Origin of the sequence: Sphaerospermopsis torques-reginae ITEP-024 (assembly GCF_019598945.1) — a bacterium.
Taxonomy (GTDB): Bacteria; Cyanobacteriota; Cyanobacteriia; order Cyanobacteriales; family Nostocaceae; genus Sphaerospermopsis.
Genome location: NZ_CP080598.1, coordinates 749,730 through 865,072, shown reverse-complemented (window position 1 = coordinate 865,072; position 115,343 = coordinate 749,730). Strand labels below are relative to the sequence as shown.

Below are 115,343 nucleotides of genomic sequence, written 5' to 3'. Positions count from 1 at the left end.
GCTAAATTGGAAAAATCATAATTGGTTAAATCTGTAGATAGTTGACAAAGTATATTGATAATATTTCCCGCAAAATAACTAGAAATACGATAAAAATTTTGTTTTTCTCTAGCTATTAATTCAGTTAATTTATCATTAGCATTACCCCCATTATTTAATAGTAATTTTTCTTTGATTGGATTTAGAATTAAACGTATTTGTGCATCTCTAACATAATCCTTAGATTGGGCTTTAATTAGAGCATGACTATTTAATAATTGAATATGTTCTGTCTTAATTTCCTGGCAAACTTCGCCTATTAACTTATCTGTGATATATTCCATAACCACATTTTGCAGACTAAATTTATCTTCATGATTTTTCTCTATTAATGTTCTGCGGCGTAAAGAAGCCAAAGCTTCTAATAATTCTGGTTGCGGTAAGGATGAAATGATATCGGTTTGTAATTCTAAAGTTGAGCATGGTTCACGATTAATAGCCAACCAATACATAATATCTTTTTCCAAATCAGACAAGCGTTGAAATTGACTTTCTAAAAGTTTTCTAATATTATTAAAAATAACTTGTCCTTGGTTTAAAAAAGTTTTCACAAAATTAGAAATATTACCATTTAAAGCTTCTTTAATTTCCACGGCTGCAAATTTTAAAGCTAGAGGATTACCATTATAGGTTTGAATCACAGCTTTCCATTCTTCATCTGAACCGGAAAAAGAACCATATTTTGTGAATATACTTTGTCCTTCTTTGGGATTTAAACCTGTCAATTGCAATGAATAAACATCAGATACCGCCTCTAATAAAGTAATTTCTTTTGGTTTTTCTCGACTGGTTATTAATAAACAACTTTGATGAAAAGATTCACATACTCGAGCAAACAAATCACCATATCCTTCATACCCTATGAGATATTCTCCAACATAATTATCGCTTTGCATGATTGATTCAATATTATCTAAAATTAACAGACATTTAGACGTTTTTAAATAATGAATAATTCTGGTTATTTTTCCGCCTAGTGTATCTGGTAAAATAATTTCCTGTTGATGGGAAATAAATTTAATTATATCTGTTAATATATCTTCAATTTTTGGTGTTTCCCTAAGACTACGCCAAATAATATAATCAAATTTACTAGAAATTTCTTGAGTTAATTTACTAGCTAAAGCTGTTTTGCCTATACCACCCATACCTAATAAAGCTACTAGGTGACATTGATCATTAACAATCCATTGGGATAAAGTTTTGAGTTCATGATTGCGTCCATAAAAAACAGAAATATTAGGCGCTTCTCCCCAGTCTATTTTAGGATTTGTGGCTACAGAAATACTTACATTTTGGCTATTTGAATTTTCTTGATGGGGATTAATTAACTCAGGTTTATATTGACTAAATAGAGCTACTAATTCCGCACGTTTTGAATATTGCTTACCTAGATTTTTTTGTAATTCAAAAGCTTTGCAAATATTTTCAACGTGCTTTCTAACAGTTGACTTGGCAATGTAGGAAGAATTAGCGATTTGCTCATCTGTTTCCCCAGCTAAGAGTTTTCGTAATATTTTATGTTGTGTAGATGTCAATTGTTCAAATATCTCAATAAATCTCTGTCTATCCATAGGTTTGTTACTTAATCTTCTTAATATTCTACACAATTGTGTAGGCTGTGGATATTTATACACATTTTTGGCGATGGTGGCGATGGAGTGATTAAATAGGGATATTAAGGATTCCTAAGGGAATCTCACCGTATAATCAACAAATTCAGGAATAGCTAACAGATGACAAGAAATACACATAATAACCGTGTCACAATGCTTTCACCGATATTGATCGGAGATAAAAATTCTCTACAAGTCCTGCTTCTTGATAGCAGACGAAATTATGAGTGGATACAAAATGCTTATGGACATTGTACACAATGCAGTTGTCCTGGTTTTTTAGGTTCAGGCTACACCTGTACTAGAGGTGGTTGCGATCACCATTATGATGAGCATTACTAATTGAATAGGTTTACTAATTTTCATTACGTCTTGATTTTAATCGATCCTTTGCTTGTACTTGTACCAACAGATATGTAACTCTTGGTGTTCATATCAATTATCACAATAGGAAATAATAATGTCAGAGACTATCGTTGAATATTTACAAGTTGCCTGTTATGCAGAATTAGCAGAATACTGGGGAAGATTTCAGAATGTCAATGAGTTTAACGATCTTTTGAACTTGCTCGATAGTGATCAAATACGACGGATAGTACGAAATTCTATCAAGAATCAGTCCAACCTAATTAGTTCTTATTATCAGTATCTTGCTACCCAAACCCAGAGTAATCAAAGTTCATCTTCAATCCTCAATACTGCTCATATTACAACTAGAAAAGAAGCAGAGGAGATTTTGAGTTCAAACTTCACCTGGTTGGAGGGAAGACTTTTAAGAATTGATACAAAAATTACTCGCTTTCGTGCGTCACTTAGAAATTGGATTCAGACTTCTAGTAATGAATCCAATGAAGCCGCACTTGTGGGAGGTTTTATTGGTAGTCTTTTACTTGGTCCTGTGGGCGCTTTTGCTGGGGCATGGATTGGTGCGTCAGGATCAGGTCCAGCAAGTAGTGAGTTTGAGAGAGAGTTTGAAAATCTTATTATTGACTATAATAACCTTCTACATGAGGTAAAAGAGTCTTTAGATATGTCCTTTAATATGTCAGGTGAACTCTTTTCTCAGGTGGCTATTAGGTTCTCAACTAATAATTCTTCTAATTCCTCTAAATTGCCCAATCGAAAGACATTAATTGATAGGTTACTACCTTGGAAAAAGAATAGTTAGTATTGCAATGCAATTAACTTCCTTTATTTTCTATTTATATCCTGAAATAAGATTTGTAGGTTGAGTTTGGATGAGAAATCCAACAAATACTAAACATCATTATTGGAGAAGTTCAATGAATACCAACATAAAAGTATTGTTCATAGGAATGTCTTTAACAATTGCATCCACATTAATTAATAGTTACCCAGTCAATGCTCAAACTTATGAATGCAAACCTGTAAATTCCCCCTTTATATTTAGTCAGATTCCTGTAAGCCTTGATGTGTGTGGTACTTTTGTCAGACTTGATGCAAATGGCGCTCCTATATCAACTGGAACATGGGGAAATATCACTATAGCAGTTGCTCGATCTGGAGAAATGTATCAGTCAGTTAATAGTAAATGGAAGTTCATAGGCATCATTTCTGAGATTCCCCTTTCAGATCAATGTCAAGATGGTAATACAAATGCTTGTAGAAAATGGGGGAAAAATTTAGATAGAATTTTAGAAAGATGCCGCAATGGTGAGAGACTTAGAGGATTATGTAACGATAATTAATGAGCATATTTGTGGAAATAAACTACCAACTCACTAACCTTATGGACATTCAATATTTACATTTACAACCAAAGGATAAATTATGTCTCAATTAGAAAATGATCTCAATAATGAGATGGAAAAGTTGAAAGAATCATTTAATGCTGGAGATATTATTAAAGGCTTAATAATTCTTTCAGGAATTAGTGCAGAACTAATGGGTTTATTGGCTGTGGTTATCGCCACTTTAAGTGCTATAGGTATGGTAACTGGAGGACTGGGATATTTAGGAATACCCCTTGCTGCGGGTACAATTAACTTAGCAATTAAACAGGCTGTTCCAGCAATTGTCAAACAATATTCAAATCTGAATAAAGAAAACCGAAAAGCTGTAAAAATGGCTTTAACTTTCCTCGGTGTAAACCCAAATATATTTGGTTAATTTTGCTTTGCTGAACTCAGGTATCAAATTTAGAAATTCAGAATTTGAAACTTTGCGTCTAAGAGGATGTTTGGAAAGTCATGATTAGTGTATCGAATATTATTTGACCCCACCCTAACCCGCAGGGTTAGGGTGGGGTGTGTTGGGTGTGTTCCCTGTTCCCACAGTTTATCAGTTAGTTAATTTCAATTGTATAGAATGTTCTTATTTATTCCTGTGAGGGTTTGTTTACTTCTTCTACAGGAGTTAGCATTGTGACAGCAATGGGATTTGATGAAATGGTTGATGAAATTGGAGTTGATGGAGTTGATGTGTCTAACTTTGATGGTTCTGGTAATATTTCTGCTTGTACTTCACCGAAATAAGAACCGACGATTTTATCGTAATTGGAAACAACCGCTAAAAATGCTCCGCCTAAAATATAGATAGGTAATGGTAGAGATAAGTCTTTCACCCAGTCAAAAAATTCTGCCAAAGCAAATAATACAAAGAAACAGGCAAGCCAAACCCTCATTTTTTCTTCCCCTGCACAGAAACAACTATATTTAACTATATTTTTAGATTAAACAGCTTGCATGATACTCGATGTCCGCCACAATATAAACTTTAAATTATTGTGGAGGCGACATTGTGCGTTTTGGGCAATGGCTAGTCTTACTCGCACTTTTGTCAATTGATAATTGATAATTGGGGCTTGCTGAATAAATCTGAAAACTTTACAGGTAAAGGGTTTTAGCTATTTTGACTTTCAAAAAGTGCAAGCTTTTATGAGGTGGCAACTGAAAAACCTTGCACTTAATTCCTACTTAAAGAAAAAATCGTTCCTATCCAACTCTTGAAACTGTCACCGTCGCGTAGCACCGTGGCGTAGCACCTGTCACTGATCCTTCACAGATAACTTTTTCAGCAAACCCTAATTGTTTCATTACAGGTTTAAACCCGCCCCTTTCCAGGGGAAAAAACCAAAAAATTCCGCTTTTTCAATCCTCTGACTTGAACCAAAGCGGTAATTGTCAATTGTTCATTGTTAATTGTCCATTATTGAAAGCTACCCAAACCATAAACCACCGTAAGTTGCGACAGAGAGACATCAGCAAATTACAGTGGTTTGTTTGTAACTAAATAATTCAAAAAAATGGGAAAATCCGAATTGACTACATCAACTAAGGTGGACCCGATTCGCAATCTACCAATCAGAATTGTGCATCCTTCATTCCAACTAGGCAGGCATTTCTGGCTATGCGTTTAAAAACCTCCAATTACAACTCGATGAAATCAAGGCTAAAACACTTGGAAGCCACAACCTAACCGTGATTGCGATGACATTAGAGCAGGAGGTACAGGCTCTAATTCAGTTGTTTTTGTTTGAACTTTTAACCTTTCTGTACCATGAAAATAATCTAGCATGAATTTTTGACTGTGTGTGATATATTTACTAAAGTTGATTTTCTGTAAGATCTCGCAACAATTGTCAAATATTGCTTAAAAATGATCAAGTTTTGTTGAAAGTTACAGACTCATTGATCTGTAAGCAGAGTAATAGTTTTTTCACCACTACTAGCAGCTAAAGTCTCACCATTTGGACTAAAGGCAATGGAATACACCGCTTCATCAAATCCTATACTGGCATTTTTCAAATCAGATTTAGCCCTGTTTTCATATCCCAATTTTGAACAAGCAAGCCCCCGGTATCTATAAGCTTCTATATAATTGGGGTTCATACGAATTGCTTGGGTAAAATCTTCAATAGCTTCACTATATTTACCTTTTTGGGCTTTTTCCATTGCCCGATAGTAGAAGGTTTCCGCAGTTGTGTGATTGGAATCAACTTTGATGGAACTAGAAGCCGCTGAATTTATCTCTGTTGGTTGATAAGATTTTAATGTGTCATAGGCTTGATTGATTTCCTTGATTTTTGCTTCTGCGGCCAGCTTTTGCTGGGATTCTAAAAATCTGTCTGGATGCCAAGTTTTAGCCATCTGACGATACGCTTGTTTAACTTCGTCAATAGATGCACCGAGTTTTAAACCCAGAATTTTGTAAGCTTGATTAATGTTCATATTGAGGTGTAATAGTTGTTAGCGATCGCAGATCCTAAAAAATAGCCAAAAAATGAGAATCTATGCTTATTATTCCCAAAAACTTCCTCAAATCAACTCAAACACCTCACAGCGGCTACCACTGGGACGGTACAAGTCGCCGCTTTTTTGAAGGTTGGTATTATCGCGTTACATTACCAGAAATTGGGCAAACTTTCGCTTTTATGTATTCCATCGAAGATCCTCTTGGTGGGAAACCTGATAGCGGTGGTGCTGCTCAAGTCTTGGGTCCAGATGATGAATATCTGTGTCGCACATTTCCCGATGTCAACAAATTTTGGGCGAGTCGAGATGTGTTAGCTTTAGGACATTGGGGAAAAACAAACTTAAAAGTCTCTCCTCACTATCTCCTACCCCGTGACTTTACACACCATATTCAAGAAGGTTATCAAGCTACAGCTACTTTAAATCAAGGCATAATCACCGATCCTGCTACTGGTAATTACTGCCGTTGGCAGTATGAAATTAAACCTGTTTATGCTTGGGGCAATCAAAATAGTATCCAGCAATCAACCGCTGGCTGGTTGTCTTTTTCACAGATTTTTGAACCAGGTTGGCAAATTTTAATGGCTCATGGTTTAGCTACTGGTTGGATCGATTGGAATGGTAAAATTTATGAATTTACCAACGCCCCAGCTTACGGAGAAAAAAATTGGGGTGGTGCGTTTCCTCAAAAATGGTTTTGGCTCAATTGTAATTCTTTTGACAACGAACCCGATTTAGCTTTAACTGCTGGTGGTGGCAGACGTGGTGTATTATGGTGGATGGAATCAGTAGCCATGATTGGTATCCATTATCAAGGGCAGTTTTATGAATTTGTTCCCTGGAACTCACAAGTAAGCTGGCAAATTCAGCCTTGGGGTAAATGGCAAATGCAAGCCAGAAATTCTCACTATGAGGTGGAATTAACAGGAACTACTGACTTACCAGGTACACACCTACGCGCACCCACCAGCAATGGTTTAGCGATTTGTTGCCGAGATACCATGCAAGGTAAGCTAGACTTGACATTGCGAAAATTCAGTAGTTGTAAAACTCAAATTACTTTCAAAGCACAGAGTAATCTTTGTGGTTTAGAAATAGGTGGTGGTAGTTGGGATAATAGTTGGCACTCTGACTAAATCTACTGCTATCATTGTAGATGTTTGTTCATTTGGGGCTGTAGCTCAGTTGGATAGAGCGGTCGCCTCCTAAGCGACAGGCCGTGCGTTCAAGTCGCACCAGTCCCGTATATTTACATTAAACTGCAAAGTTGAACAATTAATTGGTCTTAACCTCTATGATAAATTGTCTGATATAAGTTAGGATAGTGCATCGAAGAAAGCGACCCTATTTATATCGTGGATACATACTTTTATACATAAGCATCTACCAAGTTCTGATTTAGGTTTATTTTGCCAAAATTTCCTAATCTAAATAATTTTTTAGATAAAATTTTTTAGATAAAATTTTTATGTTCGCAAACACACTTACACAGCCTTGAAAAAGCTATTGTTTAAAGGTAAATCTTTGCGGTTTATGTCTTTTATCCTACCCCTGTTTATATGGTGGGGATACAAAGAAATACAAAATCAGTTTGTACATCCACAAGCAGTCTTAGTTTTGGGCGGTTCTACTAAACGTTTAGAAAGGGAGAAGTTTACTGCTGAATTTGCCAAAAAGCATCCCAATATACCAATATGGATTACTGGTGGTAGTCCACCTAGCTATACGAAACAAATCTTTGTTAAAGCTGGAATTAATCCTAAGCGTTTATATTTAGATTATGAGGCTGTTGATACAGTTACTAATTTTACTACGTTGGTAGATGATTTGCAAGCAAGGGGTATCAAGAGCGTTTATTTAATTACTTCTGATTTTCATATGCGCCGTGCTTGTGTAATTGGTGAGATTGTTTTGGGTAGTCGAGGTATTGAATTTAAAGCGGTATCTGTTCCCTCAAAAACCGCACCGGAACCTATCGAAAAAGCTATCCGCGATGGAGCTAGAGCTATAATATGGCTAGTAACTGGTTATACAGGAGCATAGCAAGTTCAAACTAAACGCTAACCTTTATTAATTAGGGTTTGCTGAAAAAGTTATCTGTGAAGGACCAGTGACAGGTGACAGGTGACAGGTGACAGGTGACAGGTTACAGGTGACAGGTGACAGGTGACAGGTGACAGGTGACAGTTTCAAGAGTTGGATAGGAACGATTTTTTCTTTAAGTAGTAACGTAAGTTGCTAGTTAGGGAAAATGTCAGAATCAGGATAACCAGGATTTAAGGATTAACAGGATAATAACAGAATTTTAATTAGCAATTACCCATTACCCATTACCCATTACCAGCCTTAACAAATAACTAGCAACTTGAGTTAGTAATTAAGTGCAAGGTTTTTCAGTTGCCACCTCATAAAAGCTTGCTCTTTTTGAAAGTCAAAATAGCTGAAACCCTTTACCTGTAAAGTTTTCAGATTTATTCAGCAACCCCTAATTAGGGATTAGACATTGGGAATGAGTTATTTTCCTCTTTAACAAAGGCACGAGGCTCTAAGGTAGGAGTTATTTATTTTAGATGTTGGATGCAAGGATTTTGGATTGTTTTTATTAACTCAAATCTAAAATCTAAAATCTAAAATCTAAAATTTTCTTCCGCAGTCACCAGTCACCAGTCACCAGTCATCAGTTTCCTGTTCCCTGTTCCCTGTTCCCTTCTGACTATGCCAATAATATATTTATGGACAAACGCCATTTTTTACAAATTAGTGCCGTCTTAGTCGGTACAGCCTTTTTTTCACGTTATGTAACTGGGAGTTCAGAATCTATGGCATCTGCGGATACAAAATTTGAAGTCACCAAAGCTGAAGAGGAATGGAAGTCTATTTTAACGCCGGAACAGTTTCAGGTGTTGCGAAAACATGGTACAGAAAGACCTCATACCAGTCCTTTAGACAAAAATTATGAACCTGGTACTTATGTTTGTGCTGGGTGTGGACAGCCTTTGTTTATTTCAGACACTAAGTATAACAGTGGTACTGGTTGGCCTAGCTTTTTTAAACCTATTGATGGGGCGATCGCTACTACTGTAGATCGTTCTTTTTTCATGACCAGAACTGAAGTTCATTGTAGCCGTTGTGGTGGACATTTAGGCCATGTATTTAACGATGGACCCAAACCCACTGGTTTACGTTACTGTATGAACGGTGTTTCATTGAAGTTTGAACCAGCTTAAATTTAGGTGACAGGTGACAGGTGACAGGTGACAGTTTATTCTTTCTCCTGACTCCTGACTCCTGACTCCTGAATTCTTATCTATAACCAATCTCGATAAGCAGAAATTTCATTTACGCCTATTTCAAAGGGCATTCCTTTACCAAAAGGCGGATAAACTCTAATTTTTGCTTCTTTGGTAAATCGTTCTAAACTTTTACCAAATTGGGGAATATTGCTGACGATATGCCAGTAAGATACTATATCAGGAGCGTCAATAATTAATAACAGGGTAGTACCGTTTTTGGTGATGTACCAATGACAGTTAGATAGCAGATTTTGGGTAATGCGATCGCAAGCGTAATAAAAGCATCTGCCAATAGATTGCTCTAATTCCATTTGTAACATTCCGTCCTGTTTTGTCACCTCTACGGGAGGTAAATCATCAGGAGGAAGTAACGGAAGTTTAGACATAATTTTGCACCTCTTGATTGTAACGCTGCAAACTCTCAAGATTTTTTTACAGAAATAAAAATGAGGGTTTGAGTGCTATTGTGCTGAGATTTTATTCGTCTTGGAATTTCTTGATTTTGTCGCGGCAGGTTTGAACATCCCCAATAATCGAATTCTCAATTAAATAATCTATTTAATAACAGATATTTGTTTGATTATACGATTTCTGGGGATGGGGACTATTCTGCATTACTTGAGTCGAGTTAGCTATCGTTTTCTGGCTAAATTTACGGATGAAAGGTAAGGCTTTATTTACCGCTTCATCATCAGTTTTAGTCACAAAAAAGAACCGCGCTAACAGAAATTTATCTGCACCACTGTTATTGATTTGTCGATATCTGTTGACAGTATTTCTCAATCTCAAAAGAGAAAAAGTTGGACTCCCCATTAAACCAAAAGAATTGTCAGCAGCATATCTAATTACATCATCATCAACACTGGCGATATTGCAGAAAAGTCCTATTTTCATGATTGGCTATATTCTAGGCCGCCACTAAATGCAAATCCAACCATAAACGCGGTTCCGACTGTCTTAATTTAGATAGTGGATCGCGGAGCAATCTTTTAGCATTTATGCAAACTACCTGAATAAGTCCCATATTTTCTGCTACTTCCCTCAATATTTCTTTTTGTGATTGTACTAATGGCATGATGTCATCAGAACAATAAATTCCTATATATTGAAAGCGTCTAGCAGGTCGTCCCCAAAAAGAGGTGATAACTTTCACATGGCAATTTTCCAATATTTCCCCAAGGTCAGGGTAATAATGGTCTAAGATTCGTGTGAATTCTTGAGCTAGGATATCTTCAGCAATCATTTGACTGATATTTCTGATTGATATTTCTGTAGCGTCTATCACTACTATTTAGTATAACATAATCTTGTTATTTAAACATGACAATTTAGCAGGTTTTTCTAAATAAAATATTAATTTTTAGGAGTCAGGAGTCAGGATAATTTTAGATTTTAGATTTTAGATTGGAGTTGACAAAAAAATCCAAAATCCAAAATCCAAAATCCAAAATCCAAAATTGTATCACCAATCACAAAAAGAGGTGAACTTTAAAAAAGCATCACCTCTAATATAATGACCATTTATAATTAATTCAAAATTATTGAACTGTATAGCACAAATAAATTTTGAACTAAGTCCTGTATTTATCAAACATTCTGACTCCTGACTCCTGAATTCTTACCTTATCGGGAATTGCGTTCAGCGACTAAAACATCAGCGAGAATATTTGGTAGATTTTTCAAATCCATATATCCTTCAGAACCAGAGATAGGAGACATAAATGTATAATTCGGGTCACAGGCTCCTGTATCATAAACTTGGATAAACCATTTATCAGGAAAACCTTCAACACCCAATTCTACAATGTACCAATATTCACCCATTAACCGCGAGTTAATGATAGTAAACCAATCTCTGTATTCTTCCGCAATGTTCCAGTCTGCCAACAGAAATTCTAAAGCTATTTTTCCTGCATCAGTTGAAGTCAATAGCATTATTACTCCTGAGTTGCAACCTCATTGGAAACATCAGGATATAAACCCAATTGTTTCGCTAATTCCTTAGCTATAAAAAATAAAAATTGAGCGCCATCTTGATTACCTTCATGGGCAAACATAGTCGCAACTTGTAGCATTGTATGTATCAAACCAGAATCAACTAATTCGGGTTGAGCTTCCAATACTTCTGGTTCTTGTCCATTAGGACATCTGAGTAATTCATCAATCAAATTAAAATACTGAGTTTGGCGTTCTTCTGACATGGTAATTTACTTTATGGTGAATAAGAGAACTGAAAATTATTGCTTTATTTTCAGGATTCAGGATACAAAATACAGTATTGACAATTAATTAGAGTTTTCAAGTCATGATTGATAATTTATGAAAAATTTGCTTGAAGTAGATCCCTGCTAAAAACAATATTCTGACTCCTGACTTCTTACGCTTTATTGTTCAATACTTTGTTGCCAAAGTCTTTCTAACATTTCAACTTGCGCTTTGAAAACAGCAGCACGATAAACAAGATATCTATCGTAAGCAATGATTCCCAAACCAATACAAATAGGTGTAGCTAAAACCAACCATTGCAAAATTGTGATGATTTTATATTGTTCAACAATCATTTGCAGTTGGAGAAAAAAATTATTTGCAGGTATTTTTTTTTGAGTTAGAGATTCCAGAGTATTTACACTCTGATTTGGGAAAGATAAAGAAGCATAACCTGGATTAATTTTCGTGAATTCACAAGATAAATTCTGTGTCTTAACTAACTCTAGATGTCGTCCCCAAATTAAATTAAAAACTATTATTCCTGGAGAAAGTACAGCTAAAGTAACCAAACCAACTGTTAGCACCTTGAAAATTTTTAATTTCATGTTTGCTCTACCTCGCTAGGTTACAATCACCCAGTAAGAAAATCTAATTAAAGGTAATTTATGGGTTATTGCTGCACCTTCTGATTGCTATTTATCAAACAGCTATCACATTTTAGATTTGATGTAGTAATTTTAGATTCAAAATATAAAATTGGTAGATGATACCTAATATTTAAATTTTTGCTGTGAATCTAAAATCTAAAATCTAAAATCTAAAATTTAAACCCAGCAGTTTGATAAGTTACAAATGTAAGTGGCGAACTCATAAATTTTGATCAAGCAATTGAAATTAAAAATTCATAAAAAATCCCAATCTACTCCTAAAATATGCTAGATTTAGTAATCAGTAATACTGACAGAATTTAAACGCTTGTGAATAGAGATCACCATTTAATTGTGGTTAAGAAGTCCCCCCTAGTTCACCAGACTTGCGTCTAGGAATTTCGGGGGGTAGAGGGGAATCTCTGCGTAAATCCTATAAATGTTTATATCAGTTGCCTCCCCAGCACACAGTTTACCCCACCAGAATTGAAATTATTAAAATTATTAAAATTGTACTCAAAGGCTGTAATACTTATCTGGTAAGAATTATAAAAATTTTTGAGGGTAGAGGTACTAGATTTTTGCAGAGGGGGTACTAGCATTTATCAGGTGGGGTGCGGGGATTTTTGTACTCAACTGCAAAGCTTTATGGGCAAATACTTGAGGATATTTAAAGATGATTTTCTATGATTAACTCTGTACTCAAATAACAGTATATCATGACAAATTAGAACTGAATTAAAAATAAACTAAAGAAATCAGAAAAGCAATTAAAATTTGTTCCAAATATTTTTGGATGTTGATAAAGTTAGGAATTACAAGAAAAGTATGTTGCTAGATAAAATTCTGAAAATAAATGTTACTCAAGCACCAAAAAATATTAAAATCGTAGTATAATAAATAAAGACATCGCCTCATTATGTGATTATTGATAATTTTAGGAAAATTTTAGGAGTTAATAAATGCGAATTGCTAAAGACGTAACAGAACTTATTGGTAAAACGCCGTTAGTACAACTCAACAAAATTCCTCAGTCTGAGGGAGTATTAGCCAGAATAATTGTTAAATTAGAAGGCATGAATCCAGCCGCTTCTGTTAAAGATCGTATTGCTTTAAGTATGGTAATTTCAGCAGAAGTCGAGGGTTTAATAACACCAGGAAAAACTATTTTAGTAGAACCAACTTCAGGAAATACAGGCATCGGTTTAGCGATGGTAGCAGCTGCCCGTGGTTACAAATTAATATTAACCATGCCAGAAACCATGAGCCAAGAAAGACGCGCCATGTTGCGTGCTTATGGTGCTAATTTAGAACTCACACCTGGTACTGAAGGAATGCGAGGAGCAATTAATAAAGCAGAGGAAATAGTAGCAAATACTCCCAATGCTTTTATGTTGCAACAATTCCGCAACCCAGCTAACCCAAAGATTCACCGGGAAACCACCGCTGAAGAAATTTGGACTGATACAAATGGGGAAGTTGATATCTTAATTGCTGGGGTAGGAACTGGGGGAACTATCACCGGAATAGCGGAAGTTATTAAACAAAGAAAACCGAATTTTCAAGTTATTGCTGTTGAACCTAGTAAAAGTCCTGTGCTTTCTGGTGGTAAATCTGGTTCTCATAAAATTCAAGGTATTGGTGCTGGTTTTATTCCCGATGTTTTGCGTCCAGAATTAATTGATGAAGTGGTTCAAGTTGATGATGAAGATGCAATGAAATATGGACGCAAATTAGCAACAGAAGAAGGCTTATTATCTGGTATATCTTCTGGTGCGGCTTTGTGTGCAGCAATTAAAATCGGTAAACGTCCAGAAAATGCTGGTAAATTAATAGTGATGATTCAGCCTTCTTTTGGGGAACGTTATTTGAGTACAGCGATGTTTCAAGATTTGATGAGTTGAATATTCGCAAATATTCTGTAGGTTGGGTTGAGTTTTTTGTCTGAATCAGGATTTCCAGGATTAAAGGATTCACAGGATTATGTAATTTAAATTGATACAGCAGGAATCAGGAGTCAGGAGTCAGGAGTAAAACTCTGTTTATGTCTAGGTTTCAAGTTATATTCTGTACCTGATTCATCTGCAATCTGCTGTAATTAATAATTGATAAATATAGACTTCAGGTATTAATATTAATTACTGTCAGTTAGATAAATTCATTTTGCTGTTGAAGAGATTCAGACCAAAATATCATATATAGTATAAAATACATCTATAATATAGATGACATCTTTTTCGGTAATTTAATTTAGGCGTATGAATACAACATTGAAAGAATTTTTGGAAGCTTGCGAAAATTTAGGAACTTTGCGTTTAATAGTAACTAGCAGCGCCGCAGTATTAGAAGCTAGAGGAAAAATAGCAAAACTATTTTATGCAGAATTACCAAAAGGTAAATATGCGAATATGCACACCGAAGGATTTGAATTTCACTTGAACATGGATAAAATAACCAAGGTTAAATTTGAAACAGGTGAAGCTAAAAGAGGTAATTTTACAACCTACGCTATCCGGTTTTTAGATGAAAAAGAAGAACCTGCATTAAGCTTATTTTTACAATGGGGTAAACCCGGAGAATATGAAGCGGGACAGGTAGAAAATTGGTTGGCTTTACGTGAAAAATACGGTGAACTTTGGCAACCTTTACCGCTAGAAAGTTTGTAATTTTTCCCCACTGATTGATTCAATAAATCGTTTATCTGCATCAAAATTCAGAAGTAGGGGTTTAGCAGTGTTAAACCCTTACAGGATTAACATCAGATTAATGTTTGAAATTTAATGTTTGAAATTTAAATTGATTTTTTTGAGTTGTTGATTATGTTCCTGAAAACCATTTTAAGTCTTTGTTTAATCATCCTCTTTTTATTTACCAACGCAGAAGCTAAAGCAGGTGAATTATCCGAAAAATTAGCCAACTTTACACAATGGGAAAAATTAACATCAGTTCAACCAGCAAAAGGAGATTTAGTTTACCCTGACTGGATGGCTGGAACTTGGAATGTCACCAGTACCTTAGTAGATTTAGCTGCACCTTTAGCACCAGATATTATCACACCAGGATTTGAAGCAAATTATAGTCAGTTAAATCAACCTGTGAATTTTGTAGTGAGATTTGTGAAAGTTGAACCGCAAAATTCAGGTTTCAATCTTTTCTTTAAAACAAATAAACAATCACAAAATAAACAATCACCAATTTTAGTAGCTGATCGAGTATTTAACAGTTTGAACTTATCCAGAGCTTATTTAGGAGATGATGCTGTATTAGCAGTTAAACCAGATCCAGAATCTCCTAATCGTCAAATTACCTTTTTTCGTGGCGATCGCCAATTAGTTTCTGTAGTCACCGCACGCACAACCGAAAAAAATCCCGATGGTAAATTTATCAGCGCAGAAGTTTTTCAACAATATTTTAAAGGTGGTTCTCGTGCCTATTTTAACAATGTAGAATCTACCACAGCTTATCATTTAGTTTCCACATCTGACCCCAAATTACACCCAACAATAGAAGCAGATCAAGTGACTGCTGTTTATCTTTCTCCCCAAGATCCTGATTATTTTACCGCAGGTTATCGTCCTGTGGCACTGTATCGTTATCGGTTGGAATTTTTTCCTTTAAAATAGCAAAAAAATAGCCAATTATTACATGATAAATTTTCAGTAATTTTGGCTATTGACAATTTTGTATTATAACTGTAGCATTAAAATTCCCAATTAATAATTATGCTTGGGGATGGTTTGCATTATGGCAAATTTTCAAGATATTATCAATTATTTTCGTCCTTACTGGAGACTGAGTATTTTCAGTATTTTAGCATCTAGTATTTACGAAATTATTGATTTACTTGTACCTTATGCAATTGGACAAATTTTAAATGTTTTATCTAACCAACCTTTAGACAAACCAGTACAAGGAATAATTGTTACTTTCTCCAACATTATAAACTACCCAGTTAATCAATATCTATCTTTAGGTATATTACTGGGTTTAATCTTCTTTGTTACTGTAATAAAAGCGCCGACACAACCGTGGTTAACCAGTTGGTTTCATTGGGATATAGCTTTAAGATCGCGTCGAGATAAAAGCAAAAAAGCTATAGAAAAAATCCTCACACTTCCCCTGGAATTTTACGATGAAAATAATCCTGGACGTATTGCTGGAAGATTAGCTAGAGGTATTGTTAACCATACTTGGGGTTATCCAGAAATTGCTGGGCAATTTATTCCTAAACTCATGCGTGTAGTAGGAATATTTGTATTTATTGCCTTGATAGAATGGCGAATTTCTTTGATATTTCTGGTTTCCTTTGTTGTGATTCTCACTTTAACATGGAGGAATCTACAACAGTTAATTAAGTGCGAAGTGCTGATAGATAAACATATAGAAAATACAGAGAGTCGCACTTCAGAAATTATCACGAATATCAAAACAGTTAAAGCTTATGCAACGGAAAATAAAGAACTCAAACGACAAAAACAACGGTTAGAAAGAGAGTTAAATGTAGTTGATTATCGACTGCACAAAGGTTATGTTAAATTGCAAACTTGGCAAAAAACTGTCATTCAGTTTTGCGTGTTTATGATTCTTGGTTTGACTGTAGCTGCTACAGTCGGTGGGAAAATTTCTCTTGGTCATTTTGTGATGACTTTAACTCTTTCTAACATGGCTTATTCTGAACTAGAACCTATCAGCACCTTAGCTGAATCTTTTGCTCGTCGCTATTCGGCTATGGTCAGATTTCACGAATTTCTCAAAACACCATCTGGAGTAGATGCGGATGGGTTGTTAGCAGAGGTAAATCAAACAGAATCAGCTTATAAGTTTACTGGTAAAATTGAATTTTCTCAAGTCAGTTTTGGCTATGATAGCAACCTTCAAGTTTTGCAAGATATCAATTTGTTAATTGAACCATATCAAACAGTAGCATTAGTAGGAAAATCTGGTTCTGGTAAGTCTACTTTAGTTAAATTGCTATTACGTTACTTTGAACCACAAACAGGGCAAATTTTGATTGATGGTGAAGATATTCGCACCTTAAATGTTGCTAAATACAGACGCAGATTAGCGATCGTTCATCAAGAAGTAGACGTTTTTAATGGTACTATTTTAGATAACCTCAAATATGGTAGACCAGATGCGACCTTTGAACAGGTGCAGGAAGCTTGTAGAATTGCCAGTATTGATGAAGTGATTCAGCACCTACCCCAAGGTTATTACACCGTTGTGGGTGAACGGGGTGTGAGGTTGTCAGGAGGACAAAGACAGCGTTTAGGAATTGCTAGAGCGTTGTTAGTAGAACCAGACGTGATTATTTTTGACGAAGCTACTTCTAGTTTAGATTATGAATCTGAGCGTGCTATTCAATTGGCTATGCGCTCAATTCAGGGAACTCGCACCACAATTATTATTGCTCACCGTCTCAGCACCGTTAGAGATGCGGATAAAATCGTAGTTCTCAATCAGGGAAACATTGCTGAAGTCGGTAGTCACGCTGAATTATTGCGTCAAGAAGGCATTTATCACCGCTTACACTCCCTGCAAGAAACAGGTGAACTCAGGGGTTAATCATCTGAAACCCTTGTGATTTAAGCCTTTCCGGTTTTTTTGAAAAAAAGTTTTCCCAACCCCTTGCCAAACCTAAAAACTGCTGCTACTATAGTAAAAGTGGAACTGAGCGGGTCGGTGTCCGAGTGGTTAATGGAGACGGACTGTAAATCCGTTGGTTTGCGCCTACGCTGGTTCAAATCCAGCCCGGCCCACCACTTTTAGAGATGTGAGTTACAATAGCTGAGTGTCGAGTTAAATTCTCAGCTTTGTAATTCATAACTCTTCAAAAACCCGAAGAGTAAATCCCAATTTTGCCCGTGTGGCTCAGTGGTAGAGCACACCCTTGGTAAGGGTGAGGTCACGAGTTCAATCCTCGTCACGGGCTTATTATTTTAACATAAAAATCTATTTTTTTCTAGCGATTTGCATAAGTTGGCTGTACTCTACCATTATCTGATAGCCTGTGGTAAAAATCAGCTTTTTCTGCAAAATCCTGTTCATTCTGAAAATCTGGAAATCCTGATTGAGACACTGTACCCCTTTATACCAAAAAAACAAGTTTTTCAAAATGAAACCCAGAACTCATCACACCTAACGCCTAACTCGTACAATAGAAAATAGATTGTTGCGAAATGTATAGTTAGGATTTATTGCTGTCATGGCCTCAGCAGTTTTAATCGAAAATCTAAAAAAAAGCTACGGTTCTGTAGTCGCTGTTAAGGATGTCTCCTTTGAGGTGAAACCAGGGGAAATATTCGGGTTACTCGGTCCCAACGGTGCAGGGAAAACCACTACTCTCCGCGCTTTGTGTACCCTCACCACCCCCGACTCTGGAAAAATCGAAGTTTCGGGAATCTCGGTGTTAGATAACCCTAAACTAGCACGGCAAAAGCTGGGTTATGTAGCGCAAGAAGTAGCTTTAGATAAAGTTTTAACCGGTCGAGAACTGCTACAACTGCAAGCAGCACTTTATCACCTCCCCAGTAAAGTGATCAAAGAACGCATTAACACTGTATTAGATTTACTCGGTTTACAGGAATACGCAGATAAGAAAACCGGCACTTATTCCGGTGGTTTACGCAAACGTCTAGACTTGGCCGCTGGTTTATTACATTCCCCAGATGTTTTAGTATTAGATGAACCAACGGTAGGATTAGATATAGAAAGCCGTTTTGTAGTGTGGGACTTTTTGCGGAAATTACGCGCTGCGGGGACCACGGTTGTCATCACCAGTCATTATTTAGAAGAAGTTGACGCTTTAGCTGATAGGGTAGCAATTATAGATCGGGGTTTGGTAATTGCCACTGGTACACCTTCTCAATTAAAAGATCAAGTAGGAGGCGATCGCATTACTTTACGCATCCGCGAATTTTCACCCCAAGAAGAAGCAGACAAAGCAAAAAGTCTGCTGTCATCTTTACCTTTTGTACAAGAAATTATCATTAATTCTGCCCAAGGGAACTCTTTAAATTTGGTAGTCACTCCCCAAAATGACGCTTTAATAACTATTCAACAAGCGTTAAATAATGCAGGTTTACCAATTTTTGGTATTGCCCAATCTCGTCCTAGTTTAGACGATGTTTACCTTGCAGCAACAGGTAAAACTTTAATGGATGCAGAATTAGCTGCTGTAGCAAATCGTGATCCGAAAGCTGAGAAAAAGCAAAATATGAGATAGGATAATTGATAATTGATAATTGATAATTGATAATTGTCAATTGTCAATTATTTAATAAATATCCATCTTCCATTTTTACGATCCGATCACACTTGTGGGATTTGACAACATTCTGCTCATTTTATGAAAAATCTATCTAATAAGTAGTCATGCAAAATAAATTGCACATTTCATTTACCCGTCTTCCTTGTCTGGTAAATGATACAGAGTTTCCAAATAAGAAATTAATTTTGCACAGGTACTTAGCAGCTAAAAGCTGATTACTGATTACTTACAATTTGATGTTGCAGATTTCAAAGCCTGTTGAAAATCCTCTAAAGAATTAACCACCACTGCCAATTTCAACATTTCATCTAAAATAGATATATCAGCAACCTCATCTAGAGATAGTTTGATATCTGAAGAAACCTCACCCAGTCGAGTTTACAAAACAGTTTTGACAGAATCACGAGCCTTTGCTAACGCACCAATTTCTTTACCAATTTCTTTACCGCGTTCCATTGCCAATTCTTCCGTTGGACTGATTAAAGGCATTTTCCTTTCCTCCTCAAAACTGTTAATTTTGTCCACTAACTTTCGCTGTAATTGCTCAGGTAATGTCATCATTTTATCAATGATTTTAAAAGCGGATTTTTTTTTGGTTTTTTCCCCTTCAAAGGGGAGGTTTTAAACCTTGAATGAAACAATTATCAATTGTCAATTATCAATTATCAATTATCAATTGATAAATATACATCCGTTCACCAAAAGCTACTTCATATTGACTTTGAATTTCCACATGAATTAATATCCAAACTTCTCGTTTATCCAGCAACCAAACTTGATAAAGTTGATCAGCAATACGTTTTTCTGTTTCTGATGAAGCCGTAATTTCCTGTAGTTCTTTATCCAGAGAACAAGGCTTTTTTGTCCAATCAATTAATTGATGGACTTGGGGAAAAAAGAATGTCAAGAAGCTTTCAAAATATTCGGTTAATGCTTCTTTCCAAGATTCATCATAATTTGCAGTTACTTCTTTCATGATCAATGTTTCTGAAGAATTGAAAATCTCTCTTGCAGATGTGTAATTGGAATATCCATTCAACCACAACCTGACAAAATAAATCCCGCCCAATAGTAAGGATGATTATAAGGCTGTTTCTGAGGTGATAATTGGCGATGTTTATCAATTTGCATCGTGACAAAATCCCTCAATTTCAACTCTTCTAAATGCAGATTATTGAATAAATTTTCATACCATGTGATCAGTTCGGCAACAGTTATTTCTTTTAGCCAAGTTGTAGCTTCCGCTAAAGCAGTAACTGGAGAGTGATGAAAAAGTAATCTGTTGTAAAACTCTATAATGACTAAAGCATTAGCAGATGATTCCACATTCCAAAGTGTACTCAATACATAAGGAACACCACTATTTAATAACCCAGTTGTTAAACCCACATATTCACTACTGATATTTTGAATATTATGACTAACATTTTCAGAATTTGTGAATGTAAACAGATTGTAATTACTAAAAGTCTGTTGACTAATTTCTGATAAAGTCAGTTTATCTTCATCTGCTAAAACCAAAGCCGATTTTGCCACTTCACTTAAATTGTTAACCGCATGACCAGTAAAATGCAAGATGTTATAATCTGCGGCTAGGGCATTTTCTAAATTATCTTTTGTCGCTTGTGAACCCTGGATGTGTTGAGCATTATTAAACATCTGTCTCACCACTGCTGCTGCAAAGTCAACAAATTGTATTTCATCATTACTTGTGTGTTCTATATTTTCCACACTCAGGAATTTTTGCAGTTGCCAATTTGATAACCCATCGGTGTTTAATTCTAATCCTATTTGGACACTGGGTAAATAGTTGATTGTGTAATTTGCATCTGGTTGTTCAACAGCAAAAAGAGCATGAAGAGGTAATTTGTGTAAATCCCGATGAGGAATTAAAATTAGATGGGTGATTCCTTCTATTTCTTGTAGAATTGTCGGAATATTGAGGATATTACGTAGATTTAATAATCTGCCTTCCATATCCACACACCAGGAATGATTCAGGGGATTTTCTAAGTCGGGATTTTGACAATATTCTTGATATTCTTTTTGCCAAAATTCTAGCCAATTTTCAAATTCCACTAGCCTTTGTACTGCTTCAGGTACACCTTCTCTATTTTGAATAGGTGTTAATAACAGTAGAGGTGATGGGGCATCATGTTTAATAATAAAGGTCTGTAAAGCAACCGGGCTAAGATGCCAGTAAATAACCACAGTTTGCGGATTGAGTAGTTGTTGAATCCCTTGATAGTTCGGGGAATAAATTTCATTACTCCAACCAGAAAGCTGTAATTTTAAACAGGTATTTTTGCCATGTTCAGCAATTTCCCAAGCTTCTACTAAATCACCTGTATTTACAGCTAAATCAACTCCTAATTGTATGAAACCTGCAAATTTCAAAGCGAGTTGTTTTTTGTTTTGTTCCGAGCAGGTGATTTGATTTAGTAATTGTTGTAATAAATCTAGACCTTGTTGTTGTAATTCCTGTGCTGTTTCTGTTTCTCCTAAAGCAACAAGCACTTTGGTTAAAGCTTGCAATACTTCTAAATGTAATTCGGCAAAATTTGCTGAGGTTAGGGTTAATAGTGCCTGTGTATACTCAGATACAGCTTGTTGCCAATAGTAGCGGGGTGAAGGTTGTTTTTTGCCGTGTTCGTAGTGGGTGTTACCCAGTGCTAAATGCAATCTTCCCCAACCTTCTGGGTGGGTATCAGGGCGGAGATGTTTTAAACCTTCTTCATAAGTGGCTATTTTGCCCTCATAACCTCCCTGATTGAGGGTAGGATGAGATTTCGCTATGCTACTGGGTAAACTCAGAGATGCTTTGTTATTAACCACATTCCCCACGGCTAAAGCGCGACCAAGCCAAGCTTCCCAATAGTCGAGTTTGATTTCTAAGGCGCTGTCATAGCAAGAAATAGCTTCTGTAAGTCTTCCCAAGTAAAACAAAGCTACAGCTTGATTATACCAGGCGAGGTGAAAATCAGGTTTAATGGTGATGGCCTGTTGATAAGATTCAATAGATTCTCCGCGTCTGCCTAAGTTTTCTAAGGCGATACCCCGGTTATACCAAGCTAAGTAAAAATCAGATTGAATAGCTAATGCTTCGTCCCAGGATTCAATTGCTTCTGACCAGCGTTTGAGGTTAAATAAGACCACACCCCGGTCAATCCACACTTCATGATAATCTGGTTGAATTTCTAAAGCTTGGTCATAAGAAGCGATCGCCTCTTCAAACTGCTCACCTACCCCCAAAGCAACTCCTCGGTAATACCAAGTTTCCTGATCTTCGGGTTGTAATTTCAAAGCCTGATCATAACTAGAAATAGCTTCCCAAATTAGCCCTAATTTAAGCAAGGCTAAACCCCGACTAGCCCAAGCTTCTTGGTATTCAAACTTCAACTCTATAGCTTGATCAAAAGAAGCGATCGCCCCATCAAAATCACCCAACTCCCCCAGAACTCCGCCCCGGTTATACCAAGCTTTAGCGAAATCAGGTTTGAGATTAATAGCTTGGTCATAAGCAGAGATCGCTTCTTCAAACCTTTGTAAATGAAACAAAGCTAAACCTTGATTAAACCAATATTCGTAAGATTCAGGTTGCAGTTTAATAGCCTGACTATAAAAAGCCAACGCCCCCAACAAATCCCCAGACTTAGCTTGTTGTAAACCTTGGTCAAATAAGACCTCAGCCTGGTTAGTGACAGTCAGTTGAAAATTCGGACGTTGAGTGATTGCCGGACGGTGGCTTTGCCCATCGTAGGCATCACGCAATGCTAATTCCGAAGCTAGTTGTTGAACTAAACTGGTACTTTGCTCCAACCTCACCACCAACTCATCCAGAGTTTGGGCTACTTGTGGTTGCAAATTAGTCAACGACTGATCCCAATTTTCTGCCAAGGGAGAGGCTGCAACTTCCTCTACTTCTTCTTCCACCGTCTGCGGGTGTTCTTCCGCTGCCAACTCATAAATCACAGCTTCAGATATTTCTGCTACTGCATTTTGGTCACTCAAATGCTGTATATTACTTGGCCAAGACTCCTCCAATCTCATGGATGCTGGTGCAATATCTACAGTTTCCTTCTGTTCATACTCCCATAATTGTTCACCCAAATCCCCCAGCAATCGTTGTCTTGGAGTTTTTAAAGATGGTTTTGCTGGTGGTGTGGCTGCCACCGCGGCGGGTTGTGGAGTTCTTTGTAGATTTTGCTGTAAGTTTTGAGGTAAGAACTCACGGCTTAACAACTGGATGCCAATTTCCGAGGCGAGTTCACCAACTTTGCCGATGTTGAGTTCGCCGAGTTTTACCATTCGCGTTGCGATCTTACTATTTGGTGCTGGTGAAGAAAGCAACTTTTCACCAAATATCAGCAACCAATCGATCCAACGCTCAACAGTGATCCGGGGCTCCATCCGCTGCAAATACTTCAGCGCCCATTGTTGTCCCCGCGCTTGATGTACACCTTCAAGCAACTCATTAAACAATACTTCCAGATCCGCATTGGTTAATTCTGGTAGAGACCTTTCTACCATAAACACCTCATCGCCGTCGAACTCATGAGTTCGACGACTGCCAAAGGGGTACTTGAATAAGTTGTTAAGCCACTGCAATAGCAACCTGACCATTTGCAACATTCTTGGATTTTCTTTCTCCTAGATTGTAGCTATCGTTGTGTCAAAAAAATCATTTAATTACCTAATATTGTCATCAATTCATTCGGGAATGGGTTGATCTGACTTTTCCGATGCAGCAGATTCACCCATTGTCTGGGATTTATTTATGAGTGCCTGAATAATTTGTTGTGGGTCATCACTTTCAATAGCGAAATCTTGCACAATTTGCTGGCGTAAGATGTCATTTTCCTGCAACATCACCAATAATTCATCCCAAGTCACAGTTTGGTATTCTTCCTCTGGAAAATTTTCATCAGAGACAGTTGGACTGACAGCATCGGGTCCATCATATTCCCAAATAGGTTCTGCTTGGGTGCGTGTCAGCAATTGCATACCAATATTGTATGCTAGATCGCCAACTTCACCAACCTCCAACTCACCCAGCTGTACTAACCGTGCTGCTAATTCATTATGAGGTTTAGTAGATGCTAATAATCTCTCTCCAAAATGATTTAGCCAATCTAGCCATTGTTGAGTGCTGACACGATGTTCAATTTTATGTAACCAGTTTTGCGCCCAAGCCTGGCCTCTAGCTTGATGAACTCCTGCTAAAAGTTCTGTAAACAGAAATTCTAGATCCGTATCACTCAGCGGTGGTGCTGTTGTTTTCTCAATATTCTGCTGTACTGGTTTAGGACTATGTTTCCTAGCAAACAAACCCTGAAACAATTTTTTGAGCCACTGAATTACCCGCTTGAGCATCTGCTGCACCATTGATTGTTGCCTCTTAAAATTTTAGCGATGTTGGTGACAAGGTGCTATGTAAGGAGGCAGGAGTTCATGAGGCAGAAGAATTTTAGATTTTAGATTTTAGATTTTAGATTTGATTCATGAAATACAATCCAAAATCCAAAATAGAATCACCAGTCCCCAGTCAATGGTCCCTCACAAGGGTAGGTATTTTACATTGTCGTGAGGGCAAGACTTGGAGGACAAGGCAGACAAGGTGACAAGGGAGGAAATACGTAACAAGAATGTACAATTGGTAACAAAAACTGAGGCTAAACAGACCATTTTTTGTATAAAATCTTCCTTGTCTACTTTCCCTCCTTGTCTTCCAGGTCCTGCCTCAACAGATAATATTAAAAACCTACCCCTGTGAGGTCAATGGTCCCCAGTCACCATCTCCCTGTTCCCTTCTTTGCCAGAGGAAATGGTCATCAGTTGTTAAAATAGTGAGACCCCAAATTCTCGTTGGTGGTGATACTCCATAGATATTTACATATATTTACTTTAACTGTTAACTGCTCATTGTTAACTGCTTATTCTTTATGCCTTACGAACCCCTACACCATAAGTACCGCCCCAAGAGTTTTGCTGAACTGGTGGGACAAGAGGCGATCGCCACAACCCTCACCAATGCCATTAATTCGGCAAAAATAGCCCCTGCCTATTTGTTTACTGGTCCTAGAGGTACGGGGAAAACTTCTAGCGCCCGGATTTTGGCTAAGTCTTTAAATTGTCTTAAAAGTAATAATCCCACTGCTGAACCCTGTGGAGTGTGCGATATTTGTCAAGGCATTACTAAAGGCTATTCTTTGGATGTAATAGAAATTGATGCTGCTAGTAATACTGGTGTTGATAATATCCGGGAATTAATAGAAAAAGCGCAGTTTGCCCCGGTGCAGTGTCGGTATAAGGTTTATGTGATAGATGAATGTCATATGTTAAGTACCGCAGCGTTTAATGCGTTACTTAAAACCCTGGAAGAACCACCCAAGCACGTAGTTTTTGTTTTAGCGACAACTGACCCCCAGCGAGTATTACCAACAATTATTTCCCGCTGTCAAAGGTTTGATTTTCGGCGGATTCAGTTAGAAGCAATGGTTAAGCATTTAAGTAAAATTGCTGTTAATGAAAGTATCAATATTTGCCAAGATGCTATTACATTGGTAGCCCAACTTTCACAGGGTGGTTTGCGAGATGCAGAAAGTTTATTAGATCAACTAGCTTTGTTACCAGGGGAAGTATCACCGGATCAAGTTTGGGACTTGGTGGGTTCAGTCAGTGAAAAAGATTTGCTAGTTTTATTAGAGGCGATCGCTCAAGATAACTCAGAAATAGTATTAGATGCTACCCGCAAAATCCTAGATCGAGGACGTGAACCCTTAATTATTCTCCAAAATTTAGCCGCTTTCTATCGAGATTTACTTATAGCCAAAACCGCCCCAACTCGACAAGATTTAGTTGCTTGTACTCAACAAACTTGGACATTATTAGTTAACTTTGCCCATAGGTTAGATATAACCACAATTTTACGGGGACAGCAACATTTAAGAACAGCCGAAGTTCAACTCAAAAATACTACTCAACCTCGTTTGTGGTTAGAAGTAACACTACTGGGTTTATTACCTAGTGCAAATATTCAGGTACAAGCGCCTAGTATCCCCCAAGCTGCAAATACATCTGCTGTATCTGCACCACCACCGGCTTATACTCAACCAAATTACTATTCTCCAGTCTCAGCACCAGCACCAGCTTATCAGCAACCCAATTATCATAATTCACCACCTAACACGGTATCAGCACCAGCAGGAGAACCTGTTTATACACCTCCTGCACTTGAGACAACAGCCACAGCACCCCCACAGGAAGTAGTAGCGGGATCAGAGTATGATTTAAATCAGATTTGGCATCAAGTCCGTAATAACATCCAACAGTTACCACCACGAACTTTATTAGGTCAAATGTGCCAATTAATCGAGTTAAATGATGCTATGGCTCGTGTTGCTGTACAACCTAAATGGTATGACAAAGTTAAATCTTATTTACCTATTATTACAACTGCTTTTCACCACACTTTTCAACGTGATATCCAAGTAAGTTTAGAAAAAGCAACTTCATCCACTGCCACCACAGCTACAAGAAATTCGCCTCCACAAGATTCTACTCGTGTTCACCAACTACCGACCACCCCTATTTATAATCAACCACCACCTACATCACAACCCGCACCACCACCTACACCTACACCTACACCGAAAATTGAGCCTGTAGTTACGAATACAACTTCAGTAAATAATTCTGCACCACCACCAACTCCAGCACCTGTATCACCAGCACCAACTCCAGCACCCGTATCACCAACACCTGTATCACCAACACCTGTATCAACTTGGGATGCTGAACAAGTAGCAAAAGCAGCTAAAAGCCTGGCAGAATTTTTTAGGGGGGAAATTATCAGCCTGACAGATGATGTTTTAGATTTATCTGATACTGGGGTTTCACCAGATGTTGAGATATATGAAACATATTATGATTATGATTAGCTTGCAAATACTCAGTTAGGGGGCTGGTTGAGGTGAATAATACTGTAACTGACATAAATAATATTATACCATGTCAAATTGTACGGGTGCGATCGCGTCAATATCTGGTGGAGGAGGTAGTACCTAAGTTTTCCGAACAGGAAGATCCACAGGTTACTGTCTATACAAAAGTGAGTTTATCTTGCTTAGAAGATGACGCATTAGGAGAACAGCTAGAAGTCCTCTGGGAACGGGAAATAGACGCAAAAATCATTGGTACTACTTCCTGGGAAAGTATAGCTAATCGCGGTTTTGATCACCCCCAGTTATTTAGCGCCTATCTGCATACATTACGCTGCAATTGCGTAACTTCCACAGATATTAAGTTATTTGAAGCACCTTATCGGGCAGGGATAGAAGTTAAAGCTTATCAGTTAGAACCTCTCTGCAAAGCTTTACTCATGCCCAGAGTAGCATTATTTATTGCCGATGATGTGGGTTTAGGTAAAACCATTGAAGCGGGTTTGATTTTGCGTTTTCCGTGATCCAGGTTCTTTGGAGGGGGATGTAGTGCATTTACACTTAGAACATCGGTTAGTACAGAGATTATTAAGCAGGTTTTTATCCCAAGGTTTTTTACATGACGAATTGAGTCGGCTGTGTGTTTGTTTAAGTAATGATCCGATGCCAAAGGCGATCGCACTGGGGCGGTTATCTTTGTATGGAGACAAAGCGGCCAGGTTGCATGATGAGGTGATCGCAATGGCCGCAGAATGGATAGATCCTGCAAACCGGGGTAAGAAAAAACTGCAACCATTGGGGAAAGGGGATAAAGAGGATGTATTGCAGTTGTTAGAAGACTCATTAGCGATCGCCCATTTTCATGAAGTGGGAGAAGGTATAAAAAGCAGACTGCAAAAACACGCAAGTCAAGACATAGGAGAACTGATTCTCCATTTAGAGAAACGCGCTCAAATTTTAGCAGAAAGAGCAGAGAAAAAGTTAACAGAAAGAGGTAAAAAAGAAGCAGCGGAAATGAAAAAGATATTAGAGGAACAAAAAGAACGTATTATCCAGAAACAGGAGGAAACCAAAAATATCCAACTATCATTATTTCCCGCAGATGAACAAAAACAAATAGACGCAGATCGTCGTTATTGGGTGAAAAGATTAGCAGGTTTGGATCAAGAATTAATTAGTGAACCGGAGAGAATTGAAAGAACTTATCAAGTGAAAGCGGTACGATTTGAACCTGTGGGTTTAATTTATTTATGGCCTATTTCGGGGTGATTGGGGATTGGGATGGGATATAATTATTTTATTTTGTCTGAATCAGGATAACCAGGATTTGAGGATGTACAGGATGTTGTTTAGAGATTGTCGTTTTTAGTGATAATTTATTTTGTCTGAATCAGGATAAACAGGATTATAGGATGTTCAGGATGTTGTTTAGAGATTGTGGTTTTTATTAATAATTTATTTTGTCTGAATCAGGATAACCAGGATTATAGGATGTTCAGGATGTTGTTTATAAATTATCAAAATAATATAAAATCATCAAGAATACAAAAAAATATAATATAATATTATAAAATTATAAAAATCCCATCCTGAAAATCCTTCAATCCTGGACATCCTGATTCAGACAAAAAATGATAATATTATTATACCCCAGTCCCCAGTCCCTCACAAGGGTAGGTATTTTACATTGTCGTGAGGGCAAGACTTAGAGGACAAGGCAGACCAGGTGACAAGGGAGGAAATACGTAACAAAAATGTACAATTGGTAACAAAAACTGAGGCTAAACAGACCATTTTTTGTATAAAATCTTCCTTGTCTACTTTCCCTCCTTGTCTTCCAGGTCCTGCCTCAACAGATAATATTAAAAACCTACCCCTGTGAGAGTCCCCAGTCTCCAACTAAGCAACAAAAGGATTAATAGTATTCAAAAAATCTGCTTCTGCTTGTTGAGTATAATACAAATCCCAACGCATTTGTAAATTGAGCCAAAATTCTACAGACATTCCCAAAAACTTAGATAAACGTAATGCTAAACTGGGAGTAATGTTCTGTTTACCTACGATTAAATCTAAAATTTGTGATTCCGTAACACCAATAGATTCAGCTACCTTTTGCGGTGTTAAACCTAAAGGATTCATAAATTCTTCTAATAACATTTCTCCAGGATGGGTAGGAGGACGATGGGTAGGGATTCTCATATTTTAGAGGTTAATTCTGTTAACTAATATTGTACTAATATATTTTATTTAATGATAATCTACAATTTCTACTAGAGTAGCACCTAAATCTTCCCAAAAAAAGCAAATGCGATATTGGTCATTAATACGAATACTATATTGACATTCTCTATCTCCTTTTAATGCTTCTAAACAATTTCCGGGAGGAATTTTTAAATCTTCTAAACTTGTCACCGAGTCTAACTGGTCAAGTTTACGTACTGCACGTTTCCAAAGAGAGGAGGGACAAGTTTTTCTTGCTGGTTTAGAATCTTTACCATTGAAAATGTCTTGTGTACCTAAATTTTTAAAACTATGAATCATTTTTTAATGTTGTCTGAATCAGTGACTGGTGACTGGTGACTGGGGATTGGGATATAATTATTTTATTGTTTTATTGTATCAGAATCAGGACACCCTGCGGGCAGTCAAAAGTCATGAGAGATGATCAAATAATATAAAATAATCAAGAATCCAAAAAATGATAATATTAAAAATCCCATCCTGAAAATCCTCAAATCCTGGACATCCTGATTCAGACAAAAAATGATAATATTAAAAATCTCATCCTGAAAATCCTCAAATCCTGGACATCCTGATTCAGACACAATAAAATAATAATAAAGTAATTATACCCCAGTCCCCAGTCCCCAAAAATGTGGAATCTCAAGATGTTCGCGCCTATATCCAAAAAGCCTTAAAATTAGATTTAATCGGTCCGAGTTCCCAAGACCTAGAATATCAAACCGAAATTTTAAACCAACCCCCTTCTAAATGGTATCTTACCGGGTTTTTAGTTCCCTTTGGTGCGCCGGTAGAAATGAAATATGACCCCACCGCAGATGATCATATAGAAACTTTTACTAATAAAGATATCGCTGAAGATGCGAAAACACCAGAAACTACTGCTGCAAGAAAAGTCCCCTTTCCTTCTTCTATCGGTTTGAGTTTTTTAATTCCTGCACAAACTGAAAACTTAGAAGTAACTGTAGAATGGGGAGACTATCAACCCCAAGAACGAGAAATAGAAACTTCCGCAGAAAATAACAACGAAGATTAATTTAAACGATAGGCAACCCGCAGACTTTGGACTAAAATCACCACAGAAGCCACAGCCATCAAAGCACCCCAAAACCAATAAGGTAACAGTAAATATCTTTGCATTTGTGCTGTATCGGAAAGCCCTAAAGATCCAGCACTATAACTAAATAGATAATTTAATTGATGGTAGGTACTCACACAAGCTTGCACACCCAAAAACTGAATAGCAAAACCCTGTACCCAGCGGGGAGTTTGCAAAGCTACTGCCAAAATAATTAAACCTAGTAAGGGTACTGCTATCAACCCAAACAAAGAACGCACCCAAACCAATGCAGAAAATAGTAAAAACCCCCCTAAAAATTTCAAACTGAGGGAAGCGGCTTTAAAACTGCGGGAAGCAAGAATTAATGCTGCGCCGGCAATAGGTGGACCCATCGGACCGGCGGCTGCCACCAAAGCAGGACCAATAGGACCTAAAGTTGAGCGCATGGAATAAGTAGCAACACCAGAACCATTATTAAAAATCTGTAATTTATGAAAATTTCCCCCCAACATCAGAGCCATCAAACCATGACCCATTTCATGAAACCAAGTTGCTAAGATGGTAAATGGATATAAAATATAATCACCTGCTGGGAATTGCCACAAAACAGCAGTGGCGATCGCTGCTCCTACAAGCCAAGTTAACCCCATGCGTTCAACTTGTGGGGGAACTTCTTGAGTTAGCAAAGATGGAAAATTTTTTGGTTCTCTCATTATGTAATATTCCTACTAATAATTCGTAACTCGTAATTTATAAATACTCATTATTAATTACGAATTACGAATTATCAATTACGAATTATTCTCTAAGAGAGTTGAAATAAGAAAGTTACCAAATCTCCCTTACCCAGACTGATGCGATCGCCTGGACGTAAGCGGTGTCTATTTCCTGGTAATAACGGCAAATTATTAATATAAGTGCCGTTAGAACTACCCACATCTTCTATATAATGTGCATCTCCCTCAACACGAATATCTGCATGAATCCGTGAGACAATTTCGGAATTAGGAAATCCTGCTACATCAATATCTGGAGGAATGCGATCATTAGGTTTACCAATATGAATTACAGACAGATTTTGTGGTAATTCAATTTCTTGGTTACTTTGGACGTGGAACAACCGCGCCACCACTTGTTGTAATTGGGTTTTAGATACAGCTACTGCGGGTGCTGGTTCTGGTGTAGGTAGAACTACCGCTTCTGGAACTGGTGCGGGTGCTGGTTCTGGAGCAGGTGTAGGTAGAACTACCGCTTCTGGAACTGGTGCAGGTGCGGGTGCTGGTTCTGGAGCAGGTGTAGCTACCGCTTCTGGAACTGGTGCGGGTGCTGGTGCTGGTGCAGGTGCTGGTGCTGGTGCTGGTGTAACTACTGCTGCTGGAGGTGGAACTGGTACAGGTGCAGGTACAGGTGCAGGTACAGGTGCAGGTGCAGGTGCAGGTGCAGGTGCAGGTGGAACTACTGCTGCTGGAGGTGGAACTGGTACGGGTGCAGGTGCAGGTGCAGGTTGTGGGGCTGCTGCCACGACAGTTGGTGGTAAAGTAGAAGCAACAAGAGGATTAGTAGAAGTATTGAGTCCTAAAGGATTAGCTTGTAAAAGTTCTAACATTGGATCAGGAGCAACCAACGGTGGTACTTCTACAGGAATATTAGGAGCGATGGTTGCACCTACTACTGTTAGTTCTGCTGCAACAGGAGCGGAGTGTAGGTTATAGCCACACTGACCGCAAAAAGCGGCATCTGCCTGGACAGTTGCCCCACAACTGGGACAGTTTGTAGTCGCTGGTAATGGAGTGTAGCAAGCTTCACACTGAACAGCGCCGTCTGGATTGGGATGATTGCAATTTGGGCAGACGATCATGAATTTAAGCCTTAATCAAGTTAGTTGTAAAATATATTACTGGTAATCAGTTGTCAGTTAACAGTTGTCAATGGCACAAAGCAAAAGGCAATTGATGTTTCCTATTCCCTGTTCCCTGTTCCCTGTTCCCTGTTCACTAATTTAGGGTTTGAGTTCTAAACCTGCTGCTTCATCTAGCAGCCATAACAATTCTCCTTGAGGTTTAATCAAGCGAGATGGATAGGTAAAATCATCAGCGGTAGGTGCAAAGACTTGAGCTAAAGCAGGTCTTTTATTAGCACCAGCAGCCAAAAAAATTACACTCCGGGCAGCGTTGATGAATGGGTAGGTAAAAGTGATGCGAGGATTACCGTCTTTGTTACCTACAGTAATCAAGCGATCGCGTACATTAAGAGCTTCTGTATGAGGAAACAAAGATGCAGTGTGGGCATCATCACCCATTCCTAGTAAAACTACATCCAATGGGGGAAAGTTTCCCGGTGCTGCATGGAAAAATTCTTGCAGATGCTGTTCATATTTGGCCGCATCTACCGCTGGATTAGCTGATAAAGTGGGTATGGCATGAATATTAGCGGCTGGGATAGCAACCCGATCTAACCATGCACGACGCGCCATAAGTTCATTGCTATCGGGGTGATCTGGTGGTACATAACGTTCATCTCCCCAGAACACATGAATTTTATCCCAAGGCAGGTTTGAAGAGGCTATAGCTTCATACAAAGGCTTAGGTGTGCTGCCACCAGATAAAGCAATAGTAAATTGCCCCCGTTCTTGAATGGCAGTGGCCAATTTGGACAGGATCAAATCCCTCGCCCGTGCTACCAGCGCCGGGAGATCCGGTAAAATTTCAACCTTCTTGTTCATGGGTTCATCATCACATAGCCGACTTTCAGCAATAGAATACCTAACTTCTGACAATTTCCTAGTTTAACTTTTGAAACTTTTAACATCATCAGAGTTAGGAGGCAAGAGGCAAAAGGCAAAAGGCAAGAGGCAAGAGGTGAAAGCAAGAATTTATTTTTCTCTCCTCAACTCCACACCCTCAACCTTAAACCCTGTTTTTCCCCATCACTGTTATAACCAGCAACTTGGTTTATTATCTGATAACTGTTAACTGATAACTGTTAACTGATAACTGTTAACTGATAACTGTTAAAGTACAGGCTGCTCAAACAGTAGCAAGGCGAGTACAAAATCCATAATAAAAATTGCTACCCAAGTAGTTACCACTGCGGTTGTTGCAGATTCTCCTACTTCCTTAGCGCCACCCCTGGTAGTCATTCCCCAACTACAGCCATTCACTGCAACTATTAGCCCAAAAATCAAACCTTTGAGCAAAATAATGAAAATATCTGAAGGTGCTAAAAAATTTCGGACTGATTCTAAAAATGTCTCTGGCTGAACTTGATAAAATTGCCATGCGGCAAAAACTCCGCCACTGATGCCGATAACTACTGCAAAAATCATCATCAAAGGCATCATCAAACAACAAGCAATGACTCTTGGCAGTACGAGATAATCTATCGGATCGGTTTTCAGCATATAAAGGGCATCAATTTGTTCTGTGACTCGCATTGCACCTATTTCCGCTGCAAACGCTGATCCTACTTGTCCGGCAATAATACTAGCAGTCAAAATTGGGGCTAATTCTCTGCAAAAAGCTAAGGCGAAAGCACCTCCCACAGTCTCCACCGCACCAAATCTCACCAATTCTCTCGCTGTTTGAATGGTGAAAATCATACCTGCAAAACCAGAGACTAAAAGAACTGGTGAGAGAGAACCAGGTCCAGCTTTAACTGTATGTTCTAGAATTTTTCGGTAATAGGTTTTGCCTTGAAGTATATGCAGGGAGATTTGACCAAAGAGCAACACTGTGGCCAAACAGCGAAAAATCCACAATTGCTCTAAATTTCTTGATGGTTGCAAGTTTACCGCCATTAGGTTGACTTTTGATATTATTCAACACAAGTGACCACAAGCGGGAAATATTGCACAGGAGGCAGGAGTCAGGAGTTCAAGGAGTCAGGAGTTCAAGGATAATTTAACCCAATCACCAGTCACCAATCACCAATCACCAATCCCCAGTCACCCCAAAGTAAACAAGGTATTCCAATCAGGTATGGCATCCCGTTGGGCTATTAATAATTCTTGGATGCCTTTTTCGGCAACATCTAATAACTGATTTAACTGCTGACGGCTAAAGCTGCCTTCCTCTGCTGTCCCCTGGACTTCAATAATTCCTAGATTGTGATTCATGACAACGTTAAAATCTACAGTAGCGGCCACGTCTTCAATGTAGTTAAGATCCAGAAATGCTTCTGATTCTAATAAGCCTACAGAAACTGCTGCCACTTGTCCACATAAAGGCGATCGCTCTAATACTCCCCCCTGCAATAATTGAGAAATAGCATGGGCTAAAGCCACAAAACTGCCTGTGATTGCTGTTGTTCTCGTTCCTGCGTCAGCTTGCAATACATCAGTATCTACAGTTAGCGTCCGTTCTCCCAACACTGCAAAATCTAAAGCTGCCCTTAAACTACGTCCAATTAAACGTTGAATTTCTTGTGTCCGTCCCGATAATTTTAATAATTCCCTTTCCTGTCGTTGTTGGGTGGCAGATGGTAGCATCCGATATTCAGCCGTTAACCAACCTTTACCACTCCCGGTTAAAAACCTGGGTACTCCCTCTGTGACACTTACAGTACAAAGTACCTGAGTATCACCGCATTTTGCCAATACTGAACCAGGGGCAAAACGGGTAAAATTAGGGTAAAAACTCAGTGGACGTAGTTCATAAGGGTTTCGACCATCGGGACGCTGCCAAGCCATTTAATTTGCCTCAGAATTTTGAAAATTTGTTCATTCTGCTTTGAGATTATCAGGAGTCAGAGAATAGGGAATAGAGAATTGGGAATTAGAATATATTAATTTTCACCCATCACCAATCACCCATCACCAATCACCCATCACCCATCACCAATTAAACTGAGAATATTGTGCTGTACTTGTTCTGGTGAGTCGTCACCATTAATAGTTAATAAACGGCGACGACGATCATAATATTCTAAAATAGGAATGGTGCAATCATAGAATAGTTCTACACGCCGCTGGACAATTTCTGGTTGATCATCTGGGAGCGATCGCCCTAAAGAACGGCTAACCATTACTGCTTCTGGTACTTGCAGATAAATAGCCCAGTCTATTTTTTGCCCTAAACTGTCCAACAAAAAATCTAGTTCTTCAGCTTTAAAAGCAGTTCGGGGGTAGCCTTCTAAGATCCAACCACAATTAACATCCAGTTGACTGAGGCGAACTTTGATACATTCAATCATCATTTCATCAGGAACTAATTCCCCTTTTTCTAGATAAGGTTTGGCAGAGGAGACTAAATCATTTGCTTCACCGTACCCATTAGCTAATTTATTACCAGATATAGTTTCCCTTAAAATCTCACCGGTGGAAATCAGAGGCATATCAAAGTATTTGCAGAGCCTTTGTGCTTGGGTGCTTTTTCCTGACCCTGAACCTCCTAAAATCACCAATTTGACCACAATTCACTCCTCATCATCATCTAAAATTCACTACTGCCTAACCCGCATTTCTCACAAACAATGCGATCGCAATCTATATAATCCTTATGGAGAAACAGTTTCGGGTATTTTTCACGGTGCTGATTTTTGACACAGTGTGAAAACCGAGAATCCAGATTTTATAAGGGTTTGAGGATTTTGGTGAGAAATCCGGGCTAACTATGTTTTACTCAAAAAATTAAAATTATCTTAGATAATTGATAGATACTACCGTTTATCTTCATCATGATGGTTGCCCAATTAGAAACCCCCAGTATCAATTCAACACTCAGCTTACAATATTCTGTAGCTGGATTAGTACAGGTTTTCACTAGCTCTCATCGTAACTTTTTTACTAGTGTTATATCACAAGCATTAAGAATTGCTGGACAAGGTACACCAGTGTTAATAGTGCAGTTCCTCAAAGGTGGTATTTATCAAGGACAGGACAAACCTATACAAATGGGGCAAAATTTAGATTGGATTCGTTGTGATTTACCACGTTGTATAGATACACCAAATTTAGATGAAACAGAAAGCCAAGCATTACAAAAGTTGTGGCAATATACACAACAGGTAGTATCTGAAGGTAAATATTCTCTTGTGGTTTTGGATGAGTTAAGTTTAGCGATTAATTTTGGTTTAATTCCAGAAACAGAGGTTTTACAGTTTCTAGCAAGCCGTCCTTCCCATATTGATATCATTCTTACAGGTCCAGAAATGCCGAAATCTCTATTGGATGTAGCGGACCAAATTACAGAAATTCGTCGCAGTCATCAGCCATAAGAGGAGTCAGGAGTCAGGAGTTTTTTATTTTGGATTTTGGATTGTTTTTGTCAACTCCAATCTAAAATCTAAAATCTAAAATCTAAAATTTTCTTCCCCAGTCACCAGTCACCAGTCACCAGTCCCCAGTCCCCACACCCAAAAATGTGGCAAAATAGGAAGTTGTAATAAGAAAAATATTGTTAAGGTAATTTAGTGACTCCAACTGCTCAAACTACAGCAAGTGCGCGTCGTGCGGTCTTTCCGTTTACTGCTATTGTCGGCCAGGAAGAAATGAAACTGGCTCTGCTGTTAAATGTGATTGATCCTAAAATTGGTGGTGTGATGATCATGGGCGATCGCGGCACCGGCAAATCTACAACTATCCGTGCTTTGGCAGACCTGTTGCCAGAGATACCCGTAGTTGCCAATGACCCCTTCAACAGTGACCCCAATGACCCGGACTTGATGAGCGATGAAGTCCGTCAGTTAGCTGCTCAAGGGGCTGAAATTCCCATAGCTCATAAAAAAGTGCAAATGGTAGATTTACCATTGGGTGCGACTGAAGACCGGGTTTGCGGTACTATCGACATTGAAAAGGCTTTGTCTGAAGGTGTGAAGGCTTTTGAACCTGGTCTTTTAGCTAAAGCAAACAGGGGTATTCTCTATGTGGATGAGGTGAACCTGTTAGATGACCATTTGGTGGATGTTCTTTTAGACTCTGCTGCTAGTGGTTGGAACACCGTAGAACGGGAAGGTATTTCTATCCGTCACCCTGCGCGGTTTGTGTTGGTGGGTTCGGGAAACCCGGAAGAAGGTGAACTGCGTCCCCAGTTACTTGACCGTTTTGGAATGCACGCGGAAATTCACACGGTGAAAGAACCTGCTTTGCGGGTGCAAATTGTGGAACAACGGGGAGATTTTGATCGTAACCCTGTGGGATATTTGGAACAACACAAGGCGGATCAGGAAGCTTTACAGGAGAAGATTGTTAAAGCTCAGGAATTGTTACCCCAAGTGAATCTTGATTATGATCTGCGGGTGAAAATTTCTGAGGTTTGTTCAGAGTTAGATGTGGATGGTTTGCGGGGTGATATTGTTACTAACCGCGCTGCTAAAGCTTTAACTGCTTTTGAAGGACGCACAGAAGTTACTGTTGATGATATTCGTCGGGTAATTACTTTATGTCTGCGTCATCGTTTGCGGAAAGATCCGTTAGAATCTATTGATTCTGGGTATAAAGTAGAAAAAGCTTTTGCTCGCGTTTTTGGTGTGGAACTTCCTGAAGATGCTACACAGAAAAACGGTACTGGTGTCAAAGCTGGTGTACGTTAGATAAGGTGATTGGGGACTGGTGACTGGTGATTGGTGACTGGTGACTGGGTAATCAGTTTGATATTTCTCTATAAACTAATTACCCATTATCAATTATCAATTATCAATTACCAATTACCAATTACCAATTACCAATTACCAATTACCAATTACCAATTACTAATTACTAATTATGAGATTATGGAATTTTTGGGTTAATACTTTAATTTTATCTAGTCAATATAATCCACCGCGATTTATTGAATTGTTGATGTTGCTGCTGGCGATCGCCATGTTAATTATTTCCACAATTATACCAGATACACCTTATTTGGTACTCGGTTTAAGTTTTGTACTTGGGGCTTCAATTTCTATTTTGGTTCGGGAAACAATATCTATCAGGGAAAACGTTCACCCACCTCTTTACCAAAGATTAATTACCCAATTTACAGCTTGTCTTTTACTCAGTATTAGTATTTATGGTTTTGTGGATTTAATTCGGTCTTTGTAAGGGTGACAGGTGACAGGTGACAGGTGACAGGTAAGAGTTTTTCCTGATTACAAATTAGGAATGAGGAATTACAAATTAGGAATGAGGAATTACAAATTACAAATTACAAATTACGAATTACGAATTACGAATTACGAATTACAAATTACGAATTATATAATAAAAATTATGAAACTCAGTTTGTGCATGATTGTTAAAAATGAAGAAGCTGCTTTACCAAGGTGTTTGGAAAGTGTGCAAAGTTTAGTAGATGAAATTGTAGTTTTAGATACGGGTTCAACTGATAAAACGCCGGAAATTGCTCAACAATTTGGTGCTAAATTACATTATTTTCAATGGTGTAATGATTTTAGTGCAGCGCGGAATGAGGCTTTAAAATATGTGACTGGTGACTGGGTTTTAGTGTTGGATGCTGATGAGGTTCTTACACCAGAAATTGCACCACAAATTAGAGAGGCGATTAATATAGATGATTATATATTAATTAATCTGGTGCGTCAAGAAGTTGGTGCGACTCAATCACCTTATTCTTTGGTTTCTCGCTTATTTCGTAAACATCCAGAAATTAAATTTGAACGTCCTTATCATGCTTTGGTTGATGATAGTATTGCGGTGATTTTAAATAAGGAGAGTTATTGGCAAGTTGGTTATTTACCGCAGGTTGCGATTTTGCATACTGGATATCAAAAATCTGCTATTAATCAACAAAATAAATATGCTAAAGCTGCAACTGCTATGCTGGAATTTTTTGCAAATCATCCAGATGATGCTTATGTTTGCAGTAAGTTGGGGGCGTTGTATGTGGAAATGGGTAAGGTTAATGAGGGAATAGAGTTATTAAATCGGGGTTTAATTCAGATTGTTGGTAGTCGCAAAAAAACAGATAAAAAACCTTTTGCGTGGTTGAAAGATTCACCTTCTAATCAGGTGAGAAATCTGCGTGATCAAGATATTCAAGAGACAAATTATGATATTTTGTATGAGTTAAATTATCATTTGGGTATTGCACATACACATTTAAAAAATTATCCTTTGGCAATTTCTTATTATCAAGCGGCGGTGAAATTACCTATTTATCCTTTGTTGAAATTGGGAGGATATAATAATTTGGGTAATTTGTTGAAAGCGACGGGAGATTTACCAGGGGCGAAAAATGCTTATGCAACTGCTTTAAAAATTGATGATAGTTTTGTGATTGGGTATTATAATTTGGGGATGGTATGTAAAGCAATGGGTTTGTTTGTTGAGGCAATTGATGCTTATAATGCTGCGATTTTTTTAAATCCTAATTATGCAGAAGCTTATCAAAATTTGGGTGTGGTGTTGTTGAAAGTGGGTGATGTGGAGAATAGTTTGGCAGCTTTTGAATATGCGATCGCTCTTCATGAAAAAGATAATCCGCAAGAGGCTAAAAGGTTGCGTCAGGGTTTGCAGGAAATGGGATTTTTGAGGTGATAGGTGATAGTTTTTAGGTGACAGGTGACAGGTGACAGGTGACAGTTTTTAAGAGTGTTTTCTGAAAACAAAAATAGAGATTTTTAGGTTTCAATTCCTCATAGGGATTATTGGAAATATCAACTTGTCTGAATCAGGATGTCCAGGATTTTAGGATTTACAGGATTATGAGTAATTTTAACTGCAACCGCCACCACAACCATCACTGTTAAAATAATGTTTCAATCCCTAATAGGGAGTAATAGAAATTGCAATTGTGACAGGCAAAGATGAGGAAAGGATTGTTTATGGCGTTTCAATCCCTAATAGGGAGTAATAGAAATTGCAATTATCCCCTGAGCAATGTCCTAATTTCTCAAGGTTTGTTTCAATCCCTAATAGGGAGTAATAGAAATTGCAATTCTTGAATACCATAGAGAGGAATTAAATCTTCGTTTCAATCCCTAATAGGGAGTAATAGAAATTGCAATAGCGGGCGGCTGAAAGCCTATATATATATAGTTTTCAAGGTTCAGTTGCGCGGATGAGATAATCATAGTCCATTTCAGAAATTGTGTCAAGGGGTAAAATGGCTGAAACTCTTGCTGTGTAAAGTGCGCGGGTGGGTGAGTTGGATAAAAATCATGAAAGCCTTGTATAGAGATAATTTCAGCCATTTTTTGTTCACCTAAAATTTTTACACCCACCCATCCGCGCATCAAGCGAAGAAAACAGTGTGATCGCGGGGTTGTTCACCACCGATTCTTTCTATTTTACCATGACAGCAAGCACAGAGGAAGTAAAAACGGATGCTATCGGTATCAGCCTTAATCAGTTTATTAAGACGCGATCGCAGTTTGGCATACTGAGTATCAGTCAACTCACATTCAAAAATACTATACTGCACCCATTGACCATAAGACTTGAGGATATTGTGGATTTTAGTCCGTCGTTTATCCTCAGAAATATCGTAAGAAACAACAACATTCATAAATTGATAATTGATAATTGATAATTGACAATTGATAATTGATAATGAATTGGTGATTGGTGATTGAGTAATAAAATATTTACTGTCACCTGTCACCTAAAAACTGTCACCTGTCACCTAATAAACAAAGGTGGATACTTGTCAGTAGTTCCCATTAAATACTTAGCTAATAACCGAGCTTGTAACTCAAAAGATTCTCGATAAGTACATTTTTTACCCATTACCGGATGTTTAAACTCTGATTGTTTTTTCTTCTCATAATGAGTGAGAAAAATTTTCCTACCTTCAGCAGTAAGAGAAACAGCATTACTTAAAGGTTCACTAATAAAATCATCCGGCTTTAAAAGTTGTTTATTCAACAAAGTCAAAACCAAAGAATCAACAACTAAAGGTCTAAATTCCTCCATTAAATCCAAAGCTAAAGAAGGACGATTATAACGATCATAATGGAGATATCCCAAAAAAGGATCAAACCCCACAATATTTACAGCAGCTTGGATATCATGACGTAATAAAGAATATCCAAAACTCAACAAAGAATTTACCGGATCAGTAGGTGGACGACGGACACGCTTAGTAAATTCAAAATTAGGATTAAGAATTAGGCGATTAAAACAACCAAAATAAACCGCACTACCAGCACCCTCTAAACCGCGTAAAGAATCAATATTTTCAGTTTTATCAATCGCTGCAATTACATTTTCCAAACGAGTAATATCAGCAGACAAATCAAGATTATCAGATTCTCGTTGACGACGCACCAGAAGTTGACGATAATTTTTTAATTTACCCCTCACAAAACCCTGCACAACATGAATAGATTGAGGTGTATTTCCCGCAGCTTGCCATTGAGCCTTTCTCACAAAAATATTACCAGACATTTGTGGTTGTAACTGTCCTAAATAATGACCTCTTTCATCAATAAAAGATAGGGGAATATGACGAGTCATCAACTCAGAAACCACCGACGGGGAAACAGTAGAACGACCCAAAACCACCACACCATCTAACTTAATAAATGGTACATCCATGATAATTTTCTTCTCAAATTTAACATTAATTCTTTCATCAACCTTGCCGATAAAAGAATCAGCTTGTGCAATGTAAAGAGTACCCATGATAAAATCCTCCTTTTAGGTGACAGTTTTTAGGTGACAGGTGACAGTAAATAGTTGATTACTCAATCACCAATTCATTATCAATTGTCAATTGTCAATTATCAATTAACTTGCTTCTTGATAACGCTCAACCTTATCAACAGCTTGGGGTAAACATCGAGCAAACAAACTACAACCATCACAGCGTTTTGTTTTTACAGATTTTGGCATTGCACCAGTAAACAACAACATTTTTACTGCTTCAATAGTGGCAATAGTATTAGATCGTAATTCTGGCGTAATTTCTACTAATTGACGTTGATGTGTTTGGGCATAATAGATATAACCAGAATTGATATTTTTACCCGTCATTTCCTCCAAACACAAAGCCTGAGCGCACACTTGTAATTCATCATTATCCCATTCTCCTTTGCGTCCGCGTTTATATTCAATTGGGTAATAATCACCATTTTCAAACTCAATTAAATCCGATTTACCAATTAATTGATATTGATCAGATTTGAGATAAATCGCCCGTATTTGGTAAACTTCATCTCGATTTTCTGCGCTCATTGTGTGGACTCTTTCATGTAAACTTGTGCCTTCAATAGTGTATTGATTATCTGTAAATTCACCAGCACAATGAATCAACCAACAACGATGGGGACAATAGGAATATTGATTTAATGAAGCGATATTTACGTAATCTTCTGGAGAGGTGATAGAGGATAGCATATAGTATTCCCAATTTGATTTTCAAAACAATAAAAAACCAATCTGTAGGTTGGGTTAAGCGACAGCGCAACCCAACAAAAACCTGTATAATGTGATAAGACAATGTTGGGTTTCGTTCCTCAACCCAACCTACTTTCTTCTCACCATTCCCATTCCCATAGTCGTTTTTCTCCCAATACCTGCATATAAGGCAACATCAGCTAAAGCATTAATTTGTTTAATTCCTATTGCTTCCACATCGCCAAGAATGCGATAACTAATGTCACCAAGACAACCAATAAATTTATTGTCATAGTTGCTAATAACCTCAGTTCTGATATTAAAAGCACTAGGATAAATTGATTCCAGGGTAATATTAGTTAATTCAATTCCGCTATATTTATTCCAGCGATTCAACAAACTATTAAAAACAGATTCTTTGGTAGGTAAAACATTGTCAAAACCACCTTGACGAAAAGCTACAGGTGTAGAAAAGATAAAATTAATTATCCTTTCTTTCTCGCTTGCTGCTTCATACAATTGAGGATAGGTACAAACATTAGCCCAAGGTTGAGAAGATTGGGGTGTACCTTGAATGCTGGTGATAAATAAATTAGCTGACCCTAAACGCCAAGGTTGTTCTGGGTTAAGATTCAACCATAAAGGTGTGAGTTGACTAAATAAATTATCATCTAATAAAGAGATGCGCCACCAACAGGGAGTACCTGCGGGAATGGAGTTTTTATGATTATATTGCAAGATATTAGATTGGGTTTTGTGTTTACTTTGTATTTGCAAAGGTGAGAGGGTAAAGGCTTTATCGGCGTTTGATTCGTGGAGGTAGTCGCCTAATTTTCTATCTACATAACTGACTAGATTCAGGAATAAGGCGTGATAATGTCTACCGGAGAGGAAATTGGGGTAAATGGGAGATTGGGGGGTGATATTGAGGATGAGACTGTGGGGCATAATTATTAATGGTTGAAAGTTTTAAGTTAAGGGCGGGCAGGATGCCCACCCCACAGGAGTTATAAATTAAATGAGAGCTTGAACTAGAATCCGCATTAAGGGGTCTAAGTCATCAGGAACACGATAACTATCAAGTCCTTGAACGAGATGTTTATTAATGCGATCTAGTTGGGCAAATTCCCATATTTTACCAGTAGTTACTGAACCGATAAGATGAGTTTGTTGGGAATTTTCTTGCCATTGATCTAGGGCAATTAATTCCGCAAAAAGTTGAGTCATACCATAATCTAAATCCTCTTTTTTAGCTTCGATTACTAAAAGGTTATTCTGTTTTTTAATCAGATAATCAAAGTAACCTTGTAGTTGTTCAGTGACTTTAATTTGATACTCAATTCTTACCTCTGATTTAGTATAGTGAACTAAGTCTAAAATGATGGGAGAAATTAATACTTCTCGGCGACTTGTTTCGTTAGCTAAATCAAAGTATGGCAGAATTTCATCAAGTCTTGCTTGTAGTTCTTGTAATCGGTCTAAATTTTCGGGATATTGGGGTAAATTCAAACGTTTTCGAGTGAATGTATAGCCAAATTCTTGAGCAAAATCTTGAGGGGAAATGTGCATTTCAAAATATTTGCTAAAGGTATAAGATTGAGACGGATCAAGAATGGTCATGATCTAATTTTCCTTAGTTTTAATCTTGTTACAGTTATGAAATCAAGCAATCAAAACTTCATCATCTGGAAGTTGTAACTGTTTAAATTTCATAGCAATGGTTAAAATACCCGATAAACCTGTGAAAAATTGATATTCTTTTTCACCATCATTACAAACAATAGTTATAGGATAAGAAACAATTCCTTGTTTACGCAATTGAAAAATAACAGCAGCATTAGTTATGGGACAAATAATTACTCCTGGTAAGAGATGTTTTGATAACATTTGTAATGCAGGTGTTGGTCTAATAGCATCTCCAATTTTACGAACAACTTGACAATTACGAAAAGCTGTTAGTTTATTGATTTCTGTACTAGCAAACCCTCGTTTACTATCAGGGTAACGCATTCTAAAACTGATGTTATAAATTTCCTTAGCACGACTTTGGATTTCTATAACTTCACCGTTTTGGAAAAATTCATAATACCGCAATAAGTGAAAAGGATCTAATTGTGTTTCTTCAGATTCATCTAAAATAAATCCATGCGGATCTCGAATGGGAAGAGTGTCAAATAAGCTATAGCGGAAACTAAATAAAGGTGCATAGCTGGTACTGAATATTTCAGCAAATTCTTTTAAATCAGCCAGTATATCATCTCGCTTTCTAAACTCCTCCTCATATTTTTCTATCGTTGTAAATCCAGCTTGTAAATAATTCCATTCTTCAGGTGATGTTACTTCGATAAATCGTTTAATAAACGCTTGACGACCTTTAATTCTTATCCAATCTTTTTTAATTTCTTGGATAGTTTTTTCAGCAATAGCTTCTGCACCTCGCAAAATTTTCATTCTGTAGCGGCATTTTTCCCAAGTCCGTTTACTTTCAAAAATTAGTCTTAATGTCTCAAACAAGTTGGGAATTAATTCAGCACCAGGTATTTTATCAAGTAATTCTTCCAATTCTAATAAAGGACGTGCTATTTCTAAAGATGCTTCTGAATGCCAATAAACTTTGAGGAAAGGTTTATCTAAACAGGGAAGTTTATCTAATATCTCTTTGAGTGCTGCACGTCCACCAGTAGTATCAAGAGAAGTTATATTTTGTTCCCATGCTTCAGCAGGTAAATAAGCAATAGCTTCTGAATCAATGTTAGTTTCAGACTTACCTAAAACACGGCCTACTCTACCTATTCTCTGCCAAAATGCAGAGCGATCGCGTGCTGAAAAAATCAACCAGTCTAAATTTTGTCGTGTGGGTTCAGGATATCTTTCAAAGTTAAATCCTACATCTACAGTGCTAGTTGCTAAAATAATTTGACGTTGCATAGCACTATGTCTATCTTTTTTCGGTGCGGGTCCGGTTATACGTCCAATATGTTCACTAAGTCCTTGCTGTTTTAGTAAATCTGAGAGACGATTAATATTATCCAGAGAATCAAGAATTACTGCACCATTTTCATTTGGTTTTTCTTGAAAACGTTTAACAACTTCTGCTGCTAATTCTGTTAACCATTCTTCTTTATTGTCTGGTTTAGGTCGTAATTCTAAATTAACTGCTGTTTGTGATGGTAAAAGCTCACCATTATTTGCTTCTCCATCAATTTTTGCTATTCTCACACCTGCATTTTGTAAATTTTCTAATGCTAATTCACAAGCTGGTTCAGGTGTTGCTGTCAATAATACTACTTTCCGTCCATATTGGAAAAATTTAAAAATGTGAGAATAAGCAAGGTAAAATAACATCCCCACTAGCTGTTTAGCGTCATAAAGATGAAATTCATCAAAGATGACTGTAGAAAATTTGGTGTAAAACCCACTAGCAATATTACCTTTATCTAACCTGTTGTATGCAAAGAAAGTTGCATAGTAAAAAATATCAGGATTAGTTACTAGCAAAATCGGTGTATTAGCGCCAACATCACTAAAAACAGTTGCCGGATTTCGCAAAACATTATATAGTTTTTCTCCTGGACGATTGCCAACTTTATCACTAGGCCAACTTTTAATATCTTTAGCCGAAGCTGATTTAACTACATGAGTTAAATTTGCATCATTAATAAACTTTTGTGCTGCTTCTGTTTGTTGTTCAATTAAAGCATTAGTTGGAGCGATATAAACAGCACTTTTTGTTGGTTGATGTAATAAAACTGTGAGTCCAGCTTTAGTTTTACCTGTACCTGTGGGTGCTAAATCAAGGATAATATCAGCATCTTTTGATTTTTCAAATACATCAATTTGATGTTGTAGTGGTTTCTCACCCATGAAAGATAATTCACTTGGTGGAGATGCACAAGCTGAAATACTCCGATCTTCTAACCTGATAACTAATTTTTGATTACTCATTTCCGTTTTCTCTACCACAATAATGTAAACCTGCTGGTACAATCATTTCGCCAATTTGCCAAGCTGCACCCCGAAAATGAAGATTTTTTAATATTGGTGCAGGAGGTATAGAGATTAAATCAAAAGCAAATACTTCTATTTGTGTTGGTAAATCAGCAACATTTAGATAATGTTGACTTTTATATTCACCTTCTGGAAGTAAAGTTACAGGTAACTCTTTTAAAACATTTACTTTCACTTTACTAGCGAATTTTCCCAGACGAATATAATCTGGTAATTGTTGATTTCCAAATACTAATGTTTGGAATTTATTACCCCTTTCAATCATGCGTAATCTTCCTGTTTGGGGAAAATTACTTGCTCTAAATGAACTAGGTTTTGTACCTTGACGTTGTAATGGTAAATCTTCTCTAGCAGTTGCTACACGGTTATTAGTCATGGTGTACCAATAAGCATCAGAAAGAGCGTTAAATCTTTCAAATCTAAATGTAATTCTGCCTATTGGTGAAGCTGGTAAAATGTAGCAAGATGACGCTATTGCTTGGAAATCTTCTTTGTAGGTTGGTCGTCCTGTAGCCTGACCTTGGAGACGATAGGGGGAATTTACCCAACCTAAAGCATAGGTTAAAGCATAATTCCCAAGTAACCCCTCAGTGTAATAGGTATCAGACAACTCCCTAGAGGCAAAAAAGACTGGTTCAAGACAGTGTAATTCAATAAGTTTTGCCTGTGAAAAAGGAATTGTTGACATAATTTAACTCTCTACTTCAACTGGAGTATTTTTGTTTTTACCTTTACCTTTGCCTTTGTTTTTTTCAGGTGCAACTTGACGGAAAGGTTCATAGGATTGACTTAAACGTTTGAGAAAAGTATCACGTTCTGCTTCTGACCAATGGGTTTCTACATCAGTAATTAAATTTGTTAATTCTTCATCTGATAGTTGCACAGAAACCCCTCTTCTATTTTGCCAGTTGGTAATTACTTGTTTCGTTGCTGCAATGACTCGATGAATATTTAAAGGATGTTCTAAAGGTTCACCTAACGTATCATAGGTAGCTTGTACAAGTTCCAAAGAACTAGGCAATTCTGTAATACTGCCAAAAACACCTAATATTTGATTTTCCATCCTTCCTACACGACTAGAAACAGCACCATAACGACTGGTAAAAAGAATATTTCCAACAATGTACCGCAGTTCATCAGCAGTTACATCTTTGAGGGTGACAACATCTAAAAAATGAACTCCTGGTTTGATGTATTCGCTGGTATTTAAAGCGGTGGAAGGATTGCCTTTTTCATCTCGCATTGTGCCGTTTTCATAGATGGCGTTAATAGTGCGATCGCCTACTACATCAGTAGCAGATAAAATACTAAAAGCGTCCTCAGTCCAAATACGACTTTTTTGTGCGCCACCTCCACCAGCAGCAAAACCATAAAGGAAACAATCTACACACATTTCACAAGGTGCATTAGTATTTAAGGAACAAATAGAGTTATCTTTGATGTTAGTGAATAAAAGATCATGCGCTCTTAAATGTTCCCTTCCATAACGTCTTTCTGGTGCTACTTGTTTACGTTTAGTCATCACCAAACGTTGAATAATATTATCATTATTCACACCAGCTTGAACAAACTCGTTACACATTGATTCACCAGAACCTTCTGTGCGAAAAATCGTTTCTGAGTGAGTTGTTCTGAGAACAATTAAGGTAATAAACCGACCTTTGGGGAAATTTTCATAGGTGGTTGCAAGAACAGGGGAAAGCTTTTGAATTGACATGATAAACTCCTAGTTAATTAAACAGTTGTATTTGTTTCGACAGATTTATTATCAGACGTGCTTCTTAGTACAGCATCAGCTTCTTCAAAAAAGAATAGATAAGCTGCTTCCAAAGTTTTGTGGTCAGATAAAAGTTTTTCTGGACGTTGTTGGTAAACCTCTTCATAAATCTTTCTTAAAATCCCATAGTATTGTTTCAGGTATTCATACTTAGTTTTACGAACTCCATGTTCACGAATTCTATCTAATCGAGTATGATATTGCTGTACCAAAGCAGCAAACATTAAATCTAAGTCCATATAGGATTTATGAGAACGTACTGCTGCTATAAATTTCGCAAAAGGTTCTACTAAGGATGTACGTTTATCCCGTGAACTTCCCCAAAGTTTCGCTTCAGATGCGATTTTTGCAGATTCTTTGAGATATTGAGTTAATAGTGTGTTGTCAGACATAAGGCTTTTCATTAAAGTATTTAATGGTGTAGAAATTCGACTCCAAATAAGTCGAAAATTTGGTTCATCTTGTTCTCGTAAAATCCAACGTAACAAAACAAAGTAAAGTTCAATTGGTCTATCACAAGCACGAGCCAAATCATACAAACAATCATCAGATTTCTGAATGCTGGCAACAGATATTGCTAATTCTCCAAGACAACGTAATCTTTCGAGAATTTCTTCTGCACTGAGAATATTCCTATCTTCCTGAGTTTTTTTATTCTTAAAACGTTTATATTGTCCATTTCCCAGTAATGGTTGCAGTGCAGCAGGAATACCTTCAACTCTGCCATACACATCATCAAATAAATCTACCTCCATATTGCTGCTTAAAGTAAAAGGAAAACCAATATCTAAAGATAAAGATATTTCTAATCCTAACCTCAGTGATTTTAGTAAAGCTAAAGAAGCATTAACATCTCCCCAAACTAAAGCACTAATCACAGATGTATGAATAAAATCTGGTCGTTTAGGTAATGCTACACCAACTACTTTATTAGCTTTAAATTCAAGTTTGTAATCTCGATAAAGTTGTAATTGATCAACAGTAACAGGACCCCCCTCAGCATTTGTATGTGAAAGTTCTTCTATAAATTCGCGCCAAATTCTCAAAAGTTCAGGAGCAGAACCTTTAGGTAATGCTAAATGTAAATAAAGAGGTTCTTGTTTGCTAACTTTAGGGAATTTTGCACCTACTGTCATCACTTGATAAGCTAACGCAGCAATAGAATCTGCTTGTCTTTTTGGTTCAGCACTAATACCACCTGGTAAACGATTAGAAAAAGCCTGTACTTTTGTTCCAGGAGGCATATTTGCGGAAATTAATTCATCTATTTCACTAGATGTAGAACCTAAAGAACATCTTTGTCTAGGATTAGCTTCTACATAAGCATCTAATTCATTAATTCCAATTAGCTGAGTAGCAAAAGGTAAATTTACCATTCTGTTAACTGCTAAAATCATTTCTTCAGATACTTCTATTTCTTCAGAAGTTTCTGTACTGTTATTTCTTAATTGAAAAGACTCTTTCAGAGCTTCGTTAATACCTTCAAGTCCATGAATAGCCGCTTTTGCTGCAAATAAAGGTCGTCCATACTGACCATTAAATGGTTCAAGTGCCAGACGTTGATGGTCAGAAATTCCAGTGTGATGAGCGATTTTATCCCAAACTTCTTTAGGGCTTAAACCTGCTTCTCGATAACTCAGATAGGTAGCTTTTAAACCTTCAGATATAGCAAACTCTTCTGCATTACTTACAGGCAATAATCCTAGTTCAGCCGCTTTTTTTAGTGCATCTTCACCTGCATTATCTCCCCATTTAGTTACATCTTTAGCAATCTTATCTGATTTATAGCCAGATTTTTTCTTTTCTAAAAGAGCCTGAATATTGACTAAAACTTCATCAATATTTTGTTGAATAGCTTGATGAGTAACTTTGATACCATCTTTAGTAGGTCTGACAAGTTTTTCAATATTATTACCAAAAACTTGATCAATTTTACTTTGCCAAACAGCAGCTATTTCTTTGGTTAAATCTACATTTGGTAAATTTGCCCCTTCAAACAGTTCGCTATCTGGAAAAATGGCGATGGGATGAAAGCCATAGTTATGTAAAACTTCTTCACAAGCACCCAGTAACAAGGATGTAATATAACCTTTATCTTCCGATAAACGCACTCGAAAAAGATTACATTTTCTGCCAAAAGCAACTGTTAATTCTGTTTCTATTTTGCGAGATCTTAGCTCATCTGGAATACCTAAATCAAACAAGTCAGCAGCAATTAACATTGCCGCCCAACGTTCAATATTTGGGTCTTCTGGTAAAAATCTAGCACCATCACTGGCACTGTGACCTGAATGGCGTTCAATTAGTTTTCTGACTAATTCTAAATCATCTTCTGTGTTTACAAAGCTAAGAACACAAGCCTTTTCAAGTTGTTCTTTTAGAAAGTCTTTATCTCTAGCTAATGTTTTAACATTTCGTCCTTTAGAACCTTCTAATTTATTGAGGTCATGAACAGCAGTTGCAGCTAATAATAAAGGTCGTTTATCTTCTGCTACTTCTGCTATCCTGCTAACTGTTAAAATGAACTGACACGCAGAGTCTAAATGTTCTGCTAGAGTTGTACCTTTTCTCACACCATATTGATGATGATGTGCATGATTTTCATAAAGCTGGGGGCGAATTTCGCTGAAATAAATTTCCTCTAAGGATTTAGGAGGACGATTTAAAAGCCGACCGCGTTTACTCATTTTCTTCTTCCAATGTAATTAAATAAGAGTTGATTTGTCTAACATAAAGCGGATATTGCTGTAAGGCAAAACTAATTGCCTTGAAAACTTGATTTGGATCAATATCATCATATTCATGAACCAAACGATTTCTTAAACCTGATGATGGTGCAATTTGTTTTGCTAGTTCAGGAGTCAAAATTTGATATTTACCCAATTCAATGAAAGCCTCAAAATTAGTGTATGTTTTTCCAGGATTGAGTTTTGATAAGACATGATCATTGATGTCTATTGCAGCTTGAGTCATTAATTGCAATAATCTTTCTACGATTAGTTGTTGACGAAAATCAGCTAAAAATTCATCAAGACTCAGAGAACGAAATTCTTCTAAGGTATTGTAATATTTGGTAATTAACCTTAGTCTTGATAAAACTATTTCAGAATCTATATTACTCATGCTCCCCACTTATTTAACTCTTGTTCAATAATTCGGTGTTGTTCTTGGCGAAATTTTCTTAACTCTGATTTAGGTTTTAATGAATTTACTCGAAAATTGTTAAATTCTCCAGGTATTTTTTCATATAACACAATTCCATCCCGTGCCACAAAATGAGCAATTAACCAAGAACATTGATTTAGTTCTACAATATCTATAATGTCAGGATTTATGTGCAAAACTTCACCAATCACTATTGGCAATTCAAATAAACGACCAATATTATTTGCTATGTAATTATGACGTTTTTCTTCATCACATAAAACCGCAAAATCCCAGTCACTATTAGCTTTAGTTTTACCAGTTGCTCTAGAACCAAATAAAGCTAACATTTTTAAATAAGGTATTCTCTCAGGAATTTGTGAGGATAATTCTTGAATTTCTGTAATTGTGGGAGTATTGTTTTGCATTTGATCATCTCCATCTGCCATTGTTACACTTTTATAAAATGACTAAATTATGAATCTAACCAATTTCTGCCACCAATGGTGTCAGTTTTTCATTGGAAATTCGAGAAAGTAAATTATCGATCATAGTTTTTGACCTCAATAACTCCTATTTTCCATAAATGGGAGTAAGATAAATTACCCCCAATATGTCATAAATGCTTTTTAAGCTATAGCTTGTGAAATGATTATTAATGTCTCATCAGTTCACCTTGATACTGATCAAAGTAGTCAGCATACGAAATAACATCACCTTCTTCATTGACAATATTTGAGTAGTAATATTCTCGTAGTTTATTGTCAATCATACTGATTTGACTGGTGTGCCAATCTCTTCGCTCTTCAAGTGCAGCAATCTCGCTAAAAGTCATGGTTATTTCTCCAAATTTACAACCAGACAAGCCATACCAGTGCCAACCAGGTGCGACTCTGATAGGTAAACTAGAATGACTTTCTGTTTCTTCTCTAAGATAGCATTTATTTTTTGGTCTATAGTAAAGATGTGAAGGCAAAATAAAAAATTTTCCATTCTCTTTCCCCAAGATGGCTACTAGAGAAGCTTTAGAGATTACCTCAATAGATTTGCGCCCAAGAAGCCATGCCCGTGCTAACCTATAGGTGCGACTCTGATAGGTGAACTAGAATGACTTTCTTCTGGTTCTCCTTAATATAGCACTTATTTTTTTGTCTATAGTAAAGAAGTGAGTGCAAAATAAAAAAATATTCCATTAGCTTTCCCCACGATGTATACTAGAGAAGCCTTGAAACTAAATCCTAATCCCTATCAGGGATTGAAATTATAGAAAAGATGTGATCAAGGCTTTAATACACTCATTAATCCCTATGAGGGCTTGTAGGCCAGAGCTAGACTCTGGCTTTTTTTGTATCTGCATAGGGAGTAACCTTGTTTTTTCCTCATTTTATTTATCTATTCACCTGGTATACAGATACAATAACTGTAAATAAGCAATATGTCAATAATGTAGTTACACTTTTTAGATGAATAGGAAAAAAGAAACAATTACACTGTCAATTCCGGCTGGGACAAAGGAACAACTAGAAGAAATCGCCCGCAAATTGCGGATCTTCTGGGGGAAGTCTCCCAGTATCTCTGGATTACTGGTAGCGATCGCCCAAAAAGAGTTTGAAGTCGGTGAACCTTTCACCCTCAACTCCACACAAGTAACCGCACTCCAGCAAGCTATAGGAATACTCAAGGATTCCGGTTTTATTGAACAAGCGCAAACTGTCTCTAGTTTGTTACTAGAACGCGGACAACTTGAACTACCGATGCGTCAATTACTACTTCAACAAGTCAGTCAACCGACGGAAGCATGGCGCATACTTGCCGATCAATTTCGCCAAAATCAACAACCATTTCACTTACTCTATACCAATTCTCAAGGACAGGATGTGTCATTTACAGTGCGTTATGCAGAAATAGCTTTTGAAGAGAAGCGTTTTTACTTAAATATTTGGTGTGATGAAACTCAAGATATTGTCAAACCTGACTTTCCAGAACTAATACACAACCGTTGTTTACGTCTGGATAGAATCAAAGGTGTTGTCCCAGTAAACGGACAATGGCGGCATGAAGGGCTAGATACCCTAAAAGTACACTTACACTTTTATGGTGGAATGGTAAAAGCTTATGAAGCAAAACCCAATGATATCAGTAACGAAGTTGTAGGAGATGTGTGTCAAGTGGTGAGAAAAGTGTCAAACCCTTTTTGGTTGGTGCGGGAAGTGTTGCGTTATGGAGAAAACTGTGAAATAGTTTCACCGGAAAACGTGCGATCGCTCATCAAAGCCAAACTCATAGCCCAATGTCAAAAATATGACATTTTATAGGTGACAGGGAACAGGTGACAGGTGACAGTGAATAGGTGACAGGTGACAGAATGACAGAAGGAGTTGAGTAGGGGTTTAGCAATGCTAAAACCTGACAAGAGTTTGGGAGTTACAGGAGCAATAATTTATTTTTCCCCTACTATACCCTTCTCATTGTCACCTATTCCCTATTCCCTCTTAACTGTCACCTGTCACCTGTCACCTCATATCTTTGATCGCACAAACTTCTCTAACCGATCCATCCCCTTTTCAATGGTTGCCATATCCGTAGCGTAGGAAAGGCGAATGTTATCATCAGCACCGAAAGCCACACCGGGAATAACAGCAACTTGCAATTCTTCTAACAAAGCGTTGCAAAATTCCAAAGACTTCAAACCGGTTTTGCTGATATCAGGGAACAGGTAAAAAGCACCATCGGGTTTAGGACAACTTAACCCCGGAATAGCATTGAGTCTGTCATACATTACCTGACGACGTTTAGCGAAAGCTTGACGCATTTCTTCTACACAGTCTTGGGAACTTTCCAAAGCAGCGATCGCCCCATATTGAGCAAAGGTACACACATTAGATGTACTATGACCTTGAATGGTACTCGCTGCTTTAATAATTTCCAATGGTCCAGCTAAATAACCCAAACGCCACCCAGTCATTGAGTAACCCTTAGCAAAACCATTACTGATCAAAGTCCGGGCAAAAATATCCGCACCCAAAGAACCAATGCTAATATGCTCAGTACCATCATAGAGAATCTTTTCGTATATCTCGTCAGAAACAACTAAAATATCAGCATCAACAATTACCTTAGCTAAAGCCTTAATTTCCTCTGGTGTGTACACCATCCCTGTGGGGTTAGAAGGAGAGTTAAGAACAAATAACTTAGTTTTTGGGGTAATTGCCTTTTTCAGTTGTTCTGGGGTGATTTTGTAGCCTGTAGAAGCATCTGTATGGACTATTACCGACTTACCACCAGCTAATGTCACCATTTCGGGATAACTTAACCAATAGGGTGCAGGGATAATTACCTCATCACCTGGATCAATTAATGCCACAATCAAATTGTAAAGAGAATGCTTACCGCCATTGGTAACTAAAACATTCTCTGCTTTATAATCAAGACCATTATCGCTTTTTAGCTTGTTGGCGATCGCTTCCCTTAACTTAGGTTCACCAGCAGCAGGACCATATTTAGTTTTTCCTTCCTCCAAAGCTTTAGCGGCGGCTGCTTTGATATGTGCTGGTGTGTCAAAATCCGGTTCTCCCGCGCTAAAACTACAAACATCAATACCCTCAGCTTTCATGGCCTTAGCTTTAGCTGCGATCGCTAAGGTGATCGAGGGTGTCACCTGACTTACTCTTGCTGCCAGTTTCATTCTACTTCTTTAAGCCAATCTCTATCATTTATCAGGATATCTCAGATTAAGGTGACAGGTGACAGGTGACAGGTGACAGTAAAAAGGAAATAGGGAATAGCTGACTGCTGATAGCTAATTACTAAACATTTGCACTGCATAAATACTACCATCTTTCCCCATAGCTATGCCATAACCAAACTTTTTATATTCTGGTAAAAGAATATTCTTTCTATGTCCATTACTATACATCCAACCACGTTGGAATTTTTCCACTTCTCCATAAGTTAACCCTAAACCTGTTCCTGAACTTTGATAAATATTTTCACCTACACCTAAATTACTATTACCACCCACTGCAACATAATTGATAATTGATAATTGATAATTGACAATTGTTTCATTCAAGGTTTAAAACCTCCCCTTTCAAGGGGAAAAAATCAAAAAAAATCCACTTTTTCAATCCTCTTCCTTTCAGGGAGAGGTCATTGTCAATTGTCCATTATTGAACCCCCTTTTTTAGATAAGGGTTAGGGGGATAACCCAGTTCTTCAACTCACAAACTAAAACTTTGAAAAAAGTCTGAGAGAATAGTTTATAATCCTAGAAACATCAGGAAATTTTCCCACCAAGAAGTTGAGATATTTCCCACAGTCAGTTTCATTTTTTGACGAATGTTTTGAATATTCCAATTCGTTAACTGTGCTAAAGTTTGTGCTTCTTGTTCAAACCGTCGGGATAACGAACGTTTATATTCTCTCCCCGCAGAACATTGTAAATTACCTGTAAACGGATGTTGTAACACATAACGTCCTTGAAAAGATTCCCGGTTAGAAGTTGTTTGAAACATCAAATCTTCAGGGAACTTATTGCGAGTATAGCGGACGTGCAAACGAGTGATGTAAACATTATTATTAGAAAACGGAAAACCAAAACCTGGTGCGATTCTATTATTGTTATTACCATGATTATCTAACCAAAACACACCAGCTTGTTTAAGTTCTTCAGTATTCAGAGGTTGAGCAGAACAAGGATCACAATTACCCATATCCCAAGCATATTCTAAAAATGCTACTTTTTTATCTTCTTTGGTATAAGAAGTTTGGAACATAGATTTATAAAAATCCCCAAATTCGTTTTTCACAAACACAGGAATATTCATATTAGAAGGAATTTTTACTGTGCGGTAGTTAGTAACTTCTGCTTGTCCTTGAGGTGAGAGAATATAAACAATCAAATCTTGTTCATTATTGGCATTAATCATACCCAAACGAATGGGTAACATAAATTTGGGTGATTCATAAGCAATTTGTAAAGGTCTAATAAATTGATAACCTGATTCCTCAAATTTATCTAAATTAACTTTAGCAACAAAGAACTTCATAGAGGAACGAATGTAAGGTTTTAATAATTGATTTGCACCTCTGGGAATTTTATAACCATTGCGATTTAACCAAGTTTCCAAACCATTAGATTCTTTAGCACTGAGGATCAAAATATCATATTCACCCACATTAAACCGCGCCTCAACAGTCACACCCAAACTGTTATCTGCCATTGCTTTTTCTTCAGAACTTCCACCTCTGGCAGCAGCAGTTGGTGCTAACATTGACTGTGGTCTTATTTGTGGAGAACAAGGATCTTCATCAAAATATTCTACCAATCTAGGGGCGCTAAAAGCATCTAATCTTTCAACAATATTAGGTTGAGCAACCCGCACTTGTTCCTCTTTGATAACTGTGGGAACAGGTACGACAACTGCAAAATCTTTCACATCTCCTTGAAAATCATTAGCCATTGTTAATACTGTTTTATTACCATCTCGCGCCATGACTACTTGAGAAGCTTGGTTATATAATTTAGTATCAGCCTTAGCAACATAAAAACCACAAAAAGCTAAAGCTGTAGGGGCAAAAGATAAAACAGCTAAAAGTGCTATGATTAAGGGAATGAATAAACGAAATTTTTTCATTTTTTTTGGTAATTGGTAATTGGTGATTGGTAATTGGTAATTGGTAATTGGTGATTGGTGATTGGTGATTGGGTTATTAACTTATCCTACCTCCCCTACTCCTCTAGCTCCCCATTTTCCTAAACTGCTAATTTTCTTGCTGCCAAAAAAATCTCGGACTAAACCAAATAATATCTAGGAAAACAGTTAACGGCGCAAGGACAAATAAAGCCCAAAAAACTGCGGTAGAAAGAAAGAAATAATTCCGCAAAATAAAGGTAAAAATGGCAATACAAACTGCCCAAATTATACGACCGATGGGAGCGTTAGGAATAGATCGGGGATCTGTCACCATAAATAATGCAAACAGTATTAAAGAACCACTCATTAACCGATGTAAATAAACATCCCAAGTCCAACCTAGCCAAATATTACGCACAGCTTCCAGTAGGGAATATGCACTTAAAAAAGCTGCGGTGGTGTCCCAACGACCAACTTTTTGTAAAATCATTCCTCCTGTACCAAAAAATAATAGTCCATACCACCATTCTTCTCCCCATTGTCCAGGAGAAACCCAAGCATCAGAAGTTAGGGATAAGGCGGAAATAATACCAAAGTTGGCAGGGTTGAAGAAATGTTTATCACCTATTTTAAAGATAAATTTGCTACTTATTGCTGTTGTTGCGGCTAAAACCATAGTTGTCCAATGGTCAGCCCGTAGTAGTAAACTAAGTCCCAGAGCAGTAATTAAAGAACTACGGAAATTAAATGTTAACTTATTGTCATTTGCCGTGGTAGTTACTAATGACCAATGACTAATGAATAATGACAATATCCATTGTGTGACTAGACAAGTGGCGATCGCAATTAAAATCAACTCCGGCCGCAATGTCCAATCTCTTGTGCCAATTCCTAAAATCAGGAATACACTGAGAAAGAGAATTTGATAGTCTCGAATATCTGGGAACATTATCCTGTGTACGGGTTTACCCCTAACTTTTTATTAATTTAGACTAGAGTTAGGGAAAATCATCTTCTTGTTTCAAAAATCGTAACAACTGACAACTAAGTAGGTAGGCGTTAAAAATTGTCGTTATGACAAGGCAAGAGGCACTCATGCAAGAGAGAAGAGGTTTTTAGATTAATTTACTTTTCTTTAGATACTTTGGTTTTTTCCCGTCGTTCTACTTACAGCATATTTCATCTTAGTGAGGTACAAACGGAAATCATAAAACCCTTGTGGAACAGGCATCCTGCCTGTTAGCCTTATACCTCATAACTTAGGAAACGGCTGTATTACCCTGACTCCTGAATAATTCATCAATTATTAAATCTTTACATTTGGCTTTTTTCCCGGATTCATCCACGCTTCTAACCGACTAACAGCTTGAGAAGAAACCAAGGTTAAACATAAATAAATCACCGCTACCGCTGCGTAAATTTCAAAGGCGCGATAATTTTCTGCAACTATTAACTGTCCTTTTCTAAACAGTTCTTCAAAACCAATTACTGCAACTAAACTGGTATCTTTTAATAAACTAATAAATTCATTACCTAAAGGGGGAATCATGCGCCGAAAGGCTTGGGGAAAAATTACATGACGCATAGTTTGTACAGAATTTAAACCCAGTGATCTGGCTGCTTCTGTTTGTCCAATTTCTATTGATTGAATCCCAGCCCTAACAATTTCTGCAATGTAAGCAGCACTATTTAAACTTAAAGCCATGACTCCCGCAACAAGGCGATTTAATGATAAAGTAAAACCCAATTCTTGCAAAAGTGCAGGTATACCAAAGTAAATCATAAAAATCTGCACTAATAAAGGTGTACCTCGGAAAAAATCTATATAAGTCCTGGCTAACCATTGCACAGGTTTAATTGCCGAAAGGCGAACAATTCCTATGAATGAACCACCAATTAAACCAAAGAAAACTGATATAATTGCTAGTTGCAATGTCACCAAAACACCAGTTAATAAATTCGGTAATAATTGCAATATTAAGCTAAAAGAATTTAAAGTAGGGGCGTTTTGATTTGCAAATAGTGTTTTTTCTGGTAATACTGGCGGTTTTGACTTAAACCATTTTTGGTAAATTTGTTGATAATTTCCGGTTTTTAATACTTTTGTTAAACCTTGATTGATTAAAGATAAATAAGGGGAATTTTTAGCTGTAGCAATTCCGTAAAATTCCTCGGTGAGTAATTGTTGTATGACTTTGATTCCTTGGAGATTACCTGTATTAATGGCGTATAATGTAACAGGTGCATCGTTAATAACTGCGTCTACATTTCCATTTAGTAATTCTTGTAATGCTAACGGTGCAGAATCAAAACTGCTCACTTGCGCCCCAGGTACAGTTTTAGCTGTTTCTGCTCCTGTTGTACCAATTTGAACGGCGATTTTTTTATTTTGTAGACTTTCAAAACTATTAATTTCTTGGTTATCTGTGCGAATAGCTATCGCTAACCCAGCTTTAAAATAAGGACGAGAAAAATCTACAGTTTTTGACCTTTCTTGAGTTATGGTAATTGAACTAATAGCCACATCTACGGTTTTAGCTTGCAGTGCGGGAATGATGCCATCAAAAGGTAAACTTTGAAAATCTATCTGGAAATTAGCCGCAGTTGCGATCGCTTTCATTAAATCAATGGAAAAACCCTGTAACTCTCCCCCATTCTGTTGAAACTCAAACGGTGGAAATGCTGGTTCAGTCGCTACTCGCAGAGTTTTTCCCACACTAGGATTCACACTACAACTAGCTAATAGGCAGCAACTTAAACCTATTACTAAACACCAACGCAACCAACACCCAAGTAAAAATTTTACCATTTCTGCTTTAATTTAAAAGTAACCTAGATCATAATCTTCTCAGAATCTTCTCAGAAAATTTATGGAATTTCTCCATAGCTTTACTGAGATCATACATACTCTAAATAATCAGTATTTTATTATACAATAATTAAGCAATATATGGTTATAATGCTATTTATCTAGCTATTGGTATAGCATTAATACTGACTGCTAGTGTATTATTGATAATGGCAATCTATTAATTCCACGCCAAAAACCTCGGAAAATGACTGAGCTATACAAGAACGGACTTCTAAACATTTGATACCGGGAATCCATTCTGCTAAACTGCCAACAGGCTTATCAGTAATACCACAGGGTACAATGCGATTAAATCCTGTCATATCAGGACAAACATTTAAAGAAAAACCGTGCATAGTCACCCAACGACTAACTTTAATGCCTATGGCTGCCACTTTCCTTCCTTCTAACCACACACCTGTAAAACCAGGAATGCGTTCTCCCTGTAAACCATAATTTGCTAAAACACGAATTAATACTTCCTCAAGTTGGCGCAAGTACCAATGCAAGTCTTGACGATAACGTTGCAGATTTAAGATTGGATACCCTACCAGTTGCCCAGGACAATGATAAGTAACTTCGCCACCTCTTTCAACTCGATGCACATTATATTCACTGTTGTCAAGGTCAAATTTGAGAAATTCCGGGTTTGCACCTTGTCCTAAAGTGTAAACTGGCGGATGTTCCAACAGAATTAGTACATCTTCGAGATCGGGGTTGTTGATGCGTTCTTTAAGTAGCGATCGCTGCCATTCAAGAGCATCTACATAAGGCATTAATTCTTTGTTATACAAAAAACAGCGGTGCTTGTGATGTGTATGAGTATGGATCATAGAAAAAATCAATGAGAGGAGGCAGAAGGCAGAATGTAGCGGAAGTAGGGGAAGTAGGGGAAGTAGCGGAGATAACCCCCAGTCACCAATCACCAATCACCAATCACCAGTCCCCTATTCTCTGAATATATGTTGCAAAAAAGTAAGAATTGGGTCAACAAATGTCAAGCAATGCAAAGGATCTTAAAGGAAAGTCAACGAAATAAACTTTATCCACAAAAAAGTGCTACTTTGAATATATAACCTCAATGGTGATAGGAGGAGTTACCTGCAATAAGCATCACGCCAAAACAAAAGAAATGCAATGGCTGATGGTATCTTCAGAAGTTGTTGACATCGATCAGAATCAAAACTTCTATTGAGGCTGGCACAATCAAGATATAGAAATAGCAAGCCAACAGAAGAATTACAAAAGGAGCTACTTCTAGAATTGTAAATAAAAGTTGCTTAAACTGAGAAAGCAGGTACAGAACAGCTAATAATAATTGAGCGAGAGTTTTTCTTTGCAGATCCAATCGCCTGGCAAGCAATTGGATACCAGTCTTTAAGAAAGTAAATCGAAGCTAGAGGTACTTATAGTTAAGATGCGACAACCTGAGAACCGAATACAAAAGCCTTACATTAAAAGCAGTTCAGAATTTGTATTGGCGGCAGTGATAGACCTTACCGCAATCTCTGTACATACAAAACCCATTCACATCAAATAAATATTTAGCTAAATATTTAGCGGGAGAGTTTACATGAAGCTTGTCATCCACGGCAAAAATATTGAAATTACCGATGCAATTCGAGAATATGTGCATCAAAAAATTGAAAAAGCAGTTAGTCACTTTCAAAACATTACGAATGAAGTAGATGTCCATTTAAGTGTAGCTCGCAATCCGCGAATTAATACTAGACAAGCGGCTGAAGTCACTATTTATGCTAATGGTAACGTCATCCGTGCGGAGGAAAGCAGCGAGAACTTATATGCAAGTATTGACTTAGTTGCTGATAAAATATCCCGTCAACTGCGAAAATACAAAGAAAGAAGACAAGAACACAAAACCCAGCCTATACCAACTAATGAAGCCGTAGTTGCCGAACCAGTAGCAGATTTAATCGGCGATCGCACTCCTGAACTACCAGGAGAAGTAGTCAGGACTAAGTATTTTTCCATGCCTCCGATGACAGTTGCAGAAGCGCAAGAACAACTGCAACTAGTAGGACACGACTTTTATATGTTCCGTAACGCCGAAACCGGGGAAATTAATGTTATTTACGAACGTAACCACGGCGGCTATGGTGTGATTCAACCCCGCAACCCTAACACTAACGGACAAACTAACGGTAAGAACGGCAAAACCGCCAACGTTGCTGTACCAGAAAAGTCTAAAGTTTGATTTCTGGTGATTGGCGACTGGTGATTGGGGATTGGGGACTGGGACAAGATTTTAGATTTTAGAGGATGTTTTAAAAGTCGCTGATGGTGTATCATTTCAAACACCCTTTTAGATTGGAGTGCATGAAATACAATCCAAAATCCAAAATCCAAAATCCAAAATCCAAAATTGTATCACCAATCACCAAATCACCTTGCAGCCAACTGTTGTAACCTTTTCAAGGTTTCCTCAACGTGACCTTTAAAGTTAAACATGGAATCAAACACATATTGAACAATGCCGTTTTGGTCTATTACGTAAGTTACCCGGCCGGGGATAAAACCAAAAGCGGTAGTTGCACCATATTGTTTTCTAACATTGTCGCCTTTATCACTCACCAGTGTAAAAGGTAAATTGTACTTGGCTGCAAACTTCTGATGAGATTCGCTAGAGTCACCACTTACGCCGATGACTTCAGCACCAGCAGCTTTAAATACTTCATATTGATCTCGGAAAGCGCAAGATTCCGCAGTACATCCAGGGGTGTCGTCTTTAGGATAAAAGTAAAGGACGACAGCCTTTTTGTCGCGAAAATCCTTTAAACTGACGGTAGAACCGTCTTGAGAGGGTAGACTAAAATCAGGTGCAGTATCTCCAACTTTGATAGACATGGTGGCTATTAATAATGGCTTAACAAATCTACATTAACTAATTATTTGTCATTTGGTATTCTCAGCATTAATTATATTTCCGACTTTCCGCACTTCAAAACGTACTACGTTAATACTTCGATAAATTTTACAAAAAATGTTGATATTATTCAGTATTTAAACGTATGAATTATAGCCCTTCGGCGATCCCTATTCAACCACCATTAACCCCAATTTTCGTAATCTTAATGTATTACAAAGCGAAGTGCGGAATGTGGGTTATATCATAAGGGTTTTATGGTTTTTGTGAACGCAATCTAGCATAATATGTAATGAAGACCCGAAAAGACAACTAATAGCTAATTTTCAATGCCCAATGCCCAATGCCCAATGCCCAATGCCCAATGCCCAATAATTAAATTATGCAATTTATCGATCAAGCAGTAATTGAAGTTCAAGCCGGTAAAGGTGGTGATGGTATCGTCGCTTTCCGCAGAGAAAAATACGTTCCCGCCGGTGGTCCTTCTGGTGGTAACGGTGGCAGGGGTGGAACAGTGATTTTTGTTGCTGATAACAACTTACAAACCTTATTAGACTTTAGATATAAACATATATTTAAAGCAGAAAATGGAGAACGTGGTGGTCCTAATAATTGTACAGGTGCTAATGGCAAAGATTTAATAATTGAAGTTCCCTGTGGTACTGCCATTTATGATGGAGAAATGGACGCTTTGTTATGTGATTTAGTTGAACCTGGACAACGTTTTCGCGCTGCTGAAGGTGGCAAAGGTGGTTTAGGAAATCAACATTTTTTAAGTAACAGTAACCGCGCCCCAGAATACGCCTTACCTGGTTTAGAAGGAGAACATAAAGTTTTACGTTTAGAGTTGAAACTGTTAGCAGAAGTGGGAATTATTGGTTTACCAAATGCTGGTAAATCAACTTTAATTTCTTCCTTATCTGCTGCACGTCCGAAAATCGCTGATTATCCTTTTACAACTCTTGTTCCTAATTTGGGAGTAGTGAAAAAACCGACTGGTGATGGTACTGTTTTTGCAGATATTCCCGGTTTAATTGAAGGTGCTTCTCATGGTGCTGGTTTGGGTCATGATTTCTTACGTCATATTGAACGCACTAGGGTTTTATTACATCTAATTGATGCTACAAGTGAAGATGTAATTGGTGATTTCCATACCATTCAAGAAGAATTGAAAGCTTACGGAAGGGGTTTAGCGAAACGTCCGCAAATTTTGGCATTAAATAAAATTGATGCGGTGGATAGGGAAACTGTTGATTTGGAGGCTTTAGCTACACAATTAAATCATCTTTCTTTAGCTCCTGTTTTTATTATTTCGGCTGTAACTCGCACTGGTTTAGATGAGTTGATGCAGGAAATTTGGCGGGTAGTTGATGAAGTTAATGCGCTGGAATCTGCGGAGGTTGGGGTGTAGTTGTGAAACTGACGAAACCACAGCCACAAATTGGATAAACGAACAACTTGCAGCCTTGGGTATTAACATTCCGTAGGCGTTTAGTCCCGCCTGGGAATTAATTCCCAGTCTCATAGCTAAAGTCATCTAAAGATGACTAAATATGGGATGCTGAATAAATGTAAAACCTAGATACAGCACTTTCCTTTGTAATGAGGTACATGATTGGCGGGCAAGATGCCCACCCCACAAGAGTTTCATAATTATAACCCACATTCCGCACTTCAAAAAGTAGCATAATTTAACTACATTGACAGTCAATTAAAACTTAGGGTTTGAACAATTACGTATCAATGTAAAACAAAATTATGGACACACAAAGTAAAGCCTTTATTGGTGTTTAAAAGCTATTTCAAAAACAATATTTAATTCAAGGTGTGGAATCAGTTATCAAAAAGATAACCAATTAAATAGTAAAAATAGAGAGGAAACCTAAGATAATAAATAATATTTTTGACAAGTAGTAGGTAGGAATTGCAAGATATGACAATGCGACTCCGTTAAGTTAAGAATTCGTTGAAATCCTTGTGTCATCAAAAGATGAATACCTTGAAAACATTGAAATATCCATCTTAATGTGGGAGATTCTGTGGGTTTATTCAGTTGATTTTTAACTGTAGCTTTTTGTGCTTTCAATGACATTCTTAATTGTCTTTGTCCTAAATTATAAACCAAAAGACATAATGCCATTAACATCATCATTGTCTCTACTCTTTCAGGATTTTTGACAAATAGACTATCCGCGAAAAATAACGGGTCTTTGATAAATCTAAATCCTCTTTCTGTAGATTGTTGTTCTTTATATATTTTGAGGATTTCTTCTGACTCTAACTCCTGTGTATCCAAAATATTGGTGGCTAAAATAAATCTGCCACAAGAGTTTTGTTGTTGTGTAATTAACTCCTGATTTTCTCTTAATTTACATTTCACTCTATAAACTGTTGTTTTCCCTTTATTGGTTTCAGTAATTTCCCACTCGCATATTTGATGATATTTTAATTTGGTTGTTATTTCTTTGACTTTTAATTCGGTCAAAGATTTATCGGACAATTCTTCCTGTTCTAATTTCGCTACTTGTTTGTTAGCTTTTAATAACTCCTCTTGGATTTTTTTTGCTAGTTTATTTAAGTCTGATTTTTTTCTCTCTGAACTTTACTTCTAAGGCAATTATTAAGAATAATTTAGTTAAGCCATATTTGTATAGCTTATCCATTACTCTGCCTATTTTATCGTCATTTAAATCTTCTGCTTTTATCCCTGCTCCTATTAGATGTTCTACGGCTTTATCTTTCAAGAAATCTGGGAATAAATATAGTGGTCTTGATACAAAGCCTAGTCCATTGAGAATAATTGCTTTGACTACTTCTCCTGTATTTACTTTCTCTCTGATATCTATTGAAAATATCTCGTTGATTTTTTCTACTATTCCTATCTCATCTATTATTCCTGCGATTATTCCTAAGTGATCTATGTTTTTACTCTCAATTTCTTCTTTTTGGTAATTCATAATATGAAGGCATTTTTATTTAATTCAGTCTTATTCTCTCATTTTTTCCTGAATTTATTCTCTATGCCCTATGAATTTCTATTTAGTAGTCAAATGGCAATTAATGTCTATACTTTTACTTTCTGGACTGCGTATTTATATTTAACCCTTTATGCTGCTTATGATACTTGTGTATGTACTACAAATTGAAGTGCGGAATGTGGGATTAATCAAATGAATGAAGATTATTTACCCTTAGCTTATTTGAATGCTTGGGAATATTGCCCCCGGCGTTTTTACCTGGAATCTGGACTTTAGACTAAAAGCACAAAATGACTCAGGGAAGCTGAGTTGAAAAAAAAGCAAAGTAAAAAATTCAAAAACGAAAAATTAAGCAGGTGTTGGCGGGGCTTTACGTGAAGGTGAAGTACGCTTTTTAACGATGGGATAGCGAATTCTACGTTGCCTCTTCTGTCCGGTCTTCCATCCAGGAGATTTACCCCTTGGTTTTGGTGGTTTGGCAGGAGTAGAAACCCTGAACAAAATCCCAGGCATAGCTTGTGCAACCCTTCCAGGGGTGAGTTTAGTGATTTGTTTCTGCCACGGGAGGGGATGGTCATTGACCGGGAATTTTAGATTTTAGATTTTAGATTTTAGATTAAAAACATTTGGTACAAGCCCCGTCCTTCAGGACGGAAAAATACTCGCTGCGCTGCGTACGCTTCGCTAACGTAAATCCCAAATCCAAAATTTTCAAGCTCCACACTTTAGGGTGGAGTCAATCCAAAATCCAAAATCGTAAATCCAAAATCGGTTGACGATATCACGAGCCAGCCATAACTCCCAAGTGATGAGCGGCATTAAGTCACTCCATCGGTCACATTGTTGGGGAGTAGAAAGCTTTGGTAGCGTCCAATGCAAACGTTGTTTAATAAACCGATACCAATGGTCAACGGCAAAGCGCCGTAGATACAGTTTCCAAACTTCATTTAGAGGTGGCATTTCTTCACCGACAAAAGCCAACCACATCGGTTTGTTGACTCGTGGTGAACCATCAATTTGTTGCGTTGTGGTCTGGTATCCTGTGTTGTTTCATAGATACTTGACCACTTACGCCTGAATACTGGACACAGCGATAAGTCTGCGAGACTTTGGCAAGTGCGTGTCAGCAATATTGCATCCGTCATTTCAAATGTTGCGTCTTTTGCCCTGCATAAACAATTATAAGCTGCTTGAGGGAATTCCTTGAGTTGTGTAAAAACATCCATAGCGGTAGATGAACGTTGGTTGTGCTTCTTTCATTTTCCGCTATGGGGGTGTCTGTTCTTACAGGCATCCCTTGATTTTTTGCTGTCTCTCGATTTACTGACTATTTACCGATCGCTCTTCTTTTAGTCTAAAGTCCAGTAATTAAGAATTACTAATCAATTATCTTTGTTTTCCAAGATGAGGGATCAATAGATTTTCCATTGACATATAAACCCCAGTGTAGATGAGGTCCTGTAGAAGCACCTGTAGAACCTACTGCACCAATTAGTTGACCAGCTTTGACCATATCACCTTCTTTGACATTAATCCGACTGAGGTGCATGAAAATGCTGGTTACTCCTTGACCGTGGTCAATGCCAACTACATTACCATGAACTATGAAACCTTGGGATACTGTGCCTACTAAAGCCACTCTTCCTGCTGCTGGGGCAACTACGGCTGAACCTGCTGCACCAGCGTAGTCCAGTCCTCGATGGTAGTAATCATTGGCAAATTTACCATTATAGTAGCGCCTTACACCATAGGTTGTGGTCATCCGTCCTTGATTTGGTCTCAGGAAAACACCGTCCCAATATTTGTCAGGTGTTTGTAGGGCTTTAAACTCTTTAACTCGTTCTAGTTCATATTCTGTTGCTTTAACTCCGGCTTTTCCTGGGGGTAAATTAATACGTTGGATGGGAAAGTTGCGATCGCCTACGTACACAGCCAAATTTCTTTGTCGCTGTCCCTCTCCTGACACAGTAACTTGTCTTACTCCTGGTTCTTCTAATGGAGTGGTAGGAATAAAAGCACGGTATTTATTGGGGGCAATTTCAAAGGCTGGATAGGTTTGTTCTCCAACTGTTACCGTAGGAATACCAGGCTGTTCTCCACTTTCTGGTTCAATTAATACGGAAATTGTATCTCCCAATTGCACTTTTTCCGGTAAAATCTGTACTTCTAAAGCCTCTGCTGGCAAGCTTAGTGCTATGGGAACAGCCGCAAAAATTCCCATTAACATCTTAGTGACACTGCTGACACCAACACGCTGTAACTTATCCTGAAAATTAATAACTTGAGCTTTGGTAGTCATAGGTTATAAAGAAATTGAGTGAGCCAAAACCACCGAGATAAAGTATCGTAGCAAGGCGTTGATACTTTATCGTACTAAGGAACAGTGGATGTAGGCGAACGGATTGCCCATGCGTGGGGCAGTCATGATATATTGTTTTCAACAGGAACGGTAATTAACCTGTATAAAAACCTAACTGCCTAACGGCAATCTGTACCTTGACAACTAAATCTATGGGGTTCTACTTCGTAGTTCTAGTATGACCTGGAAGTAGGTAAAAGATTTACAGGTACTAGACGACACAGAATTTAAACATCCCTTGGCTAAACTTTCCAGATATGGTTCCATCTCCAACGCTCTCAGTACATCTGGGGCTGACTGGTAGCGATTGCGAACGGAAACTTCCAACATTTTTTTTAACACGCTGGCGAAATGCCCACTCACATTTACAAGCTGTTCCCACAACATTTCTCCCGTTATGGGAAATTTTTATAAAATTTTTTCCTCGAAAATATATGAATAACTGTTCATGTGTTATACTATTATTTCAACTCCCAAACAGGAGAAATGTTATGACTACGGTAAATCAGATGAAATGTGCTTGTCCGAGTTGCTTGTGTATAGTTTCCCTGGAAAAAGCCATCCTCAAAGATGGTAAATACTATTGTTCTGATGGCTGTGCTGAAGGGCATCAAACTGTCAAAGGTTGTGGACATAAAGGATGCGGTTGTTAAAAAATAGGGAAGAGGGAACAGGGGAAGCAGGGGAAGCAGGAGGAGAATATCCTTCTGTCACCAGTCCCCAGTCACCTCTTCCCCAGTCCCCAGAAATTAGAGACTAGAAAGCACGTCCTTTGCAGCGACTAAAGTTTGTTCAATATCTTCATCTGTGTGAGCTAAAGAAGTAAACCCAGCTTCAAACTGAGATGGTGCTAAGTAAATACCACGCTCTAACATCCCACGATGGAATCTGCCAAACTTCGCTGTATCAGCTTTTTTCGCATCTTCGTAGTTGTGAACTGGACCACTAGTGAAAAATAAACCAAACATGGCGCTAATACTACCACCACAAGCTGCATGGCCTGTTTCTTGAGCAACTTTGAGCAAACCATCAGCTAGTTTTTTGGTGATGCGTTCTAGCTGTTCATAAGTGCCTGGTTTTTGTAGTAATTCTAGGGTTTTGATTCCCGCAGTCATAGCTAGGGGATTTCCAGAAAGAGTACCAGCTTGATATACAGGACCTGCTGGGGCAATCATTGACATGATATCGCGGCGACCACCATAAGCTCCCACAGGTAAGCCTCCACCGATGACTTTACCCATTGTGGTTAAATCGGGAGTGATGCCAAACTTCTCTTGAGCGCCACCGTAAGCAATACGGAAGCCTGTCATCACTTCATCAAATACCAATAAAGCTCCATGTTCGTGGGTAAGTTCCCGTAAACCTTCCAAGAAACCAGCATCGGGAGGAATAAAACCTGCATTACCAACAACAGGTTCAAGAATAACACCAGCTATTTGATCACGGTTTTCTTCAAATAAAGCTTTGACAGCTTCTAAATCATTGTAAGGCGCAGTTAAGGTACTGCTAGTTGCAGATTTAGGTACTCCTGGGGAGTCGGGTAAACCGAGTGTAGCTACACCAGAACCGGCTTTAACCAGGAACATATCAGCGTGGCCGTGATAGCAACCTTCAAATTTAATGATTTTTTCGCGGTTGGTGAAAGCTCGCATCAACCGGAGGACGGCCATACAGGCTTCTGTTCCAGAGTTAACAAATCTTACCATTTCGATGCTAGGAACTGCATCTATTACCATTTCTGCTAAGACATTTTCTAGTACACAAGGAGCGCCAAAGCTAGTACCTTTTTCTAAAGCTGCGTGTAATGCGCTGATTACTTCTGGATGAGCATGGCCACAAATAGCAGGACCCCAAGTACCCACATAGTCGATGTATTTGTTGCCGTCTACATCCCAAATATATGCTCCGTTAACGCGGTCAAATACTATAGGTTGTCCACCAACTGATTTAAAAGCACGCACGGGAGAACTAACGCCTCCTGGCATGAGATTTTGAGCAGCAGTAAAGATTTCTTGTGATTTTGTGGTTTTAATTGTGGTGTTTACCAAGGTTATCTCCTATAGGTGGTAATTAAATTGAGCTTCTTTAATTAGGATAGGACTAAATGGGTAATGGGTAATGGGTAATGGGTAATGGGTAATATTTTTCCCAATCACCAATTACCAATTACGAATTACCACTTTCTGCTAAACTCCTGTTAGCATATGCAATTGATTAATAATTGTTAACTTACTCTAGTTTTTGTATGTCTTCTCCTGAACTGCTAACGCTCCAATCTGCCATCCCTGTGGAAAAAATCCGTTACGATGACAAAGGTTTAGTACCTGCGATTATCCAAGATTATCTAGATGGTACTGTGTTGATGATGGCTTGGATGAATCAGGAGTCTCTGCAAAAGACTTTAGAAACTGGAGAAACTTGGTTTTGGAGTCGTTCCCGTCAGGAGTTTTGGCATAAGGGCGCTACTTCTGGACATATTCAGAAGGTGCAAAGTATTCGTTATGATTGTGATAGTGATGCTTTACTGATTGGTGTGGAGCAGTTGGGAGATATTGCTTGTCACACTGGGGAACGCAGTTGTTTTCATCAGGTTGATGGTAAGGTTCAACCACCTCCAGCAGATATGTTATCTCAGCTATTTCGGGTAATATGCGATCGCCGTGATCATCCTCATGAAAATTCCTATACCTGCAAATTATTGGCTGGTGGTGATAATAAGATTTTGAAAAAGATCGGTGAGGAAAGCGCCGAGGTTGTTATGGCTTGCAAAGATGATGATGCTGAGGCGATCGCTGGGGAAGTTGCGGACCTTTTTTATCATACCCTCGTCGCCTTGGCACATCATCAAGTTGATTTAAAAGCTGTTTATCGGAAATTACAAGAACGCCGTCAATAAGAGATGCTGAATAAACCCAAAAGATTGATAAATCAAAGGTTTGAGATAGTCAGTGAGTGAAGTTGTCAGTAAGCGACTTTTTAGGGGTTGCTGATAGCGGAGTGTGGGGTAAGCCATAAAAGTCTTTCCGTGAAGATTAAGGAGTTCAAGGAGTAGGGAGTTCAAGGATATCAAGGAGTTTTTTGTATTTTGAAAGGAGGTAAAAACCAACAAAATTTTCTTTGTTATCACCCTCAAACTCTTTATTCATGCTGGTTTTTAGTTTATTCAGCATCCCCTACTTAGCGAAGTTGAAGTAAGTCGAACTACCCAACTGTAGAATTTGAGATATGAAAAAGAAATTTTTAAATCTCCTTCTTTCTGACTCCTGGAAATGCTGACTCCTTGAACTCCTTGAAATGTAAATTCTAGAGAAAACAGGTGCTATGGCCAAACGTCTCTTAGTAGTTGAATCACCAGGAAAGGTGAAAAAACTTAGCCAAATTCTCGGTGCAGATTGGATAGTTCGTGCTAGTTGTGGACATATCCGCGAACTCAGTAATGAGGGTGAAGACTCACTAGGATTCACAATAGAAGGTAATAGCGTCCACTGCAATTATATCGCCCGTGATCAACGGGCTAAAGAAACTATTCAACAACTCAAAGCTGCTGTTAAACAAGTTGATGAAGTTATTTTAGCAACAGACCCAGACCGAGAAGGAGAAACCATTGCTTGGCATCTTAAAGAAACTTTAGGATTAAAAGAACCTAAGCGAGTAGTTTATACAGAGATTACACCATCAGCCGTAAAAACAGCCATTTCCCATCCCCGCAAACTTGACTATAACTTAATCGGTGCAGGATTATGTCGTGATTGCCTTGATAAGCTAGTAGGATACAAAGGTAGTCCCTTAGTTTGGGCATTAAACAACGGGGCAAAAAGTGTAGGTAGAGTCCAAAGCGCCACATTACACCTCATCTGTCAGCGCGAAAGAGAAATACAAGTATTTGTTCCTCAAGATTATTGGAGTGTGTGGGTAGACTATCAAGAAGGATTTCGGGCTTTTTACAAAGGTACAGCTAACACGCCTACGGAAACACCAGAAACGGAAACGGAAACCCACGATGATGCGGCCGGGAACAACCCAGAAAAACCAGAATCTAAGCGGGTTTTATCAGCAGCAGAAGCAGATAGATTAGTTACAGAAGCTCAACAACATCCCCATCAAGTTATACAAATTGAAGGGAAACTCACCTATCGTCAACCACCTCCACCTTTTACGACTTCAACACTACAACAAGCAGCCGGATCTAAACTAAAATTTGCCCCCGAAAAAACCATGCAGGTGGCACAGAAGCTATATGAGTCCGGGTTAATTACATATATGCGAACGGATTCAGTGATGTTAAGTCCTGAATTTTGTGCCAGTGCGCGTAAATGGTTGGAAGAACATGATCCGCAAAATATACCTCAACAAGTAACAAAACACCGTAGTAGTAAAACAGCACAGGAAGCACACGAAGCGATTCGTCCTACAGATGTGTTTCGTCCTTCGGTGCAGTTGCGTGCAGAACTACCTGAAGATGAGTTTAACCTGTATGTAATGATTTGGAAAAGAGCGATCGCCTCCCAATGTCGTCCCGCACAGGTGAGAAAAACTTTAATTATTACCCAATCAGGTAATATTTTATGGCAAGCCAGGGGACAAGTTGTAGAATTTTACGGTTATGCAAAATATTGGCCTAATTTGGGTAAAGATGCAGTTTTACCCGTTGTTCAACAGGGACAAACACTAACTTTAGAAAATGCCGGACATGAAAAGAAACAAACCCAACCACCACCAAGATATAGTGAACCAAAACTGATACAATTAATGGAAAGAAAAGGTATTGGTCGTCCTAGTACCTACGCTCCTACAGTTGCTACATTAAAAAAACGCAATTATATTGAATTGAAAAAAGATCATCTTCATCCTACAGCTTTAGGATTAGAAGTTGATGAGTTTTTACAAAAGGCATTACCAGATTTATTAGAAGCAGAATTTACTGCCAACATGGAAGCAGAATTAGATAAAATTGCTGAAGGTAAAAATTCTTGGCAATCTTATTTAACCACTTGGAATGAAAGTTATTTTGTCCCTGCGTTATCTAAAGCTAAAACTGTGGTTTTTAATTCAACAACTACAGCTAATAATAATGGTAAATTTGAGAGAAAATATGAAAGTTCAAAAACGAAATGTCCTGATTGTAATAACTTTTTAGCTAAAATTCCTAGTATTAAAGTTAAAAAGAAATACTTTTTTAAATGTGTGAGTGGCTGTGAAAATATTGTTTTGTTTTGGAGTGATTTTCATAAACGTTGGGAAGCACCGAAAACTAAAACATCAGCAGGTGAAAAGACTCCTAAACCAGAAACTAGGATAACATCTTATCCTTGTCCAGTATGTAAGAAACCGTTAGAGGAGTATAGTTATATTAAAGATGGTCAGAATAAAACTATGTTAAGGTGTTCTGGTCAGGATTCATGGAAGGATAAGAAACATAAGGATGCGGCTTATTTTCATACAGCTAAGGGATGGTGGAGTCCTAAGTTTGGGAATTTGATAATATAATTGTCAGAATCAGGATATTCAGGATTTGAGGATTTAAAGGATGTAATAAAAATGATTTTATTACCTATATAGGGGTTGCTGAATAAACCAAAAAGCCTCATAAATCAAAGGTTTGAGGCTCATAAAAAAGACGGTAGGTGCTTTCGTTATAGCGTCTTGAGTCTGAAAAACCTTGCACTTTTCTGGGCGGACAGAAATGAAAAAATGTCTTTAATTCTCCTCCTGACTCCTGACTCCTGACTCCTGACTCCTAGCCCCTAACGAAAGGAATTTTTCAGCAAACCCTAGATAAAGTTAACTTTTTAACTTTGCCAATATCAACTGTTTTAAATAATACTATCAATTTGAGTTAATCCCGTACTTGATTGAGCTAAATTGTTACTAAACCTTGATATTTTTGTAATTCTTATTATTTGCGGCTATTATCCTCTTTAGTTCCACAGAATTTCCACAGGAAGTTTACCAGTTTTCCACAAATGCTCTACGAACTAATCTAGCCTTGCTGGCTAACTGGGGATTTTATGCTTTCATTACTGAACCACATTACCAACTGAGTTTTTATTAAATTAAGTAACAAAAATATAGCTCTAACCCTGATTATTTCGTGAGTATTTATTTTTTAACTACCGATTTTTAACATTTCGCAGCATTGACAAACCCACCCCCTCTGAGCGCACAATGATTCGGCTTGCTTTTTTATTCCGTTCCGATATGAGCATCAATTTTGCACAGTGAACTCAGGTATGAGTGGGGATTTTATGGCTGGTGACAATACTTGACCAATAATTCCTTGATGGTATATCCCTGATTTATTTGTGGGTCGATCCAAAATCCAAAATTCGGATAAATGCAAGCAAAATCTCTTGATAGACCGTATAGAAGGGAAATCTTATGAACACAACAGTTAGTATCTTTACAGTGATTCCCGAAGCACTCCACGAATCCCTAAACAAATACTTAGAAACCCATCCCGATTGGGATCAAAACCGAGTATTAACTGCGGCGTTATCGTTGTTTTTGCTACAAAATGGAGAGAGCGATCGCCAAGCTGCTCGTATTTATTTAGAAACTTTGTTTCATCAATGTTAAGTATTAGCACTGGAAGAGGTTGGTGATCGGGTGATCGGGTGATTGACTACACCTGACACCCTCAACCCAATCCCCTTAGAGTTCTTGGTTTTTTGGATTAGTAGTAGATTCAAACTTGTAACCTACACCACGTACAGTCTGAATTAATGCTGGTTGACTAGCATCAATTTCAATTTTCTTGCGAATTTGACCGATGTGAACATCGACAACCCGCTGATCTCCTACATATTCATAGTCCCAAACCTCTTGTATAAGTTCTGAGCGCCGCCAAACTCGACCTGGATGACTGGCTAAAAAATGTAACAAATCAAATTCCAAAGCGGTCAAGGGTACTGGTTCGTCATTAAGTGTTACTTCTCTCCGCACTGGGTCAATCACGAGTTTGTCAAAAATGAGGCGTTTTTGTTCTGCGGTGGTAACAACCCGCTGTCGCCTCAAAATTGCTGCTACTCTGACCTCTAGCTCTCCCAGTCCAAAGGGTTTGGTGAGATAGTCATCAGCACCTTTGGAAAAACCGCGAATTTTGTCAGTTTCATCTGTGCGACTGGTGAGCATCAGGACAAAAACGCCATTTCGGCTTTGCATTTCTTGGCACAGGTTAAAACCAATTGTATCTGGTAAGTTTACATCTAGAATTACCAAGTCTGGGTTAAATTGCTCAAATAAGGTGAGGGCAGTCTTACCATCTTCAGCAGCTTCTACTTGATAATTCTGTTTGATCAAAAAGCGTTGAATTAAATTCCGAACGGCGGGGTCGTCATCAACTACAAGAATCTTGGCAGGAGCCATGACCATTACTTTGCACAAAAATTCATGATGTTTAACAAAGGAATTGCGTAAAAACGCATTTTCCACTTTGGCTGTACTGAAAAATATACAAGGAGTAGATACGAGTATCCTGATTGTTCCAATAAACTGTAATTACAATTATGAAGGATGTAGACACTAATTTTACGAGTATCAGGTCTGCATTTCAGAATATGTACTATATCTACCGTATGGTTTTCTTGACCCTATTTGTAGCTTTCTGTTTCAGTTTGCATAGTGTGTACTTAGTGGAACAGCAATTTAAAACGGTTTCATTTTAAATGAATATGCGATTTTATACCATTAATCAATATGGTTATCAGAAAATAGGTTGAAAACCTTTGATTGATGTCTGTGATGGCAATATGTTTATGTTAAAGTTACTATGGTTTAAATTCTTGAGTCGAATAAACTCATCTGTGCTAATATCCTGATTAGAGGACAAGAATCGGTTAGGACTATTGTTCTGATAACAATAAAACCTAAGGTTGTTTTTTCTTCCACAAAAGACTGCTGCTGACTAGGGCTGAAGTAACACACTGCCATGAGCGATCAAAATCCCTACCAAAAACTTGGGGTATCAGAAGATGCTAGTTTTGATGAAATTCAGGACGCTCGCAATCGCCTGTTGGAGCAACATGGTGGTGATAGCAAGGGTCGGGAATTAATTGAAGCAGCTTATGATGCGATTCTAATGGATCGCTTACGAATGCGCCAAGAAGGTAAAATTAAAGTACCAGAGCGTATCCGCTTTCCAGAAATGCGAGTTCCATCTCCACAAAAAGAAAGTCCGGTTACTCGTGAGCAGTCACCTGCATGGCTGCAACGAATATTAGATCAACCGAGTCTATCAGATGTACTCGCACCAGGAGCTTGGTTCCTGGGTTTAAGTGCTATTAGTTTATTTGTTCCTGCTGCCAGCGATCAGGTTTTGCAACTGGGATTGGTGGTTGGGGTTGGAGTAAGTATTTATTTTCTCAACCGCAAGGAAAATAAATTTGGTCGAGCAGTTTTGTTTACCCTGGCAAGTCTTATTATTGGCTTAATAGCTGGGGGATTGATTGCAGTACCTGTATTACAGCAACTAGCTTTGATCAACATTACAGCAAATCAGTTTTCTACGGTTCTGACGTTTATTTTGATGTGGCTTATCAGTAGCTTTCTGCGTTAATGCTGCTTTGAAACTGAGGATTCATAGCAGCGTATTGCAGTTTGATATAAAAACAAAAGAATATTGACAAAGCTATTCATTTAGATAGTTTGATGAGAGACGTTCCCCAGAAACGTCTCTTGTGTGTGATTTTTTATCTTTGATGTTGTATCTTTCAGCCGATGGGATAAACTAATTCCCTGACACTGGTGGCTGAATCTTGTGTTAATGCTACAGATGCGATCGACTGAGATTCTGTGATGGTTAAATGGGAAATAGCTTGTTTTAATGGTGCGATCGCTTGGGGATTGACACTTAGTTCATCTAATCCCAAACCTAATAAAATGGGTGCTACTAAGGTTTCTGCGGCCACTTCTCCACACAACCCCACCCAAATATTAGCAGCATGGGCAACTTCTACAGTTTGCTGAATCATACGTAATACCGCAGGTTGCAAAGCATCGGCTAAAGTTGCTACTTTGGGATTAGTGCGATCGCCTGCCATCACATACTGACTTAAATCATTTGTACCTATACTAAAAAAGTCCACTTCCCTAGCTAACTGATCAGCAATAGCTACTGCTGCGGGTGTCTCTATCATCATTCCCACTGCCATTTTTTCATCAAAATCTATTCCCGCTTGTCGCAGTTCTGTTTGCACTTCGGTTAAAATTGCTTTAGCTGCTCGTAATTCTGTTAACGTGGCAATCATTGGCCACATAATTTTGATATTATTACCGGAACTGGCGCGTAAAATTGCCCTTAATTGAGTTTTCAAGAATTGAGGATTTTCTAAACAGAAACGTATTCCCCGCACACCTAAGAAGGGGTTAGCTTCTTCTTGGTAACTCAGATAAGGAAGTGGTTTATCTCCACCCACATCCAGGGTACGAATAATTAAGGGACGCTGGTCTAAAACCTGAGCGATCGCCTGATAAACTTCTAATTGTTCCTCTTCTGTGGGTGCTTTTGTCTTTTCCAAATACAAGAACTCTGTACGCAGTAAACCCACACCTTCTGCACCATGACTTACAGCAGCTTTGGCATCGGCAATACTACCAATATTAGCAAAAATCTGGATTCTCCGACCATCACGGGTAATCGCCGGCTGATGTGCTTTAGCTTTCGCTTCGGCTTGGGCTGTTTGCCAGTTTTGACGTTTGGCTTCTAGGGCAGTTAATGTTTCTGCTGGTGGTGCTACCCAAACTTTACCGCTTTCCCCATCAATTGCTATCAAAGTACCGCTTTCTAAGGTTAAAATTTGAGGAGCTACACCCACAACCGCTGGAATGCCTAATGTACGGGCGATAATAGCACTATGGGAAGTTGCACTCCCAGAAGTCATACAAATGCCCATTACCTTAGTTGGATCGAGTTTAGCGGTATCCGAGGGACTTAAATCTGTACCGACAATAATTGATGGTTCTGTGATGTGCAAGTCAGTGGGCAGACTACCAAGTAAAATTCTTAACACCCTACGCCCAACATCAACTACATCGTCTACTCGTTCTTGTAAATAAGCATCTTCCAGTTTACGGTAAGAATTTGCTACTTCATCGACTACAGCTTGCCAAGCTACTTCTGCATTAAGGCGTTTTTCCACAATATGTTGACGTGCGGCTTCTAGCATGACTGGATCTGCTAAAAATAACAGATGGGCATCAAAAATAGCCGCTTCCGCGTCACCAATTTGTATTGATGTATGAGAAAGTAAAGAAGCAATTTCCTGTTTAGCTATTTGGATAGCAGATTGTAATCTGTGCCACTCGATTTCAACGTTTTCTATGTGATATTCTGTAATTGGGATGGTGACAGATTGATAATGAATTAATGGAGCGATCGCTATTCCCGCAGAAGCAGCAATTCCTCTGAGTTCTCCTTCAGTGGGCGCAGTAACTTCCTCACGGCGGGCTGGTAGCTCTATGATGCTATTGTCTTCACCAAAGTTGTTAATAATCAATCCTTGTAAAGCTCTGAGTGCCTCCTGAGCATCCGTACCAGTAGCAGTTATCAGCAATTCATGTCCTTGACGTACTCCCAAAGTAGCAACTTGGTTAATACTGTCACCTCTGACCGCTTCTGTATTTCTGGTTAAATTTTGTACTTTGATTTGAGATTGAAACCGGGATGCAGTAGCTACAAACTGAGCAGCAGGACGAGCGTGTAAACCTAAGCGGTTAGTGATTTTGAGGCGAATTTCCTGGGTAGGAATTGCTGCTGTATTACCAGTTTGTATAGTGATTTCTGGTAGTGGACTGGTAACAAAATTTAACTGAGTTGCTTTTGCTATTAATGCCCCTTGTGTTTCCGTGATCACTTGCTGGATGTTTTTCCCAGCAGCAGCAGCAACAACAGCAGCAATAGCGCCTTCTACTAATGGGGCTGCACATAAATAGATTTTTTCTCGCTGTTCTGGGGGTAGAAACTCCAGAGCCATTTCCGCACTCATTAAAGCACTACCCAAATCCATCAGCACGAGAACACCATCATCTGAGAATACAGAGGCGATCGCTTCATAAACCTTGATCGCATCTGTACCTAGTGGGTGTTCTGGATCATCAACACCTGCTGCTACAGCGAGGGGAATTTTTCCTTGAACCATCTGTGCAGCTAGTTCCTGTACTCCCAGAGCCAATTGTTTACTGTGCGAAACAATAACAATACCAACCACTGTAATACCTTAGCCAGTTACCCATCCTATTATGAATTGTGAAAATTGAAAGACTGCATTTATTTAGGTTCTATTTAGGTTTGAGAGGAAAAGATTAATATTTCTTAACAAGAACAAATCAAAGGAGTCAGGAGTTAGGAGAAAGAATTAATGTTATTGTTTATGCTGTACTATCAGCATTTAGTAAGTTTAATAACTGCTCTATAACTTCAATAAGTTCAAGTACAGAGTTTATATAGTGATCCGATTTGATTCATGAATTTTTCGTGGAGGCAGGGAACAGGGAACAGGGAACAGGGAACAGGGAACAGGGAACAGGGAACAGGAAAAAAGGCTTTCAGTATGTACGAAGTTCTGTATGGCTTACGCCACGCTACGCTATCAAAAACCAAATAGGAGTCCTATAGTTAGTTAAGTATAGCGATTACTATTCCTGGATCAAGTAAATATTAATCATTGAAGTTTTTTAACCTGATTATCTGCCAATTTCAATAATCTTTGTGCTTCATTATATGAAGTTGTTCCTGATTTCACACTACTCAATTGATTCATAACTTTAATAATTTCCGCCTTGGCTTCATTTTTATTAGTGGGTGGTGACCCAATCAAACTTTGAATTTCTTTATTTGCTGCATCGAGAATTTCCTTACCCTCGCTTTCCGCTTGACGACGATTTTGAATAGTTCCCAAATTCGTTTGATATTGTGCAATTAACTTTTGTGCTTCTACATAACTGGTTTCGGAAACTTGCACATTTTCTAATTGTTGAATTGCCTTTTTCCATAAATCTGCAATTTGTTCCCATTTTTGGACAGTATGGGGGGATTTTGGGAAGCTTGGGCTGCTGCTAAAGCATATTGTTTTGCTGCTGCAATTAATGTGGTACTACGTGGATCAATTACAGTTTTTTGTTTAACTTGATAGGAAGCAATTAATTTTTGTGCATCCACATATTGAGGATTTTCATTTGGCACTCTTTCCAGTCTAGAAATTGCCTGTTGCCATAATTCCGCAGCCACTTGAGAATTTGTTGGTTGGATTTTTTGAGCTTCTAAATCAAATTCTTGGGCAGCAGTAATAAAACTACTAATCCGCGCATTTTCAAAGTCTCGTTTGTAGGCTATAAGTTGCGTTTGTGCTGTTTTTCCTGCTAATGTTTGTTGAGAAATTTGATCTAATTTATCTATAGCAATTTGCCAATTAGCAATAGCTGTTTCTCGCTCTTTTGTATCTTTAGCTTGTGCATATTGTTGTTTTGCAGTTTCTAGAGAATTTTTCGCTTCATTAAAAGGAACTAAAGCATTTTTGTCCTGGAAAACTACAGCATCTAATCTTGCTACTCGTTCTCTGGCCTGTTGAAATTCATCTAAGGTAAATTGCCAACTACAACTAAACAAAGTACAATAACGCTGAGGATAATAACCCAAAAACCAAACTGGTAAATTATCCAAATGTTTTTTTGCTGCTTTAACTTTTTCTCCACCCAGTTCAATATCCGCAGTGCTGGTTGCTCGACTAATTAATTGATCCGCTTGTTCTAAAGCATCTATCGCACCTCGGTAGTTATGATCCATACTCATAAAACTAGGTAACAGCAGAATGGGTGCTACCTGTGCTACAGGTTTGCGGATCATGGGATATGGTAAATTGACAACCCATATAACTCCTGCTGTACCTGCGATGAAAAAAGCCGCAAATTTGATTTTACCGAACATAATCACACCCAGAACTGACTAAATCTCTCTAAATCTAGTATTCCCTGTTCTGACTAGAAATAATACAAGGATTCCCAAAAAAATTTTCCCATCTCCACACAATCGCTAGGCTGGTTTGCTACGATAAGTAAAGGTGAAGGAATAAATCAGATAATATCAAAATGTCAACAGCTTTAATTACTGGTGCGTCAGGTGGAATAGGTAAAGCTTTTGCTGAAGAATTAGCAGCACGCAAAACAAATCTTGTTCTCGTTGCTCGTTCAGAGGAAAAACTTAAACAAATAGCGAAAAAATTAGAACAAAAACATCAAGTAAAAGTTGAAGTTATAGCCAAAGATTTGACAGAAACTAATGCTACTAATGAAGTTTTTGATTTTATTAATAACCGAGAAATAACAATTGATTTGTTAGTTAATAATGCTGGTTTTGGTGACTATGGAGATTTTGCCGAACGGGATGGAGAACGGCAACAAAAAATGATTCAATTAAATATTATGGCGTTGGTAGATTTAACTCACAAATTTCTACCTTTAATGCGTCAACTTCGTTCTGGTAGTATTATTAATGTATCCTCAATTGCCGGCTTTCAACCAATGCCTTATATTTCTGTTTATGCTGCAACTAAGGCATTTGTTATCAGTTTTAGTGAAGCTTTGTGGGCGGAAAATAAAGATTATGGGGTGAAAGTTTTAGTAGTTTGTCCAGGTCCAACAGAAACAGACTTTTTCATTGAAGCTAAGTTTCCTGAAAATTTAGCATCTGCAAATAATAAAATAGCCACTCCTGAAGAAGTTGTCAAAGATGCTTTACAAGGTTTAGAAAAAGGTGATTCAAATGTAGTTAGCGGTGGTTTAGCAAATAAAATCATTGTCAATATGCACCGCTTTTTACCCAGAGAATCTTTGGTAAGCGCAATAGCAAAACAGTTTAAGAATAATTCGTAATTCGTAATTGATAATTCATAATTTAGTAATTCGTAATTATCAATTATCAATTATCAATTATCAATTGACTACATATATCTGGTTAATTGCACGCGGTAACGTTCTTTTTTAGTCACGGCAATTTCGCCAACTTCTAAACGTCCTTTTCCACGAATTGCTATTAAATCTCCGGTTTTGACTTGCGAACTCGCTTGAGTAATTTCTTTCCAATTTACCCGCACATCACCAGAGTCAATTAAATCAACCATTTTATTACGAGACATCCCAAAACCAGCAGAGGCGATCGCATCTAATCTTAAAGAAGCTTCTACTGTAGTTAATTCTTTCTTTTTCGGTTCTCTAATTTTTAATTCGTTAATATCAATAGGTTGAGTTTTCACAGGCACAGAACGCACCTGTTTTAAATTCATTTCTAAAAATTCTACCAGTTCAGGAACTACAATTGCTTGCGCTCCTCTTTCCCCCAAAATAATAATATCTCCGGTTTTTTCCCTGACAATTCCTGTACCCAACATTGCGCCTAAAAAATCACGATGGGTAGCAGTATCAAACAGAAAATTACCAGCAATTTCTAAAGCAGTAATAGCAACTTGAGATGAATCTAAAGGAAGTTCAGAACGGGCGATCGCCACTCTTTGACGTTCAGCTTGTGGATATCCACCCCAGGCGACTAAATGCACCTCTGTTAACCGGCTAAAAACCCTTTGAATTTCGGCTAACTCCGGCGGAGACAAAAAATCAGTTATAACCACTTCCCAGGTCTTTATAGCCTGTTCTGCTTGGTCAATTACACGGGCGATACTATCGCGGTTTTCAACACCTTTTAAAAGTTCTTCTCTAGGGAGCATGGTGATTGGTGATTGGTGATTGGTGATTGGTGACTGGTGATTGGTGATTGGGAAAAATTAGGAATTATGAATTACCCATTACCAATTACCTATTACCTATTACCCATTTTCAGCATAACCTTGGATATTTTCAGGGTCATATTGACGTAAAATGCGGGTAGCTTGGCGAGTCAGAGTTTCTGAACCTTGAACCACAATTAAATATTTACCAGCATCTAAGCGGTTACGGTAGGGTAAAGCATCACCACTACCAAAAACCAAACCCACACCACCACCAACAAAGACGCTACCCATAGCACCGCTACCAGCACCCAGTAACCCACCAATAACATGATTACCGATTTCACCAGCCCAAGCAAAGGTGTTTAAACCAGTGATGAGACTGAAGGTAAAACCAGCAAAAAAGCCGAATGGTATTAACCAGAATGCCATCAAGCGTACTTGTTTTTTCGCTTCTTCTTTGGGATCAATTAAACCAAACTCATCAGCGGTTTTGTATCCTCTACCCAGGATAGTGCTATTTATCCCTTCTTTTTCTAAGCCTAAGTAAGCAGATTCAGCTTGGATACGGTCTGGTAATACGGCAACAAGGTAATTCATTGATCTAAAAACAGTTATATAAAACAGGGTTTCTTTAATTATCTTTAATTAACAGAATATCAGCACTGGTTCAACGACAGATTCAGCACCAAATATTATTTTAAAGAATCTAAAGGTTCACAGAAATTATTTACACCTTGCTTGAGGACATATATCAAAACTGGTGTTGCCAAAATTTTGGGAAACTCTGGAATACTTCTCAGGTTTGACATCATCCCAGAAATTGAACCATTTAATAAATTATCTCTATATTCTTGTTCGCAGATAACAGCACGCCATTTTTTTGCTAAAGCGTCTAACCATTCAGAATTTGTTCTACCAGGTTCTTGTCCCGCTTTAATAGCCAGGGTCATGGCTGCATCTTCTAAGTCTCCCTCACAGTCTTCTATCAAGTCTAATGCTTCCATTGCTTGAATATCATCTGCTAATTGAGAGCGAAATTGGGCTATTTCTTGTGATGTGATTTTAGTCATAAAAGGAGATCAAGGAGTCAGAAGATCAAGGAGTCAGGAGTCAGGAGTCAGGAGTCAGGAGTCAGGAGTCAGGAGTCAGGAGTCAGGAAGAAGAAGGTAAATATTTCTTCCCAGTCACCAGTCACCAGTCACCAGTCCCCAGTCACCAGTCACCAATCACCAATCACCTGTAACAAATATAGCGTTTTTAACTAAAAAGCCTCATTTTGCAGTGAAATTACTGGCAATGAGGCTTTTTGGGGTTTGTAAACAATTTTTATAGCCGGAGACAGAGTACCCCTACGACTCCTGACTCCTGACTCCTGCTATATTTGTTTACTTCTGAAAAGCTCTGGAGGTGACGAAGCGTTGTAGCTCTGTCAAAGCACGATTGTAATCCAAAATGGCGCGAATGCGATTACCTTCGGATCTTGTGAGTTCATTTTCTGCGTTAATCACGTCAGTTTGAGTCCCTACACCAGCTTGAAAACGTAAACGCGCTAATCTGAGGGATTCTTTAGCTTGCTCTAGAGCCGCATTAGCAGTTTGCACGTTTTCCAAGTTAGCAACTTGAGTAGAATAAGCCTGTTCTACTTGAAAGCGGATTTCGTTGCGTTGTTGTCCAAATCGAGTTTCCTCAACTGCCATATTAGCTTTAGCCTGGGCTGCTCTTGCTCTTGCAGCACCACCATCATATAAATTCAAAGTGGCTTGTACTCCCACAGAATAACCGTCACTGACGTTGACATTATCATTAAACACATCTAGCAAGTTATAGCTGGCTAGTAAGCTTATTTGTGGTCTCAAAGATGCTAAAGCTTGTTTTCTACGTTGTTCGCTGATGTTTCTCCGTGCCAACTGCTGTTGTAATTCGGGACGATTTTGATAAGCCAGAATGATACTATCTTCTAGGCTACGTTCCCAAAGACCTGCTAATTGTACAGGATCAGCGGCACTAATATTTGCGGACTGGGACAGATTTAACCGCACAGCTAACCGTCGCCGAGCAATGATTTGCTGAGAAAGGGCATTAGTTAAGTCTTGTTGGGCATTGGCTAAATTCACTTGCGATCGCAATACATCGAATCTTGTACCCACTCCAGCCCTTTCTAAAGCCAAAGCATCTCGCAAACTAGCCTGAGAATTTTCGACTGCTGATCGAGAAATCCGCACATTTTCATCTGCTTGTTGCAAAGCATAGTAATCTGTGGCGACATTTAAGCGAATTTCCTCAGCTTGTCTTTCTACATCCAATTCCTGAAAACGTACCTGTTCTTCAGCTTCTTTAATCGCTGCGTTCCGTCTCCCAGATGTGTAAAGGTCATATCTCAGTTGCGCTTCACTATCGAAACTACTATTAGATTCAGCGTCAATTCCTGCTTGTTTAGCTGCCAGTGTGCTGTTAGTGGTACGGCTGTTACTGATTGTACCATTCACACTTAAAGTTGGCAGCAAAGCAGCTTGAGCTTCTTTGAGAGCAGCTTTACTGCTTTCCAACTGCAAAACAGCTACCTGGAGTTCATTACTATTACGCTTTGCCAATTCTAGAGCCTGTTCTAAAGTAATCGGCTGAGTTTCCTGAAGTTTCACTTCCTCTGGTTTAGTAGGAAATACCAGAGGATTAGGACTAGGATTCAGGTTTTCCAGTGGTGTCTCCGTAGAACTTGCGGGAACAGGTGTTACATTTTCTGTATTCTGAGCAGGAGGCTGTGAAGTATTAGGCGTTTCTGATTCACTGGGCGTAGTCACTTGAGCTAATGTTGCCAAATTAGCTTTTTTTGTAGAACAGGTGCTTGGGGCTAGGAGCAAAGCTGCTTGGCTTTTCTGCTCTGCCTGTAAACATTTATTGACTTCTGTCAACCGTGCTACTTTTAATTCAGTCAATGAAATCGGTAAAACTGTTTTCGGCCTTTTTTCTGTTGGTACATTTGTAGTTTTAACCGCAGTAATTTCTGTCACACTCTGATTAGCCACAGGCTGCTCACTGAGTTTACTGAAAGCCAGGGTAGGCACAAAAGCTGGAGAATTATCAACCGCAGTAATGGGCATTTGCCTATTGATGTCCACAACTGAGGTTTTCACATCAGTTGCAGTCAAGGCACTAGAAGAAGACACCAGCTTTACCTCATCAACTTTGACTGTTCCAGCCCAAGCCGACTGAGTTGTTAATACTGCTGCTGTTACACCAGGTAAGAAACTATGAAATAATATTTGTTGTCCTTTCACCGCATCCCCTCACACGAAAAACCATTTAGCGGCAGAAAACTTGTCTTCTCACAGAATATAACATGATGCTAAATGAAGCAAATAATATACTATATACCGAATTTAGCTTCTTTCGGGATTTAGCAGTTTATTTGTCTTCAAAACGTTTAACAATGCGAGAAAGTTCCGCCTTTTCGTCTATGCTAACGCGGCTAGGCGCTCCACTGACAATTCTCTCGTAATTACGGAAGGAATCTTTAATATTAGGTCCATCAGCCGTAATATTGTACTCCCTAATCCCTTTATCGTGCCACGAACCCCGCATTTTAAAGACGTTGATTGCCCGTGACATTTCTCCATGAATTTCTACGTACTGCAACATAATAATTGTGTCAGTAATCGTGGAAATATGAGAATCTGTAATGGAATGTGACCCCATAAATTGGTCACTGGTATTGGTAAAGAAGCCTGTAATTTCTTCTTGTTTGGCATAACCTGTTACCCCAATCACAAATTGGCGAAAAGCATTATTACTTACGCCTCTAGCCAATGCCGAAAGGGAGTCAATAGCAATCCGGGCTGGTTTAAAATCGGCAATTTCTGATTTAATAATTTGTAAGTGATCTTCTAATCCAGTTGATTCAGGATAGGTACAAATTATTTTTAATAAACCTTGGTGTTCTAATTCCTCAAAGTCAATTCCCCAAGAATAAGCATTTCGAGAAAGTTGAGCGCGGGATTCTTCATAAGCAAATAATATGGCTCTCTCACCGCTGACACAACCATCTTGAATAAATTTGCTGACTAAGAGAGTTTTACCAGTACCTGTAGCTCCTGTGGCTAAAATAATCGAATCTTTGAAGAAACCACCACCACACATTTCATCTAGGGTGCTAACTCCTGAAGATACACGGACATTTGAGGATCTTTGTGTTAACCGCATTGCTCCCAAGGGGAATATATTAACTCCGGCATTGGTGATTGTAAATGGATATTCACCTTTCATGTGGGTTGTACCGCGCAATTTGAGAATTTCTATGGTGCGGCGGCGGCGTTCTCCTTCTAAAACGTTACGCACAATTACCACGTTGTCAGAAACAAATTCTTCTACCCCAAAAGAAGCTACTGGTCCATATTCTTCTCCCCGTTCTGTGGTAATGATTGTGGTGACGTATAATTGTTTAAGACGCGCTACGAGCCGGAATATCTCGCGCCGCACTACTCCCACTGCTTCATATTGTTGGAAGACTGCGGTAATGGAGTCAATGGAAACACGATGGGCTTTGTATTTGCGAATAGCATATTGCAACCTTTCAATTAAAGCGGAAAGGTCAAAATTCCCCACAATATCTTGCCCTTCGGGATCGGGGGAAGCGTCGAGAATAAACAGTTTCCCTTCTTCAATTAGTTTTTGTAAATTCCAGCCAAAAATATGGGCGTTTTTAATAATGTCGCTGGGTGATTCCTCGAAGGTAACAAATACTCCTGGTTCATCAAAGTAGGTGATACCATTATAAAGAAATTGCAGAGATAATAAGGTTTTTCCAGTACCAGATGTACCGCTGACTAAGGTTGTTCTACCCACTGGTAAACCGCCATGACTAATATCGTCAAATCCCTCAATCATGGTGCGAATTTTCTCTACACCACCACTTGCTGGTTTTTGTTGTTCTTGTTGCTCTTGGTCACTCATTGTTGATTATATAGGTCTTTAACCCGATTTCTTAAATTCCTAAAGTCTGTACAGAGTTTTTATGAAAAAATGTTCTTTACTAGGGTCAAGAGTTTTAAAAAGCTGAATACTGACTGCTGAATGCTAACTGCTATATGTTACTGTTCCCAGTCTTCTTCATTTAATTCTTCATAAAGTAAGTCTAAACCGATTAAAACTCTTTCTCTGTCTGAAAGATCACCTATGATTTTGCGAACGGGAGGGGGCAAAATCTTCGATAATGTCGGTGTGGCTAATATTTTGTCTTCTTCGGCTAATTGTGGGTTTTTGAGGACATCAATTACTTTTAGGGCATAAACTCCTTGAAACTCCTGTTCTAATATGTTTTTGAGTGTGTTTAATGCTCGCACGGAGTTGGGTGTGTTCCCTGCGACATATAGCTTGAGAACATAGGTTTTTTTGGCTTTATTCATAAATGTACAGTTTAGATATGAGAATAGGAATACAAAATAGGATTAAGCATTTGTTTCAACCAATAACAGATGCCTGTTGCAATAGGATTAATCTTAAACAATTTAAAAATCAATCCTGTTAATCTTTGACTCTTACTCTTTAACTCCTGAGTCAAAATCCAAGATAGCATGAATTTCTTCAGTTCATTTTAGACACAGAACATCTATATACTTCACACAAATGTGCCAGAATATCTATCAATGTCAGCCGGTAATCTAGTAATGTTTCATCGCTCCTGCCTTCTAATTTTAGCTGTTTGGAAAATTCGTCAATCAGTTCCATGTGAATTTCTATAATTTGTGGCACAGGAATATTAGCATAAAATAAGGTGTTGATGAATTTATCAATTGCAGTTTTGAGAGTTTTGTCTGTGATAAAGTAATTGATGAGAATTTTCCGGTAATCAGATTTGAGGTTCGCTAATAGTTCCTGCTTTTCCGATGGACTCATTTCTTGGAACCATTGCTGGCTTTTTTGCTCATTGCACGCAAATACATAATTCTGCTTATTAATATGCTTTAATGATAGGTCTCTATTCTCCTGCATCCTATTGTGTAAAAATTGTCCGTTTATAGGAGTGGTAGCAGTCAGCGGCAACCCAAAGAATTGAGAAAAAATCTCATCAATCAAATTCCTGCACTGCCCGATTAAACCAGCTTGGTTATTTGCCGCATCAGAATTATATAAATATTTCTTAAGAATTGGTGGACAAATCAACAATATAGGTAATAACATCTATTGTTTATATATTATGATGAACGCTGAGAGTGTAGCTTCAGTGCTGATTCAGTTTGATAAAAACTTTTCCGTAAAATCAGGGTAAAGAACGCCTTTTCTCAAAAAATATGGAGAAATTACCAATCCCTAACTGGTTTTGTCCGTCAGTGAGATAACTTAGTAGGTAATTGGTGAAGCGTTCAACAGACTATCGGCATATAGATTTTTTCATTGTACTCCTTGATAAGATGCATAAACAAAGTTAAAGTATGGTCTCATTTTAAATCATTATAATTCCTCAAGGTTCTAAAAGAATCTTTGGAGCGATAATTGTTTTAGGTGTAACTATCGCTCAGGAGTTTCCATACCAGTAGGATGCTGGTTGTTTGCTCATTCACAAGAACGGTAAAGAAAAGCATAGCCGCTCTGGAAATTATGGGATTGAGCAATTACCTATCAAAGCAGATTTTATGGCGGCGATAGATTTACAGTCTCACCAAGAAAGATTGTCAGCATCTTCTGGGTGGATATGGCTTCAGGCATGAAAAATATCAGCACTTTGGCAGATGTTGATGCCAGAGGCAACTACAGGAAGAAAGATCCCCTAAGCCTTATGTTAATGCTACATTACCCGCTTTATGACTTTTTAGCAACCGTACCCAGCTGCTCTCAAGCAAGCACTCTGGCAGTGGTGTTGGAGATTTTGGAGAAAGAGCAGTGCGATCGCTTGGTAGTGGTAAATCAACAACAAAGTCCCATAGGATTATTGAATTCTGCCCGTTTAATCCCAAAATTATTAACAGCAGCCAGTGGTGAAACTTTTTTAAATCTACAGCAACCCATTTTCACTTTGAGTCCGAATCTGATTTCCCCCATCGGGACTATACCAGCTTCTGAGCCACTGGATAAATTAAGTTTGTTTTTACGTTACCAACAAAACCAAAAAAATAAAAATTTAGATTGGGCATTGATTGATGCAGATGGTAAATTTTTAGGTCTACTGGATCACCTACGCCTACTCAGCTTTTTAGCTAAAAATAAAGTTACAATTGCCTCTAACCTTGCTGGGACGACGGAAAATAATACTAGAAGAAAAAATAGCTCTTATAAGCAGAATCAACATCAATCACTAAGATATAACGCTTTAGTGCAGTTATTGGAAAGACTGCCTTGGCCTTTAATGTTGCAAACAAGCACCGGTGAAGTTTTAACACAAAATCCTGCTTGGTGGCAACAATTGGGAGTTTTGAAAGATCCAGAAGGAATTAGGCTACAAGTAGAAACTATCCTATCTCCTGTCAGGCGTGAAGACCCAGAATATATCCATCGACAAACATTCAAGGTTTATTCTGATATTAGCAAGGGTGCAACTGAAGATGCTGTGACGCTGATGCCAGAAGCCAGAGGTCATAACTTGCCTAAAAGCAGTCAAGCACCTCACTCCACATCGGTTTTAGCAATGATGCAGGAGCAGCAAGGAAAAGCAAATGCTACATCCAGTCATTGCTATTTGGATGCTAAACAAGGTAGTTGTACTTGTGTTGTGCAGGTGCAAAATGGTCAAGAGCGAATTTGGCAGTTTGCTAAAATCCTCTTGGATAGTCCTGAATTAAAAGTTGGGGGCGGTGATGCAGAAGTTCTCAACTCAACTAATAATTCAGCAAATTTCACTGATAATCTGTGGTTGGTTTTAGCTACGGATGTGACCGAACAACAACAGCTTTTTAAAGAATTGGCAGCTAAAAATGCTGATTTAATTCAACTTAATCGGTTAAAAGATGAGTTTCTAGCTTGTATTAGCCATGAATTAAAAACGCCGTTGACAGCAGTTTTAGGCTTGTCAAGATTACTGGCAGATCAACAATTAGGAGAACTGAACGAAAGACAAGCACGTTATGCGGGTTTAATTCATCAAAGTGGCCGTCATTTGATGAGTGTGGTGAATGACATTTTAGATTTGACGCGGATGGAAACGGGACAGATGGAACTGACTCCATCGCTGGTACAGATTCGGGAAGTGTGCGATCGCGCTTTATCAGAAGTGATTACACTCCACAGTCAACCAAGCAAAACCACCGAGTCTGCAAATGATCACCAATTCAGCCTGACCATTGAACCTGGTTTAAAGGAGATGGTAGCAGATGAATTACGCTTGCGGCAAATGCTGGTACACTTACTTTCCAACGCTTTTAAATTCACTGAAACCACTGGGGAACTTGGGTTGCGGGTAAATCGCTGGGAAGGATGGATTGCTTTTACAGTGTGGGATACAGGTATTGGTATTCCTGAACATCAACAACATTTAATCTTTCAAAAATTCCAACAGTTAGAAAATCCCCTAACTCGCCAATTTGAAGGCACTGGTTTAGGGTTAGTATTAACCAGGGCTTTAGCTCGATTACATGGTGGAGATGTGAGCTTTTTGTCTCGTGAAGGTAAAGGTAGCCAGTTTACATTGTTATTACCTCCTTCTCCTCCCAAAACCAGCTTTTCTGAATCAGAGGGGGGAAATTTAGAAGTACATCAACCTATTTCTTCTCAAAGGTTAATATTAGTAGTTGAGGCAGTAGCGCGATATATAGAAGACCTAACCCAACATCTGAAAGGTTTAGGTTATCGGGTGGTGATTGCGCGTTCCGGGACAGAAGCATTAGAAAAAGCGCGGCGCTTGCAACCAAAAACGATCTTTTTGAATCCCTTATTACCCCTGCTGTCTGGTTGGGATGTACTGACTTTACTAAAATCCGATAGTGCAACTCGCCATATTCCTGTGATTATCACTGCTACGGGGGCAGAAAAAGAACACGCTTATGCTAACAGGGCTGATGCTTTCTTGAGTTTGCCAGTGGAACATCAAGCTTTAGTACCCATTCTAGAAAGATTGTGTGCTACACCAGAAGTTCAGCAGGTAGGTTTAACAAATAGCGATATTGTACCGGAAAAAACTCCGTTGCGGATTCTGCGGTTGGTGAATCCAGAATTAGAGTCTGTTAATCCCCAACCCTCCCTACGTGAACATCGAGTTATTGAAGTAGATGATTTAGATCAGGCAGAAATTTTAGCGCGGGTGTGGCAGTTTGATGTCATTTTGTTGGATGTTGACAGTTCTAATGCCCAACATTATCTGCAACACTTGACGAAGTACCAAAGGTTAGCAAAATTGCCTTTGGTGACTTGTGATGTAGCCACAACCTTGGCAGCTTCCCAAATATCAGGATTGGGTGTATTTCCTTGCTTAACGCCATTGGGTGGGGAAAATCTCAATAGCAACGGCAAACCAGATCCTTTATTATCGGTGTTGGAAATTGCTTCTAATATTGGTTGTCCTCCTAATATTTTAGTGGTTGATTTGGCTAAGTTTGGTGATTTACCACAGATAAAACGCAAGCCTGCTAAGGGTTATAGGTTAGAAAAGAAATCTGCTGTACAAGACGTTAACCAAACACTCACAAATGATCAGGAAATGGGTTATTCTGCACAGAATAATCAAAGGGGATCTGAGTGGTTTCAAGCTTTAATTCAGTATTTACAAACTGCTGGTTTTAAAGCTGCTATGGGTAACTCTTGGACTGAACTTTTGCAACAAATTCGCCATCAAAGTGTTGATTTACTATTAATTTGTTTGGGAGAATCTGCTGCTGATAAAGAAGCACAAGAAGCGTTAACAGCTTTGTCAGATTTATCTTTTAATTTACCTCCAATTTTGTTAATTGATAAAAGATTAAATCAGGTAAATACAGCCATTGATCAAACCCAAAATAACCAAAATAATGATTATCAGTGGGGAGAAATACCAGAAAGTATCGCTATTCAGAGACTACCTCATTCGATTTCAATGGCAGACTTATTAAATCAAATTAATCAAGCTTTAGGAAAGGGGTGATTGATAATTGACAATTGACAATTGACAATTGATAATTAGGGGTTGCTGAATAAACATGAAAAGATTACAGGTAAAGGGTTTGATCTGTTTTCAGGTAAAAAAAGTGCAAGCTTTTACGGGGTGGAAACTTAAAAACCTTGCATTTAATTCCTACTCAAAGGAAAAATTGTTCCTATCCAACTCTTGAAACTGTCACCTGTCACCTGTCACCTGTCACCTGTCACCTGTCATCACGACAAGACTTTCTCAGCAACCCCTAATTATCTATTCCCTTGTTGACGAATTAAGAAATTTTCATTTTTTCTTTTCTATCTTGTTTAATTCGTTGAAAGGGGATGCGAATCAAATTATAAGCTCCTTTGGTGGCGATATCTTTATAATTATCTGGTGGTAATTCCATTTCTATCAACTTTTTATGTTCGGCTAAAAGTAGTAATGATGGTGGATTAGTTTTTTTGGCTGCTTGAGTGTGAATATAATCTATAGCTTCTTGTGCAGCAGAAAGGTAAGTGACTTTTTTTTGTGAGTAGAAAGTTACTGTTGGTTTTTTGAAACCTACCATGACTAATTCTTCATGAGGTTGTTTTTCTTCCACTGCAAGTACAGATAATTCTCTTAAAGGTGCTTGTCTTTGTGCATCCATCATAAATAATGCTGGCATTAAAACAATTGCTAAAAATGCCACAAATCCCACAATATTAATAGCGATGATGGGACGGAAACTACGAATTAATATTAAAGCAGCGATAATAATAGCTGTAACTAGCCAAATTATACCCCCCCAATTTGTTAAACCTGAATTTTGAATTTGTTGGTAAAGTTCAGGTGCGGCGGGATCTGTGCCTACTAATTTGAAGAGGTTAAATAAGGCGACTGCTATTGTGGATAAAAAGGCAACGTTTACCCAACTGCTGATGCGGAAAGATTTAAAAGATTTATCAGTTTGGGTATGGGAAAATAAATCACTCCAAAATAAGGCTACCAGAATAGCTGCGGCTGGCATTAAAGGTAATACATAACTGGGAAGTTTGGTGACAGCGATGGTGAAAAAGCCAAATACACCTAAAAACCAAAAACAGGTAAATAAACCTAAGTGTTGAGAACGTTCTTGGTTGAGAAAGTGCGATCGCTGCTTCTTTTCCCAAAATTTGAATTTAGCTATGGCCGCAGGGATAAAAACTGAATATGGTGCAAAACCCAATAACACGACTAAAAAGTAAAAATACCAAGGCGCTGAGTGACCGTTAACTACCTCTGTAAAGCGTTCTATGTTGTGATAGCCAAAAAAGGCATTTATGAAATTCCAGCCATTGCGCCAAGTCACCAAGATATACCAGGGAGCAGATACGAGGAAGACTAGGAATAGTCCGAAAATTGGGCGCATTTCTCGCCATAGTTGCCAGAATTTGCCTAAGTATAGGGCAAAGGCGATCATGATGAAACCTGGTAAAACTATGCCGACTGGTCCTTTAGTTAAAATTGCTCCACCCATCAAAACATAACTGGCTAAATACCATTTATTAGGGAAGCGGGAGGGGGTGGAATTTTGAGCGTATCCCAAAAAGAAACATAGTAAGGCGGAGGCTATACAACCGGTGAGTAACATATCAGATACACCGATTCTTCCCCAAACTATCATTTCTGGGTTGAGTGCCATGATAGCTGATGCTAGGGCGGCTGTGAGGTAACGACGGCTGGGGTTTGCTGTTTGTTCTAGTTGATCTTTTTTGGCAAAATGCCACTGCACAATGTAGAACGATAAAGCTGTAACACCGGTAGCGGCTAGTGCTGAGGGTATGCGTGCTGCCCATTCGTTTACGCCGATGATAGAGTAGGCGATCGCTTGACACCAATAAATTAATGCTGGTTTGTCAAACCGAGTTTGACCATTAAAAAACGGTGTGATCCAATCTCCTGTAACTAGCATTTGCCGGGAAGCTTCGGCGAACAGTGGCTCTGTTTCGTCAACTAAGCCGACATTGCCTAAATTCCAGCCAAAAGCTATGAAGTTAATCAACAGCAACCAGAGGATGGCAATAGTCGTCACAGCAGGGGCTGGACGTTCTTTGATTTTTTTCAACCATTGGTTAACAGAAGGGCGATCGCTCAATTTTAACCTCATAAATCCATATTCACAGACACGGTAAATTGTGTCTTTCCCATAAACACAATAATTCAAAAGTCGTTTATTAGTTATATTTTGTTCTCAGATCACAGCTAGAGTGTGGGGTGTGGGTAAACCTACCGTATTTGCGACAATAAAAAACTTTTGAAACAACCTCTAAAGTGGTTTTACCTGTTCCGGGATAATCTTCTAATAGCTAATGATTGTCCTTTGATAACTTTTTGAATTTTGTCCGCAATTCTTTGATAAATTTCTTTACCAAAATAGTTGAATTTGTTAGTTTCCCATAAGTTTTGTTAATTTAGATGAGGGAATAGGGAATAGGTGACAGGGTACCCATTAAGGAATTAATATTAATTCCCATTCTTGGGTTTGGGGATTCCATTTTGGTGAGGGGGTTTCCCCAACAACATAAGGACCCCAATAGCGTCGAGAGCCATCTTGAGCAAAGGCGACTAAAATATCTCCTTTGTTTAGTTTTAAGTTACCCTCTGGGAGAGATAAAATTAAACCTTTGTCACTACCTTCTTGGGGATCAAAATCCCAATGTGCCGGAACATTATATTTATTTTTATTGGCTGAGGTATTTTTAACTGTAGGATGTCGCGCTAAGAGAGCTAAACGTACAGGTTGATCTGTTTTATTGCTCATTCGCAAACTGCCAAAGTTTGTAGTTTGATCAGTTTGAGCAGGTGAATTTTCTGTAATGGGTTTTTCTGTTTGCTTGCTGGTTGCACTGGCGACATTAGTTGTACTAGCAGATAGAACTTTCTTTGACGCACTTGGTGAGTTTGTCTGTTTTTCTAATGTAGCGGTTTGATCTGTCAGTGTTGATAAAATTTCTGGCTGTTCAGGCTCAAATGATACACTCAGTCCTAAGCATCCGGCTACAAGTCCTAGTAATCCTAATGCAAAAGTTATTACTGCCAAATTGCGATACATAGAAGATTTCATAATCATACTTTTTAGAGATAAGATTTTTTTCAGTTGTGATTAGTGATTGGTGATTGGTGATTGGGAAAAATATAATTAATTACCTATTACCTATTACCTATTACCTATTAGCTATTACCTATTACCTATTAGCTATTACCTATTACCCAGTCCCCAGTCCCCTATATGCAAAATACTCGTCTTAACAACTTATTCAGTACCATTGCCAGGAGTGTGGAGCAATGGTTTGTGAATCCTTGGCGGCGCTTATCCCTACTTTTAATCAGTTGGTTATTTGGTTTTTTTATGGGATCGGCAGTATCTACTACCGCTGGACAAAAGGCCGAGTTGGATATGGTGGCCGCTGCTTTTTTGGTTCTACTAACGGAGATCACCAGCAGGATTTTTTACAGTCGCCGCTTTTTGGCTAGACAAGCTCTGTGGGTGGAAACTCTGAACTTTCTGAAAGTTGGTTTCATCTACAGTCTATTCTTAGAAGCCTTTAAGCTGGGTTCGTAAGATTTCAATAATGGACAATTAACAATGAAAAATTGACAATTACCTCTCATTTTCAAGTCATAGTCTTGACAAAGCGGAATTTTTGGCTTTTTTTCCCTAGAAATGAAAGTTTGTCACCGTTGAATGACACAATTATCAATTGTCAATTATCAATTGATCAAGTTATTTTGGTAATGGGTGCTAGTTATGCTCAGTGAGTGGCTCAAGGAATTTTGGCTCACAGGTGAAATAGATGCTGATTGGCAAGTGTTAGCACAAGCAACAACACTGGCTGATCCTGTGAGGGCAAAGGTTTTTAATATTACCCCCGATAATGTGGCTCAAGTGATTCAAGAGCGATCGCAGCTACTTAAATCGGTTTTCCCTGCTTTTAGCCAATTTTGCGAAAATAACCTGCAAATACCTACTCAGGCTATGTTACAGGTCTTGTGGGATTTATGGCTACCGTTGGGAATGAAAATCGCATCCCAGCGACAAAAGTTAGGCAGACCTTTGATTCAGGGGATTTTAGGTGGACAAGGTACTGGTAAAACCACAATGTCCCGGATTCTCTGTTTGATTCTCCAGGAATTAGGATACTCTACTTTAAGTTTATCTTTGGATGACTTATATAAAACATACAGCGATCGCTTGACTTTAATGCAGCAAGATCCCCGTTTGATTTGGCGTGGTCCACCAGGAACTCACGATATTGACTTAGGTTTAAGTGTACTCGATCAAATTCGTCAAGGCAACAGTCCTGTGACAGTTCCCCGCTTTGATAAATCTGCTTTCTCTGGTGCCGGCGATCGCACTACCCCAGAAATTTTTACCAATGTTGATATAGTCCTGTTTGAAGGTTGGTTTGTGGGTGTACTACCCATTGATCCCCAAGCTTTTACTACCGCACCACCCCCCATTATCACAGATGATGATCGGGCTTTTGCTCGTGACATGAATCACCAACTGCAAGCTTATTTACCACTATGGCAACGCTTAGATAGCTTGATAGCACTTGATCCCAGCGATTATCGTTGTTCTTTAGCATGGCGTAAACAAGCTGAAAGAAAAATGATTGTTGCTGGTAAATCCGGCATGAATGATTCACAAATCGAGGAATTTGTCAATTACTTTTGGCGTTCATTACATCCAGAATTATTGATCAAGCCATTATTAATATCCTCGAAAGTTGATTTAGTCATTCAAGTGAATACTGATCACTCTTTTGGTGCAATCTCTAGTTATCACTCTGACAAATGTTAACTGAAATTACACCTGTTTAACCATCAGAATGTCAATCAAACGTTTGATTGAAATTGTTTGACTAAATCATAAAAAGGTTGCCAATTATCCTCTTCTGTAATTGGTTTCCAAATTGACTCAATCACCGGTCTTAATAAATTTGCTTGGGGATTATATTTATTCAATGTTTGAGAAATTGTCTGCATTTCTTCAGGATCAAAATTATTCAGGATTTTATGATAAAGCAGACACCAATTATCAAAAATATTTGATGAACCTACAGATGGGACAATATCAGAACCATTCATTACTAAAGCTGGTTCATCACGCCATTTCATAGAAAAAGTCCGCGCCATATCTGCAAAAAATTGATGATAATTAATTTGACTATCTTTCAAAAAAGTAACTGTCAAATCTAATAAATCATCACCTTCCGCTAAACTACCATCTTCAAAACCTAACTTTTTCAACATTAAATTTCGATATTCCTGATGATAGTCTTCAGCAAACTTTCCTAAACCATGCTGTAAATCACGAATATCAATGATTGCTTTTAATGGTTCTTGTAACATTTCTAAATTCAGATGACAAATACTTGGTTGCTGTCCGTAACAATAGCGGCGATAATAATCGAAATAGGCAGCAGTAAAGTATAAATCATAAGTAGGAATAAAAGCATAGGGACCATAATCAAAACTTTCCCCGGTAATTGACATATTATCAGTATTTAAAACTGCATGACAAAAACCCGCCGCCATCCATTGCGCTACTAAATCAGCTACTCTTTTGACTAATTCAGCATAAAATAAAGCATATTTATCATCTTCATTTTTCAAGTTTGGGTAATATTGATCAATCACATGATCTAACAATTTCTGAGTTAAATCAGGACGTTTCAAATAATGCAATCTTTCAAAAGTTCCAAACCGAATATGAGATTTACTCATTCTAATCATGACTGAGGAACGAGTGGGAGAAGGTTCATCACCACGCCATAAACTTAACCCGGTTTCAATCATACTTAAACAGCGGGAAGTTTTCACACCTAAACGATGTAATGCTTCTGCTGCTAAAACTTCTCTGACTCCTCCTTTCAGAGTGAGCATTCCATCACCACCACGGGAGTAAGGTGTTCTTCCTGAACCTTTTGTCCCAAAATCATATAATTCCCCATCTATTCCCCTAACTTGTCCGTAGAGAAAACCTCTACCATCACCTAAATGGGGGTTATATTCGCCAAATTGATAACCGTGATAACGCAATGCTAAAAATGGTTTTCTGCTTTGAAATTTACCAAATGCGTGAATAAAATCTTCGTCTTTTACTGTTGTTGCTTCAAGTCCTAAGCGTGGTAAAATTGCATTATTACGCCAGCGCAAAATGTGTTGAGGAAATTCCTCGGCTGCGACTTCATCATAGTAATCATTACCTAATGATTCTAAGGCACTTTCGTATTTAAGTGATAGTAAAGGATTACTTGAAGTGGTGGAATTTGGAGTTTGGGCGAGTGTCATTTTTAGTAGTTTTTAATTTGTTCTTCTCTTAATCTTACATTATAGGGAATAGGGAATAGGGAATAGGGAATAGGGAATAGGGAATAGGGTTAAAAAATTAATTCTTGATCCTGACTCCTGACTCCTGACTCCTGACTCCTGACTTCTCAATACGGTTTCCAATTATAATTAGTCAAACTGGTGAGTATATGATCTTCCCATTGTCCATTAATTAATAAATAGTCTCTAGCGTATCCTTCAATTACAAAACCTGCTCTTTTTAATACATTACCACTACGGCGATTATGGGGCATATAATTTGCCATGATCCGGTGAAAATTTAGTTCATTAAATATATATTTATTTCCCGCTTTTAATGCTTCTGTCATGTAACCATGACCTTGTGCTGCTTCTGCTAAACTATATCCAACATTACAAAAACTAGCTGCTCCGCGTATAAAATTACTGAAGTTGAGAACGCCGATTATTTCTTTGGGGTTGTTTTGATGATGTATGAAGAATCTTAAACCGCAACCGTGAATAATTTCTAAGTGATATTGTTCTATTTGATATTGCCAATATTCTGCTGTGAAAAAATCATCAGCCCAAGTAGGTGAAAATGGGGTGAGGTGATCTTTATTTGTAGTAAAATATTTGATGATTTGTGGTATGTCTTCGGGAGTGCCTACTTTTAAGAATAAGCGATTCGTTTTAATTAGTGGCAGTTCTGATTTCATATACTAAAATTATTATTTTACTGTTTTTGCTGTAATTTTGTTTATTTTAGTAACATTCTAAAAAAGGATACTCACGGTGGGAATACGCTACGATTGGCAAAAAGATGAGATTTTGGCTATTTATAATACACCATTTCTAGAGCTTATTTATCAAGCTGCTAGTGTGCATCGTCAATTTCATAATCCTAAACAAATACAGGTTTGTAAGTTGATATCTATTAAAACTGGTGGTTGCCCGGAAGATTGTGGTTATTGCGCTCAGTCGTCACGCTATAAAACCGAGGTAAAACCGGAAGCACTGTTAGAAAAAGAAACTGTGATAAATATTGCTAAGAAAGCAAAGGAAACCGGTGTAAGTCGGGTGTGTATGGGTGCTGCTTGGCGTGAAGTGCGGGATAATTCCCAGTTTGAGCAGGTCCTGGATATGGTAAAAGATGTTACTTCTATGGGTTTAGAGGTTTGCTGTACTTTGGGGATGTTAACTGCAAACCAGGCTCAAAGGTTGGAAGATGCGGGATTATATGCTTATAATCATAATTTAGATACGTCTGAGGAATATTATAGCACTGTGATTACTACTCGGACTTATGGCGATCGCCTAAACACCATTGAAAACGTCCGCACAACTAATGTAACTGTGTGTTCTGGTGGTATTCTTGGTTTAGGTGAAAGCATTGAAGATCGGGTAGGAATGTTATACACCCTTTCTAATTTACAACCTCATCCCGAATCAGTACCTATTAATATTCTCTCACAGGTTGAGGGTACACCGTTGGCAAATCAGCCAGAAGTACCGATTTGGGAAGTGGTGCGGATGATTGCTACTGCTAGAATTATTATGCCCACTTCTGATGTGCGTTTAAGTGCGGGAAGGGCGAAACTTTCCCCAGTTGAACAAGCTTTATGTTTTATGGCGGGTGCTAATTCGATTTTTTCCAGCGATGATAATAAGATGTTGACGGTGACTACTCCCTGTCCTGATTATGATGCAGATCGGCAAATGTTGAATTTATTGGGTTTGGAAATGCGGACACCGTTTGAGAAGCGGGGGAAAACACCTGCTGCGGTAACTGTTTAGATCCCCCCAACCCCCCTTAACAAGGGGGGCTTAACTAGCTATTAGATGATCTTAGCGGAACGCAGACCAAATAATAAACCGACGGCGATACCCATAAACACGCCTAAAAATACAATGTATTCAACTACAGCCATTTGTATTACTCCAGAAATTAGTTCACTAAATATATTGAATCATTAATAATTCGTAATTCGTAATTCATAATTCATAATTATCAACTACTACCCAATCACCAGTCACCAGTCACGGGAGCATCCCAAATGTGTAAGTTTATTTTTTGTGCGAGGTAAAGACGCAAAATGAACGAACCACGAAGGAGCGAAGGACACGAAGGGAAGAAGGAAGAAGAGAGTTTTTGGTGTTGCTAAGGTTATTTTTTCAAAATTGGGATGCTCCCCCAGTCACCAGTCACCAGTCACCAATCACCAGTCACCAATCACCAGTCACCAAACTACGGTAAAATACGCGAAATTGTGATTATATCAGGATTGTTAAATGAGTTCTGTAATTAAAGTAGATATACCAGAAAAGTCTTATGAAATCACTGTTGCACCTGGAAGTTTAGATCAACTGGGTGAACAGATGGCGGGTTTAAAACTGGGTAAAAAGGTACTGCTGGTTTCTAACCCGATGATATTTAAACATTATGGGGAAAGGGCGATCGCCTCTTTAAAAAATGCTGGTTTTGATGTAGTTCACTATAACCTCCCCCCTGGAGAACGCTACAAAACTTTAAACTCCATCCAAAAAATCTATGATGTAGCCTTAGAACATCGGTTAGAACGTTCTTCAACGATGGTTGCTTTGGGTGGTGGTGTAGTTGGTGATATGACCGGGTTTGCTGCTGCGACCTGGTTAAGAGGAATTAATGTTGTCCAAGTTCCTACCAGCTTATTAGCAATGGTAGATTCATCTGTAGGCGGAAAAACCGGTGTTAACCATCCTCATGGTAAAAACTTGATTGGTGCATTTCACCAACCCAGCTTAGTATTAATAGATCCTGAAGTCTTGAAAACCTTACCAGCAGCCGAATTTCGGGCGGGAATGGCGGAAGTGATCAAGTACGGCGTAATTTGGGACGCTGAATTGTTTACTCAATTGGAAGCGAGTAAGCACCTTGACCAACTCCGCTATGTAAAATCCGACCTGATAAATTACATATTAACTCATTCTTGTCAAGCGAAGGCAGATGTTGTCAGTCAAGATGAAAAAGAATCTGGACTGCGGGCAATTTTGAATTATGGTCATACTATCGGCCATGCGGTGGAAGGTTTAACCAATTATCGCTTGTTGAAACATGGTGAAGCTGTGGGTATTGGCATGATAGCAGCAGGGGAAATCGCTGTAAAATTAGGACTTTGGCAAAAAGCCGACACAGAACGTCAAAACGCACTGATTAAAAAAGCAGGTTTACCGACAAAATTACCAGCAGGTTTAGATATTGCAGCGATTATTGATGCTTTGCAGTTAGATAAAAAAGTCAAATCTGGGAAAGTGCGGTTTGTGTTACCTACCCAAATAGGTGAAGTTAAGGTGACAGATGAAGTACCAACGGATACCATTAGGCAGGTATTAGAGGAAATGGCAGGTTAAAGCATTTCCACATCAGTCTCGCGGGCAAGATGCCCGCACCACAAAACTTAACTATTCCTCGCTACTTCTAATTCTTCCTCTTGACTCCTGTACTCTTTGTAGGTTGGGTTAAGCGATAGCGCAACCCAACAAAAGCCTGTAAATGTTGGGTTTCCTAACGGAAAGAATGTCTCATCTCAAGATAGTTACAAATAATTCTCAAAAATTTCTCACTAAATAAGAATAAGTAAGAATACAGTATTAGTTACTAGTGTTAATTTATGTTGTTATTATTATGTTAATAACTGTTAATTTTTAATTCCTAATGTATGTAAACTGAGCTATAAACCGCCAGAAATAAGCTATTTTCCCCTTTTGGGAGGATGGTAATTTGTAGCTGTGGGATACTTTGACAAAAAACTTTACAAAAATTCATATTTGATTAGTGATAAATTATCTCAATAAATCTGATATGATATGCCTAGAGCTTATTGAATATCTATCTCAATAAGTAAATTACACCATGATGAGCATAGCTGTGCAAACCCCGGAGTCAATCCCCTGGTGGTCAGGGAACGCCCGGTGAACAAATCTTTCAGGCAGATTATTAGGCGCTCCTGTTGCCCATGCAGGGTTAATTGTCCTTTGGGCTGGGGCTTTGTTTGCTTTTTTGTTATTAACTAATAGCAGTTTATTTTTCTAAGTTGTTAGTAATTTTTGGGGTGTGAAAATGTCGAAAAAAATTGGTTTGTTTTACGGTACTCAAACAGGTAACACTGAATCTGCTGCGGAAATAATTCGGGATGAGTTTGGTGATGATGTAGTGACTATCCAGGATATTTCCCAAGCTGATGCTGCTGATTTTGATGATTATCAATGCCTGATTATTGGTTGTCCTACTTGGAATATTGGCGAACTTCAAAGTGATTGGGAGGGCTTTTTACCGGAATTGGATACTATCAATTTCTCAGGAAAATTAGTTGCCTATTTCGGTACTGGTGATCAGATTGGTTATGCGGATAATTTTCAGGATGCAATGGGTATTTTAGAAGAAAAAATTTCTGAGCTTGGTGGTAAAACTGTGGGTTATTGGACAAAGGATGGTTATGATTTTAATGAATCTAAGGCTGTGAAAAATGGTAAGTTTGTCGGTTTGGCATTGGATGAAGATAACCAGTCTGATTTAACTGATGAACGTATTAAGGCTTGGGTGACTCAGTTAAAAACTGAATTTGGTTTGTAGAAGATTCGTAAGCATTCAGCCATCAGCCGTCAGCTATCAGCAAGAGGTTGAAAAACCTATCTATTTATAGATTAAAGCTGATTACTGATTACTGATAGCTAAATACTTATGAAGATTCTGTTTGTAATTATTCACCTGTCAGTTGTCGCTTAATCATGGTGTGGGTATTTTACTCATCTCTTTACCTACACCTTCTTTTCTATCCTCTATCCTATTCTATGAGCATATTTATGTCTGATATTGTTGATGTTTTGTGGTTAAGTTCTAGCCCGGCTTTGACAAGGTTTGATCAACCGTTATTAAAATACTTATCTAAGTATATGACGGTGGCTCAATGGGAGTACCATACTCAAAAAGATGAAGGTAGTTCTATAGATGAAGCTGTGAATTTGCTCAATAAATTTTTGACAGATAAAAATGATTCTGTTCATTTAGCTGGTCATGGTGCTGGTGGTGCGTTGGCTTTAATTTTTGCTCGTCGTTATCCCGAAAAAGTGCGATCGCTCACTTTATTAGCAGTGGCCGCTCAACCTGCACATACTTGGCACACTCACTATTATGTCCAAAGAGAAATGTTTCCTATCAGTCGTGAACAAATATTAGCAAATACAGTCCGCCATCTCTTTGGAAAACAACCTCATCACACGACTAAAAAGTTAATGACAGCCTTAGATAAAGATTTGGATCAAACTCCATTATCACACTCTTTATTTAAGTTAGTTGATTTACCAAAAGGAGGTGTTTCTATGCCGATGATGGTCTGTGGTAGCAATAATGATCATGTTGTTGATCCATCGACTTTACAGGAATGGTCAAAATATTTAAAACCTGAAGATCATCTCTGGCAATACCCGAAAGGACATCATTTTTTTCATTATTTCTATCCTCAACCAGTTGGGGAACAAATATTAATTTTTTGGCAACTTTACCATCTACAATCTATGTTGTTAACTCAATCTATCTCCCCAAGGTTAGCAAAATAACTGAATCGTAAATTGTGAATGTTTGCTCAACATCAGCTAGTCATATTTTCAGCCTGCGGTTAATAGCATTTAACTGTGGGCATTTTCTTAAAGCAGGAGGCAGAAGGCAGGGGGGAAAACCTTCTCCTTGTCTAAGTTTTCAGACATCCTCTCAATATCTAGCATCTTAATGTAAAAATTTGTTACCTTATCCTGCATAAATCCCTATGAATACTAACTCTGATTTCCTCTGTGAATTATGTGATTTTTTGTATCCTCGTCATCCCTATCATGGTCAGTTAAAGGAAGAATATTTATTATTCAATGGACATCTGCAAGAGTTTTCACAACGAGTCAACTACATTTGTAATTTACAAACTGGTGGTAAAATTTCTCCAGAGGAAGCTTACAAACAAATACATTTGCTTTGGAAGCAATTAAAACGGAATAAGAAACAAATTCAATTTGATTAATTAAGATTTGTTAAATTTGCGTTAGGTCTAGTTAGCAGGAGGTAGAAAGTTTTAATGTAAAAAGCTGACGGATAACTGTTCGCTATTGATAACTGATACAGAAAATTATTGCCAATTCAGGTAAGCTGAAAACAGCAGTTTTTCACCTCAAAACAATGACAGTAAATAGTCCTACAATTTTAGCCTTAGACTTTGATGGAGTGATTTGCGATGGACTAATTGAATATTTTGAGGTAGCATGGCGTACCTATTGTCAAATTTGGACATCTGCTAACGATACACCACCAGATGATTTAGCTTTAAGATTTTATCGTTTACGTCCTGTAATTGAAACTGGTTGGGAAATGCCTGTTTTAATTAAAGCTTTAATTAATGGTTTTTCTGATGATAAAATTTTACAAGATTGGGTAAATATTACCCCAGCAATTTTAACAGCAGATCATCTAGAAGCTAAAGAAATTATGAAAAAACTAGATGGTTTGCGGGATAAATGGATAGAGACAGATTTAGATGGTTGGTTAAGTTTGCATAAATTCTATCCGGGAGTGATAGAAAAATTAAAGATAACTCTTGCAAGTGGAGTAAAACTATATATTGTAACCACTAAAGAAGGGCGTTTTGTTAAGCAATTGTTACAACAAGAAGGTGTTAATTTACCAGATACAGCGATTTTTGGTAAGGAAGTAAAACGCCCAAAATACCAGACTTTGCGAGAATTAATTGCAAAAGCTGAGAGTAAACCCGTGCGTTTATGGTTTGTGGAAGATAGACTCAAAACCTTAGAGTTAGTTAAACAGCAATCTGATTTAAAGGATGTGCAACTATTTTTAGCAGATTGGGGTTATAATACTCAACCAGAACGGGAAGCAGGACAAAATGATAATCGGATTCGGGTAATTTCACTGGATCAATTTTCTCAAGATTTTTCTCATTGGTAAATATTAGTTATCAGGTGACAGGTGACAGGTGACAGGTGACAGGTGACAGTAAGAAGATAATAGTAGTTCAGAAGTCAGGAGTAAAAATAAATATCACCAATCACCAATCACCAATCACCAATCACCAATCACCAATCACCAATCACCAATCACTAATCACCAATTATGCTAGATTTAACAAAAATAGCGGGACAAATGCAAGGTTTAAGTCAGCATCTTTCCGCAGAAGTTGCTGAAAGTAACCGCCGTTTAGAGTTAGCAAAAGAACATTTAAAACAAGCTTGTAAATGTCAACAAGAGTTAATGAAACGTCAAGAAAAATGGCGCGATCGCATTCTTTTTGCTAATGCTACACCCATCGAACCTTTAGAAACTTGTATTGATATTCCTGTACCTCCTAAAGTTCATACTGTTATCGCTACTGATGGTTCACAAATTGCCCCTAACCATCATGAAATTGCCTATTGTTACTTATTAAATATTGGCAGAGTTGTTTTACATTATGGTCAAAATAAACACCCACTTTTAGATAGTTTACCAGAAGTATTTTATAAGCCAGAAGATTTATATATCGCTCGTCAGTGGGGTTTAAGAACCGAAGAATGGATGAGTAACCGCCGCACAGCTTCGGAAATTACGGTATTATCTGAACTAGCTTGTAGTGTAAAAACCGAGATTCCCGCTTTAGCAATGGTAGATGGTTCGTTAATATACTGGTTTTTAGATCAATTACCGATGGATGCACGCGATCGCATTTTACCCCCGATTTTGGAAGCATGGAAACAATTACACAAAGCTGAAATACCCATCATTGGTTATCTTAGCGCCGCCCGTAACCTGGAATCTACAAACTTTTTACGCTTGTTAGCTTGTCCCTACCCTGTCCCTGACTGTATCAGTTATTGCCCTGATCAACTAGATCATGTACCATGTAAAAAATTTGAAAACTTACGAGACACAACTTTATGGACAACCCAACTAAAACCAGGACAAAGAGGACCCTTATGGCGCAGTAATAACAGGATTTTACAACTTTATGAAGAACAAACAATTTATTTTTGTTATGTTCACGTAGGTACGGAAATTTCCCGGATCGAGTTTCCTGCTTGGGTAGCAAATAATTCTCAAATGTTAGATCAAGCATTAGGCTTAATGTTAGCACAAGTACAAAAAGGATACGGTTATCCTGTGGCAATTGCGGAAGCGCATAATCAAGCTGTAGTTCGAGGTGGCGATAGAAACCATTTTTTTGCGCTTTTAGAAAGAGAAATGATTAAAGCTGGTATAAAAAATATTGGTATTTCTTACAAAGAAGCGAGAAAACGAGGCAGTATTGCGTAAAATAATTGATAATTGATAATTGATAATTGATAATTGATAATTGATAATTGATAATTGATAATTGATAATTGATAATTGATAATGCGTAATTTTAATTTTGAAGATTGAGATCCCCGACTTCTTTTATTATTCTATTTTGAGAAGTCAGGGATCTGAATTTCATCTGTCACCTGTCACCTGTCACCTATCACCTCTTTACCTAAACATTAAATCGGAATAACATTACATCCCCTTCTTTAACAATATATTCCTTTCCTTCACTTCTTACTAACCCTTTTTCCTTTGCAGCATTCATTGAACCATGAGTGACTAAATCATCATAAGCAACGGTTTCTGCACGAATAAAACCCCGTTCAAAATCAGAGTGAATCACACCTGCTGCTTGAGGTGCAGACATTCCAGCATTAATAGTCCAAGCACGGGTTTCTTTCGGACCAGAAGTGAAATATGTCCGCAAACCTAATAGAGTATAAGTAGCACGAATTAAAGATTTTAAACCGCCTTCTTTTACACCTAAAGATTCCAGAAAATCGGCTTTATCTTCTTCTGGCAATTCTACTAATTCCGCTTCCACTTGTGCAGAAACAATCACAACTTGAGCATTTTCTTGTGATGCAACTTCTCGCACTTTTTCCACAAATTTATTACCCGTTGCTAAGTCATCTTCAGAAACATTAGCAGCATAAATAATGGGTTTATTTGTAAGTAGTCCTAAGCCTTTAATAATGGCGGCTTCTTCTTCATTTAAACTGACTTGACGGACTGATTTACCTTCATTTAAAGCTGCTGCTAATTTTTCCAAAACAGTAATTTCAAATTGTGCATCTTTACTGGTGCGTGCTTGTTTACGGGTGCGTTCAATGCGTCTTTCAATTTGCGCTAAATCTGATAAACCCAGTTCTAAATTAATAGTTTCAATATCTCGCACTGGGTCCACAGAACCGGCAACATGAATGATATCATCATTTTCAAAACAACGCACAACATGAACTATGGCATCAACTTCGCGGATGTGGGATAAAAATTGATTTCCCAAACCTTCACCTTGACTTGCACCTTTTACCAAACCAGCAATATCCACAAATTCCACACGCGCAGGTATAATTTGTTCAGAATTGGCAAGTTTGGCGAGAACATTTAACCGGTCATCCGGTACTGCGACAACGCCGACATTCGGTTCAATGGTACAAAAAGGAAAGTTAGCAGCTTCAGCTTTAGCATTAGCGACTACAGCGTTAAATAAGGTTGATTTTCCGACGTTGGGAAGTCCGACTATTCCGGCTCTTAGCATTTTAGATTTCTAGATGTTGAATTGCAATTATAGAATAATTCAAACAGGTTTCGGGATGGTTTGGGGAATTGGTCCTGGTACTGTTTGCGGTATGGGTTGGGGTATGGGTTGGGGAATAGGTCCGGGAACTGGTTCGGGAACTGGTTCTGGGAACGCAGGAGGAATGTTTGGTTGTGGGGGTGGTTCGGGTTTTGGTAGGGTTTGGGGTTCGGGTATGGAAATGGCACAGGGATAAGTCATAGTCATTTTGGCATGATGGGACTTTCCCAAGCTAGATGATACCTTAATTTATTGGCATCTTCCTAAATGGTTATACTCAAATTTTAAGGATCAAGATTTTCCCACAATTCTAATAACCCAACTGTCCCAACAAAAAATGTATAAATTGCATATTTAATGGGGTTATGATTTTGAGCAGGTGCATAAAAAGCGGCGATGATTCCTTCAACAAAATGCGCTGATAGGGCAATGTGAGCAAGGATTAAAACAGGATTTAATATATTTGGTAATTGGTTGTTAGTTGTGATTGTTTCGATGTTCCATATTTCTAATCCCATTCCCGCAGTAATTAAGGGTATGGAGATGAATTTGATACCGATGAATAGTGTTTGCTTGATAGATTTGATGTCTTTGAATATCATTTTTCCTGTTTTTTTTCTAGTGATTACATTTTACATTTTACTGCATTAAAGTATTAATTAATTCATCAATTTTTAAAAGATCTTGAGTAATTTGCAGTACCGTATTTAGTTCAGTTGCCGGATCTGGTAATTGAACAGTCATGTATGATGTAGCTGATGTATGTGCAACAATCCCTCTTTCTTTACCAAATGTATCCATAATAGCAAGCCACGCTGGATCTAAATCATCACTATCTATCCCTATGGGTAATAATAATGCCAAAATATTGGCTTCTTTGACTCCATGATTATTATCAATAACCCACTTAAAACTTTTGATTGCTGAATCTATTTTTTTACTTAACTTGATTTTATCTAATGAAACCTTTTTATTTCCTTTAGTTGGTGTCAGTGTTTCAGGAGGTATTTCCATCATTTGACCAGAGAATGCTAATAAACTTATTAAAGTTAAACGAGTTTCACCTGAGTTATCCCAAGCTTTTTTAGCATCTTGAGCAACTTCCCAAGCTCTATCTTCCAAGTAAGATTCAATTTCAGCATGAGCTAAAACTCTATATGCCAGAGTTCTCGCTAACTGTCTATCAGAATATAAACCGATAGGACTAATTTTAGGTAGAAATTGCTTTTTTAACCTATTTAACTCCCTGGTTAAAATCCTAAATCTAGCAGATTTTGGCATAATATTATATAAATACCCTACCTCAACCCGTTAAAAATTATCCGATTATCAACAAGTTCAGGTAGGTTAAAATCTACATCTAAAACTGTTAATAGACTTTCACCCCACAATCTCAAACGATTGTAAGTTTCTCGAATGTTCTTGGTTGTTCCTTCAACACCTTCTCTAAATCTGTTGTTTGATGAACATATTTTTTTAAAAGCCTCCTGAACTTTATCTTTATTTCGTTCAGCAGATTGCCTTATGATTTCGTCTGAAAAATAAAACACCATCACATCTAAAATTGCTCTATTAAAGTTTCTTCTATATTTCTTGTCGCTGCTTAACCACATACGAGAAAAGTTTTTTTCTCCAAATATATTAACAGTTGTTTCGACTGCTTCCTCGAATTGATTAACTGCATTTTCAACATCATCATGTATTTTTTCCCAATCTTTATTAAGATTTTCACAAGTCATATCAAGAAATGCTTTGAGATTTCCACGATATTCAGATATAAAATAATGAAATCCTATGTAACGTAATAGTAATTCAACATCTCGCATCCGAAAATCAGGATTTGGTGATCTGAATATTTTTTTAAGAGCCTGACTTTTAATTGATTGATCATCTAAGAAATTAATAAACGAACCAGGATGCAATGCTTGTCTAAGTTCTTGTGCGGATAAAGGTGTACTTTGTACATTCAAACGCAGAAAAATCTTATAAAGGAAATTTTCACTTTTTATATTTCGCAGAACTATAGTACGGATAGTCTGGTTATCAAGATCATCAACATCTCTACTCAAAAACAAATCACTTCTTAAATCTTCATATTTTTGTCCAATTAGATCACGTCTAAACTCTAAATTTTTTAAAGCAAAAGCATTATTTGGAGTATCTTCACTTCTACCATAAAATTGAAGAATAGTTAACAATCTTTGTTTACCATCAAGAACGATAAATTTACCTTTTTCTTTTGGCTTAACAGCTAATACTATTTGTGGTACTGGAAATCCAAGTATTAGTGATTCGATAAATCTACTTTTACGAGTTATATCCCAAGCATCTCGTCTTTGAAATCTTGGAGTTAATTGGATATTATCCCGAACAAGTTGATCAAGTATTGTTGCTGTTGTCCAATCACTACCAGAAACAACTATTTCTTTAATTTGCTTTAATTCAGGAATTAAGTTACTCTGAGATTCAGGCTCAATTTCCTGATCTTCTTCTTCCTCAAAAAAAGTTACTTCTTCTTCTGTTGTAAATTTAGTCTGCATAGAGTTTAATCAGAACCTAATATAGTCTATTAATTAATTATATGCGATAATTGATCACTTTTTACCTTGAAACTTAAACGCTAAATTAACCCAAAAATGCTCAACCAAAACCAAACCCCCCTCATTGATGCTCTCAAAACTTCCATCTCCCGTCCCCATGCACCATTTTACACCCCTGGACACAAACGCGGTGCAGGAATTTCCCCAATTTTAACCGATTTAATCGGTAAAGATGTCTTCCGTGCTGATTTAACAGAATTAGCCGAATTAGATAATTTATTCACTCCTGAAAGCGCAATTTTAGCCGCACAAGAATTAGCCGCAGCAGCTTTTGGTGCGGAAAAAACCTATTTTTTAGTTAATGGTTCTACCTGTGGCATTGAAGCCGCAATTATCGCTACTTGCGGAGTAAATGATAAAATAATTATGCCCAGAAATGTCCATTTTTCTGTGATTTCTGCTTTAATTCTTTCTGGTGCAATTCCTATTTTTATCAATCCTGAATATGATGAAAATTTAGATATTGCCCATAGTATTAAACCGGAAGATTTAAAAGCAACTTTAGCTCAACATCCTGATGCTAAAGCTGTGTTAATGGTTTACCCAACTTATTACGGTGTGTGTGGAGATTTAAAAAGTATTGCCCAAATTACCCATCAATATAATATTCCTTTAATTGTAGATGAAGCACATGGCGCACATTTTCATTTTCATCCACATTTACCCACATCAGCTTTAACCGCAGGTGCAGATTTAACAATACAATCTATTCATAAAACATTGGGTGCAATGACTCAAGCATCAATGTTACATATTCAAGGAAATAGAATTAATATTGATAGATTAAATAAAGCATTACAATTAGTTCAATCTACAAGTCCAAGTTTTATTCTTTTAGCTTCTCTTGATGCTGCACGTCAACAAATGGCAGTTAATGGGGAAATTTTGATGTTTCAAACTTTGCAGTTAGCGGAAATTGCAAGAATTGAAATTAGTAAAATTCCAGGTTTATCAGTTTTAGAGATACCCCCAACCCCCCTTAAAAATGGGGGCTTTTTTGAGTTGGATAAAACCCGGTTAACTGTAAATGTTGCTAACTTAGAAATAACAGGTTTTGATGCTGAAGATATGCTCAATGAAATGGGTGTAACTCCAGAATTTTCATCCTTACAAAATCTCACTTTTATTATTAGCTTAGGTAACAATAAATCAGATATTGGTGAATTAGTACAAGGGTTTAAAAAATTAACTCAGATACCACAATTGACAAGTCGGTACAAAATATGTAAATATAGTAACGATGCTATAATTGACCATGTTTTCTGCATTTCGCCTCGTGAGGCTTTTTTTGCTGATAGTGAAACCCTACCTTTAGAGAAAACAGTAAATAGAATTTGTGCAGAAAATATATGTCCATATCCCCCAGGAATACCGATATTAATGCCTGGGGAATTAATTACAAAAACAGCTTTAGAGTATCTCCAAAAAATTCAGTCTTCAGGGGGATTTATTAGCGGTTGTGTTGATTCAAATTTGCAAACTGTAAAAGTAGTGAAAGTCTAGATTTCATCAATTAAATCATTCAGCAGTCAGGAGTTACTTATTTTAGATTTTGGATTTTGGATTATTTTTGTCAATTCCAATCTAAAATCTAAAATCTAAAATTTTCTTTCGCAGTCACCTATTAAACTCCTTTTTTCACTAAGTCTTTATAGATTGGAATTTTGGATTTAAATAAACTACTGACAGCAGTTTCTAAATCTTCTTGTTTGAGTAAAGAATCTCCCATCAAAACTGCATTCACACCTGCATCTGACATCAGAGATAAATCAGCAGAACTTTCAATTCCCGATTCACTGACAACCAAAATACCTAAGTTTTGTAAATGTGTTCTCCTAGCTGCCATTAATTGCTGAGTAGTGCCAATATTAACACTAAAATCTTCTAAACTGCGGTTGTTAATGCTGATAATGCGGACATCTTCTAACTTGATCACCCGATCTAATTCACTCAAATTGTGAACTTCAACTACAGCATTCATCCCCAAATAGTGAATCACCCGCAAAAAGTTATTAATCTGTTGATCTGTAAGAATAGCAGCAATTAATAAAATTGCATCCGCACCTGCTGCACGTGCTAAATAAATTTGACAAGGATCAAGAATAAAATCTTTGCACAACAAAGGTAATGTTATGCGATGTCGAATAATCCGCAGATGATCAAAACCACCATGAAAAAACTTTTGATCAGTCATAACAGATATACAAGTTGCTCCACTACGTTCATAGGATTTAGCTATGGACAAAGGATCAAAATCTTGTGTAGCGACATCTTGATTAGGGAATGTTTTTTTAACCTCTGCGATCAAACTAGGTTTATAAACACTCTGTTGCAAAGCAGTAAAGAAATCTCTAACAGTAGGAGCAGCAGTTAATTGACGTTGCAAAGACGCGAGAGACATTTCTTGTTGCATTTGTGCAACTTCTAGCTTTTTCTGCCATACAATCTCTCTGAGTATGGGTTGCAGAGAACTATTAGACATAGAAATTGGGTAAATCATGATGAGAATGAATTAATAATTATTAGTTAACAGTTAAGAAATTCCCTACTGCGTTTTTATCCTAGTAACTTATGCCCAATCTATCTGGGACAAGACAGAATTTTTCAATCTTAATCTTTGGGTTATGAGATGGGAAACGATTATCAACGATTATCAATAGAATGTGCAAATATGTGGGTTTACCAAACATATCTAATACCTGAAAACACTTCTAGTAAACCCACACCTAGCTTCATTTTTGGGATTAATTAGAGTTTGATTAGAAATGAATCCAACTGGATTTGAGGTTAAACATTTCTACCTCTTTTTTAGTAGCAGTTTGCTCTTGTCCAGAGCCACCAAGTAGGCAATTATTTTTGAGCAATCTGATATATGTACGGTAGGGTATATAGTCAATAGGGTTGTGTCCAGAAAAACGCAACAGCAGCACACAAGCCCAGGAATACTTGCCAGCTATAATTGCCTTGACTATTTGTTCTACTTGTTCAGTATTAATTTTCCTATTAATTTGTCTATTATAATCAGCAACGTTTTGACTCATGGTATGCACTCCTATTTGTGAATGAAATTCAATCAATAGCTTGGCAGCTTTTCCTCATATTTCAAAAATCTCAGCACACTTGAAGTAGTAGTAGTAGATCATGCTGAGACAAACACCTGCTGATGAAAAATTTATAAACATATATCAAGGGTTTTCTCTGTTTTGATGCGCATTGGGGAGCAGATTGAACCAGCTAGAGTAACTGCTGGTTTAAGAGATATATAGCTAAAACCACCAATACAGATTCAACCTCTTGCAGAAGTTATCTCTTTCATTAAGCCTACTCAAAGTTTCACACCGGATAAATGAACTATTTTTTGATCGATTTGTCTATTTTTTCGCTCTTGCATTTTTTTGATGATCCTTCACTCTGATAGCTTGTATTTCTAAGGATGATTTTTGACGATGGAATCAGTATTTTATATTTTGTATACCTCAACACATTCTTAATTTACAATTTATATGTCTTTGGTAAGAGGTTTCGTTACTTACAGGTTTTTTCTACAGAAATTTCTTCCATAGGAAGGATGACTTGGCGTATTTAG

General features: G+C 37.9%; 105 protein-coding genes, 3 tRNA genes and 6 pseudogenes (1 of these 114 only partly in view). 46 read left to right on the top strand and 68 right to left on the bottom strand.

Annotated elements, in window-relative coordinates:
• On the bottom strand, nt 1-1,613 hold the start of the coding sequence (locus tag K2F26_RS04035; protein WP_220610449.1) for a WD40 domain-containing protein. 1,948 nt of this gene lie to the left of the window's left edge; only the first 1,613 of its 3,561 coding nucleotides appear in the window; its start codon is at nt 1,611-1,613; its stop codon lies beyond the left edge, outside the window.
• A 162-nt stretch (nt 1,614-1,775) separates the two neighbouring features.
• On the opposite strand from K2F26_RS04035, the gene K2F26_RS04030 reads away from it, so the two are divergent.
• From K2F26_RS04030 to K2F26_RS04015, 4 genes are all read left to right on the top strand, one after another.
• The gene (locus tag K2F26_RS04030; RefSeq protein ID WP_220610448.1) at nt 1,776-1,997 is read left to right on the top strand and encodes a hypothetical protein; all 222 of its coding nucleotides are present in this window, start codon (nt 1,776-1,778) and stop codon (nt 1,995-1,997) included.
• Between the two features lie 118 nt (nt 1,998-2,115).
• Nucleotides 2,116-2,823 (top strand): DUF456 domain-containing protein, encoded by a 708-nt coding sequence (locus K2F26_RS04025; protein ID WP_220610447.1) that lies wholly within the window; start codon nt 2,116-2,118, stop codon nt 2,821-2,823.
• A 115-nt stretch (nt 2,824-2,938) separates the two neighbouring features.
• Nucleotides 2,939-3,364 (top strand): hypothetical protein, encoded by a 426-nt coding sequence (locus K2F26_RS04020; protein ID WP_220610446.1) that lies wholly within the window; start codon nt 2,939-2,941, stop codon nt 3,362-3,364.
• Nucleotides 3,365-3,446: 82 nt separating this feature from the next.
• Entirely contained in the window at nt 3,447-3,785 is a 339-nt protein-coding gene (locus K2F26_RS04015; RefSeq protein ID WP_220610445.1) for a hypothetical protein, read from the top strand.
• Nucleotides 3,786-3,993: 208 nt separating this feature from the next.
• Here the strand turns inward: K2F26_RS04015 and K2F26_RS04010 are convergent, their stop codons facing one another.
• Both K2F26_RS04010 and K2F26_RS04005 read right to left on the bottom strand, forming a co-directional pair.
• Nucleotides 3,994-4,299: a hypothetical protein gene (locus K2F26_RS04010; protein ID WP_220610444.1), complete on the bottom strand. Its 306-nt coding sequence runs from the start codon at nt 4,297-4,299 to the stop codon at nt 3,994-3,996.
• Nucleotides 4,300-5,302: 1,003 nt separating this feature from the next.
• A complete protein-coding gene (locus tag K2F26_RS04005) occupies nt 5,303-5,845 on the bottom strand; it encodes a J domain-containing protein (protein WP_220610443.1) in 543 nt (180 codons plus the stop codon).
• Between the two features lie 62 nt (nt 5,846-5,907).
• On the opposite strand from K2F26_RS04005, the gene K2F26_RS04000 reads away from it, so the two are divergent.
• The 4 genes from K2F26_RS04000 to msrB all read left to right on the top strand — a co-directional run bounded on the left by K2F26_RS04000 (nt 5,908) and on the right by msrB (nt 9,096).
• Complete coding sequence (locus K2F26_RS04000) at nt 5,908-7,005, top strand: tocopherol cyclase family protein (protein WP_220610442.1); 1,098 nt, start codon at nt 5,908-5,910, stop codon at nt 7,003-7,005.
• A 34-nt stretch (nt 7,006-7,039) separates the two neighbouring features.
• A tRNA-Arg gene (locus tag K2F26_RS03995) sits at nt 7,040-7,113 on the top strand.
• 289 nt (nt 7,114-7,402) lie between these two features.
• Nucleotides 7,403-7,912 (top strand): YdcF family protein, encoded by a 510-nt coding sequence (locus K2F26_RS03990; RefSeq protein ID WP_220611765.1) that lies wholly within the window; start codon nt 7,403-7,405, stop codon nt 7,910-7,912.
• A 689-nt stretch (nt 7,913-8,601) separates the two neighbouring features.
• Nucleotides 8,602-9,096, top strand: coding sequence for a peptide-methionine (R)-S-oxide reductase MsrB (msrB, locus tag K2F26_RS03985; RefSeq protein ID WP_220610441.1), 495 nt, complete (start codon nt 8,602-8,604; stop codon nt 9,094-9,096).
• Between the two features lie 80 nt (nt 9,097-9,176).
• Here the strand turns inward: msrB and K2F26_RS03980 are convergent, their stop codons facing one another.
• The 6 genes and pseudogenes from K2F26_RS03980 to K2F26_RS03955 form a co-directional block, all read right to left on the bottom strand.
• Nucleotides 9,177-9,548 (bottom strand): hypothetical protein, encoded by a 372-nt coding sequence (locus K2F26_RS03980; protein WP_220610440.1) that lies wholly within the window; start codon nt 9,546-9,548, stop codon nt 9,177-9,179.
• A gap of 46 nt (nt 9,549-9,594) precedes the next feature.
• A pseudogene (locus K2F26_RS03975) lies at nt 9,595-10,032 on the bottom strand (LLM class flavin-dependent oxidoreductase); the annotation flags it as partial.
• Nucleotides 10,033-10,069: 37 nt separating this feature from the next.
• Nucleotides 10,070-10,405 (bottom strand): hypothetical protein, encoded by a 336-nt coding sequence (locus K2F26_RS03970; RefSeq protein ID WP_194059977.1) that lies wholly within the window; start codon nt 10,403-10,405, stop codon nt 10,070-10,072.
• Nucleotides 10,406-10,785: 380 nt separating this feature from the next.
• Complete coding sequence (locus tag K2F26_RS03965; RefSeq protein ID WP_190347710.1) at nt 10,786-11,097, bottom strand: hypothetical protein; 312 nt, start codon at nt 11,095-11,097, stop codon at nt 10,786-10,788.
• Nucleotides 11,098-11,099: 2 nt separating this feature from the next.
• On the bottom strand, nt 11,100-11,363 hold the full coding sequence (locus K2F26_RS03960) for a hypothetical protein (RefSeq protein ID WP_187041922.1): 264 nt from the start codon (nt 11,361-11,363) through the stop codon (nt 11,100-11,102).
• 183 nt (nt 11,364-11,546) lie between these two features.
• On the bottom strand, nt 11,547-11,975 hold the full coding sequence (locus tag K2F26_RS03955) for a hypothetical protein (RefSeq protein ID WP_220610439.1): 429 nt from the start codon (nt 11,973-11,975) through the stop codon (nt 11,547-11,549).
• A 1,004-nt stretch (nt 11,976-12,979) separates the two neighbouring features.
• On the opposite strand from K2F26_RS03955, the gene cysK reads away from it, so the two are divergent.
• The 7 genes from cysK (at nt 12,980) to K2F26_RS03920 (ending at nt 19,242) form a co-directional block, all read left to right on the top strand.
• The gene (cysK, locus tag K2F26_RS03950) at nt 12,980-13,921 is read left to right on the top strand and encodes a cysteine synthase A (RefSeq protein ID WP_220610438.1); all 942 of its coding nucleotides are present in this window, start codon (nt 12,980-12,982) and stop codon (nt 13,919-13,921) included.
• A gap of 354 nt (nt 13,922-14,275) precedes the next feature.
• A complete protein-coding gene (locus tag K2F26_RS03945; protein ID WP_220610437.1) occupies nt 14,276-14,683 on the top strand; it encodes a ChuX/HutX family heme-like substrate-binding protein in 408 nt (135 codons plus the stop codon).
• A 153-nt stretch (nt 14,684-14,836) separates the two neighbouring features.
• Nucleotides 14,837-15,640 (top strand): DUF6816 family protein, encoded by an 804-nt coding sequence (locus tag K2F26_RS03940; RefSeq protein ID WP_220610436.1) that lies wholly within the window; start codon nt 14,837-14,839, stop codon nt 15,638-15,640.
• Nucleotides 15,641-15,761: 121 nt separating this feature from the next.
• Nucleotides 15,762-17,582: an ABC transporter ATP-binding protein gene (locus K2F26_RS03935; RefSeq protein ID WP_220610435.1), complete on the top strand. Its 1,821-nt coding sequence runs from the start codon at nt 15,762-15,764 to the stop codon at nt 17,580-17,582.
• A gap of 111 nt (nt 17,583-17,693) precedes the next feature.
• Nucleotides 17,694-17,779 (top strand) — tRNA-Tyr (locus K2F26_RS03930).
• Between the two features lie 98 nt (nt 17,780-17,877).
• Nucleotides 17,878-17,949: transfer RNA gene (locus tag K2F26_RS03925), tRNA-Thr, on the top strand.
• A gap of 273 nt (nt 17,950-18,222) precedes the next feature.
• Nucleotides 18,223-19,242: an ABC transporter ATP-binding protein gene (locus K2F26_RS03920; RefSeq protein ID WP_220610434.1), complete on the top strand. Its 1,020-nt coding sequence runs from the start codon at nt 18,223-18,225 to the stop codon at nt 19,240-19,242.
• A gap of 724 nt (nt 19,243-19,966) precedes the next feature.
• Here K2F26_RS03920 and K2F26_RS03915 read toward each other — a convergent pair.
• From K2F26_RS03915 to K2F26_RS03905, 3 genes and pseudogenes are all read right to left on the bottom strand, one after another.
• Nucleotides 19,967-20,263: pseudogene (locus K2F26_RS03915) on the bottom strand (hypothetical protein); the annotation flags it as partial.
• A gap of 59 nt (nt 20,264-20,322) precedes the next feature.
• Nucleotides 20,323-23,919 carry a CHAT domain-containing protein gene (locus K2F26_RS03910; RefSeq protein ID WP_220610432.1) on the bottom strand — a complete coding sequence of 1,199 codons (3,597 nt, stop codon included), beginning with the start codon at nt 23,917-23,919 and terminating at the stop codon, nt 20,323-20,325.
• A gap of 78 nt (nt 23,920-23,997) precedes the next feature.
• Nucleotides 23,998-24,672, bottom strand: coding sequence for a hypothetical protein (locus K2F26_RS03905; protein WP_220610431.1), 675 nt, complete (start codon nt 24,670-24,672; stop codon nt 23,998-24,000).
• Between the two features lie 557 nt (nt 24,673-25,229).
• On the opposite strand from K2F26_RS03905, the gene K2F26_RS03900 reads away from it, so the two are divergent.
• Genes K2F26_RS03900 through K2F26_RS03890 form a run of 3 tightly spaced genes read left to right on the top strand, consistent with a single transcriptional unit; the run spans nt 25,230 to nt 28,496 of the window.
• Complete coding sequence (locus K2F26_RS03900; protein WP_220610430.1) at nt 25,230-27,227, top strand: DNA polymerase III subunit gamma/tau; 1,998 nt, start codon at nt 25,230-25,232, stop codon at nt 27,225-27,227.
• Between the two features lie 32 nt (nt 27,228-27,259).
• Complete coding sequence (locus K2F26_RS03895) at nt 27,260-27,751, top strand: hypothetical protein (RefSeq protein ID WP_220610429.1); 492 nt, start codon at nt 27,260-27,262, stop codon at nt 27,749-27,751.
• A 25-nt stretch (nt 27,752-27,776) separates the two neighbouring features.
• Nucleotides 27,777-28,496 (top strand): hypothetical protein, encoded by a 720-nt coding sequence (locus tag K2F26_RS03890; RefSeq protein WP_220610428.1) that lies wholly within the window; start codon nt 27,777-27,779, stop codon nt 28,494-28,496.
• Between the two features lie 630 nt (nt 28,497-29,126).
• On the opposite strand, the gene K2F26_RS03885 is transcribed toward K2F26_RS03890, so the two are convergent.
• Nucleotides 29,127-29,426 (bottom strand): HigA family addiction module antitoxin, encoded by a 300-nt coding sequence (locus K2F26_RS03885; protein WP_220610427.1) that lies wholly within the window; start codon nt 29,424-29,426, stop codon nt 29,127-29,129.
• A gap of 48 nt (nt 29,427-29,474) precedes the next feature.
• Nucleotides 29,475-29,768 (bottom strand): type II toxin-antitoxin system RelE/ParE family toxin, encoded by a 294-nt coding sequence (locus tag K2F26_RS03880; RefSeq protein WP_220610426.1) that lies wholly within the window; start codon nt 29,766-29,768, stop codon nt 29,475-29,477.
• A 334-nt stretch (nt 29,769-30,102) separates the two neighbouring features.
• Between K2F26_RS03880 and K2F26_RS03875 the strand changes: the two genes are divergently transcribed.
• Nucleotides 30,103-30,504 carry a hypothetical protein gene (locus K2F26_RS03875; RefSeq protein WP_220610425.1) on the top strand — a complete coding sequence of 134 codons (402 nt, stop codon included), beginning with the start codon at nt 30,103-30,105 and terminating at the stop codon, nt 30,502-30,504.
• Here the strand turns inward: K2F26_RS03875 and K2F26_RS03870 are convergent.
• The 6 genes from K2F26_RS03870 to K2F26_RS03845 form a co-directional block, all read right to left on the bottom strand.
• Nucleotides 30,501-31,241: a M50 family metallopeptidase gene (locus tag K2F26_RS03870; RefSeq protein ID WP_220610424.1), complete on the bottom strand. Its 741-nt coding sequence runs from the start codon at nt 31,239-31,241 to the stop codon at nt 30,501-30,503. The genes K2F26_RS03875 and K2F26_RS03870 overlap by 4 nt on opposite strands.
• A 92-nt stretch (nt 31,242-31,333) precedes the next feature.
• Nucleotides 31,334-32,386, bottom strand: coding sequence for a double zinc ribbon and FHA domain-containing protein (locus tag K2F26_RS03865; RefSeq protein ID WP_220610423.1), 1,053 nt, complete (start codon nt 32,384-32,386; stop codon nt 31,334-31,336).
• A 141-nt stretch (nt 32,387-32,527) separates the two neighbouring features.
• A complete protein-coding gene (gene pgl / locus K2F26_RS03860) occupies nt 32,528-33,250 on the bottom strand; it encodes a 6-phosphogluconolactonase (protein ID WP_187041892.1) in 723 nt (240 codons plus the stop codon).
• A 288-nt stretch (nt 33,251-33,538) separates the two neighbouring features.
• Nucleotides 33,539-34,324 carry an MlaE family lipid ABC transporter permease subunit gene (locus K2F26_RS03855; protein WP_220610422.1) on the bottom strand — a complete coding sequence of 262 codons (786 nt, stop codon included), beginning with the start codon at nt 34,322-34,324 and terminating at the stop codon, nt 33,539-33,541.
• Nucleotides 34,325-34,471: 147 nt separating this feature from the next.
• Complete coding sequence (rph, locus tag K2F26_RS03850; protein ID WP_220610421.1) at nt 34,472-35,215, bottom strand: ribonuclease PH; 744 nt, start codon at nt 35,213-35,215, stop codon at nt 34,472-34,474.
• Nucleotides 35,216-35,352: 137 nt separating this feature from the next.
• Entirely contained in the window at nt 35,353-35,940 is a 588-nt protein-coding gene (locus K2F26_RS03845; protein WP_220611764.1) for an adenylate kinase family protein, read from the bottom strand.
• Here K2F26_RS03845 and K2F26_RS03840 point away from each other — a divergent pair.
• From K2F26_RS03840 to K2F26_RS03820, 5 genes are all read left to right on the top strand, one after another.
• Entirely contained in the window at nt 35,930-36,067 is a 138-nt protein-coding gene (locus K2F26_RS03840) for a hypothetical protein (protein WP_220610420.1), read from the top strand. The genes K2F26_RS03845 and K2F26_RS03840 overlap by 11 nt on opposite strands.
• A 137-nt stretch (nt 36,068-36,204) precedes the next feature.
• Nucleotides 36,205-36,741 (top strand): P-loop NTPase family protein, encoded by a 537-nt coding sequence (locus tag K2F26_RS03835; RefSeq protein ID WP_194055994.1) that lies wholly within the window; start codon nt 36,205-36,207, stop codon nt 36,739-36,741.
• A 195-nt stretch (nt 36,742-36,936) separates the two neighbouring features.
• Complete coding sequence (gene bchI, locus K2F26_RS03830) at nt 36,937-38,055, top strand: magnesium chelatase ATPase subunit I (protein WP_096572098.1); 1,119 nt, start codon at nt 36,937-36,939, stop codon at nt 38,053-38,055.
• A gap of 172 nt (nt 38,056-38,227) precedes the next feature.
• Nucleotides 38,228-38,545, top strand: coding sequence for a hypothetical protein (locus tag K2F26_RS03825; RefSeq protein ID WP_187041336.1), 318 nt, complete (start codon nt 38,228-38,230; stop codon nt 38,543-38,545).
• A gap of 168 nt (nt 38,546-38,713) precedes the next feature.
• Complete coding sequence (locus tag K2F26_RS03820; protein WP_220610419.1) at nt 38,714-40,000, top strand: glycosyltransferase; 1,287 nt, start codon at nt 38,714-38,716, stop codon at nt 39,998-40,000.
• Between the two features lie 697 nt (nt 40,001-40,697).
• On the opposite strand, the gene cas2 is transcribed toward K2F26_RS03820, so the two are convergent.
• From cas2 to K2F26_RS03760, 12 genes are all read right to left on the bottom strand, one after another.
• Complete coding sequence (gene cas2 / locus K2F26_RS03815) at nt 40,698-40,970, bottom strand: CRISPR-associated endonuclease Cas2 (protein WP_220610418.1); 273 nt, start codon at nt 40,968-40,970, stop codon at nt 40,698-40,700.
• 113 nt (nt 40,971-41,083) lie between these two features.
• On the bottom strand, nt 41,084-42,088 hold the full coding sequence (gene cas1d, locus K2F26_RS03810; protein WP_220610417.1) for a type I-D CRISPR-associated endonuclease Cas1d: 1,005 nt from the start codon (nt 42,086-42,088) through the stop codon (nt 41,084-41,086).
• A gap of 105 nt (nt 42,089-42,193) precedes the next feature.
• On the bottom strand, nt 42,194-42,802 hold the full coding sequence (gene cas4 / locus K2F26_RS03805) for a CRISPR-associated protein Cas4 (RefSeq protein WP_220610416.1): 609 nt from the start codon (nt 42,800-42,802) through the stop codon (nt 42,194-42,196).
• Nucleotides 42,803-42,931: 129 nt separating this feature from the next.
• Complete coding sequence (gene cas6 / locus K2F26_RS03800) at nt 42,932-43,750, bottom strand: CRISPR-associated endoribonuclease Cas6 (RefSeq protein WP_220610415.1); 819 nt, start codon at nt 43,748-43,750, stop codon at nt 42,932-42,934.
• Nucleotides 43,751-43,816: 66 nt separating this feature from the next.
• Nucleotides 43,817-44,422 carry a type I restriction enzyme HsdR N-terminal domain-containing protein gene (locus K2F26_RS03795; protein ID WP_220610414.1) on the bottom strand — a complete coding sequence of 202 codons (606 nt, stop codon included), beginning with the start codon at nt 44,420-44,422 and terminating at the stop codon, nt 43,817-43,819.
• Between the two features lie 42 nt (nt 44,423-44,464).
• Nucleotides 44,465-46,747 carry a type I-D CRISPR-associated helicase Cas3' gene (gene cas3, locus K2F26_RS03790; RefSeq protein WP_220610413.1) on the bottom strand — a complete coding sequence of 761 codons (2,283 nt, stop codon included), beginning with the start codon at nt 46,745-46,747 and terminating at the stop codon, nt 44,465-44,467.
• A complete protein-coding gene (gene cas5d / locus K2F26_RS03785; RefSeq protein WP_220610412.1) occupies nt 46,740-47,498 on the bottom strand; it encodes a type I-D CRISPR-associated protein Cas5/Csc1 in 759 nt (252 codons plus the stop codon). The genes cas3 and cas5d overlap by 8 nt, the downstream gene beginning before the upstream one ends.
• Before the next feature lie 3 nt (nt 47,499-47,501).
• Entirely contained in the window at nt 47,502-48,527 is a 1,026-nt protein-coding gene (gene cas7d, locus K2F26_RS03780) for a type I-D CRISPR-associated protein Cas7/Csc2 (RefSeq protein ID WP_220610411.1), read from the bottom strand.
• A gap of 17 nt (nt 48,528-48,544) precedes the next feature.
• Entirely contained in the window at nt 48,545-51,274 is a 2,730-nt protein-coding gene (locus K2F26_RS03775; RefSeq protein WP_220610410.1) for a CRISPR-associated protein Csc3, read from the bottom strand.
• Complete coding sequence (gene hepT, locus K2F26_RS03770; RefSeq protein WP_220610409.1) at nt 51,267-51,710, bottom strand: type VII toxin-antitoxin system HepT family RNase toxin; 444 nt, start codon at nt 51,708-51,710, stop codon at nt 51,267-51,269. Before hepT ends, K2F26_RS03775 begins: the two co-directional genes overlap by 8 nt.
• Nucleotides 51,707-52,180 (bottom strand): type VII toxin-antitoxin system MntA family adenylyltransferase antitoxin, encoded by a 474-nt coding sequence (gene mntA / locus K2F26_RS03765; protein WP_246605514.1) that lies wholly within the window; start codon nt 52,178-52,180, stop codon nt 51,707-51,709. Before mntA ends, hepT begins: the two co-directional genes overlap by 4 nt.
• Nucleotides 52,181-52,386: 206 nt before the next feature.
• Nucleotides 52,387-52,707 (bottom strand): hypothetical protein, encoded by a 321-nt coding sequence (locus K2F26_RS03760; protein ID WP_220610408.1) that lies wholly within the window; start codon nt 52,705-52,707, stop codon nt 52,387-52,389.
• Between the two features lie 487 nt (nt 52,708-53,194).
• On the opposite strand from K2F26_RS03760, the gene K2F26_RS03755 reads away from it, so the two are divergent.
• A complete protein-coding gene (locus K2F26_RS03755; protein ID WP_220610407.1) occupies nt 53,195-54,046 on the top strand; it encodes a helix-turn-helix transcriptional regulator in 852 nt (283 codons plus the stop codon).
• Between the two features lie 203 nt (nt 54,047-54,249).
• Here the strand turns inward: K2F26_RS03755 and K2F26_RS03750 are convergent, their stop codons facing one another.
• From K2F26_RS03750 to lipB, 6 genes are all read right to left on the bottom strand, one after another.
• The gene (locus K2F26_RS03750) at nt 54,250-55,416 is read right to left on the bottom strand and encodes a pyridoxal phosphate-dependent aminotransferase (RefSeq protein ID WP_220610406.1); all 1,167 of its coding nucleotides are present in this window, start codon (nt 55,414-55,416) and stop codon (nt 54,250-54,252) included.
• A 114-nt stretch (nt 55,417-55,530) separates the two neighbouring features.
• Nucleotides 55,531-55,803, bottom strand: a complete 273-nt coding sequence (locus K2F26_RS03745; RefSeq protein ID WP_220610405.1) for a CAP domain-containing protein — start codon at nt 55,801-55,803, stop codon at nt 55,531-55,533.
• Between the two features lie 187 nt (nt 55,804-55,990).
• Nucleotides 55,991-57,367, bottom strand: coding sequence for a DUF2330 domain-containing protein (locus K2F26_RS03740; RefSeq protein ID WP_220610404.1), 1,377 nt, complete (start codon nt 57,365-57,367; stop codon nt 55,991-55,993).
• Nucleotides 57,368-57,494: 127 nt separating this feature from the next.
• The gene (locus K2F26_RS03735) at nt 57,495-58,316 is read right to left on the bottom strand and encodes an RnfABCDGE type electron transport complex subunit D (protein ID WP_220610403.1); all 822 of its coding nucleotides are present in this window, start codon (nt 58,314-58,316) and stop codon (nt 57,495-57,497) included.
• A gap of 357 nt (nt 58,317-58,673) precedes the next feature.
• On the bottom strand, nt 58,674-60,176 hold the full coding sequence (locus K2F26_RS03730) for an ABC transporter permease subunit (protein ID WP_220610402.1): 1,503 nt from the start codon (nt 60,174-60,176) through the stop codon (nt 58,674-58,676).
• 200 nt (nt 60,177-60,376) lie between these two features.
• Nucleotides 60,377-61,051, bottom strand: a complete 675-nt coding sequence (lipB, locus tag K2F26_RS03725) for a lipoyl(octanoyl) transferase LipB (protein WP_194055875.1) — start codon at nt 61,049-61,051, stop codon at nt 60,377-60,379.
• 740 nt (nt 61,052-61,791) lie between these two features.
• On the opposite strand from lipB, the gene hpf reads away from it, so the two are divergent.
• The gene (gene hpf, locus K2F26_RS03720) at nt 61,792-62,433 is read left to right on the top strand and encodes a ribosome hibernation-promoting factor, HPF/YfiA family (protein WP_194055877.1); all 642 of its coding nucleotides are present in this window, start codon (nt 61,792-61,794) and stop codon (nt 62,431-62,433) included.
• A gap of 188 nt (nt 62,434-62,621) precedes the next feature.
• Here the strand turns inward: hpf and K2F26_RS03715 are convergent, their stop codons facing one another.
• Nucleotides 62,622-63,083: a peroxiredoxin gene (locus K2F26_RS03715; RefSeq protein WP_220610401.1), complete on the bottom strand. Its 462-nt coding sequence runs from the start codon at nt 63,081-63,083 to the stop codon at nt 62,622-62,624.
• Nucleotides 63,084-63,484: 401 nt separating this feature from the next.
• Here K2F26_RS03715 and obgE point away from each other — a divergent pair, with 401 nt between their 5' ends.
• Nucleotides 63,485-64,513, top strand: a complete 1,029-nt coding sequence (gene obgE / locus K2F26_RS03710) for a GTPase ObgE (RefSeq protein ID WP_220610400.1) — start codon at nt 63,485-63,487, stop codon at nt 64,511-64,513.
• A gap of 471 nt (nt 64,514-64,984) precedes the next feature.
• Here obgE and K2F26_RS25405 read toward each other — a convergent pair whose 3' ends face one another.
• From K2F26_RS25405 to K2F26_RS24580, 5 genes and pseudogenes are all read right to left on the bottom strand, one after another.
• Entirely contained in the window at nt 64,985-65,659 is a 675-nt protein-coding gene (locus K2F26_RS25405) for an IS1634 family transposase (protein WP_437441051.1), read from the bottom strand.
• Between the two features lie 52 nt (nt 65,660-65,711).
• A pseudogene (locus K2F26_RS25400) lies at nt 65,712-66,059 on the bottom strand (DUF4277 domain-containing protein); the annotation flags it as partial.
• A gap of 795 nt (nt 66,060-66,854) precedes the next feature.
• Nucleotides 66,855-67,091: pseudogene (locus K2F26_RS24585) on the bottom strand (NF041680 family putative transposase); the annotation flags it as partial.
• Nucleotides 67,092-67,458: 367 nt separating this feature from the next.
• Nucleotides 67,459-68,379, bottom strand: a complete 921-nt coding sequence (locus K2F26_RS03695; RefSeq protein WP_220610399.1) for a M23 family metallopeptidase — start codon at nt 68,377-68,379, stop codon at nt 67,459-67,461.
• A 288-nt stretch (nt 68,380-68,667) separates the two neighbouring features.
• Nucleotides 68,668-68,841, bottom strand: a pseudogene (locus K2F26_RS24580) (serine/threonine protein kinase); the annotation flags it as partial.
• An 89-nt stretch (nt 68,842-68,930) separates the two neighbouring features.
• Here K2F26_RS24580 and K2F26_RS03690 point away from each other — a divergent pair.
• On the top strand, nt 68,931-69,092 hold the full coding sequence (locus K2F26_RS03690) for a metallothionein (RefSeq protein WP_220610398.1): 162 nt from the start codon (nt 68,931-68,933) through the stop codon (nt 69,090-69,092).
• A 96-nt stretch (nt 69,093-69,188) separates the two neighbouring features.
• On the opposite strand, the gene hemL is transcribed toward K2F26_RS03690, so the two are convergent.
• Nucleotides 69,189-70,487 carry a glutamate-1-semialdehyde 2,1-aminomutase gene (gene hemL, locus K2F26_RS03685; protein WP_220610397.1) on the bottom strand — a complete coding sequence of 433 codons (1,299 nt, stop codon included), beginning with the start codon at nt 70,485-70,487 and terminating at the stop codon, nt 69,189-69,191.
• A 197-nt stretch (nt 70,488-70,684) separates the two neighbouring features.
• Between hemL and hisIE the strand changes: the two genes are divergently transcribed.
• The 3 genes from hisIE (at nt 70,685) to K2F26_RS03670 (ending at nt 75,015) form a co-directional block, all read left to right on the top strand.
• Nucleotides 70,685-71,335 (top strand): bifunctional phosphoribosyl-AMP cyclohydrolase/phosphoribosyl-ATP diphosphatase HisIE, encoded by a 651-nt coding sequence (gene hisIE / locus K2F26_RS03680; protein ID WP_220610396.1) that lies wholly within the window; start codon nt 70,685-70,687, stop codon nt 71,333-71,335.
• A gap of 425 nt (nt 71,336-71,760) precedes the next feature.
• Nucleotides 71,761-73,926 carry a type I DNA topoisomerase gene (gene topA / locus K2F26_RS03675; RefSeq protein ID WP_220610395.1) on the top strand — a complete coding sequence of 722 codons (2,166 nt, stop codon included), beginning with the start codon at nt 71,761-71,763 and terminating at the stop codon, nt 73,924-73,926.
• Between the two features lie 891 nt (nt 73,927-74,817).
• Nucleotides 74,818-75,015, top strand: a complete 198-nt coding sequence (locus K2F26_RS03670; RefSeq protein ID WP_220610394.1) for a DUF2811 domain-containing protein — start codon at nt 74,818-74,820, stop codon at nt 75,013-75,015.
• 75 nt (nt 75,016-75,090) lie between these two features.
• Here the strand turns inward: K2F26_RS03670 and K2F26_RS03665 are convergent, their stop codons facing one another.
• Nucleotides 75,091-75,804, bottom strand: a complete 714-nt coding sequence (locus tag K2F26_RS03665; RefSeq protein ID WP_220610393.1) for a response regulator transcription factor — start codon at nt 75,802-75,804, stop codon at nt 75,091-75,093.
• A 562-nt stretch (nt 75,805-76,366) separates the two neighbouring features.
• Here K2F26_RS03665 and K2F26_RS03660 point away from each other — a divergent pair.
• The gene (locus K2F26_RS03660; RefSeq protein WP_220610392.1) at nt 76,367-76,993 is read left to right on the top strand and encodes a CPP1-like family protein; all 627 of its coding nucleotides are present in this window, start codon (nt 76,367-76,369) and stop codon (nt 76,991-76,993) included.
• Nucleotides 76,994-77,147: 154 nt separating this feature from the next.
• Here the strand turns inward: K2F26_RS03660 and ptsP are convergent, their stop codons facing one another.
• From ptsP to K2F26_RS03650, 3 genes are all read right to left on the bottom strand, one after another.
• On the bottom strand, nt 77,148-79,643 hold the full coding sequence (gene ptsP / locus K2F26_RS03655; RefSeq protein ID WP_220610391.1) for a phosphoenolpyruvate--protein phosphotransferase: 2,496 nt from the start codon (nt 79,641-79,643) through the stop codon (nt 77,148-77,150).
• A gap of 453 nt (nt 79,644-80,096) precedes the next feature.
• Nucleotides 80,097-80,396 (bottom strand): ATP synthase subunit B family protein, encoded by a 300-nt coding sequence (locus K2F26_RS24575; RefSeq protein ID WP_246605512.1) that lies wholly within the window; start codon nt 80,394-80,396, stop codon nt 80,097-80,099.
• 5 nt (nt 80,397-80,401) lie between these two features.
• A complete protein-coding gene (locus K2F26_RS03650) occupies nt 80,402-81,358 on the bottom strand; it encodes a hypothetical protein (protein WP_246605511.1) in 957 nt (318 codons plus the stop codon).
• Between the two features lie 161 nt (nt 81,359-81,519).
• Here K2F26_RS03650 and K2F26_RS03645 point away from each other — a divergent pair, with 161 nt between their 5' ends.
• Complete coding sequence (locus K2F26_RS03645; protein ID WP_194055187.1) at nt 81,520-82,302, top strand: SDR family NAD(P)-dependent oxidoreductase; 783 nt, start codon at nt 81,520-81,522, stop codon at nt 82,300-82,302.
• A gap of 68 nt (nt 82,303-82,370) precedes the next feature.
• Here K2F26_RS03645 and K2F26_RS03640 read toward each other — a convergent pair whose 3' ends face one another.
• The 7 genes from K2F26_RS03640 to K2F26_RS03610 form a co-directional block, all read right to left on the bottom strand.
• On the bottom strand, nt 82,371-83,150 hold the full coding sequence (locus K2F26_RS03640; protein ID WP_220610390.1) for a photosystem II electron transport protein, Sll1252 family: 780 nt from the start codon (nt 83,148-83,150) through the stop codon (nt 82,371-82,373).
• A 99-nt stretch (nt 83,151-83,249) separates the two neighbouring features.
• A complete protein-coding gene (locus tag K2F26_RS03635) occupies nt 83,250-83,750 on the bottom strand; it encodes a hypothetical protein (RefSeq protein WP_220610389.1) in 501 nt (166 codons plus the stop codon).
• 95 nt (nt 83,751-83,845) lie between these two features.
• Entirely contained in the window at nt 83,846-84,223 is a 378-nt protein-coding gene (locus tag K2F26_RS03630) for a hypothetical protein (protein WP_137666272.1), read from the bottom strand.
• A gap of 315 nt (nt 84,224-84,538) precedes the next feature.
• Nucleotides 84,539-86,428, bottom strand: coding sequence for a TolC family protein (locus K2F26_RS03625; RefSeq protein ID WP_220610388.1), 1,890 nt, complete (start codon nt 86,426-86,428; stop codon nt 84,539-84,541).
• A 127-nt stretch (nt 86,429-86,555) separates the two neighbouring features.
• On the bottom strand, nt 86,556-88,100 hold the full coding sequence (gene kaiC, locus K2F26_RS03620; RefSeq protein WP_187038728.1) for a circadian clock protein KaiC: 1,545 nt from the start codon (nt 88,098-88,100) through the stop codon (nt 86,556-86,558).
• A gap of 137 nt (nt 88,101-88,237) precedes the next feature.
• Entirely contained in the window at nt 88,238-88,552 is a 315-nt protein-coding gene (kaiB, locus tag K2F26_RS03615; protein WP_194055195.1) for a circadian clock protein KaiB, read from the bottom strand.
• Between the two features lie 178 nt (nt 88,553-88,730).
• Nucleotides 88,731-89,327: a circadian clock protein KaiA gene (locus K2F26_RS03610; protein WP_220610387.1), complete on the bottom strand. Its 597-nt coding sequence runs from the start codon at nt 89,325-89,327 to the stop codon at nt 88,731-88,733.
• 368 nt (nt 89,328-89,695) lie between these two features.
• On the opposite strand from K2F26_RS03610, the gene K2F26_RS03605 reads away from it, so the two are divergent.
• Nucleotides 89,696-89,854 carry a hypothetical protein gene (locus tag K2F26_RS03605; protein WP_220610386.1) on the top strand — a complete coding sequence of 53 codons (159 nt, stop codon included), beginning with the start codon at nt 89,696-89,698 and terminating at the stop codon, nt 89,852-89,854.
• A 68-nt stretch (nt 89,855-89,922) separates the two neighbouring features.
• Nucleotides 89,923-93,192, top strand: a complete 3,270-nt coding sequence (locus K2F26_RS03600; protein WP_220611762.1) for an ATP-binding response regulator — start codon at nt 89,923-89,925, stop codon at nt 93,190-93,192.
• A gap of 283 nt (nt 93,193-93,475) precedes the next feature.
• Here the strand turns inward: K2F26_RS03600 and K2F26_RS03595 are convergent, their stop codons facing one another.
• Together K2F26_RS03595 and K2F26_RS03590 are read right to left on the bottom strand one after the other, a co-directional pair.
• Entirely contained in the window at nt 93,476-95,314 is a 1,839-nt protein-coding gene (locus tag K2F26_RS03595; RefSeq protein ID WP_220610385.1) for an ArnT family glycosyltransferase, read from the bottom strand.
• A gap of 342 nt (nt 95,315-95,656) precedes the next feature.
• On the bottom strand, nt 95,657-96,271 hold the full coding sequence (locus tag K2F26_RS03590) for a hypothetical protein (protein ID WP_220610384.1): 615 nt from the start codon (nt 96,269-96,271) through the stop codon (nt 95,657-95,659).
• Nucleotides 96,272-96,436: 165 nt separating this feature from the next.
• Here K2F26_RS03590 and K2F26_RS03585 point away from each other — a divergent pair, with 165 nt between their 5' ends.
• Both K2F26_RS03585 and K2F26_RS03580 read left to right on the top strand, forming a co-directional pair.
• Nucleotides 96,437-96,769, top strand: a complete 333-nt coding sequence (locus K2F26_RS03585; RefSeq protein WP_096571708.1) for a DUF565 domain-containing protein — start codon at nt 96,437-96,439, stop codon at nt 96,767-96,769.
• 186 nt (nt 96,770-96,955) lie between these two features.
• Nucleotides 96,956-98,011, top strand: a complete 1,056-nt coding sequence (locus K2F26_RS03580; RefSeq protein ID WP_220610383.1) for a glycerate kinase — start codon at nt 96,956-96,958, stop codon at nt 98,009-98,011.
• A gap of 35 nt (nt 98,012-98,046) precedes the next feature.
• On the opposite strand, the gene K2F26_RS03575 is transcribed toward K2F26_RS03580, so the two are convergent.
• Both K2F26_RS03575 and K2F26_RS03570 read right to left on the bottom strand, forming a co-directional pair.
• Entirely contained in the window at nt 98,047-99,504 is a 1,458-nt protein-coding gene (locus K2F26_RS03575; RefSeq protein ID WP_220610382.1) for a protein adenylyltransferase SelO, read from the bottom strand.
• A gap of 146 nt (nt 99,505-99,650) precedes the next feature.
• On the bottom strand, nt 99,651-100,220 hold the full coding sequence (locus K2F26_RS03570) for a GNAT family N-acetyltransferase (RefSeq protein ID WP_220610381.1): 570 nt from the start codon (nt 100,218-100,220) through the stop codon (nt 99,651-99,653).
• 76 nt (nt 100,221-100,296) lie between these two features.
• Here K2F26_RS03570 and bioB point away from each other — a divergent pair, with 76 nt between their 5' ends.
• Complete coding sequence (gene bioB, locus K2F26_RS03565; protein WP_220610380.1) at nt 100,297-101,298, top strand: biotin synthase BioB; 1,002 nt, start codon at nt 100,297-100,299, stop codon at nt 101,296-101,298.
• A 41-nt stretch (nt 101,299-101,339) separates the two neighbouring features.
• Here the strand turns inward: bioB and petL are convergent, their stop codons facing one another.
• Entirely contained in the window at nt 101,340-101,432 is a 93-nt protein-coding gene (petL, locus tag K2F26_RS03560; RefSeq protein WP_013193238.1) for a cytochrome b6-f complex subunit PetL, read from the bottom strand.
• A 361-nt stretch (nt 101,433-101,793) separates the two neighbouring features.
• Here petL and aroB point away from each other — a divergent pair, with 361 nt between their 5' ends.
• The 7 genes and pseudogenes from aroB to K2F26_RS03525 all read left to right on the top strand — a co-directional run bounded on the left by aroB (nt 101,794) and on the right by K2F26_RS03525 (nt 107,827).
• Nucleotides 101,794-102,891, top strand: coding sequence for a 3-dehydroquinate synthase (aroB, locus tag K2F26_RS03555; RefSeq protein ID WP_220610379.1), 1,098 nt, complete (start codon nt 101,794-101,796; stop codon nt 102,889-102,891).
• A gap of 502 nt (nt 102,892-103,393) precedes the next feature.
• A pseudogene (locus K2F26_RS03550) lies at nt 103,394-103,540 on the top strand (chlorophyll a/b binding light-harvesting protein); the annotation flags it as partial.
• Between the two features lie 60 nt (nt 103,541-103,600).
• The gene (gene fldA / locus K2F26_RS03545) at nt 103,601-104,113 is read left to right on the top strand and encodes a flavodoxin FldA (protein WP_220610378.1); all 513 of its coding nucleotides are present in this window, start codon (nt 103,601-103,603) and stop codon (nt 104,111-104,113) included.
• 230 nt (nt 104,114-104,343) lie between these two features.
• On the top strand, nt 104,344-105,096 hold the full coding sequence (locus K2F26_RS03540) for an alpha/beta fold hydrolase (RefSeq protein ID WP_220610377.1): 753 nt from the start codon (nt 104,344-104,346) through the stop codon (nt 105,094-105,096).
• Between the two features lie 206 nt (nt 105,097-105,302).
• A complete protein-coding gene (locus K2F26_RS03535) occupies nt 105,303-105,548 on the top strand; it encodes a DUF7219 family protein (RefSeq protein WP_194055229.1) in 246 nt (81 codons plus the stop codon).
• Between the two features lie 155 nt (nt 105,549-105,703).
• Complete coding sequence (locus K2F26_RS03530) at nt 105,704-106,486, top strand: HAD family hydrolase (RefSeq protein WP_220610376.1); 783 nt, start codon at nt 105,704-105,706, stop codon at nt 106,484-106,486.
• 165 nt (nt 106,487-106,651) lie between these two features.
• Nucleotides 106,652-107,827 carry a DNA double-strand break repair nuclease NurA gene (locus K2F26_RS03525; RefSeq protein WP_220610375.1) on the top strand — a complete coding sequence of 392 codons (1,176 nt, stop codon included), beginning with the start codon at nt 106,652-106,654 and terminating at the stop codon, nt 107,825-107,827.
• 199 nt (nt 107,828-108,026) lie between these two features.
• On the opposite strand, the gene ychF is transcribed toward K2F26_RS03525, so the two are convergent.
• From ychF to K2F26_RS03500, 5 genes are all read right to left on the bottom strand, one after another.
• Nucleotides 108,027-109,118, bottom strand: coding sequence for a redox-regulated ATPase YchF (ychF, locus tag K2F26_RS03520; RefSeq protein ID WP_220610374.1), 1,092 nt, complete (start codon nt 109,116-109,118; stop codon nt 108,027-108,029).
• A gap of 39 nt (nt 109,119-109,157) precedes the next feature.
• On the bottom strand, nt 109,158-109,358 hold the full coding sequence (locus tag K2F26_RS24570) for a hypothetical protein (protein ID WP_246605590.1): 201 nt from the start codon (nt 109,356-109,358) through the stop codon (nt 109,158-109,160).
• 83 nt (nt 109,359-109,441) lie between these two features.
• Entirely contained in the window at nt 109,442-109,759 is a 318-nt protein-coding gene (locus tag K2F26_RS03510; RefSeq protein ID WP_220610372.1) for a hypothetical protein, read from the bottom strand.
• Between the two features lie 37 nt (nt 109,760-109,796).
• Complete coding sequence (locus K2F26_RS03505; protein ID WP_220610371.1) at nt 109,797-110,438, bottom strand: HEPN domain-containing protein; 642 nt, start codon at nt 110,436-110,438, stop codon at nt 109,797-109,799.
• A gap of 17 nt (nt 110,439-110,455) precedes the next feature.
• Nucleotides 110,456-111,697, bottom strand: coding sequence for a DUF262 domain-containing protein (locus K2F26_RS03500; RefSeq protein WP_220610370.1), 1,242 nt, complete (start codon nt 111,695-111,697; stop codon nt 110,456-110,458).
• 96 nt (nt 111,698-111,793) lie between these two features.
• Between K2F26_RS03500 and K2F26_RS03495 the strand changes: the two genes are divergently transcribed.
• Complete coding sequence (locus tag K2F26_RS03495) at nt 111,794-113,260, top strand: aminotransferase class I/II-fold pyridoxal phosphate-dependent enzyme (RefSeq protein WP_220610369.1); 1,467 nt, start codon at nt 111,794-111,796, stop codon at nt 113,258-113,260.
• A gap of 121 nt (nt 113,261-113,381) precedes the next feature.
• Here K2F26_RS03495 and trpC read toward each other — a convergent pair whose 3' ends face one another.
• Complete coding sequence (gene trpC, locus K2F26_RS03490) at nt 113,382-114,257, bottom strand: indole-3-glycerol phosphate synthase TrpC (protein WP_220610368.1); 876 nt, start codon at nt 114,255-114,257, stop codon at nt 113,382-113,384.
• A gap of 259 nt (nt 114,258-114,516) precedes the next feature.
• Nucleotides 114,517-114,798 carry a HetP family heterocyst commitment protein gene (locus K2F26_RS03485; protein WP_220610367.1) on the bottom strand — a complete coding sequence of 94 codons (282 nt, stop codon included), beginning with the start codon at nt 114,796-114,798 and terminating at the stop codon, nt 114,517-114,519.
• Between the last annotated feature and the right edge of the window lie 545 nt (nt 114,799-115,343).

Coding starts and splice junctions, on each gene's coding strand:
- K2F26_RS03910 (WP_220610432.1), bottom strand. CDS start 23,919: ATGTTGCAAATGGTCAGGTTGCTATTGCAGTGGCTTAACAACTTATTC.
- K2F26_RS03885 (WP_220610427.1), bottom strand. CDS start 29,426: ATGAGAATCCCTACCCATCGTCCTCCTACCCATCCTGGAGAAATGTTA.
- K2F26_RS03575 (WP_220610382.1), bottom strand. CDS start 99,504: ATGACACTCGCCCAAACTCCAAATTCCACCACTTCAAGTAATCCTTTA.
- K2F26_RS03640 (WP_220610390.1), bottom strand. CDS start 83,150: ATGCTCCCTAGAGAAGAACTTTTAAAAGGTGTTGAAAACCGCGATAGT.
- K2F26_RS03670 (WP_220610394.1), top strand. CDS start 74,818: ATGAACACAACAGTTAGTATCTTTACAGTGATTCCCGAAGCACTCCAC.
- cas6 (WP_220610415.1), bottom strand. CDS start 43,750: ATGCCCCACAGTCTCATCCTCAATATCACCCCCCAATCTCCCATTTAC.
- K2F26_RS03695 (WP_220610399.1), bottom strand. CDS start 68,379: ATGACTACCAAAGCTCAAGTTATTAATTTTCAGGATAAGTTACAGCGT.
- K2F26_RS03980 (WP_220610440.1), bottom strand. CDS start 9,548: ATGTCTAAACTTCCGTTACTTCCTCCTGATGATTTACCTCCCGTAGAG.
- K2F26_RS03690 (WP_220610398.1), top strand. CDS start 68,931: ATGACTACGGTAAATCAGATGAAATGTGCTTGTCCGAGTTGCTTGTGT.
- kaiB (WP_194055195.1), bottom strand. CDS start 88,552: ATGAATAAAGCCAAAAAAACCTATGTTCTCAAGCTATATGTCGCAGGG.
- mntA (WP_246605514.1), bottom strand. CDS start 52,180: ATGGCAGATGGAGATGATCAAATGCAAAACAATACTCCCACAATTACA.
- K2F26_RS03825 (WP_187041336.1), top strand. CDS start 38,228: ATGAGATTATGGAATTTTTGGGTTAATACTTTAATTTTATCTAGTCAA.
- K2F26_RS03580 (WP_220610383.1), top strand. CDS start 96,956: ATGCTCAGTGAGTGGCTCAAGGAATTTTGGCTCACAGGTGAAATAGAT.
- ychF (WP_220610374.1), bottom strand. CDS start 109,118: ATGCTAAGAGCCGGAATAGTCGGACTTCCCAACGTCGGAAAATCAACC.
- cysK (WP_220610438.1), top strand. CDS start 12,980: ATGCGAATTGCTAAAGACGTAACAGAACTTATTGGTAAAACGCCGTTA.
- hpf (WP_194055877.1), top strand. CDS start 61,792: ATGAAGCTTGTCATCCACGGCAAAAATATTGAAATTACCGATGCAATT.
- K2F26_RS03755 (WP_220610407.1), top strand. CDS start 53,195: ATGAATAGGAAAAAAGAAACAATTACACTGTCAATTCCGGCTGGGACA.
- topA (WP_220610395.1), top strand. CDS start 71,761: ATGGCCAAACGTCTCTTAGTAGTTGAATCACCAGGAAAGGTGAAAAAA.
- K2F26_RS03900 (WP_220610430.1), top strand. CDS start 25,230: ATGCCTTACGAACCCCTACACCATAAGTACCGCCCCAAGAGTTTTGCT.
- cas3 (WP_220610413.1), bottom strand. CDS start 46,747: ATGAGTAATCAAAAATTAGTTATCAGGTTAGAAGATCGGAGTATTTCA.
- K2F26_RS03945 (WP_220610437.1), top strand. CDS start 14,276: ATGAATACAACATTGAAAGAATTTTTGGAAGCTTGCGAAAATTTAGGA.
- K2F26_RS03535 (WP_194055229.1), top strand. CDS start 105,303: ATGAATACTAACTCTGATTTCCTCTGTGAATTATGTGATTTTTTGTAT.
- K2F26_RS03485 (WP_220610367.1), bottom strand. CDS start 114,798: ATGAGTCAAAACGTTGCTGATTATAATAGACAAATTAATAGGAAAATT.
- K2F26_RS04030 (WP_220610448.1), top strand. CDS start 1,776: ATGACAAGAAATACACATAATAACCGTGTCACAATGCTTTCACCGATA.
- hepT (WP_220610409.1), bottom strand. CDS start 51,710: ATGAGTAATATAGATTCTGAAATAGTTTTATCAAGACTAAGGTTAATT.
- K2F26_RS04025 (WP_220610447.1), top strand. CDS start 2,116: ATGTCAGAGACTATCGTTGAATATTTACAAGTTGCCTGTTATGCAGAA.
- K2F26_RS04005 (WP_220610443.1), bottom strand. CDS start 5,845: ATGAACATTAATCAAGCTTACAAAATTCTGGGTTTAAAACTCGGTGCA.
- K2F26_RS03570 (WP_220610381.1), bottom strand. CDS start 100,220: ATGAAATCAGAACTGCCACTAATTAAAACGAATCGCTTATTCTTAAAA.
- K2F26_RS03965 (WP_190347710.1), bottom strand. CDS start 11,097: ATGCTATTGACTTCAACTGATGCAGGAAAAATAGCTTTAGAATTTCTG.
- K2F26_RS03530 (WP_220610376.1), top strand. CDS start 105,704: ATGACAGTAAATAGTCCTACAATTTTAGCCTTAGACTTTGATGGAGTG.
- K2F26_RS03635 (WP_220610389.1), bottom strand. CDS start 83,750: ATGAATTACCTTGTTGCCGTATTACCAGACCGTATCCAAGCTGAATCT.
- K2F26_RS03505 (WP_220610371.1), bottom strand. CDS start 110,438: ATGCCAAAATCTGCTAGATTTAGGATTTTAACCAGGGAGTTAAATAGG.
- K2F26_RS03500 (WP_220610370.1), bottom strand. CDS start 111,697: ATGCAGACTAAATTTACAACAGAAGAAGAAGTAACTTTTTTTGAGGAA.
- K2F26_RS03935 (WP_220610435.1), top strand. CDS start 15,762: ATGGCAAATTTTCAAGATATTATCAATTATTTTCGTCCTTACTGGAGA.
- K2F26_RS03665 (WP_220610393.1), bottom strand. CDS start 75,804: ATGGCTCCTGCCAAGATTCTTGTAGTTGATGACGACCCCGCCGTTCGG.
- K2F26_RS03510 (WP_220610372.1), bottom strand. CDS start 109,759: ATGATATTCAAAGACATCAAATCTATCAAGCAAACACTATTCATCGGT.
- K2F26_RS03795 (WP_220610414.1), bottom strand. CDS start 44,422: ATGACCATTCTTGATCCGTCTCAATCTTATACCTTTAGCAAATATTTT.
- K2F26_RS03940 (WP_220610436.1), top strand. CDS start 14,837: ATGTTCCTGAAAACCATTTTAAGTCTTTGTTTAATCATCCTCTTTTTA.
- K2F26_RS03525 (WP_220610375.1), top strand. CDS start 106,652: ATGCTAGATTTAACAAAAATAGCGGGACAAATGCAAGGTTTAAGTCAG.
- K2F26_RS04020 (WP_220610446.1), top strand. CDS start 2,939: ATGAATACCAACATAAAAGTATTGTTCATAGGAATGTCTTTAACAATT.
- K2F26_RS03715 (WP_220610401.1), bottom strand. CDS start 63,083: ATGTCTATCAAAGTTGGAGATACTGCACCTGATTTTAGTCTACCCTCT.
- K2F26_RS03610 (WP_220610387.1), bottom strand. CDS start 89,327: ATGTTATTACCTATATTGTTGATTTGTCCACCAATTCTTAAGAAATAT.
- K2F26_RS03905 (WP_220610431.1), bottom strand. CDS start 24,672: ATGGTGCAGCAGATGCTCAAGCGGGTAATTCAGTGGCTCAAAAAATTG.
- K2F26_RS03970 (WP_194059977.1), bottom strand. CDS start 10,405: ATGATTGCTGAAGATATCCTAGCTCAAGAATTCACACGAATCTTAGAC.
- cas7d (WP_220610411.1), bottom strand. CDS start 48,527: ATGTCAATTCAAAAGCTTTCCCCTGTTCTTGCAACCACCTATGAAAAT.
- K2F26_RS03750 (WP_220610406.1), bottom strand. CDS start 55,416: ATGAAACTGGCAGCAAGAGTAAGTCAGGTGACACCCTCGATCACCTTA.
- obgE (WP_220610400.1), top strand. CDS start 63,485: ATGCAATTTATCGATCAAGCAGTAATTGAAGTTCAAGCCGGTAAAGGT.
- K2F26_RS24570 (WP_246605590.1), bottom strand. CDS start 109,358: ATGACTTATCCCTGTGCCATTTCCATACCCGAACCCCAAACCCTACCA.
- pgl (WP_187041892.1), bottom strand. CDS start 33,250: ATGAACAAGAAGGTTGAAATTTTACCGGATCTCCCGGCGCTGGTAGCA.
- K2F26_RS03590 (WP_220610384.1), bottom strand. CDS start 96,271: ATGAAATCTTCTATGTATCGCAATTTGGCAGTAATAACTTTTGCATTA.
- K2F26_RS03835 (WP_194055994.1), top strand. CDS start 36,205: ATGGTTGCCCAATTAGAAACCCCCAGTATCAATTCAACACTCAGCTTA.
- trpC (WP_220610368.1), bottom strand. CDS start 114,257: ATGATTTACCCAATTTCTATGTCTAATAGTTCTCTGCAACCCATACTC.
- K2F26_RS03960 (WP_187041922.1), bottom strand. CDS start 11,363: ATGTCAGAAGAACGCCAAACTCAGTATTTTAATTTGATTGATGAATTA.
- K2F26_RS03585 (WP_096571708.1), top strand. CDS start 96,437: ATGCAAAATACTCGTCTTAACAACTTATTCAGTACCATTGCCAGGAGT.
- K2F26_RS03600 (WP_220611762.1), top strand. CDS start 89,923: ATGTTAATGCTACATTACCCGCTTTATGACTTTTTAGCAACCGTACCC.
- hisIE (WP_220610396.1), top strand. CDS start 70,685: ATGTCTTCTCCTGAACTGCTAACGCTCCAATCTGCCATCCCTGTGGAA.
- K2F26_RS03630 (WP_137666272.1), bottom strand. CDS start 84,223: ATGACTAAAATCACATCACAAGAAATAGCCCAATTTCGCTCTCAATTA.
- K2F26_RS03865 (WP_220610423.1), bottom strand. CDS start 32,386: ATGATCGTCTGCCCAAATTGCAATCATCCCAATCCAGACGGCGCTGTT.
- cas5d (WP_220610412.1), bottom strand. CDS start 47,498: ATGTCAACAATTCCTTTTTCACAGGCAAAACTTATTGAATTACACTGT.
- lipB (WP_194055875.1), bottom strand. CDS start 61,051: ATGATCCATACTCATACACATCACAAGCACCGCTGTTTTTTGTATAAC.
- cas1d (WP_220610417.1), bottom strand. CDS start 42,088: ATGGGTACTCTTTACATTGCACAAGCTGATTCTTTTATCGGCAAGGTT.
- K2F26_RS03775 (WP_220610410.1), bottom strand. CDS start 51,274: ATGAGTAAACGCGGTCGGCTTTTAAATCGTCCTCCTAAATCCTTAGAG.
- petL (WP_013193238.1), bottom strand. CDS start 101,432: ATGGCTGTAGTTGAATACATTGTATTTTTAGGCGTGTTTATGGGTATC.
- K2F26_RS03955 (WP_220610439.1), bottom strand. CDS start 11,975: ATGAAATTAAAAATTTTCAAGGTGCTAACAGTTGGTTTGGTTACTTTA.
- K2F26_RS03540 (WP_220610377.1), top strand. CDS start 104,344: ATGTCTGATATTGTTGATGTTTTGTGGTTAAGTTCTAGCCCGGCTTTG.
- kaiC (WP_187038728.1), bottom strand. CDS start 88,100: ATGAGTGACCAAGAGCAACAAGAACAACAAAAACCAGCAAGTGGTGGT.
- K2F26_RS03595 (WP_220610385.1), bottom strand. CDS start 95,314: ATGAGGTTAAAATTGAGCGATCGCCCTTCTGTTAACCAATGGTTGAAA.
- K2F26_RS04000 (WP_220610442.1), top strand. CDS start 5,908: ATGCTTATTATTCCCAAAAACTTCCTCAAATCAACTCAAACACCTCAC.
- K2F26_RS03880 (WP_220610426.1), bottom strand. CDS start 29,768: ATGATTCATAGTTTTAAAAATTTAGGTACACAAGACATTTTCAATGGT.
- K2F26_RS03740 (WP_220610404.1), bottom strand. CDS start 57,367: ATGAAAAAATTTCGTTTATTCATTCCCTTAATCATAGCACTTTTAGCT.
- fldA (WP_220610378.1), top strand. CDS start 103,601: ATGTCGAAAAAAATTGGTTTGTTTTACGGTACTCAAACAGGTAACACT.
- cas4 (WP_220610416.1), bottom strand. CDS start 42,802: ATGCTATCCTCTATCACCTCTCCAGAAGATTACGTAAATATCGCTTCA.
- K2F26_RS03650 (WP_246605511.1), bottom strand. CDS start 81,358: ATGTTCGGTAAAATCAAATTTGCGGCTTTTTTCATCGCAGGTACAGCA.
- K2F26_RS03990 (WP_220611765.1), top strand. CDS start 7,403: ATGTCTTTTATCCTACCCCTGTTTATATGGTGGGGATACAAAGAAATA.
- K2F26_RS04015 (WP_220610445.1), top strand. CDS start 3,447: ATGTCTCAATTAGAAAATGATCTCAATAATGAGATGGAAAAGTTGAAA.
- cas2 (WP_220610418.1), bottom strand. CDS start 40,970: ATGAATGTTGTTGTTTCTTACGATATTTCTGAGGATAAACGACGGACT.
- msrB (WP_220610441.1), top strand. CDS start 8,602: ATGGACAAACGCCATTTTTTACAAATTAGTGCCGTCTTAGTCGGTACA.
- K2F26_RS03920 (WP_220610434.1), top strand. CDS start 18,223: ATGGCCTCAGCAGTTTTAATCGAAAATCTAAAAAAAAGCTACGGTTCT.
- K2F26_RS03495 (WP_220610369.1), top strand. CDS start 111,794: ATGCTCAACCAAAACCAAACCCCCCTCATTGATGCTCTCAAAACTTCC.
- K2F26_RS03870 (WP_220610424.1), bottom strand. CDS start 31,241: ATGAGAGAACCAAAAAATTTTCCATCTTTGCTAACTCAAGAAGTTCCC.
- rph (WP_220610421.1), bottom strand. CDS start 35,215: ATGGCTTGGCAGCGTCCCGATGGTCGAAACCCTTATGAACTACGTCCA.
- K2F26_RS03855 (WP_220610422.1), bottom strand. CDS start 34,324: ATGGCGGTAAACTTGCAACCATCAAGAAATTTAGAGCAATTGTGGATT.
- K2F26_RS03660 (WP_220610392.1), top strand. CDS start 76,367: ATGAGCGATCAAAATCCCTACCAAAAACTTGGGGTATCAGAAGATGCT.
- K2F26_RS03735 (WP_220610403.1), bottom strand. CDS start 58,316: ATGTTCCCAGATATTCGAGACTATCAAATTCTCTTTCTCAGTGTATTC.
- aroB (WP_220610379.1), top strand. CDS start 101,794: ATGAGTTCTGTAATTAAAGTAGATATACCAGAAAAGTCTTATGAAATC.
- K2F26_RS03645 (WP_194055187.1), top strand. CDS start 81,520: ATGTCAACAGCTTTAATTACTGGTGCGTCAGGTGGAATAGGTAAAGCT.
- K2F26_RS03730 (WP_220610402.1), bottom strand. CDS start 60,176: ATGGTAAAATTTTTACTTGGGTGTTGGTTGCGTTGGTGTTTAGTAATA.
- K2F26_RS03820 (WP_220610419.1), top strand. CDS start 38,714: ATGAAACTCAGTTTGTGCATGATTGTTAAAAATGAAGAAGCTGCTTTA.
- K2F26_RS04010 (WP_220610444.1), bottom strand. CDS start 4,299: ATGAGGGTTTGGCTTGCCTGTTTCTTTGTATTATTTGCTTTGGCAGAA.